The sequence below is a fragment of the Paraglaciecola sp. genome, from assembly GCF_039943935.1.
Lineage (GTDB): Bacteria > Pseudomonadota > Gammaproteobacteria > Enterobacterales > Alteromonadaceae > Paraglaciecola.
Genome location: NZ_JBDUZQ010000001.1, coordinates 57,672 through 173,014, shown reverse-complemented (window position 1 = coordinate 173,014; position 115,343 = coordinate 57,672). Strand labels below are relative to the sequence as shown.

The window sequence follows — 115,343 nt, the reverse complement described above, 5'->3', positions numbered from 1 at the left end:
ATAATTGAACGCCTGAATAATGAAGGTGAAGTCTCTGTTGATGAGCTTTCAAAAGTATTTTCTACCTCAGAAGTCACGATCCGTAAGGACTTAGCCGAACTAGAGAACAATGGCTTGTTATTACGAAAGTTTGGCGGTGCCGTATTATTACCCAAAGAATCTTCCGAGTTATCTAACGAAACAGTTTCGACTCGAAAGATAGCAATAGCAAAACTAGCCGCGACCTTAATTAAAGATCATAACCGAATCATCATTGACAGCGGCAGCACCACCTCAGCACTCATACCTGAGTTAAAAAATAAACTAGGTTTAGTGGTGATGACTAACTCATTGCATGTGGCAACGTCAGTCTTAGAGAGAGAAAACGAACCTAAAGTACTCATGACAGGCGGCACATGGGATAGCCAATCTCATTCATTTCAAGGGCAAATGGCCGAGCAAATGTTAAAAGCATACAACTTTGATCAAGCTTTTTTAGGGGCGGCAGGTATCGACATTGAAAGAGGTACCACAACCTTTAACGAGCTCACCCACCTTAGTCGTGTTATGGCAGAAGTATCAAACCAAATTATCGTTTTAGCAGAATCAGAAAAATTACAACGTAAAATTCCCAATGTGGAATTACCTTGGCAATCAATTTCGGTGCTCGTCACCGACGACAAGATTGATGCAACAACCAAACAGACAATTGAACAATACGGCGTGAACGTTATGTGCGCCTCAACTCAATGAACACGGAGCAAATTTATGTGTGGAATAGTCGGCGCAATCGCAGAAAGAAACGTAGTACCCATTCTATTAGAAGGTTTAAGACGCCTTGAATACAGAGGTTACGACTCAGCTGGCGTAGCAATACTTGACGGCCAAGGTAACCTGCAACGGACCCGTAAAATAGGCAAAGTAAAAGAACTTGCTGACGCACTACAACACCACCCAATAAAAGGGTTTACAGGCATTGCCCATACTCGTTGGGCTACTCATGGCGGCGTAACCGAAGCCAACGCTCACCCACACTTTTCAAGCGAACGTATAGCGGTAGTGCACAATGGCATCATTGAAAACTACGAGAGCCTACGTACAGACCTAACAGAAAAAGGGTATGGGTTCACATCTGATACCGATACCGAAACCATCGCCCACCAAGTGCATTTTGAATTAGACAACTGCGACGACTTGCTAACAGCCGTTCAAAATGCTGTTAAAAAATTCCATGGCGCGTACGGCACCGTTATTCTAGATACGAATGACCCAGACCGAGTCATTGTAGCCCGCTCAGGCAGCCCACTAGTTATTGGCCTTGGCTTAGGTGAAAACTTTATCGCCTCTGACCAAATGGCATTATTCCCCGTGACCCGCCGCTTTATGTTTTTAGAAGAAGGTGACGTAGCCGAGATTACACGCACCAGTATTCAAGTATTTGATAGTGCAGGCCAACCAGTCGAGCGTGAAATTAAAGAATCAAACTTAGAACACGATGCTGGCGATAAAGCCGGATATCGTCACTACATGCTAAAAGAGATTCACGAACAACCCACGGTTATTCGTAACACGCTTAGTGGCCGCCTACATGATAATGACATCAGCCCCAATATATTTGGTCATGGCGCAGACGAAATACTCGCCAACGTTAAACACGTCCAAATAATAGCCTGTGGAACCAGTTACCACTCAGGTATGACAGCAAGATACTGGCTAGAGCAATATGCTAATGTATCGTGTAACGTCGAAATTGCCTCAGAATTTAGATACAGAAAATCTTTTGTACACCCCAACAGCTTAATTGTGACCATTTCACAGTCTGGCGAAACCGCCGACACCCTAGCTGCGCTGCGCTTAGCCAAAGAACAAGGCTACGCCGCAAGTTTAACCATATGTAATGTACCCGGTTCATCATTGGTGCGCGAATCAGACCTCGCATTTATGACCTTAGCGGGGGCTGAAATAGGCGTAGCCTCAACCAAAGCATTTACTACCCAATTAACCGGTTTTTTAATGCTAACGATGGCACTTGGTAAGCACAACAACATGGCCCAAGAAGACCACCAATATATAGTTAAAGCCCTACACAGCCTGCCTGCAAAACTCGAAGAAACCCTACAACTGACGGACGGCATCAAAGCCCTAGCAGAAGAATTTGCAGACATGAATCACAGTCTATTTTTAGGTCGAGGCGACCAATACCCCATTGCGATGGAAGGCGCACTCAAGCTCAAAGAAATTTCATATATACACGCCGAAGCCTACGCATCAGGCGAGCTAAAGCACGGCCCATTAGCCTTAATAGACGACGAAATGCCAGTAATAGTCGTCGCCCCTAATAATGAGTTACTTGAAAAACTAAAATCTAACGTCGAAGAAGTTCGCGCCAGAGGCGGCATAATGTACGTATTCGCCGACAAAGAAGCCAACTTCAAAAGTGACGACACCATGCGCGTAATCAACGTACCCCACTGTAATGAAGCCATAGCCCCCATCGTCTACACCCTACCCCTACAGCTACTGTCATACTACGTAGCAGTAATAAAAGGTACAGATGTAGACCAACCCAGAAACCTCGCAAAATCAGTCACAGTCGAATAATTCATTTAGATTTAATGCTTGTTTGAGAAAAGACGCGAAAGCGTCTTTTTTTATGGCAATGCCTAAAGGTAGTTGCTTCGTACTCTAAGCTTGGCTGCGCCAGTTAGACACTTCACTTAGCCTAATTCACTTCGAGTTTGACAAGACATCTCGGCAACTGCACCCTGCATTACTCTACCTTTCATTATTGATGCTGTTCGCCTAGCGCACCAGATACTAATTTTATAAAAGGACCTTACCATTTAGGATTTGGACCCCAATGATTGCCATTACATTTATCTTTTAAATTTATAGCTACAGCGTAAAGCTGATACTCGATGAAATTTATCTATCAACTTCTACTTTGGCTATGTTTTCTAATCCCGCTAAGGCCGAACGATATTCATCTTTCAATTCTTTCAATTCTTTCAAACGAATAGAATCATATTCTGGATACAACCCTTGATACGCTACTAATAAACTAACAGACTCTAAATTTACACTTTCAAGCTGTTGCTTTATATATTGAATATCTTGGTCTGAAAGAGCATTTCCTAAAATTCTACAGTAGGAAAGTGATATCAATATTGCTGTGCTCTTATCAGAGCGATCTTTAGCGATACCCATAACTATTCTGCGTATCACAGAGTGAATATTTACATCTTCAACACCCAGCCCTTCTTTAAATTTAGCAACTTGGCTTATAATAAATACAATATCGTCGAGCACTTCTACTTTTAAGTGTTCCATCCACAGTTGTATATCATTACTAAATTGATCAGATATCAAATAAGGAACAATGCAATTCGTAAGCTCAGAATTTGCAAAAAATTCAATTTTGGGCTTAATGCTATTTATTAATTTGTAAGATAGTTCTGAGTTAGGCACTGATAAAAATGCATGAACTATTTTTTGCGGTACCTCTTGGCATTGATTGGAAGTGAAAAGAATAGGGATGCCGTAGCTTTCTAGTACCGCTAACCATTTGTCTTGCTTGTCGCTACACACTTTAGAAATCAAAGTATCCGTTTTCTCCAAGTTACCTTGAGCTATCGCCTTGAATAAGTCATAAGCTTCGATGTGACTTAAGGAATTCTCCGAAATAAAACCACCTTGAATGATCAAGCGCTTGCGGTCTTGGTTTACAATAGACAAGACATCGGGTGCTGACTCAAATGATCTTTGAAGATCTAAATCTCTCTGTTTTATATCATCGTTAGATGGTCCAGGAACATCACGATATTCACAATCATTTAAGAAACCCAAAGTGCTGAAAATAGTTATAGCAAAATCTTTCTCCGCCATAGAAGCCTGTGACATATATTTAGTTAATAACTCCTCTAGAGTATTTTCGGTAACAGTTGTGTATGCATGAATAATTAAATCAAATACCTGTGGGTATTCATTTTTGAGAGCGTACATCAATATGAGCTCATGAGGGTAAACTTCCCCATAGAGAAGCTTCCCTGCATCATCAACGTTACCCCAAACTTGGCGCACCATTTTTTCTAACGTTTCAAAGGCTCGGAAAGAAGGCAGTATGCCTGCAGCTATTTCTGCATCAAAGAGCTTTGCTCTATCACACGACAAGTCCTTTAGATATCCTTTTGGCAAGGTAGCAACTAGCTCTTCATGTAATGATTTAACCTGCTGTTTTAAGATTGGCTTTAATACATCGATACGGACTGGACAAATTCGACGAATAGTTTCAGAAAACTCTGGTGTATTCTCTGCAGCAAAAATATAGGTAATGTTATTTCTAGGCGACTTTAACCGCTCTAGTAATCCAGCTAGTAGCGACATACTGGCCTTTGCATCCTCGTTTCTATCGATATCTTGAATGGTTACCACAAGTTTTTTTCCGGTTATTTGTAACAACTGAGCTAAATGTTGAAGCAAACTATCTGGAGACTCGTGCTTATGTAATAACGATGAAAGAAAGCTCAATGATGAATTACTAGTTTTTATTGCTTCCAAATAATGAGCTGGTAATCGCTTAAGCCCACTTACATCCATATGCTCAGATAATGCTAGTGTAATCTCGTCCAGCACAAACTCCACAATTGAGCTGGTTGTAATTCCCCATAAATCGATATTGCAATGTATAAGAGAATTTTTATTGTCTTCTTTTCGTTTAGTGATGACCGCATCAATTATGCTTGTTTTACCCGTTCCGAAGGCACCACACAACGCAATATGGTGTTGACCATTTTCAAGTTTCTCCAGTAGTAATTCAGCCGCATGTTTTGGCTCTGAATCCAGCTCTTCCAAACTTTTTGGTGAATCAGGGGGTTGGATACTAGCTTCCTTAAACCTAGGGAATTTACAAAGAAAAAAATGCAAAGCAGGCAGAATTAATAAACCAACAAACAATCCCCAACTACTAACCATCAGAGTTACAAGTTGATGTGATGACTGAAAACCCCAGAATAAAACTAATACCCCAACTGAAAACGTTAGCGGGGGAAATCGCCAGCAAGGATTCAAGGCTCTATTTGGATGATAAATATGAAAGTGAGTCGCCAACATATTTATAAGCAGCCCAGCAACAACAAAAATGACATTAGAGAAAATAGGTGAGCTTTGAGTGTAATAGATTTTTTGGCAAAAAGAACTCCACTCTTTCCACAAACTAGTATCACCAACAAATAATAAGAAGAGGTAACTAATGACTGTGTAAAGCAATAGATCACAATATCGTTTTATTATCATTTAACTTCCTGTTAATTAATAAAAAGGCTATTCACTAAAAAATTTAGGGAACAAAAGGGTCCGATTGAGCCTGCAATGATGTAATGCAGCTTAGACGGAGAAAAACTGCAAACACAGTAAATCCTATTATCTATACATAAAAGCAGAACATGTATAGAAAATCTAAAAAACTATACACATGGAGCTAGTCGTGTACATAAAAGTTAATTTCATACACATATAGAGCGCTTATGTCGATAACATCGACATAAAGCCAAAATCTGTTGAAGTACACTGCTTGCGATGATGTATTGCATGTTTGAATACGTTGGAGCATGGGGCCCTATGCTCACGGTAAACTTCTAGAAGCGCAGTCTATGTTAAATTTCATACTAGCGACTTTGGGTCTAATTCGCTCAACAATTTGGTAAATTGTGCTGTCATATTCACATTCTTTAATCAACATAAACGCTTCGCCACTTTAGAGGTAAAATAGATTTCTTTCACGCATGACTTCTTGAACCGGTGTCACCATTTTTATCAGGCCCATACCGGATTTTACATACTCGTAAATGCTATTTATATTTTTGGAGTACCTCGGGTTGCCATGATGCTTGAATACAAAGAGACACAAAAGGGAACGATATAGGTGGTGATCACTTTGAACCAATTTAAATCACCTTCACCAAAAAATGCCTCACCTTGGTTTATCAAGGTGAGTATGGTGCCAACAATAATACTAATATAAGCGGCTGTTTTAACTTGTTTGCTCGTGATAACCATATCAAGGGGTACACCAATTTTGACCGTGTTGCACAGTAGACCTTTTTTACAGTAAAAACTTTCATTTGCTCTTGCCTATAGTCTTGGCAACCTAATTAGTAGTCAATACAACCTGGCTAGAGTCGCTTTTTGTTATACCCACGTATGATCGGAGATTTCTCCCTACCGCCCTTTTTATTGACAGGTATTAAGCAACTTGTTTATGGTTTTGAAACATCATCAAAAACTATAAGGGATTATATGTCCAACACTCGCCGTCGTTTTTTAGGGGCTCTTGGCCTGCTACCATTAACACTTACCAAATCGAATCTGGTATTTGGACAAACAACAATACCTAACTGTGATTCCGATAGTTTGCAACAAGGCGCTTGGCAAGCGCAGATTGATGCCCGCGAAATTTCAATTACTCTCAAAAATAGTAAAAGCCACTTTATGCCTGTTGAAGCGCAATCTATTTATCAAGGCTCTGAAAGTGCCGATTCGCCTTACCAGACTGAATACATCGAGGTCTATAGAGAGGGTATATTCGAATCAGGTCCATTCGGTTATCGTGAAGCACCACTAAACCCTGAGATAACTATTACCATAAAAAATGGCCGCCCCAAGTTAGAATTTGTGGTGAATGATATATTACAAAATATCGATATCTCTAGAAACAGCATTAGGTATGTGAGTAAAAAACCAGGGGAGCCAGGGCTATATATTGTAAATGATGAACCAATAACCCAAGACCCAATGGCTACGTTGCACCTTATAACGGATGGGCAAAAGCCTCGCATCAATAAAGTATGGAATGCTGACACCTCACAAAGCAGCATGATCCCGAGTTTCGATATTGAACATATGCTTAAATCACAGAAACTCCTACTAGCCTATTATTTTGATGACAAGCCTATGTATTACCTAGACATCCCAATGCAGGGGCTAGCTGAATTAATAAAGCAATCGCTAGAAATTCACACACCTATAGCTAAAAAATTAGCTCAAAATCTTTGTGAATATGATGATTGCTTTGTCTCCAGTGCAACATGTGGCCATATTGGTCTCACGGATGACTGCTGGGAATTAACGCAATTAAGAGCTTTTCGAGACAATTATCTTTTGACACTCCCCAAAGGCAACTCGCTAATCGATAGATATTACGACACTGCACCTAAATTATTACAGGTCATCAATAATAAGGGAAACAAATCCAATATACTCCAAAGTATATATTTTAGAGACATTCTACCCTCAGCAATTTTGGCAAAGTTAAAGTTGAATAAACTCACACTTTGGCGATACACGGCCATGATGAAACGTTTAGAAAAGCAATACTTAAAGGTTTAACATGAATAACCTGAGTCTGTTTATGTCAATCGTTGTTACGCCAATTAGATTTAACGCATTTTCATCCTTGAGCTCAATTTTCGAGATGGCAGATAACTTAAAAAAGAAGACATAAAGACGAAGTAAGTAATAACTACTTTAAAATAGATACTACCTTGAACCATGGTTTCACTCTGGCAAATTAAGTACCAATTACTATCTAATACCTCTGTAAACCCCACGTACTATCAATCAAACTAATGCATAAAAATAATACAAACTTATTTATATTTTCATGGTCATAGTCAACAGTACATTTGTCTATAGCATGGTTTAATACAGTGATAATTAGCCACAAACACAAATTCATTTTCATCAAGACAGTTAAAACAGCCGGTACCAGCATCGAGCATTATCTCTCCCAATTTTGTGGTGAGGAGGATGTACTTACCCCTCTTTTTCCTAGAGTTGAGCCACACAAAGCCCAGTATCATAAAGGCTTGTGGAACCCACTTCCTGAGTTAAGAAAAGTCCCCACAAAAGAGAAAGCATCCATTGTTTGGGATTTGATGAAAGCTAAAAAATTCCGAAACCACTCTTCAGCCATGAATATAAAACATCGTATACCTGCAACAACTTGGAACAGTTATTATAAGTTTTGTGTAGACCGTAACCCTTGGGACAAGTCCCTATCTCAATATCATATGAGGCGAAAACGCCAGGGTGATACCATGACTTTCGACCAATACCTTAAGTACGGTAAACTTTGCCATAACGCTCCCAAATATATGGACCATAGAGGTAACTTAATGGTGGATCGAGTACTCAAATTTGAATCATTAGAGCAGCATTTAGGCGAAGTATTCAAAGAGCTTTCTATTCCCTTTGAAAATGGCCTTAATGTTAGAGCTAAAGGTGCGTACCGTGCTGACAAACGTCCGTATCAAGAGGTATATGCGCCAGAGCAAAAAGATCATATTGGGCAGGCGTTTTCTCTAGAAATTGCTATGCACGGATATGAGTTTTAAGTGCAATAACTTTGTACAATTAAATCGATAACTGGTAAACACACATATTAACTGCGCTGGCCAAATTCAGTGAGTCAATGGTGCCATTACCGGGTATGGTAAATGCGTCTGCATTGCATTGAGTTAGCGCGTTTTTTGGCACTCCTCTAGCTTCGTTACCGAATAGGTAACAATCGTAATTGGCAAAATCTGCTGTATTCACTGGGCTACCTTGCATATCTAGGTAAGCAAACTTATCAAAACGTTGTTGTAATGCATCAAGCTCGACATCTAATTCGATAGGTACATGAAAAATTGCCCCCATACTGGAGCGCACCACCTTAGGGTTAAAGGGGTCAACACTATTGGCACTAAGCAATAACCTAAAATTCCCAAACCAAGCCAAAGTTCTTAAAATAGTCCCTAAGTTACCTGGGTCTTGTACCTCATGTAAGTAGATGCAAGTCTCGTCAACCGGGCTTTCTAGTTTTTTATCAATTGCCTTGGGTAAGGGCACGCAGGCAACAATCCCTTGGGGTGATTTAGTATTACTTAACTGCGACATTTGTTTAGTTGTTACAGCCACCAGCGAAAATTCGAACTGCAAATTGGCTACCCAGCCTTGGTAGTCGTCAGTGACATATAGGGTAATATTTTTAAGATGTTGTTGCGTTAAGGCTGCTTTTTGTAGCTCAAGAATAAGGTGCTCCCCCTCTACTAAGTAATAACCTAATTGGGTGCGGTATTTTTTTTGATGTAGCTTTTTAACGTCGTCTAACTTCATATCGCCTTGCCTAACAAGCCTACTGGGGATCTCAATAGGCCAAATTATATCTGTTTGCTTAAGTCAAGTCAGGCTAAAACCGCCCTAAGCCTTTTAATTGCAATTAATGGCGCATTTGTCAGCCCATTGAATTGGAAAATATACGATAGGGGCTTACAATATGTGTCGTTTTAGAGTTAGTAACAGCAGAGTAAAGTATGGCCCAATCAGCAAGCAGTAAAAAATGGATGGACGAACACGTCAGTGATCCTTATGTAAAAAAAGCTCAAGCTGACGGCTATCGCTCTCGTGCAAGTTATAAACTCATAGAAATCAATAACAAAGACAAACTATTCAAAAGTGGTGATTTAGTCATGGACTTAGGTGCGGCCCCCGGCGGTTGGTCACAAGTGATAGCCCCTGTTATTGGCGATTCTGGGCAACTCATCGCCTCAGATATCCTACCAATGGATAGCATCATTGGCGCTCACTTTATTCAAGGTGATTTCACTGAAGAGTCAGTTTACAACGAAATATTAGCCGCCTTAGATAACAAAAAAGTCGATGTGGTGGTGTCTGACATGGCACCTAATTTAAGTGGCGTAAAAACCACTGATCAATACTCATCTATTTATCTAGTAGAACTAGCTCTAGATATGGCCCGCAACGTTCTTAAACCTAACGGCAGCTTTTGCGCCAAAGTATTTCAGGGTGTAGGTTACGAAGCTTATGTTAAAGATGTGCGTGCATCATTTAGTAAAGTCGTGATCCGCAAACCTGAAGCTTCTCGTCCCCGCTCGAGAGAGGTCTACGTGGTAGGCAAAGGCTTTAAAGGGTAGTTATTATTACCAACAGGCTTAAAAATTAGTTTAAGCGTCAAACTTAACAAGAATTAAATACCAACCACGTAGTTTTATTAATATAAGGTCACGGCGAATAGGCACCTTCCTGAAATTAACTCCACCATAGACCTGCAAGATATTACCTAACAAAAAATGCCCCTTAAACATGCCTATTTATTAGTACTTGTTGTAACCGTAATGCTAACTTAGGCTACAGATGTCAACACTATCATTGCCTATACATCTCGTGCGTTGCCTTATTCTACACCTTACAATCCGCCACAGCAGCCATTGTTGCTTATCAAACTAAAACAGTAACCAAAAGGCCTTTGAAAATCACTTTTTTTAGTGTGATTTCTATTACCTGTTTAATGGTACTTTTATTAGGTTTACCAGCTGCGTAATTTTGGTTTTTAAACAGGGCTATCTATCGGACAAAGCCTGATTTAAAATAGCAGCGCCCTGACAGAGAGGCTGTCCGGCGTTTTAAAGAGTAAGTCTATTATGCTGCGTTTAACTGATATCAAATTACCCCTAGAGCATGACGAACAGGCCATTGCGCTTGCGATTCTAAATAAACTTAACATTAGTGAAAACGAACTAGTGTCATTTGATATGTTCAAACGAGGTTACGACGCCCGCAACAACAAAAACATTCAACTGATTTACACCCTAGATGTTGAAGTCACTAATCAAGACGCCCTACTCATCCAGTTTGAAAAAGACCAACATGTGCGACTCACACCCGACATGGTCTATAAATTTGTGGCCCAAGCCCCCAAAGAATTGATAGAACGCCCCGTGGTAGTTGGCCTTGGTCCTTGTGGTTTACTTGCAGCTTTAACATTGGCACAAATGGGGTTTAAACCCATTATTTTAGAGCGCGGTAAGGTAGTACGAGAGCGTACCAAAGACACCTTTGGATTCTGGCGTAAAAAAAATGACCTTAATCCTGAGTCAAATGTGCAATTTGGTGAAGGAGGCGCAGGTACCTTTTCAGATGGCAAACTTTATAGCCAGATTAAAGATCCCAAGCATTATGGTCGCAAGGTACTAAAAGAGTTTGTGAAAGCCGGTGCACCAGAAGAAATAATGTATGTCAGTAAACCTCATATTGGTACTTATAAACTAATCAATATGATGGAAGCCATGCGTAAAACCATAATTGAGTTGGGCGGAGAATTCCGCTTTAGTACCCGAGTTGAAAAGCTTGATCTTGAAGGCGCCCCAGATAACAACAAAAAAATCAAAGGCTTGTACTTATCTAACGATGAATACCTAAGCTGTAAACATGTGGTATTAGCCATAGGCCATAGTGCTCGCGATACCTTTGCAGCCTTGTACGACCAAGGTGTTTATATTGAAGCCAAGCCATTTTCTATTGGCTTTAGAGTTGAACACAGACAAAGCATGATCGACAGCTGCCGTTTTGGCGATAATGTGGGTAACCCTATTCTAGGCACTGCAGACTACAAACTAGTACACCACTGTAAGAATGGCCGTTCTGTATATAGTTTCTGTATGTGCCCAGGAGGCACAGTAGTGGCTGCAGCGTCAGAACCCAACCGTGTTGTCACCAATGGCATGAGCCAATATTCACGGCACGAAAGTAACGCCAACAGCGCTATAGTTGTCGGTATTACTCCCGAGAAAGACTACCCAGACCATCCGCTAGCGGGCATAGAGTTACAGCGTAACTTAGAGTCCCTAGCGTTCAACGTTGGTGGTGAAAACTACCATGCACCGGCCCAATACATAGGTGACTTTTTAGCAAAAAAATCAAGCGCTACGACTGCAGAAGGTGAAGTCAAACCCTCTTATACTCCTGGTATCACCCTCACAGATTTAAGCAAAGTGGTGCCTGATTTTGTAACAGAAGCCATTCGCGAAGCCATACCAGCCTTTGATAAAAAGATAAAAGGTTTTGCTCGCGCAGATGGGTTATTAACTGGAGTAGAGACTCGCACCTCCTCACCTATTTGTATTAAGCGAGACAAAGACTTTCAAAGTGTCAATGTACAAGGTTTATACCCAGCCGGCGAAGGCGCGGGTTACGCTGGAGGTATTTGGTCTGCAGGCATAGACGGCATTCGCATTGCCGAAGCCGTGGCTTTGTCCCTGACTCAACAACCCGACTAAAGGGACTTATCGCCCCGATAGCTGAGTATGAATAGCGTTTTTATACGCTTCAAGTCCCGGTATTAAGGCTGTGATAATGGTCGCTGTGGTAATAATGGCAGACAAAATCAATAGCTCTATAGTAAACAAATTATTGCTTAAAAATAGACCGTACTCAGCCGTTAACCATCCTTCTAGCAAGGTAAGTAGTAAGGTCACCAGCCCTATTGAAAAAAGCAAAGCTAATACACTTATGATTAAAGCCTCAAGTATGATCAAAGATACAATGACCTTGGGCGATGCCCCCAATATACGAAATACAGCTATTTCTCTTTGACGTTCGTTCATGGTGGCTAACAGCATAGTAGCTAGGCCAAATAATGACGCCAACAAAACCAAATAACCAATAACCTGTAAAAGGTTCTCAACATTCGCCATTAGTTGCCAAAGCTGTGTCATAGCTACACCGGGTAATACAGCCATTAATCTATCTTCTTTATAATTGTTGATTTGTCTTTGCAGGGTGAAAGTAGCAAATCTATTATTTAACCCTAACATCATAGCAGTAATGCTTTTAGGTGGTGGTAGCTGCATATCAGGATTATCTAGCAGTTTTTTAAGTTGGCTAGGGGGTAAATGAATGGCATCGATTGCTGCTAGGCTGACATGCACTGTTTTATCTACGGGGGTACCGGTTGGGGCTAAAATGCCACTCACAGTAAATGGCGCTTGGTCATGGTTTACAAAGCTAGTACTGCCAATACCGTGAGAAATAACAATGTTATCACCCTGCTTGTACCCTAACTCTTTGGCAACATCAGCGCCTATAACAGTTTCGAATGCGCTAGAAAAACCTTTACCAGCAGCCATAGCTAGGGGGTTGTCATTACCATACTTAAAGTACGTAAAATAATCGGTGCTAGTGCCCATAACACGAAAACCACGATGGGAGTCACCTAAAGAGACCGGAATAGCCCAGGCAACAGATTTATTGGCTTTTAACATGTTAAAACTATCATAATCGATATTGTTAGTAGGGTTACCCATTCTAAATACTGAGTACAATAATAAATTTAACTCACCGCTAGGTGCTCCTACTATTAAATCCACTCCCGATATGGTTCTGTTAAAACTTTCTTTTGCTTGTAAACGTATATGCTCAACGCTTATCAATACACTAATACTCACTACCAAAGATAAAAACGTTAAAAATACAGTTTTTCTTCGGCTTACAAGACTGTGCCATGCGATTGAAGTAAGCATTAACCAACTACCGTTTTAGTATGACTATTACAAAAAGATGCAATGGGAGTGCGTAGTGAGAAAAAGGGCTCTAAGCCAGTATCATGACTCACAAAAATCATAGTGGTGTTGTGAGCCTGACACATTTCTAAAAGCAAGGTCATAAATCCATGTTTAGCAGAATTATCAAGTGCTGAGGTTGGCTCGTCAATCAAGAGTAATTTAGGCGCATTAATAAAGGCTCGCATAATCGCCACCCTTTGCTGTTGCCCCACACTTAAATTTGAAACAGGGGTGCTTAAAATACTGCTAGGTAATTTCAGGGCGGCCATTAACTCCTGCAAAGTCTCAGCTAGTTTTTGTTTTGAGGATTTAGCCAAATACACAGCTAACTCAATATTTTTCTCAACGCTTAAGTAAGGGACCAAATTAAACTGCTGAAACACAACACCAATACTTTCGGCTCTGAATCGATCTCGGGCGCTATTAGACAAGTCGCTCATTTCGGTTCCAAATAGCTTAATACTACCCTGTTGGGGAGCTAAGATTCCTGAGAGTAAATTAAGCAAGGTTGACTTACCCGATCCAGAGTCGCCAAACAAGAATACTTGTTGACCTACTTCAACTTTCCACTGACTAAATTGTAAAGAGTTGTTATTGACCGATTGCTTACCATAGGTATGCACCACACTCTGCAATTCAATAGCGGCATCATGGTAAATAATTTTATCGTTTGAGCTGTATTCTTTTAAGGTCATAGATGAGATGGAGCTAGCGCTTATGATTATTGGTATGATATAACATTGTTCATAGTATTACTGGTCACCCTGACAATCAATCATGAACACTAAAAAATTATATTATTTGCAAAGCCTTAGTCTTGTTTTTGTGGCTACGCTTTTATTAGTCACTGCAAATATAAAAGCAAATGAAACACAGACCTATCAAGAGGTTGAGTGGATACAGCTCATGCCAAGAGATGATTTAGAAGCCTTACTAAATCCGCCTGACTATCTGGCTAATATTCAAGATGGCAGTGAAGAAGACTCGGTTGAAGCTTTAACTGGTATGGTAAGTGAAGATGTCACAACACAACGTTTTCAAGATGCGTTAACGTCTGTGAGAGTTATTAATGAGTTCGATAATAAACCCATAAAAATCCCAGGGTTTGTTGTCCCTTTAAAGTCTGATGAACAACAGCGAGTCACCGAGTTTTTTATTGTGCCTTATTTTGGAGCCTGTTTACACATGCCACCACCACCGCCAAATCAAATGATACACGGCAAGGTAGAAACTGGCTTTGAACTAGCCCAACTAACTGAACCTTTTTGGTTTGAAGGTGTGATACACATAGAAACCATGAGCAATACTACAGGTACATCTGCTTATGGTATGTCCTTAGACAACATTCAAGCTTACGAATAGAGAACAGTTAAATGAAACTTAAACTCGTCACCTTACTATTATTGCTACTTAGCACTATGCATGCCTGGGCTTGTGAATTTCACGGAGGTGGTGGTTTTGGAATGGGCTCTTTTGGGCAATTTCATCCACTCGCACAACAACATATAGATAACTCTGTACCTGTCGAGCTAAAAGTAACTCATGATAACCGACTAAAAGTGACCGCAGCAACAGATGCTAAGCTGCAATTACGTTATGTTGTACCTGACGACTATACCAATGCAGAAGTCATTCTCACTCCAAGTAAAAATGTCATTCTAGCTAACTCATCCCCGCTAAGTTTATCTAAAGATAGAGGCTTGATAGATGTCACCTTTAAAGCAATTGGCCCAGGTGAACATTTTATTATAGTTAGAATTGATGCCACTCAAAGCTACAGACCCTACTCAAAGATCCAACGGGTAAGTGTGACTGCAATTTAGCATCAAGTTAATCTTTCACTTACCAATAATGGAATCAAAATTAAAATATAAGTTTAAAATTACCCTAACCTTTGTAGTATGCATAGGTTTAGGGGTGTGGCTTGGCCGCATAGCCTTAGATAATTGGGCCAACATCAAACAAGCTATAGTTTATAAGAATACCCTGTATTCAACATCTGATCCTGCACTTCAATCTTTGCCTAACCAAGTGAGCCCTTTAGATTTAAAGTGGGCATCACTTTTACCAGCTGAAGAGCATGAAGTAATTGCTTACTATCAAACTTCACAAGCTCAAAATTTAGAACAAATGACTGCGCAAGTGATGCGCTCTATCAATGCATCTAAAGACCAAAGTTATCAAGATGCCTTAATATCAACCAATACAATGGCTGAATTTGAAAATCAGATAGTGACAATTTCAGGATTTATTGTGCCTATTGATTTTTATAATGATAAAAGCGTTAAAAGCTTCTTTTTTGTACCTTACTTTGGGGCCTGTATACACTTACCTGCACCACCACCAAATCAAATGATATACGTTGAACTAGAGGCAGGCTTTAACGATGTAGATATCACTAAAACCTATACTTTAATGGGCAAACTAAACATTGAGTTATTTGAAGACTTAATGGGAACGTCAGCGTACACCCTAGATTTGGTTTCTATTACACCTTTTTACGGCCAACCCGATGATTTTCGAACACATTAGCCATTTATCTAAAAGGTGTTTTAGGTGCTAAGACAAAAAATCTAACGTCAATAATAGACGTTTTTCACCTTCACGATATGGTGGTGATCTGTGAACCACTGCTGTTTCTTCATTACCAATCCAAGCAGAACCTTTAAGCAAGGCCACATCACCAGCAGTAAAGTTATTTATCGTAGTATCAGATGAATATAGCCCAGACTTACTATCTTCTTGCCCTTTACTGCCATGCCCCAATTTACTTCTATCTATATTATTGTTATCTAGCCACTGCGTGCCCTGCCCACAAAAAGTAGTGACTAAACGACATGGTACCCTATCAATATGGAATTTTGGACACATGGGTGAATCGAGCAATCGAATGCGGAAACCTACTTGGTCTAAATCAAATAAAGTGCAAAACATGTCTATCACTTCAGTGGTGTTACTCATAAAAGCATCACCTAAAGATGTATATTTTAATTCGTCACGAATATCATCTTCAATAAATTGCGCCCTAATAAACGCTGAACGATCAAGGTGAGTAGCTGTGTCAATAAAGCCAGTGACTTCGCTTTTGACTTCGCGACTCAAACTCCTTTGCCACAAGGCCATGTTTACCGACTCATCATAGATCTCTGTAAGAATACTAGGGTCAGCAGAACAAACCGAACGCCTAAAGAGGTTACTACTCTTTTGGTCTTTTAATACAACCTGGGGTTGCATATTTCACTCCACTATTAGTTAACAATATTAATGGGGATAGTTGGCAACACTAGCTTAGTTGCCGTCGCGTTTTAAAATTGATGATATGACCGTATGCAACTACAATGGAACCCACGACTGAAGCAAACACTTCACCTCTCTCACCAAAAACGTCGTGCCCTAAAATTGCCACCAAAACTAAAACTGCCATACCTATCGATGTAATCAATACCACAAGCCAATTACGATGATGGAAATATCCAAGTACTATTGCAAATGCACTAATTGGAATAACAGCATATAACAACCAAGTGTGGAAGCGCTCATCACTAAAGAAAACCAAGCTAGTTAAAGTCGGTAATAGAATTAAAATAAGTGGCATTAACAAACAATGAACCACACAGAGCGTAGATAGCAATATGGCTGAACGATCGGCAATATTTACAATCTTTTTAAACATTCTTTCTCCTTACCTAAATGCCCCCAAAAAGCCTCCTGAAAAACCAGTTGGTGTAAGGAATTTAAACTAATGATTACCATTAATTAAATTCCAAATCTGTAACATCATTTGTAAGGGTTGCAGAGCCTTGTCCTGAAGCAAGAATCCATTGGACTTTAAGTGTTTGTAGACTATGCATCTTGTCAAAAATTGCAAAAGACATTCCTTTAACCTGACTTGTACATTTTAACGTATAAGACACCTCAATATTTTGATGATGAACTTCATGCTCTTCATCATGGCCGTCGTGGTCACTGTGTCCCTTGTCATGTTCTTCATGCTCGTCATGTTCGTCATGTTCGTCATGTTCGTCATGATGATGTGCTTCATCACTTTCATGATGGCTACCATGCTCTGAAGTTTCTGTTCCAAACACATCTAGATTATGGGAGTAGTCGATTTGAGCGCATTTACCTTCTAATAGTACTAAGTTTTCAATTTGCTCCAAGGTATGGCCGAGATTTGCAAGACTCTTTCTTTGCTGCTTGTTTTCAGGCGCATGTTCAAATCCTAAGGCGTCAGCCGCCGGAACCACGTATTGCATCTGCCAATTGTTACCGTCTTGTACGACAAAAACACTGCCTGCACCGTGGACATGTTCTTGAGCTGTAGCTACGCTACAAAAGCAAAAACTCATACATACTAAATGCTTTGTAAATTTCATTTTTTAACCTCAACAAATTCAAGAACTATTCATCTATAGACATTACCAAACCTAGGCTCGCGGCTGCCAGAAAATGATTGAAAGCCTATATGTTACAATATAACATAACCACTATTATTGTTACACTATAACACCACCAAAGGAATCGAATGTATAACTTATCTCGCATTGCAGCTCTCATGGGCCTGCTTTTACCCACAAGCGCCTTTGCGGCCCAATCACTCGAAGGCCTAGTTGAAAACAACACTGGAAAAGCTGTACCAGGAGCTCTGGTGCGGGTTGAAGGCACAAACTTAGATGCGACGACCGATAAAAATGGCCGTTTTGTATTCGACAATTTAAATGTAGGAAACAACGAGTTTCACATTTCGGTTGCAGGTTATGCACATCTACATACTGACATAGTATTCTCTGAAGACGAATCTAAATCACTTACTTTAACTCTGACTCGCTCCCCGATAGAAGTGGTTGATGTAGTGGCAACACCAATTCACATGTCTGTAATGGAATCAGCCGCGCCTGTTAGTGTTCTTAATGGTGAAGCCTTACGTCGTCAACAAGCCGCTACATTAGGAGATAGTTTAGAAAAGCTCCCAGGTGTGCAAAGTAACTTCCATGGCAACGTTGCCAGTACACCTATTATCCGAGGCTTAAGCGGACCTCGTGTATTAATTGCTCAAAATGGCTTGGACGTCAGTGATGTATCAAGAGTAGGACCTGACCATTCAGTTGCATCTGAGGCATCTACCTCGCAACAAATCGAAGTGTTAAGGGGGCCAGCCACCTTATTCTACGGCAGTGGTGCAATTGGCGGAGTCGTAAATGTAGCAGACGGCCGTGTACCAACAGATAGCAGCACTCGTGGCGAATGGTTACTTGAGAATAGTTCAGTGAACGATCAAAAATTAGCCTCATTTAATGTCACTACTGGTACAGAATCATTTGGATTTTATGCTGATGGTTATTGGAGAAAATCAAATGACTACGATATTCCCGTAGAAGCGGAATCTGAACATGATGATCATGAAGATGACCATGAAGATGTACATGAAGGTAATGATTTTTCAGTTGAGAATAGTGCCGAAGAATCTAACGGCATCACCTTAGGAGCCAGTTACCTGTTTGATAAAGGTTTTTTTGGGGTAGCCGTAGAGCAGTTTAATCGTGAATACGGTATTCCCGGTCATACACATGGCAGTGAAGAAGAACACGACCACGATGAAGAGGAGGAAGAAGAAAGCGTATTTGCAGATTTAGAACAAACTAGGGTGCAATTACTTGGTGAGTACAATGCCGACGGAGAATGGATCAAAACAATCAACTTTCGTGGAGGCTTTACTGATTATGAACATGCCGAAGTGGAAAATAGCGAAATAGGCACTTTGTTTGAAAACCAAACCTCCGAACTAAAGCTTGATATTATTCACAGTACTTTTTCTGATTGGAATGGCGGCATAAGCCTTCACTTCAAAAATAGTGATGTGGCAGCCCAAGGTGAAGAAGCCTTTACACCACCATCTAAAGCGCAAACCTTTGCGTTAGCTGTAATGGAAGAAAAACACATTGGTGACGTATTAGTACAGTTAGGTGGACGTATAGAACAAGTAACTTTAGACGCTAATAACGTATTGCTTCCAACGCTAGAAGCACACAGCGAAGAAGAAGATCAACACGACCATGATCATGACGAAGAGAGCAGCATCACTCGAGTGTTCGCAGTAAGTCACGAGTTTACCCCAGTCAGCTTGTCTGCGGGTTTAGTATGGAACTTCACTCAAGGCTATAACTTAGGCCTTTCAATGTCGCGCTCCCAACGCGCCCCGTCAGCATCAGAGCTCTTATCTTTTGGACCACACATTGGAACGGGAAACTATGAAGTAGGCGCATTGTTTGCTTTGTTTGAAACAGACGACGAAGCTTACATTGGTCTATCTACTGAAAAAATTGATTTAGAGACAGCTAACAATATTGACCTTACTTTCCGTAAAACTGAAGGTGATGTAGCCTTTGTTTTTAACGCTTTCTACAACCAAGTTGATAACTACTATTACCAAACGTTTACAGGGTTATCGGCCGAAAGCGGTCATGACCATGACCACGACGAAGAAGAAGCTGAAGAAGAAAGCAGCGAAGAACTACTACCTGTATATATTTTCGAAACTGATGATGTGATCCTACATGGGTTTGAGGCTCAAGTGGCGTGGCAGGCTACCAATACATTTAAGGCAACCTTCTTTTCTGATTATGTGAGAGCACGCCTCAAAGATGGCGGAAACTTGCCACGTACTCCACCACTTAGGTTTGGAACGCAGCTTAGCTATGAAAACGAAAGTATTAGTGCTCACTTAGATATCACACGATATGACACTCAAGACCGCACTGCATCTGATGAAACTGTTACCCAAGGATACACTTTAGTTGATGCTAGCGTGTCTTATGACATTCCTGTTTTCAATCAAGATATAGCCCTTTATCTCAAAGGTAACAATCTAACTAATACTGAAGCCCGAGTGCATAGCTCATTTATCAAAGATGTTGCCCCACGTCCGGGACGAAACATATCAGTGGGTGTTAGAGGTTACTTCTAGCATCCCATTACAACTTATAAAAATTTCAGGAAGACACAATGAGCAAACTACCAAAAATGAACATGCTGGCATTGACCATCGCAAGTTTAATGTTATACGGCTGTGGTGATGCAACAACAAAGATCATCGAGAAAGACCCCATCGTTGAGGATGAAGATGAGCACGACCATGACGATGATGATGATGAGTACACGATTGAGTCAATGGGACGACTTGCCGTATTATCGGCAGAGACTAACGAGACCGCTGTTTTTGATTTAGATGACAGTGAGCTGCTAGATACCTTCACTTTAATACACGATACCAACTCACTAACTGCGTCAGCAGATTATAGGTTTGCAGTTATCACCAGCCGCAGTAATGACTACGTAGGCTTTATTGATGGAGGTTTATGGCGTGAAGATCATGTCGAGCATTTACATGATTTCCAACAATCACCAACAATGAGCAGCTTTGAGTTATCAGGTAGTCGCCCAACACATGTCATTAAACATGATGGCCAAACTGCAGTATTTTTTGATGGTGACGCAGAAACAAGTATCGCTGCATCAGTTCAAGTAGTAACCGACACTGACATTAGTAGTAATATAACTGACATTGCTACGCTAGAGTACACAACAAACATGCATGGTGTTGCAGAACCGAATAGTGACCATTTACTATCAACAATTCGTCGTGATGATACCGAAACCACCTCCGCAACTACTATATTACCAGACCAAGTTGGCGTTTATCATTTACATGATGACGAGTATGAGCAAGAACAAGTGTTAAATGTCACCTGCCCTGACTTGCATGGAGCCGCCCAAAATGAAGACTACACCGTTTTCGGCTGTAGTGATGGGGTCTTAGTTGCAAGTCAAGGAGATGGCGAAGAATACAACGCTTCAAAAATTATCAATGTAGATGAATTAGATGGTGTACGTATTGGCAATATTTACAGCCATGAAGAGAATGAATCATTTATTGGCGTTGCATCTGCCTATGGTGTAGAAGGCGTAACTTTAGTCAACATAACCCCCGAAAGTGGCATGGAAATTTTAGAGTGGCAACCAGAAATTGAGGCGCCTCCAATCTCTTATGGGTTTGCTTATGAAGGCGAGCACTTTCTTGTGCTAGATGAATTAGGGTTCCTTAATGTGCTTAGTGCCCATGATCATGATGGCGAAATTGAATGGGAATTAGAGACTAGTATAGATATATCTGATGAAGATCTTTCTACTATGCCAGAAGGCATGTCATTTAGTTTTGTTGCTGCCCAAAACGGCCATTATGTGTACGTTTCAGACCCTATTGCACAGCATATATTGCAAATTGACCTTGAAACCATGACTATTACAGGTGACATAGAAATAGACTTTTCACCTGCATCACTAACTTGGTTAGGAATTGTAGAAGAGGAGCACGACCACGAATAGAGCTGAAAGGGTTATGGACAGAGTAAACCTTTGCTCATAACCCGCTCAGTACGGATTTTAATTAGGTAATAAAAAATGAACAAAGCAGGACAATTAATAACACTGTGTTTCGGTGTAACTATATTAGCAAACTGTGCTGGTAATATAGTACCAGAAGAAAATAAAAACACTTGGGTGGAATCTCAAACAACCGCTGATACTACACCTCTCTCCCTATCTAATTCAGTTAAGTGGCATACCACTAGTAAAGAATATCAATTCATAACTCAAGGGATATACCTGCACGCAGAACAACAATTACCAAAAGTTGCATTAGAAAATGAAACTTGGGTAGTCGTGATGGATGTAGACGAAACAGTCCTAGATAATAGTCAATACCAAGTGATGTTAGATCAAACAAATAGTCACTATACCTCAGAAACATGGGCAAGTTGGATAGCCGCCAAAGAGGCGACTCTAGTGCCTGGTGCAGCAAATTTTATGAAAAAAGTTTATTCATTGGGTGGAAAAGTCGCGTTAGTGACTAACCGCGAAAAAAGCCTTGATGCTTACACTTGGGAAAATGTTTTAGCATTAATACCTGTTACTTTCGAAAATACCTGTTTAATGGGACGTACTCAAGCAGACAAAGACGCTATCAATGAACACACTATCATCAATGACAAAGACTTACGCCGTCAAAAATTAATCGATGGCACTGCAGATTGCTTTTCGAATCATGCAGAGCTACCCAGTTGGCAAAAAGCTCACACAATAGTGATGCAAGTCGGCGATAATATAGAAGATGTAAATAAAATCACTCAAGAAAACGCAGATATTAATGCCTTGGGTGACCGTTTAAACAAAAGTATTTTTATCTTACCTAACGCAATGTATGGCTCTTGGTAAAACACATTTAAGGAAAAGAATATATGATTACTCGCAGACAGTTTAATCAAGGTGTCGTAGCCGCTGCATTAGGTGGCCTTGCCGCAAATTTAAATTCAGCGACCCTTTTCAGTAGTGAAAAGGCTAAACTATCTGGCGATTCTCAGTTAATACCCGATCCAAATGGGATACTTGATTTACCCGAAGGTTTTAGTTATCAAGTTATTTCAAAACTCGACGATTCTATGAACGACGGCTTAACTGTACCAGACCGAGCAGATGGTATGGGCTGTATTCCAATCGATGAAAACCGAGTGGTGTTGGTAAGAAATCACGAAATTCCTTTGTCTAAAAAAACACAGAGAGCTAGTGATAAAATGCAGCCAAGTAAAGTATTAAAATCATATGATACTTATGCATCTGGACTGCCTGTAGCTGGGGGCACAAGTAGCTTGGTTTATAACCTACAAACTCGTGAAGTTGAACATCAGTGCATGTCTATACTTGGCACCATTCGAAACTGCTCAGGTGGTGTAACACCATGGGGCAGTTGGCTCACTTGTGAAGAGTCAGTTGAAAAAGCTTCAAACAATATAGGTAAAGATCATGGTTATGTATTTGAAGTACCCGCCTCTGCAAGAGAGTTAGTCGATCCCGAGCCGATAAAAGATATGGGCCGGTTTAATCATGAAGCGGCATGTGTTGACCCAACTACCGGCATTGTCTATTTGACCGAAGACAGACAAGACAGTTTGTTTTATCGCTACATACCTAATGTCCCAGGGAAGTTACAAGCAGGTGGCAAGCTGCAAGCCTTAGTGGTTTCAGGGCAGCCTAAATTTGATACACGCAACACCACCACTCCCTTCATGGAAGAAAAACAAGACTATTCTTGTGAATGGATTGATTTAGACAATGTGGAGAGCCCAGAGGACGATTTACGTCATAGAGGTTTTTCAAAAGGTGCTGCTTTATTTGCCCGTGGTGAAGGTATTCACTTTGCTGATAGTGAGATATATTTTTGTTGTACTAGTGGAGGTAAAAAAGCACTAGGACAAATTATGCGTTATGTTCCTACCCCCTTAACTAACGACCAAAAGAGCATAGAACAAACCGGAACGTTAAGCCTCTTTGTAGAAAGCCATAACAGCACTACCTTTAATTATGGGGATAACTTAACAGTCTCGCCAAACGGACATTTAATGGTGTGCGAAGACCAATATACAACCATAGTAGACAACCACCTTAAGGGAGTTACGCCTAAAGGAGAAGTATACGATTTCGCAAAAGTTCGCTGGCAAACGGAACCTGCTGGGGTCTGTTTTTCGCCAGATGGTTCAGTATTATTTGTGAATTTATATTCTCCCACTGTTACCTTAGCGATTACTGGACCATGGCAAACCTTTTATGGATAAGCTAGAGCATGTCCCTACTAATATAATTACAGGGGCTCTTGGGGTGGGTAAAACCACACTTATCCAAGCATTATTAATGGCTAAACCCAAGAGTGAACGCTGGGCTGTGTTAGTGAACGAATTTGGAGAAATTGGCGTAGACGGGGCTTTGTTAACGTCTCCTGAAAAAGAAGGCGTATTTATCCGAGAAGTTCCAGGTGGCTGTATGTGCTGTACCTCTGGGTTGCCCATGCAAATTGCCTTAAATATGCTACTCGCCAAAGCCAAACCACACCGATTACTAATTGAGCCAACTGGACTTGGACATCCTAAAGAGGTGTTGCAAACGTTAACTGCAGAGCATTACCAAGGTGTGTTAGATGTTGGTACAACACTTGCTCTTATCGACCCGAGAAAATTGGCAAGCAAGCGCTGGCGCGAGCATCAAACTTTTCAAGAACAGTTACAAGTAGCAGATCATATCGTTGCGACTAAATCTGATTTGTATGAGCAAGACTTGATCCCAGAGCTACAAGCTTACTTAAACACACTAGAGATTACTGACACGCCTATTAGTATGGCAGAGCAAGGTGAAATTGATATAAACATATTGTTTGGGCAGTCTAAATATCAACAGACAGTAAACGAAAATATCCATTCTCATTCACATTCGCATAGCTCTATCTCACAGAATCAAACTATTACAGCCCCGGAGTTAGGCTCCGTAAAAGTAGCCAACAATGGTGAAGGACATTACTCCTATGGGTGGATTTGCGCACCCACGCTGATATTCAATTACAAGCTAGTAATGGATACTTTATTTACTTTAACTATAGACCGTTTAAAGGCAGTACTAATTACTGAGCAAGGTGTGCTTGCCTGTAACATCAGCGATGGTTGTGTATCTGTAAATATAGTCGCTCAGGAAGCAGCAGATTCCAGAATAGAGTTTATTACTGATAACCAGCAGATAGCCCAGCAAACCTGTGAGACGCTAGAGCAAGCATTTAATTTAACTTCTGAATAATGAATGTATTAATCGCTTAATTTTACGCTTTCATTAAAAATAACAAACTTTGAAATATAATTAAGGCATAAGGCCTCTAGTTAGGTGACACTATATTTCTCAGTCAAAATATTTAACAAAGGATTTTTACATGCTTAGCTTATACGATATTACCATTAGCAACTTCTTGCGCACATTAGAAGCCACGATTGTTGTGATGAAAAAAGGTGAAGAATTTTTTAAGGAACACGACATTGATCCAAACGATATCGTAACCATGCGCTTAGCAGAAGACATGTTACCTTTTAGTGCTCAGGTGAATATCGCCTCACACAATGCAGCAGGTGCAATTCAGGCGTTATTCGACGGAGAATTTACCCCCCCGCAAATTTCCCTTGATAGCCTTGATTACACTGCACTTATTGCACACTTTGAGAAAACTGTAGACACACTTAAAGTGTTCGACGAAGAGAAAGTAAACGCCCTATTTGGAAAGACACTGCGCTTTAAAGTAGGCGGTTATGATTTACCCTTCACCACAGAAAACTTTATGATGTCCTTTGCTATACCCAATGTGTACTTTCACACCACTACAATCTACGACATGTTACGTATAAAAGGTGTACCACTCGGTAAGAAAGACTACTTAGGCCAAATGGTAGTAGGTGCCCCAGAGTAAATTAGTCATATTTTAAAATAACGCCCTGAATAAACAAGCTTTAACAGGGCATCATAAAAATTGTTATGAGCCGCTATTAGCGAATCTTTTTAATATAATCTGGCTGACTTCTGAGTGTATGTTGTTCTTTCTCATCCATATAATTTCTATTCGCATTGGCAGTCAATAATATTTACCTCTCTATCTTCAGCGAATACAAATTTGCAAAAGAAATGCTTTGTTATTCTAATAAAAACTATTTTTCAACAATCAAAACGTGTTATTTTTTTAAAAAAGTTAAGTCTTATTAATTGCGTTTGGTCCATTCAAGGTACTAAATACAAAATATCTATTTAAAAAATATATAAATAAAAAGGTTAGTATGAAGTCTCTTTTTGGGCTTGGATGTGCCGCACTATACTTATTTACGAGCTCGGTATTCGCTTCTAAAGTCAATTTTAGTGGTTTTGGTACTATTGGCGCGACTTATTCAGATAATGAATATTTAGAGCTTACCACTGACTTTTTAAATACTAGTCATGATGGCTTCACTTTTCTAAATGAATCTAAAGTCGGCTTTCAAGCGAACCTGGCGCTAGCAGACAAATGGGATGCAGTAGGTCAAGTTGTGTTTCAGGATCGAAACCGTAAAACGTTCAATGAATTTATTGAACTAGCTTTCATTCGCTACCGCCCAAATAGAAACTGGTCATTACGAGCAGGAAGAGTAAATAGTGACTTATACCTTTTATCTGATTACCCCTATGTTGGGTATGCCTACCTTTGGAGCAGGCCACCCAATGAGTTCTATTCTATTGCTTCACCCGTCAACAATTTTGATGGGGTAGATCTCGAATATAAGAATCATATAGCTGATGGTTTCTTCAGATTTCGATTAGGGTATGGACAAACTAGTCCTGAACTCCAAGGAGTGGACAATCGGTTTGGCTTTACATCCAAAGATTTGATCCTACTTAGTGCTTCTTACCAACTCAATAATTGGTTAATACGCTTGACTCATAGTCAATCAAACTTTGACGATTTAAGAGCCTTTGAATTTTCTGATGCTCAACTTATTTTAGAGCAAACTCCGGACGATATATGGCCTGCAAAGGTTGAGATATTAGACAAGTTTGAAATTTCTGGTAAATCTTCATCTTATGATTCTTTAGGTATTTCTTATGAAAGTAAGTCATGGTTATTCTACTCTGAGGGGGGGATATCAAAAAATGACTGGCTACCTTTTAGCTCTTCTAATTCCGGTTATGCCACGTTGGGATACATACAAGAGCAGATCACCTATTTTATCAGTCTATCTGCTATTAAAAATTCAGATAAAATACCGACTTATTCACCTCCAATATTTGATGCGAACACTCCTCCAGAGCTAGCCGCATACCTCTACGCAATTAGTGATACCCTCACAACCATATTAGACTCCATAACCGCTAGACAAACAACAATAAGCGCTGGTGCAAAACTTGATTTAACATCAAGTATGAATATAAAACTACAACTGGACCATACCAATATTAGTCCTAAAGGGTATGGCCTTTGGAACACAAAAACACCTGAAATATTAACAACAAGAGACAAAGTAAATACACTTAGTCTAAGTTTTAATGTGTTGTTCTAATGAAACTAAAACAACTTTACATATTGCTTCTATTCATATGCTCAACACAAGCTCATGGGCTCGTTATTGTCGTTAACGAAAATAACCAAATTGATAATCTGACCAAACGACAAGTGATAGATATTTACATGGGTCGATTCAACACATTCCCTGACGGTCAAAAAGCGACGCCAATTGATTTCCCTGCACAGTCAGCAATTAAGAGTCAGTTTTATATGAAGCTCTTGCAACAGAATGAAAGAAAGGTGAATACATATTGGGCTCGTTTACTTTTTTCAGGAAATGCAACGCCTCCCACAACAATAAAGTCTGTAAAAGACATTATTAATACCGTTCGTGCAAATAAGGACATGATTGCATATATCCCAGAGTCTGAGGTAACAGAAGGCGTAAAAGTGGTATTTAAAGTTGTTTCAAATTAGTCAAAAACTGTATGTAAAAGTAGCACTCGCTATTGCTCTTATTGCCATAATTATATCTTTACTCGCATCTGCACTATCTTATTATTTTGGGTTGGAAGCTCGTCATCAATCCAGTCATATATTAGCCATGCAGTTATCTAAGACAGTCGAAAAAACGGCTGTTGTAGCGGCCTACATAAATGATGCTGACCTTGCTCAGGAAATAGTAGATGGGCTAGTTATTAATGACTTAATACAAGGTGTAAAACTAAGTAATGACGTTGGTTTAGAAGCTATATCTGGTGATTTAGGTGGTCAAAACGAGCAAATTTCAACCCGATTGGCTCACCCTTTCATTCATGAAGAAAAAGTAGGTTCCTTAGACGTTTATCTAGCTCAAAAATATATTGAGCAACAAACTAAAAAAGAAATTATAAAAGAAACTCTTATTAAGCTACTTTTATCATTGATATTAGCTTTTTTTGTCTCTTTAGTTGTTCATCGGAAGTTAACTAAACCAATTCAAAAATTAATTGATAACTTCGAACATATAGATCCACACCATCCAGAAACAATGCAAGTTTTGCCTCACAAAAATAAAGATGAAATAGGTAAACTCATTCAGGGTATAAACACCCTAATTCAAGGGTTGCATCAATCATTTAGTGTAGAAAAAAATTTACGGATTAAAACTCAAAATCTAGAAAACCAATTCAGGCTTATATTTGAGCAAGCCAGCGCTGGGATTTGCTTAGTCGATCAAAACAATAATATTTCGGCCTTTAACCCTGCTTTCTCCAGATATTTTACTCCTTTTAATAACGAGACACTCAACCTTAAGCACTTTCCTAGCCTATTTGTAAATCAGAATAACTTAGAACAGATTCTAAGTTCGATGCGCAATGACCCTTTATTGGATCAAGTGGCCTTAGACCTTGAATATTCTGATGGCAACCAACAGAAATGGATGCATTGCTTATTTGCTAAAGTCACAGAGCAACGTATTAAAAGTAGAAACGATATAGACTCTATTATCGAAGTTATTTTATATGATATTACAGAGCGTACCGAACGCGAGCATCAAACTCGCTTCGAGGCCGATCATGATCCACTCACACATCTGTTAAATAGACGGGCTGGCGAAGATAGGCTCACAGAAATGCTAACAGTCAGCCTTGAAAACCAGCAACCTTTGGTTTTAATGATGATTGATTTAGATAAGTTTAAACCTATCAATGACACCTATGGCCATAAAGCTGGCGATAAAGTTCTGCTCCAGACAACGCAGAGGATCACGCAATTATATAGCAATGAACAAAACGTATGCATTCGCTGGGGAGGAGATGAATTTGTAGTTGCCTATTATAATGATGAGAGTCATCAAACCATTAAAAATCATGCAGAAACTTTACTCTCAGCAATACAACAACCGATACAGATTCAATCTGATATAAGCTGCACTATAAGCGCAAGTATTGGATTAGTGATAGCTCCAATTCACGGCCATGACCTACATGAGTTATTAATGCATGCAGATAACACTATGTATCAAGCTAAAGAACAAAGGCTTTCTAATGTGCAGTTTTATGCCCCTGCAGCTAAGAAATAAGAGCTAAGTTAATTAAGTGCAATGACAGTTTAATCAAATGAACAAAGGAATTAAACATAGCATTGTTTTTAAATTTAAACTGAATCACTAGAAGGAGGCGTTTTTTCTGTGAGGTCTACTTGCCCTTCTATATATTGAATAGCATTTTGCAAACTTCCAAAAGCGTTAACTAAATTTTGACGGCCTTTATTCATTATTTCAGGATTTTTTGTTTCTGACATCATCCATACCCAAGTACGAATTAATGATTCTGGTGGAGCATTTTTCATGTATCAAATGGTCTTTAAAAGTAGTGAGTCCTCGCTTAGTATATCCTGCAAGGCAAGTTTCAATGAAGCCATTTTTTGTAACAATATCACACATTTTATGTTGCAATATCCAAAGGCTTGATTCTAAAAGCCTCGCAGCCAACACAACGGAAATTCATACAACTATGATAAAAATTGCAATAGGTTCTACTAACCCCATAAAAGTAAATGCGGTAAAAATGGCTACCTCAGAGGTATGGCCAAATCAAACGATTGATTGTTTTGGAATCAAAGCAGAGTCGAATGTTGCCGATCAACCAATGACGAGTGATGAAACTCTAAAAGGGGCGGTTAACAGGGTCAAATATTGTCAAAAACATTGCACAGCCGACTTCTATGTAGCAATTGAGGGTGGTGTAGATAACTTTGAATACGGCCCTGCCACATTTGCATATGTCGTTATTGCCAATCACGAGCGAAGCTCTGTAGGCCGCAGCAGTAATTTACCACTACCGCCAATCGTATATAAAGCGCTACTTAATGGCGATGAATTAGGTCCTGTGATGGACAACCTATTTAAGACAGATAATGTTAAACAAAAAGAAGGAGCCATAGGTCTATTAACTAAAAACCTTGCCACTAGAGAAAGCGTATATTCATTAGCTACCACACTCGCATTGGCACCCTTTATTAATCCAAGCTTATATACAGAGCAAGACTTATGAATATAACCCAAGAATTAAACTGCTGGTTTTAGACCGTCTCGTTTAATATTAGATCCCGCATCTTCAGAATATCTCTACCAGGGAGTATATCTATCACTTTACTATTGTTGTCAGCGGCAGGGTAAGTGGTAGCGACGCCCATAATCATTTTTGATGCAGTATCACAAGGCTAAATATTTAATGCAACAGTAAGGACGTCAGTCTGACGCCCATTATATTAGTAAGCCTTTACTATAGTATTTTGAGTGACCTGTTTTGAGTGTCCATCTGTTTAAGGATTAAGTTCGGTGCTTTTAATTTACCTCATTGGCTTCCCCCTGAGTTACCGACTAAACACTAAGCTAACAACAACCCCTTTGTCTCCTTTACTGTTATTTATATCTAATATTCCTTTATGATATTCAGCAATAATTTTTGCGACATACAACCCCAACCCTAAATGAGTTTGCGTTGAGTTTTGTTTCTTACGAACGGAAACCATAGAATCAAGTAATTGATCTTGCATGTTTTCTGGTAACAAACAGCCTAGGTTAGCAATGCTTAGAATACAGCCTTGATTTTGATCATCTAAACTCACTGTAATGACCGATCCCATTTCACTAAATTCCACGGCATTGGCAATAATTTTGTCCATCATTTGTGCGAACAACTCAGGAGACCCAGCAACAGTTACTCCCGTCTTAGAAATATTTAAGTCAAACACCCGGTTAGCATAAGCTAATTCATACCCAGCCACACAGCCTTCCAATAACTCACCCAATTCAAACTGTTCTCGTTCATTACTTTGCATAGCTTGCTCTAAACGAGTGGCTTCACTCATATTTGACAAAATTTTACTTAACCGAGTAATACCTAGTTTAGCCCTATCAAGATATTGTTTGTTATCTTTGCTTTGCTCCTCTAACAATAAATTATCTAAAGAGGAATTAACGATAGCCACTGGGGTACGCAGCTCATGGGACAATCGAGAAGCCATATTCTCTAAATATGAGTTGTATTGGCTCAGCTTACTCAGCACACTTGTGAAGGTACGAGATAAGTCACCTATTTCATCTCGAGTATGAGACGGCACAATGTCTCCAATTATCTTTCCTTGTTGGTCAATAGCGCCTTCAGTTTCGTTGCGTAATTTACGAATACGCCAAGACAATCTTGAAGCAATCGAAAATAAAGCTATGGTACTTAAGAGGATCACGAGCAAAATATAATGAAATTGTCTTTCTAAGGCGTTATTTCTTAAGGTTCGAATACCATGGGTGGTTTGTTCTACAACTACAGCTCCCATTACAGCATCGTCGATAAAAATAGGATGTGCAGCAGACATAATTACCGCTTTATTATCAGGACTTAATCGCCATAAAGAACTTGGTTTACCTGCTAAGGCTTCAATAATGTCTTGCCCTCGCAAAGAATAAGCATCTCGCAAATCATCAACAAAGTCTGCAGGAGGCTTAGTTAATATTTGATAGTACAAAGGCAATAACCAGTTAGTCTCTATATATTTCCACCAGCTTTGTGATGCATCAGTTTTTACATCAGTCTTTACCCCTTGAGCTTTGCTTATATCACCCGAACGCGCAAGTACCCGCATGTGTTTATCTACCACCCAAACCCTAGCGTTCGAATATTTTAAACCTTTTAATATTTTTTCAATTTCTGGAGAAGGCACCAAAACTGTACCTAACGAGTCGACCTTTGAAGTGTTTGCAGTTCCCACTATGTTCTCTACTTCCCGTGTAACTGGGTTGTCCACATCAACAATTGCAAAGGCTATCTTGCTCGACATCATGGCTAATGGAAACCGCAACTCTAACTGATAGCCATTATCCGTGTTGCGCCACTGTCCTTGAATTTGCCTCTCTAACCTTTCGGGTTGCAGAGACTCTAAATCATCTTTTAGCAAATAAGCATTAACCCAACCCTCTTCTGAGGGCGCCACAATATACCGTTGAAACTCCCCTATGGAGTCAGTCATTGCAATTTGTAAATGATCATTCTTGTCGACACGCAAGCTACTTTTGGGCCGCAACAAGACTGTATTGTCTGTGACATCAAACATGGCGTAGAGATAGCGGTCATACTGTCCAACCATATGCCGAAAGTGCAAACTACTAGCCTCATAATCGCTAACTTGGTCAATTAAGTTTTGTTGGGCGTATTCTATGGTCAATTGTTTATAATCTTGCCAATCATCTAGCCTGCCATCGAGCCGAATAGGGTAAGCAATCTTATAGGCATACAAATCTGTACCATGTTTAACATCTTTTAAGTAAGCCGACTGATTATCAAATAAAGCAGGTCTCTCATGCAGCGCAGTAGCAACCGCTCGAGCTGTACCCACCATAGTTTGCTCTTGTCCAATACGTAAATAGGTTTCCATTTCCCATACATATTGATACCCCAACCAGGGGATAGTCAGTAAAAAGGAGGAGAAAAATAGAAGTTTAGTTCTTAACCCAAACCTTACTCGGCTCATTGCCTAAAAGCCTTAACAGATTGAAATTCAATCGTTTTTATATTCATGACTAATTATTCTTCCATCTGTAACCCATGCCATATACGGTTTCAATGCAACTAAACTCATCATCTAGTTGTACAAACTTTTTACGAATACGCTTTATGTGCGAAGTAATAGTGGTGTCGTCTACCACCATTTTTGACTCATCCATTAACTGCTGACGGCTTTTCACATGACCCGAATACTTTGCAATGGCGTGTAACATCCAAAATTCTGTAACTGTTAATTCAATACTTTGGCCTTTCCAGCTTACCGTCATACGTTTACTGTCTACGGTTAAATCCCCAGTTTGAATAATATCACTGGGGAGTTGAGGCATGGTTAACAGTTCAGTTCTTCGAAACAGTGCAGCAATACGGGCCAACAAATGAGGCAGGCTAATATCTTTGGTAAGGTAATCATCAGCTCCCATACGCAGACCGCAAATGGTGTCGTAATCGTTATCTCTTGCGGTAAAAAAAATAATGGGTAAGGTTTTAGACAAGCTTCGCAATTGTTGACACACAGCAAAGCCTCCGTCTATTTCATCTTCAAGACCGATATCGATAATCGCTAAGTCTGGTAAACGCTGTAAGAATACCTGTTCTGCTAAAGTTCTATTACCATAGGCTTGCACTTCGTAGCCTTGTTTCGTTAGGGCTGCAATATAGTTTTCTCTAAGGGCTAGGTCATCTTCTACTAGGGCAATACGTTTAGACATGATTTCACTCTGTAATAATATATTTGCACTATATCGTAAAAAGTTGACTAGGTGAGGCCTTATAACCAAGGCCAATGCAATTTCCATTTTTTCGCCACAATTGCCCTCAACATTGCCATTTTGTCTCCCTGAACCGGCCACACAAACTTTGTTTACTAGAGAGGAATCAAACAACACTCTTGGAGAAAACAATGAAACTAATCAGTAAAAAAATCACAGCCGCCATCACCTTTACTTGTTTATTGTCGGGTAGCACATTTGCACAAGCAGCCACTAAAGAAGAACAAACCAACGAAATAATAGGCGTTAGCTCAGGCGCTATAATTGGAACAGTTTTAGCAGGTCCTGTAGGAGGCTTTGTTGCAGCTGTATTTGGTGCCATGATTGCCGAAGATGTTAACTCGGACAAACGCCTACTTCAGGCTGAATTGTCATTAGCAGATAAAGACCAACAGTTGCTCACCTTGCAACAAAATTTTCAACAAACCAAAGAGCGTACCACGATACAACTCGCCGCAATGGATCAAGCCTTGGAACAGAGTATTTCTGAAATAGAAAGCAACATTCAGTTCAAAACTGGATCATATGCCTTGGAACAGCACTACCAATCTCAGTTAGATTTAATTGCCAACACCCTAATAAAAAACCCCAAGTTGAGCATAAGCTTATCTGGCTTTGCCGACCAGCGAGGTGACAGCACCTTGAACCAAGCATTGTCAGAACAACGCACCATAACAGTAAAAAACTATCTTGAAGATAAAGGCGTAAAAAACAAGCAAGTAATCACTAACTCTTATGGTGAATCATTGTTAGTTAATGCAGAAAGTAACTATGAAGGGGACTTTTTTGACAGGAGGGTAATGTTGAAAGTATCAAGTGAGCAACCAGAAATGGCCACAGCTGCGACTCATTTAGACCATTAATTTAGGACACAATGATGCTATCACTACCTAAGCTTGCTCTTGTTAGTTTAGTGGTTATTGCCATAGGGGCGCTGCAACAAGCAGTGCCCGCTTTTACAGGCGAGCAATCCAAACTAGTAGACGCTCAACCTTCAAACGCACCACAACTAGCAGACTTAACCGTGCTGTCTAATCAGGCTGTCACAACCTATCAAGATACAGAAAACGGAACTTTATATTTAATAACAGACGAGCTCATTCAAGGGGCTGAAGGAAACAAAAACATACCCAAAACAACTATGAGTCCGTTGCTTAATACAAAAGTAGAAATAAACGTAAATGGCATTGTCGCCCGTACTAAACTCACTCAGTCCTTTAAAAATGCCAGTGAGAATTGGGTTAACGGCATGTATGTATTTCCTTTACCAGAAAATGCAGCAGTTGATCATTTAATGATGACAATTGGAGACCGAAAAATCGAAGGGAAAATACAAGAAAAGTCACAAGCAAAAAAATTGTTTACTCAAGCCAAATCCGAAGGCAAAAAAGTGAGTCTAGTCGCACAACATCGCCCTAATATATTTAGTAATCAAATTGCGAATATTGGACCAAATGAAACCATAGAAATCAGTATCGAGTATCAACAAACCTTAGATTTACAACAACGAGAATATAGTCTGCGTTTCCCCATGACAGTGGCACCTCGATATACCCCAGCTAATTCAGACGAAATCATTGATACAGCAATACCCATGACTGATATCAGTCCAGACCAAAATATTCAGTTATCAGTTAATTTACAGGCGGGTTTTGAGCTAGATAATATCGAAAGTGAGTTCCACTCCATAGCTCAAAGCCGCTTACCTGATGGCAGCTATAACATAACCTTAAATAACGATACTCAAGTAAATCGAGACTTTGTATTGCATTGGCAGCCAGAATTAGGGGTGGATCCTAAGGTTGCCCATTTGACTCAGCAGATTAATGGAGATGAGTATGGACTAATTATGATTAATGCCCCTAACAGTAAAGAATTTGTTTCGGCTTTGCCAAGGGAGGTTATCTTTGTATTAGATACATCGGGGTCGATGGAGGGTGAGTCAATCTTACAGGCCAAACAAGCTCTATTATTAGCCATTGAACAACTTAACGAACAAGATAGCTTTAATCTCATCGAGTTTAATAGCAGAGCGCAAAATTTATGGCGAGTCCCTAAAAAAGTAACAGCCACAACCAAAAAGCAAGCAGCTGACTTTGTAACTAGCTTAAAAGCCAACGGCGGCACCGAAATACACAGAGCCCTTAACTTGGCTTTCTCACTTAGCGCAAATCAAACAACTGAATCAAGTATGAGCCAAATCATATTTATAACAGATGGCAGTGTAGGGAATGAAGAGTCATTGATGCAGCTGATAAAAAGTGAGATTGGTTATTCTCGATTATTTACAGTGGGTATCGGCAGTGCTCCTAATACTTACTTTATGAGTGAAGCTGCCGAAATGGGAAGAGGTACCTATACCTATATTGGCTCTACCAGCCAAGTACAACAGAAAATGGCTGGCTTACTTACCAAGTTAAAGCACCCTACCCTTACAGATATAGAGTTATTACTAAGCTCATCTATTAAAAATTCAAAACAGAAAATAGAAATATACCCGAAGAAGATTAGTGACCTATATCTAGGGGAGCCATTAATTGTAAGTTATAAAGTATCTCACCCCTCAATAAAAACTGAAGACTCATTTGGTAAAACCACCTTAACTGGCCGTTACAGGGATCAAGATTGGCAACAACAATTACCTAAAACCGTTACCTCAAGAGAAGCTGGACTCAATGTGTTATGGGCAAGAAAAAAAATAAAACAACTCTCCCAAGATAAAAGACGAGCACAAATGCAGCCAACACATTCAGCAGACCTACAAAGCGAATATCAAGCCCAGATCACCAAGACTGCTATCGAGCATCATATAGTCAGTCAATATACCAGCTTGATAGCTTTAGACGTAACGTCTACAAAGCCGATGACGGAACATCACCACACACAAAAGCAGGCTGACTATTTAGCTAAAGCTAAACAAAATAGAGCAGCAACAATGGTAGGTAGCCTCCCCAAAACTGCTACAACCGCAGAATTAAAAATGATTATGGGTTTATTTATACTAGGATTAGCAATATGTATGCACTTACTTACAAGAAGAAAAGTTTAAGCCGAAGGCTCACCTCATTTATCTATAAATATAAATGGATAACATTGGTTTTACTCCTAGGGGCTTATCAATTTTCCAATGGTATCTATATATTTGCTAAAGCAGAATTAGCACAACGACTAATTGCTAGGGCGTGGCACAAAAGCCTTGATTTCAATGAGCAAGTTAAACCATGGCCATGGGCAGACACACACCCTATAGCTGAGTTACATATTAAGGATAAAACTTGGTTTGTACTAGCAGGAGCAAGTGGGCGTAATTTGGCCTTTGCACCTAGTCATGTTAGTGCGACTCCAAAACCAGGCCAAAGTGGCAATAGCGTAATTGTGGGTCATCGCGATACCCAGTTTAACAGTCTAAAAACATTACAGAAAGGCGACATTATTGACATTAGCACTCGCCATAAGCAACAAAGGTTTCAGATTATACAATTACGAATTGCCCATGAATCACAGGTTGAATATTTGCAAAATGATGAAACCATTAACGGTGTAGCGCTTGACGGAGTAAGCTTAACGCTAATTACTTGTTACCCCTTTGATAGTATATTACCCGACCCGAACCATAGATATGTAGTTAGAGCCATAGCCATTTGACTGTAGTAAATAACAGACAGGAAATCATGAATTGCGCAACAATAAACAGTTTAATTCTACAAACTTGCTGTATATCAAACAGTTAAAAATATGGAATGGATTTCGCTATACATTTAATAACGCAAGTAAAGCGGCTAACCGCTGAGTAAAATAATAAAAGGAATCAACAATGAATTTATCAAAAACGTCACTAGCAATCGCCTTAACTGCTCTAAGCATAAGTTTAAGTGCATGTACAGAAAGCCAAAAAGAAGCCACTGAAATTGCTAAAGAAGACGCAAAAGGCATCATGGAAGAAGCTAAAGAAAAATCGGTGACTTTATATGAAAAAACTAAAGCTGAAACCTCTGAACTGGTAGATGACGCTACAGAAATGGCAGAAGATGTGAAAGAGAGTGCATCTGAAACTTATGATGCAGCCAAAGAAAAAGCCAGCGATGCCTATGACGCAACGGCTGAAAAAGCAAGTGAAGTTATGGACACTACTAAAGAGAAAGCCTCTGAATTAAAAGCTGATGCCGCAGAAAAGATGAAAGAAGCCTGTATCGCAGCAAAAGAAAAAATGGATGAAGACTCAAAAGATTGTTAGTACGCTTGGTATTTAACAAAGTAAATTAGTCTATAAAAAGCAACAAAGAAGCACGCAATTTTTTTGTTGTTTTTTTACCTCATTCTCTTTCCAACTATTCCATTTTCAACCTTATTTAAACGCCTTTTATGTGTTCTGTGCTATGGTCTAAACTCTCAGTTTAGAATGTTAAAATAAGGAGACTCTTATGTCTTATGTAGATGGGTATATAGCCTCAGTTCTTAAAATTAACAAAGATAAATATATAGAGCACGCTAAAAGTGCAGCAGTTGTATTTAAAGAATATGGTGCACTCAAGATTGTAGAAAATTGGGAAGATGAGGTTCCCGATGGTGAAGTCACCTCGTTTCCAATGGCAGTCAAAAAACAACCAGATGAAGCTATAGTTTTTTCTTGGATAGTTTGGCCATCAAAAGGAGTTCGTGACTCAGGATGGCAAAAAGTAATGGAAGATCCACGCATGCAGCCAGATGAAAACCCTATGCCATTCGACGGTAAAAGGCTTATTTACGGAGGCTTCAATACCATATTGGATGTTTGACCTATATCAAATAATCAAAGCCTTACTCCTCTGATAGTGTACCCACCATCAATTGCTATTTCTTGCTCAGTAATAAAAGCCGAATCGTAAGAAAGAAGCCATCACCTAAACCTAAAGTGCTAGCAAATGTTTTAGCAATAGCAGCAACCATAACTACTTTGCCAATAGTAGCAGCCATGGCAGGAATAGTGTCTTCAGTTTCAAACCGATAACCTTTTATGGGGAAGTTTGGCCGCCAACGTTTTGGCTGCATGATTTGGCAATACATGCTCTAGATATACATCTTTACTATTGAATTCAGAACTAGGTTTATGGAGCTCTTCGTAACTACTGTAACCCGCCTCAGCCTCGGTAAAATTGGATGTATCAGTGCCAGCTTCAATTTGACTTATGTTCTTCATGGGAACCTTTAACTATAGTTTTTTAGCAGAAGCTATGTGACTGTATGGGGCGCAGGGTAGGTAATTATCGATAAACGGCATATAAGCAATAGGTCGTATACGGTAGAATAACGGGGTGGGTAAAGTTATACAGTTAAGTCACAATTCAACCTAACTGATGGACTAACTTGTGTTAGCACTAAGATAAGCACAATCTTAACTTGAAATGGTATAAACAGACGCAATATCATTAACGCTGAGCAAACCAAGCTCTCACTTCTATCACGTTCTTTTAGCAAGTTTTAGCCGCTAGAGTTCAATATACAATTCGATTTAACACATTAGCTGGCAGTTTATATGAACGCACTTAGCATTAAAGGGTTGACCAAAACTTATAAAGGCGGCACAAAAGCCTTACAAGGGATCAACCTTGAAGTAAAACAAGGGGATTTTTTCGCACTACTTGGGCCAAATGGTGCGGGTAAATCTACGACCATCGGTATTATTAGCTCTCTAGTCAATAAAACAGATGGCGAGGTAGATGTATTTGAATACTCCTTATCTGCACAGCCAGTTCAAGCCAAATCTTGTATTGGACTAGTACCCCAAGAGTTCAACTTCAATCAATTTGAAACACTGTCACAAATACTTATCAATCAAGCAGGTTACTATGGAGTGCCTAGGCATCTTGCTAAACCTAGGGCTGAAAAATATCTGAAGCAGCTAGATCTATGGGAAAAACGCAACTCACCTTCAAGGCAGCTGTCTGGAGGGATGAAAAGACGCTTAATGATAGCAAGGGCCCTAATGCATGAACCAAGAATGCTTATTCTAGATGAACCAACGGCGGGTGTAGACATCGAAATAAGACGTTCCATGTGGACATTTTTAAAAGAAATTAACGAGCAAGGTGTCACAATTATTCTCACTACCCATTATCTAGAAGAAGCTGAAATGCTATGTCGTAATGTTGCCATAATTGATAAAGGTAAAATTGTACAAAACACCAGTATGAAGGCTTTACTTGCCACCCTAAATATTGAAACTTTTGTACTAGATTTGTCTAAGAATATTAATTCTTTAACTATAGAAGGGTTTCAAAGCCGATTAACAGCTGAACATACCCTCGAAGTCGACGTACCTAAAAAAACCAGCTTGAACAATGTTTTCGAGCAGCTAACGAATCAAGATATTGAAGTCTTGAGTATGCGCAATAAGTCTAATCGCTTAGAAGAGCTATTTGTAAGGTTGGTAGAGTCTGGCCGTGCAGAGAAACAAAATACCGCTCAAGATACTGCATCTAATCCAGGAGCACACTCATGAACTCATTAAGTATGGTGGCCCTAAGAACAATTTGGATTAAAGAGTGCACAAGATTCTTGAGAATTTGGATCCAAACATTATTACCACCAGCCATTACAATGTCTTTGTATTTTGTGATTTTTGGTAACTTGATTGGCAGTCGTATTGGCGATATGGGAGGCTTTAGCTACATGGAGTTCATCGTACCAGGCCTTATTATGATGTCAGTAATCACCAATGCTTATGCGAATGTGTCATCTTCTTTTTATAGTGCTAAATATCAGCGTAATGTTGAAGAACTGCTAGTCGCTCCTGTTTCAAATTGGATTATTATTGCCGGTTACGTGGGGGGCGGTGTGGCTCGAGGCATGTTAGTAGGAGTTATTGTGACCTTAGTCTCACTCATATTCGTTGATATACACGTTCACAGTCTAACACTCATTTTAGTGACTTTGTTTTTAACCGCGGTTCTATTTTCTACCGCAGGACTCATAAACGGAATTTATGCTAATACCTTTGATGATGTCAGCATAGTGCCTACTTTTGTTTTAACGCCGCTCACCTACCTAGGCGGTGTATTTTACTCTTTGTCTTTATTACCTGAATTTTGGCAATGGGTAAGTAAAATTAACCCTATCGTATATATGGTGAACGGCTTTAGATACGGCTTTTTAGGTGTATCGGATATGAGTCAATACATCTCTTTGGGTATATTAGTGATATTTAATATCGCACTACTCGCCTTTGCTTATAGCTTGATTAAACGTGGCGTAGGTATCCGTAGTTAATGACGATTTAAGTAGAATTGATATGAAAAATTCAGCTCGCTCTATTACCACCAACCAAGTTGGTGTACATCAAAACCTTGAGAAGGTGGTAAGACGCCATCTCAATTCTACAAGCCAAAAACCATTATCAGATCACACTAAAGATGCGTTTCAAGAAGTATTAGTATGGTTAGGTGATTGGCAAGGCAATCTTATATTAGACTCATGTTGTGGGGTAGGAGAAAGCACAGCCAATATTGCCTTAGCACACCCAGAGGCTAAGGTAATAGGTGTTGATAAATCCGCACTACGGACTCAAAAACATCACGTATACTCAGTGGAGACAGACAACTACCTCGTAGTTCGAGCTGATTTACAAGACTTTTTAAGATTACTTGTTCTTGAAAATAAAAGGCTATATAAACATTACCTTTTATATCCAAACCCATATCCTAAATCTGCTCACTTACAACGCAGATGGTATGCTTCTTCTACTTTCGCAGACATACTAAAGTTAGGTGGTAAATTCGAGGTAAGAAGTAATTGGAAGTTGTATATAGAAGAATTTGCACATGCTCTACATATCGCAAATATTCAAAGTGACATCACTCAAGTTGAAAAAATCACTCCTATGACCCCATTTGAACGAAAGTATTGGGAAAGTGGTCAAGATGCCTGGAAGGTAACCGCTACCCTCCCTGCTATCTACACCTAATAACTTCCCATAATTAATTGGCATCTGCTTTAGGCTGGCTAAAGTAAAAGCCTTGCGCATATTTTAGACCTAGTTCTCTTACTTTTTTAAGGGTATCTTGCTGTTCAATATGTTCAGCAATAAGCATGACGCCATTCTTCCTTGATGCACTAATCAGTAATTCAAGTTCAACAATTGAATTGCCGTCATCAGACTCGAATAAACTGCCCGCCACTTTAATCGCTGACACAGGAAGCTTGAGGATTTTTTGAACATTCTCGTTGCTCAATTCAAAATGGTCGATGATAATTTTCACACCGTACTCAGCACACATTTGCGCAAACGACAGAAAGCTTTCTACTTCAGATAGAGCATTTTGAGCGGTAATTTCAATAGATACCCTATTAGGGTTGGGATATTCACTTAACTGAGACCGGAAAAACTGAATAATATCAGAGTCTGTCATATCACAAAGACTAACATTAATATTCCATGCCATGTTAATGTCCCTAAAATAGCTAGCACTTCGCTTAAAAATAGTTTCTGTTAGCTGGGCTACAGTGTGGTGCCTTTCTACCAAGAACAAAAACTGACTTGGTAGGTAAGTGTTGTCATGCAGATTAACTAAACGCGCTAAACACTCATAACTCCATACAGTATTATTCTCTAAATCTATGATTGGCTGAAAAAAGGGAACGACGCTTTCTAGACTAAAACTATCTGTAACTTCCGTGACTTGCATATTTGTAACTAATGATTTTAAGTGATCGTCATTTAATATAACAACTTGTTTACAAAGTTAACATAGCAAAACATGCGACTATAGACACTTCCTTTGAATATTAAACTACCCCCATTTTTATTAACGATTCCTCACTCAAACCATTAAGAGCAATACAGAATGCTTTTTTTGCATGAAATTTTGCTACAAGCCCCAATACTCTTAGCTATACCTATTGGTCTATAAGACGATTTCATGTAAAGTTCGCGACTCATCCGATTTCATATAAGGTAACAACGTGAGTGGAGCTGAGGTTAGTTTAGATCATTTGTACAAGGTATTTACTATGCCTGAAGGCAAAGATTCTAAGCTTGCACAAATTGAACAACATCTTTCGGATAACTTATCAGATTTCTTATCTCAACACGTTGTGACTAAAGTGAAATCACTGGAGCAAATCGAAAAGCACTTTTCAAAAAGTAGCGTTCCAGAAGATCCAGAGTTTGTTTCAAAACATGCGGAAGACTTGCTTGATAAACTTGTAGCTAATTCTGTTAATACTTATTCGCCTTCATTTATAGGCCATATGACATCAGCATTGCCTTATTTTCATTTACCTTTAGCTAAGCTCTTGGTGGGTTTAAATCAAAACCTGGTGAAAATAGAGACATCAAAAGCCTTCACCCCCCTTGAACGTCAAGTGTTAGGCATGATGCATGAATTAGTCTACAAACAATCGGATGATTTTTATAACACTTACCTACACAGCGCAAACCACGCTCTCGGAGCTTTTTGCTCTGGTGGTACCTTAGCTAACATTACCGCTCTATGGGTAGCCCGAAACAAAGCACTGCCCGCAACCACACAGTTTAAAGGAGTAGCACAAGACGGTTTAGCTGCAGGTATGATCCATCATGGCTACAAGAAAATGGGTATAATTTCTTCCAAAAGAGGGCACTATTCTCTTTCAAAAGCTGTTGATGTTCTTGGCTTAGGTAGACAGCAAATGCTTACTATCGACTCACCGTCGCAACGTTTATGCCCCCAAAAAACATTAGAAGTTGGTCGTCAGTATCAACAAGCAGGGAATAAAGTATTAGCCATAGTCGGTATTGCTGGCACAACTGAAACTGGGCATATAGATCCACTTAATGAATTGGCAGACGTTGCTGAAGAACTAGGGTGTCACTTTCATGTAGATGCAGCTTGGGGCGGTGCCACATTATTTTCTAATGAACATAGCCAACTATTAAAAGGCATTTCTAGAGCCGATTCTGTGACATTAGATGCTCATAAACAAATGTACGTACCCATGGGGGCAGGTATGGTGTTATTTAAAGATCCTAACGATAGCAATACTGTCCGTCACCATGCCCAATATATTTTAAGAGCTGGCTCAAAAGACCTTGGAGCAACTACCATCGAAGGGTCTCGCAACGGCATGGCAATGATGGTCTATGCCTCATTGCATATATTTGGCCGCAAAGGGTATGAGCTGCTAATTAATCAGAGTATTGATAAATCCAGAACCTTTGCGAGAATGATCCAATCTCACCCTGATTTTGAACTGGTAACCTCCCCTACTTTGTCATTACTAACCTACCGGGTTAACCCTGAAGAAGTCCAACAGAAAACTAAAGCCCAACCGCAAATTAGTCATGCTCTTAATATGGAGTTAGATAAATTAACGGTATCTGTCCAGAAACAACAAAGGGAAGCCGGAAAATCATTCGTATCTCGAACTCGCCTACAAACAGAAAAGTATCCAGATCAAGCAATTACGGTTTTTCGGGTAGTATTAGCGAATCCATTAACGACAGAAACCGATTTACAAAATATTTTGGATGAACAAATAGCTATAGCGACCAACACAAAGGTATGGAAAGATCTTTGTTATAAACATAAAAAAGCGAGCTGATTTGCTCGCTTCTGTATGCTTAGTAAACACTACAATTTAATCTGTATATTATCGATTAACCTTGTTTTTCCTAAAAATGCCGCAGCTAATAATACTAAGTCGGTATCTTCATGGCCAGGTTGTAGCAAAGTCTCATCATTACGAATTTCTAAATAATCAGGGCTAAAGCCTAGCTCGGCTAACTGACTTTTATACTCGTCGGTAAGCCTGTTGAAATCTCGTCGCCCCCCCATGATTTCTTTTACCATAGACTGCATTTTTACATATAAAGTAGGCGCTAACTTACGCTCTTCATCGATTAAATACTGATTTCTAGAACTCATAGCTAAACCATCGTCTTCACGAGTAGTCGGGACACCAAACACTTTTAAGTTCATAGATAAATCAGTCACCATGGCCTTTATAACCTGTAGTTGCTGAAAATCTTTCTCGCCAAAGAAAGCTAAATTGGGTTGTACCATATTAAAGAGTTTACATACTATAGTGGCCACGCCTCTAAAGTGCCCAGGGCGACTTGCTCCACATATCATGTAAGAAATACCAGGGACTTCAACAAAGGTTTGTTGTTCTAGGCCCCTTGCATAAATATCGCTAACTTGAGGCAAAAACAAGGCTTCAACAGCTAACTCTTCTAATAAACGTTTATCGTTTTCAATCGTTTTTGGATAAGCCTCTAAATCTTCATCAGGTCCAAATTGCATGGGGTTAACGAAGATTGAAACAACAACAATATCTGCATGCTTTTTAGCTTCTCTTACTAGGTTCAAATGACCTTGGTGCAAATTTCCCATGGTGGGAACAAACGCGATAATTTTACCGCTATTTTGCCAAGTGCGCCTAACTTCACGGAGATCTGGGATATCATTTATAACTCGCATAAACTTAATTTACCTTACTAGCTTTAGTTAAAGCTATGTTCATCACTAGGGAAGCTGCCGTCTTGTACTTCTTGAATATAATGTCTGACTGCTTCGCGCATATCGGTAGTGTGCTGTAAATAATTTTTCGAAAATTTTGGCATGTAGTTAGCACTGATACCAAACATGTCGTGCATCACTAAAATCTGCCCGTCAGTCTTTGCTCCTGCCCCTATTCCAATAACAGGAATACTTAGGCGATCTGATATTTTAGCGGCTAAATCTGTTGGGACACATTCCAGCACTAACATCTGAATACCCGCTTGTTCTAACTGAATGGCTTGATCGAGAATTCGCTCTGCTTGCAAGTCGTTACGCCCTTGAACTTTAAAGCCTCCAAACACATGCACTGATTGTGGCGTTAAGCCCAGGTGACCGCACACTGGGACACTTCGCTCATGTAATCCTTTAATGGTCTCTAATAGCCACTCGCCACCTTCAAGCTTCACCATACTCGCGCCAGCACGCATTAATTCGGCAGCATTTAAATAACTTTGTTCAGGTGTGGAATAAGACATGAAGGGCATATCGGCAACAACAAAGGCTCTGTCTACTCCTGCTCGTACCGAGCGCGTGTGATAAGCGATATGCTCTATTGTCACACTCAAGGTATCGTCATCACCTTTTAGCACCATGCCTAGAGAGTCACCAATCAGTAAAACGTCTACCCCTTGCTCATCAAATAATTTTGCAAAACTTGCATCATACGCTGTCAGTGCGGTGATTTTTGTGTTGTCTTGCTTCATTTTTAGCAAGGTTGAAGTCGTCACTTTCTTCATTTGAGGTACCTCAATATCTTTTTTTGATCAATAACATTTTGATGACCGACAACTGCTGTTGCCTAGGTATGCGCACTATACGGATTTTTTTCTGAATTTCTAGAGATCTGTACTTAGCTGTATTTTATGTAGGCCATTTTTTGGAGTAATGCTGATTAAGTCGTCTAAGGTTTTATCGTTGGGTAAAATTAAATTGGGTGCGATTTCAAACATTGGATACAACACAAATTCTCTTTGCTGCATTCCATAATGAGGAACAATTAGACGCTCCGTATTAATTGTCTGTGAGCCATATAGCAAAATATCTAAGTCTAGGGTTCTTGGTCCCCATCGCTCACCCTTTCTTTGTCTACCTTGTTCATTTTCAATAGCTTGAGTATGGTCTAACAACACATCAGGTAACAATTGAGTTTCTATCAAGGCGACACTATTTACATAATCAGGTTGATCTTGGGGGCCCATAGGTTGACTGGAATAAAAACTCGACACCTTAAGTAGACGCGAATCAGGTAAAGACCCTAAAGCATCGACTGCAACCTTTAGCTGTTGTAGAGGCTTAGCTAGATTACTACCTAAGCCAATAAAAACTTGGATCATGCTTGTGGTTTAGGCTTCGGTTTACGACGTTTTCGTGGACGCCTAGTAGCGCCGCCTTCTTTTTCGCGCAGTACGTTTAGCATATTTTTACGGCTACCTTCGTCTGCTTCTTGAAAATCCGTCCACCAGTCTGCTAACTCAAGCAATTGTCCACCTTCAATTTGACCTCGCATTAATAAGAAGTCGTAAGCTGCTCTGAATTTAGGGTGTTCAAGCATTTGGTAAGCTCTGCGACCATACCGCTTAGGTAAACGGTTCTGTAATTGCCAAATATCACGAACAGGAATGCTAAACCGCTTAGGGATCATGATACGTTGAATTTGACGGTGCATCACATCATTCATGGCTAAGTTAAATGCATCAAAATGATTTAACCCTCCTTCTGCCATTAATTGCTGGCATCGCTCTTCTAATGGGTACCACATAAACGCTGCAAAAATAAAAGCTGGAGTGACTCGTTGCCCAGTATTTATACGATTATCTGTATTAGTAAGTACCAACTCCACAAATTTAGACTCTTTGCCTTCTTGATGCACTAACAACGGAGCAAGTTGTGGAAACAATGGTTCAAATAAATGAAACTTATTCAGTAGCCTGTAGGTATCTAAACCTTGCCCTGATAATAAAAGCTTAAGAACTTCCTCAAATAATCTAGCAGGAGGGATATTGGCCATCAAAGGGGCCATAGCTTTAATAGGCTCAGCACTTTCCTTGCTAATGCTCATATTAAGTTTTGCTGTAAACCTAACCGCTCTGAGCATTCTCACTGGGTCTTCCCTGTAGCGAGTCTCAGGATCACCAATTAAAGCAATTTTTCTATTTTTAATAGCCTGCATTCCACCTGCAAAATCTCTAATTGAGTAGTCTGCAATATTGTAATACATGGCATTAATAGTGAAATCTCGGCGCTGAGCATCTTCTTCAATTGAGCCGAAAACATTATCTCTTAATAGCTGACCATGATCACTTTGCTTACTTAACTTTGATTCGTCATCATTATTTTGATGATGCCCTCTAAATGTTGCCACTTCGATAATTTCACGACCAAAAACTATATGTGCCAACCTAAAGCGACGGCCTATTAGTCTACAGTTCCTAAATAAGTCTTTTATTTGTTCTGGCGTGGCATCAGTAGTGACATCAAAATCTTTAGGTTCTTTTCCTAATAGAATATCTCTAACACAGCCACCAACCAAATACGCTTGGTAGCCGCTATTATGCAAGCGGTAAAGAACTTTTAACGCGTTATCACTAATCGCTTCTCTAGAAACAGGATGTTCGCTTCGAGGAATAATGGTGGCAACAAGAGGGGCAGCACCTGAATTAGCGTTGCCACGAAATGCGCCTTTCACTTTGTCGATTACACGAGAAATAATATTGCTTTACTCCATAAATACAGGGCTGAAAAATGTGACGAAAAATTCGGCGCTAATCATATACTGTCTAGCTCTCCAATTCTATTATCAATACGTGCAGTTTTTGCAGTTACCTGTCTTAAATCCCAATGCTCAATTGCCCAAGTAATTACATTTTGCGGCCTGTCTAATTGATAACTATTAGGTACGTTCATGCCCAAAAACCTTAAAGCATCACACAAGTTATTACTAGCCAATTTTATATCAATTGCCTTCGCATGATTTTGTTTACTAAGCTTTTTACCTTCTTGATTAACGACAACGGGAAAATGCATATAAGAAGGAGGAGAAGCTTGAAATGCCTTAAACAAAGCTAACTGAAACATGGTCGCATCTAAAAGGTCTGCGCCTCTTGCAACTTCAGTAATACCTTGCTGAATATCGTCTACCACTACAGCCAATTGGTATGCATACAGGCCATCTTTTCTCTTTAAGGAAAACTGAGCTGGCGAAGCACTTTTATCAAACTTTTGAGTACCTAACAACGTGTCTTGAAACGTTAGAATAGGCTCAAGGTGTTTAAACTTAATCGCAGAGTTTTGTGCAGATACTATTGATTTTGCGCAGTCACACAGGTTACCGTTTGGTAATGAAGATAGTTGCACTCGAGTACATTCGCAATGATAGGTGTGCCCGTGTTCCATTAACCAATGCAGTTTTTCTTGATAAAAGTCCGTACGAGCACTTTGATAAACAACCTCGCTATCCCAAAGTAAATGATGGGCTTCAAGACAGGTTAATATGTTATCTGAGGCACCTTTTACTTCTCTTGGAGGGTCAATATCTTCTATTCTAAGAAGCCAACGGCCTTTTTGAGACTTAGCTTGTATATAACTTGCTAATGCAGTAACTAAAGACCCAAAATGCAGAGGCCCAGAAGGGGAAGGAGCAAAACGTCCAACGTATTGAGGCATGTTTGATTAAAGTTAACTAAAATATTTGCATTGAAAACGGGACATTCTAACTTAAGTACAACCTAAACCTGAGCAGTAAACATCGATCAAATGGCTATTACTCAGGTAGTAAGTGTATTAACCCTGCAGCTGCTTTTCTTTAATTTCAGCCATAGTCTTACAATCAATACACATATCTGCAGTTGGCCTTGCTTCTAAACGCCTGACACCAATTTCTATACCGCAGGCATCACAATAGCCAAAATCGTCATCTTCGATTCGCTTCAATGTTTTTTCAATCTTTTTGATAAGCTTGCGTTCTCTATCACGAGTTCGTAATTCCAAGCTAAACTCTTCTTCTTGAGCGGCTCTGTCTACTGGATCAGGAAAATTCGCTGCTTCATCTTGCATATGATGAACAGTGCGGTCAACTTCTTCACGAAGCTGATCACGCCAAGCTGTCAGTAACAAACGAAAATGCTCTAGTTGAGCTTCGCTCATGTACTCTTCGCCTTTTTTCATTTCGTAAGGCTCTAAGCCGGCTAAGGCTAATAATCCAAGTGTTTTGTTTGTTTTTGCTGTTGGCATTTGCCAAATCTCCTAAACGACTGCATGGCTGCATGTGCAAGCGGCTATGTATACCAGAAAGCTGCTTAACAGGCAATTTTTTGCTCGTTAGTAATAAGTAAAAAAGAAAACAATTTTGACCAGAAGATATTGGGACTATGTTTAATAAATCAACTTATACTCAATTATTAAATGTTAGCGATTGGTTTATATAGATTTTTTCTGAATTAATAGCGTTGCCGTAACATAAAACCTCTACACCATTTTTAATGGCTAACTTGAGCTCTTTAGCATATGCAGGGTCAATATGTTCTGCCACCTGTACATTTTCTATACCAGTATGTTGGACACAAAATAGCAAAACGGCTCGTTTTCCTTGCTTAATAATGTGCTGTAGCTCTCGTAAATGCTTTAGTCCACGAGCTGTTTTAGCGTCGGGGAAAAAACCCACCTCATTTTCCAGAAGAGTCACTGACTTAACCTCAACAAAGCAATCTGGCTTGTTCGGACTGGACAATAAGAAATCAATGCGACTGTTCTCAAATCCATATTTTACTTCTGCCTTTATCTTTTCATAACCCGATAATTCTTTTATTAAGTCACTTTGAATAGCTTCTTTCGCAAGAGCATTTGCCCTGTGAGTATTAATGCCAATCCAATGCTGCTGGTTAGTTAGAACCACTTCCCATGTGTATGCTAATTTTCGTTTTGGATTAGTACTAGGTGACAACCACACTTCCCAACCGGGTTCAGAGCACCCTGTCATTGAACCAGTATTCGGACAGTGGGCAGTTACTAACTCTCCACTTTCTAATTCAACGTCAGCTAAGAAACGTTTATACCGTTTTAGCAACTTTCCTTTAATGAGAGGTAACGGGAATTCCATGAATGACTACTTTTTAGATGCTCAACTATCAGAGCATGGTATTGTATACCTAATCTAGCTCATCCCCAAAGATCATAAAACAGAGCTCACATAAACCATTTGGAATTACTATGTCTATCCTATCTATTTTACTTTCAACTCAACCAGCCCCAGACTTTTATGCACCGGGCACGGCTCTTTCTATCACAGCACAACATGCCACCATTCACATATCAGAGCCGAAGGGTGACTTACGTAAGATCCAAAAAGCAGCAAGAAGCATTGATAGTTTAGGTGTGTTAAAAGTCAAATTCATAGGTGATTGGGAAATAGAGCAACAATGGGCGTTTGCTAAAAGCTACAGCTCTATCAAAAAACAAAATACGATAACTTGGGCACAAAACTCTGACGTTAAAGAACTTGAAAACCGTTACCAAGCAATGATTTTCACTCGTAATCTAGTCAATGTTACGCCTGAAGACCTATCTCCTTCAGATTTAGCAGATAAGTGTAGCCAGTGGATTTCATCTTTAGCAAGCAAAAATGTAAGCGTTAGAAGATGGACTGGAGAGGAGTTAAAACAAGAAGGCTGGATGGGCATTTATCATGTTGGACGAGGTAGTACACGCCCACCTGTTTTATTAGAACTTGATTATAATCCAACCGGTAACCCTGATGCACCAGTGTCAGCGAGCCTAGTTGGCAAAGGTATCACCTTTGATAGTGGCGGTTATAGCATCAAAAGTAGTGAAGGAATGTTAAGTATGAAATGCGACATGGGAGGCGCGGCTACCGTTACAGGTGGTTTGGGGCTTGCCATTCTAAGAGGACTACATAAACGTGTTAAATTATTTTTATGCTGTGCTGAAAACCTTATCAGCGGTCATGCATACAAGCTAGGAGACGTTATTACATACAAAAATGGCACTACGGTCGAAGTAGTAAATACCGATGCCGAAGGACGACTAGTACTAGCAGACGGACTAATGGCGGCCACAGAAACTAACTCGCCACTAATCATAGATGCAGCGACCTTAACAGGTGCGGCTCAAGTTGCAGTTGGCACAGATTTCAATGCATTTTTTGCTTTAGACAAGACCTTATGCTCGAAAATATTAACCTATTCAGAGCAGGAGTTTGAACCTTCATGGAGTTTACCATTAGAAGTTTGGCATAAAGATGCATGCCCCTCTCCCTTTGCAGATACTGCAAATAGTCGCTCTCAAAAAGGAGGTGGCTCAGGCGGAGCATCTAACGCAGCCGGGTTTTTATCTAGATTTGTAGGGAACCAAGGTAAAGGTTGGTTACATATAGACCTTGCAGCTGCCTACAACGCAAGCAGCAATACCATGTTGCCTGCCGGAGGCACAGCTCAAGGAGTAAGAACCATCGCGCGGGCACTTTTAGAGCAATAAAAATTTTACTCAAGACATTAAATTACTCAAAAGAAGTATGCGGTTTATAACATTATAAGCCGCCTAAACGCTCAGCTAATACTTTATACTTTTCTACTGCAACCTTTTCAAATAATGGATTACCGTCAGCGTCTTTATCTGCAGAAGGCAATAAACTCTCTCTCTCAAGCCTTTCAACTCTTACATTTTGTACACCTAAATACTCTGCTACTTGATCAACTGTCATCAAACTCATTGTTTATTCCTCTTAAATTAGTGGTTTAATTGATAGGGCATTCGCGGTGCAACCATTAAATATTGCAACTACAAACTATTATCAATAGTGTGTAAACATATAAATAATTATAGAATTAATTTACCTTATTAAATCATCAAGCCATTGAAATTAAAACTTTTTTTAGTATATAAAAACCAAGTTAAGTTATGTAAACAGATAACTAATGCAAACTTAAGTGTTTAGAATCCTTAACAGTAATCGTTTAACAGGCATTGCTCATTTCTAGTTTATTACCGACAATAGTCGACCAGTAGAAAATGAAATAATGAGGTCCTCTATGGATACGTGGTCAGCAGCCGTTACCCTATTTCTGATTATGGACCCACTTGGTAATCTGCCTGTGTTTATGTCTGTACTTAAAAGTATAGAACCCAAAAGAAGAAAATTTATTCTCGCTAGAGAACTATTATTCTCTCTGACTATCATGATGACTTTTTTATATAGCGGACAAGCTTTATTAGATTTTTTGAACGTCAGGCAAGAAAGCGTAAGTATTGCAGGCGGTATTATCCTGTTCTTAATCGGTTTAAAAATGGTCTTTCCACAACCTGGAGGTATTACAGGTCTGGCTTCAGGAGAGGAGCCTTTTATTGTACCCTTAGCCATCCCTATGATTGCGGGCCCTTCAGTTTTAGCAGCGTTAATTTTACTAGCCAACCAAGACAGCACTAGAATGCTAGATTGGTCTCTAGCATTGGGAGCGGCATGGTTTGTCTCTGCTGTTATACTAATGTTATCTGGAACATTACATCGTTTGTTAGGTGAAAAAGGCTTAACGGCAATAGAAAGGTTGATGGGCATGATACTCATCATGATATCCATACAAATGTTGTTAGACGGCATTGGGCATTATTATTCGTTTGGATAATCAATGATTAACGAGTATATCCATACTCCTTTCAATATAGATAAAGAGATTAGATTGAATAAAAAATTAAATATATTCCAACAAGTGAGAGAATTAGAAGGTTGGTATGCCATTGCATTTTCAGCCACCCTTCTGGAGAGAATGCTACCTAACTATATTTTGTTCTGTGAAACTACAGAATTTGCTGATCCTACCCAATACAGAAATAGTTTAAATACAGTGTGGGAGTGGTTAGCCACACCTAAAGCAAAAATAAACTTTGCTGCTCAACTTGAAAAAATTGAAGAAGCGGTTCCAGATGCCAGCGACTTTGACAATTATGGTGTTTACCCCGCAATAGATGTAGCCATGTCTATGTCAGCCACCATAATGTTGATTCAAGGTGAAGATCCTCAAGGGGCTGTGGTTGTAAGCAAGCTATCTCAAGGAGGTGTTGAAGCATTTATTGAGGCCAGCAGTGAAGAAACAGTAACCGCTACTGATATTAAGCAACATCCGCTTATGTTATGGGAAATTGAAACTCAAAAAGAATTATTGGTACTTCTAAGCAATTGTCCCAAAAATTCAGAAACCTGTAAAAAATTAAAAGCGTTAGCAACCAGCGAAGGTATGAGCAATATAGGCCTAGAGATGTAGGCCTATAATCTACTTTTAATTAATAATCTTCTCGCTGATATAATCTCGACAAAACTTGTGAGCTTTGCTTCTCCTTAAGCAACTGCCAATTTGAAGGAACAGTATATAATCCTGCGGCAGGCTCGCATTCAATGTAGATGAGTCCTTCCATGCTCAATAAATCTTGGCGGACAATAAGTTCGATTACATTGGGTAATAACTTTTGATTAAAAGGTGGATCAAGAAAAATCACATCATAAGCTTGAGTTAATTGGCCTAATACATTAAGCGCATTACCCTTCAAGATATCCACTTGTTCAGAGGATAAAGATAATAACTCTGCATTTTCAGATAATTTTCTAGCCGCTACTTGGTCTAATTCTATGAAAGTGCAATGCTGTGCATATCTAGAAAGCGCCTCAAACCCTAGGCCTCCACTACCAGAAAATACATCTAAACACCTTGCATCTGTGACATATTGCATTAACCAATTAAACAACATTTCTTTATTTCTATCTGTTGTTGGCCGTAAACCTGCAACGTTAATTACAGGTAGCTTTCGGCCTCTAAATTGACCACTGATAATTCGCACTGAGCCTGTGGTTTTCAAGTATTTATTGCTCTTGTGCTTGATTGATTGTTTTACGCCTCGCTTCATGAAAGGTAGAAATGCTATTATTAGAAATAAGATGTAATTAGTGTACTCAATTAGTTCAAGGATTTCTCACCGGTATGTCAAAGTTTTTTAAATGGCTAAAAAAAGATAAGCAACAAAGCGAGCCAGAAGCTAACAAAGAAGAAGCGCTAAAAACAACTAGCGCAACTGGAATACTAGAAGACGCAGAATTAGAGAATATAAATTCTGATAATGATAAAGAAGGTTTATTTGAGCAACCTCAAGCTGCTGAAGCCGAAGTTGCGGCCGAAGTTGAACCTGAAAGTAAACAAGAGTCACTAAAGCCTGCAAACGAAATAAGCCAACCTATAGTTGTTGAAGATTCTGAGCACCTTAATATTGAACCTGAGCTTTCCTCCGAACTTGAGCCTGAGCCTACCGGCGACTCCACCGCAGCAGAATTTAATGAAAAGCAAAGCTTTTTTAGTCGCCTAAGACAAGGGTTATCACGGACTAAAGAAAGTATTGGTAGCGGTATCGTTAGCTTGTTCCGCGGCAAAGCTATAGATGATGAATTATTTGAAGAGTTAGAGACACAATTGTTGATGGCTGATGTAGGCATGAACACCACTGTTAAGATCATCAAACATTTGACAGAAAGCTCAAGTCGTAATCAATTGAAAGACGGAGATGCTCTTTATAAAGTCATGAAGACTCAGATGGCTGACATTTTAGATGGTGTAGACGCCCCCCTTTCCTTGAGTGCACCGTCAGGTCCTTTTGTTATCTTAATGGTTGGCGTTAATGGTGTCGGTAAAACCACTACTATCGGAAAAATGGCTAAGCAATTTCAACAGCAAGGCAAAAAAGTTATGCTAGCTGCTGGCGATACCTTTAGAGCGGCAGCCGTTGAACAATTACAAGTATGGGGCGAGCGAAATAATATACCTGTGGTTGCACAGCAAACAGGCTCTGACAGTGCGTCGGTAATATTTGATGCATTTCAATCAGCAAAAGCCAAAAATATTGATGTGCTAATAGCTGACACTGCGGGCCGCCTACAAAATAAAGACCACCTGATGGAAGAATTGAAAAAAGTGGTTCGCGTCATGAAAAAAATATCACCAGAAGCGCCCCACGAAATCATGCTAACGTTAGATGCAAGTACAGGGCAAAACGCAATTAGCCAGACCAAACTGTTTCATGAAGCCGTTGGCTTAAACGGTATTAGCTTAACAAAGCTAGATGGAACAGCTAAAGGTGGGGTTATTTTTGCAATAGCTGACCAATTTGATATCCCAATTCGCTACATAGGCGTAGGTGAAGGTATCGATGATTTACGACCCTTTAATAGCAAAGATTTTGTAGATGCGTTGTTTACAGAATCTGAAGATCAATCTAACTAGACCATGAAGCCCATAATATGATTAAGTTTGAACACGTTAGTAAAACATATCCGGGCGGCCAACAAGCACTCAGAAAGGTTAATTTCCATATTGAACCTGGAGAAATGGCGTTTCTTACTGGGCATTCGGGTGCAGGGAAGAGTACATTATTAAAGCTTATCTCTATCATGGAGCGACCAACGGTTGGTAAAGTGCTTATTAATGGCCACGACTTGGGTAGCATTCAACGTAAACAAATCGCTTATATTCGTCGGGATATAGGCATGATTTTTCAAAGCCATCAGTTACTTATGGATAAAAGCGTCTTCGATAATGTTGCATTGCCTTTAGTCATTGAAGGTTATTCACATAAAGAAATAGCCAAACGAGTTCATGCGGCCCTTGAAATGGTTGGGCTTAGAGACAAAGTCAGAAACCTACCTATGATGCTCTCTGGTGGAGAACAACAAAGAGTGGGTATCGCCAGAGCGGTTGTTAACAAGCCCCCCTTACTTTTAGCCGATGAGCCAACCGGTAACTTAGACCCTAAGCTATCAATGGAAATTATTCGTCTATTTGAAGATTTTAATCAAGCTGGGGTATCGGTATTTATCGCCACTCATGATCTTGGGCTCATTGCTCGTATGAGGTATCGCACTCTCACACTCAAACAGGGGCAAATGATAACTGATGGGCTAACTGAAGACTTCCAAAGTGATGAACTTTATGTTTAAAGTGATGCCACAACAAATACCAAGCTCTTTCTTTAAAGAGAAAATATCATTATGAGTATTTTATTCAAAGGCCGAGTGCAAGGCGCACAAGTTTCTCAAATATCACTTTATCAAAGAGTGGTAATGTTCTTTATTAGCCATGTAAGGCAAGCACTAAGTAGCTTGGGTGCGATGTGGCGCTCAAAAGCTGCCTCGCTTATGACGATTGGTGTACTGGGCTTGAGCATTACCCTTCCAACAACCTTGTATGTCATGGTTAAAAATGCAGAGAATGTAAGTTCTGGATGGGAGCAAGCCTCTCAAATTTCACTATTTCTAAAACCTAACCTTGGTCAAGGTGACATAGACCAGTTATTAAAACGTATCCAGCTGTGGCCAGAAATAGACTCCATCAACTTTATATCCGCTGACCAGGCATTAACTGAGTTTAAAACCATGTCTGGTTTTGGAAATACAATTTCTTATTTAGATGAAAATCCATTACCTGATGTAATTCTTGTCACTCCCACCAGCAAGTATGCAAACCCGGTTTCCGCTAGGTTACTTCTGGATAAACTCAGAGATGAAAGAGAAGTTGACATTGGCAAGTTAGATATAGAGTGGTTAGAGCGTCTTCACGGCTTACTTAATGTGGTTAAAAACCTAGTATCTGTAATTGCAATCTTATTATTTTTAGCTGTTGTGCTCATCATTGGAAATACTATAAGACTCAACATTCTTAATAAAAAAGATGAAATTCTAGTAATGAAGCTTGTAGGTGCTACCGATGCCTTTATCCAAAGGCCTTTCATGTATACTGGTTTCTGGTATGGGTTTTTAGGGGGGTTACTCGCTTGGTTCTCGGTCATATTGTTACTTTTGTGGATGAGTAACAGCGTAGCTGCGGTTAGTGCACTCTACCAAAAGAAATTTGAGATAACTGGGGTAGATTTCAGTACTTTTTTATGGGTAATAGGGATATCAGTATTTTTAGGTTTGAGCGGCTCTTTAATGTCGGTAAAACGACATGTAAGAGAGATTGAACCTAAGTAAGTAGCACAAGCAATGGCTAAAAGGTAGTTGTTATAATTTTAAGGGTAACGACAACATGTCTGAGCCTTTAAAACCGTGGATAATTGATTGTAGAACCACTCCAAGGCAATGAACTTTCTTATTAGGGTCTTTAATCGTAAAAGGTGTTAAAACCTCACACTTTCTAATGAGCAATTAATCCTCTATTACCAGTAACCATGCAAACCAGTCTGCCACCTCTGTAACTAGCTCAACGCAATCTTAATTTGGTCAAAGGGCCCTCGATAAGAAGGCCCAAAGCTTAAATCTGATAGCAAATTCTAAAACAATACAGCCAACCATGTCTGGTAAACCAACTAAGGTTTATCTTCAGAACTTTCAGCAGTACTATTCACTTGGGCAGAAGTTTCCACCTCTACACCATCAACACGCTGTAAACCTCTGGGTAACTTATTACCTCTACGACCCCTTTCGCCCTGATAGTGAGTTAAGTCAGCAGCTGTTAATGTCATACCTCGCTTGCCAGCTAAAACTTTTACATTTGCACCTTCAGGTACCACAACTAATTCTTTTACGTATTCTTCTCTAGATTGCGCTTTAGCTGAAGGAATGCTAATGAGCTTATTGCCTTTACCTTTACCTAAGCTCGGTAAATCACGAAGCGGAAACATTAACATACGTCCTTCGTTAGAAATCACCAAACACCAATCGCTTTTCAGATCATGAACCAACTGAGGCTGAAAGACTTTTGCGCTAGTAGACAATGACAGATAAGCTTTACCTGCTTTATTTTTACTGATCATGTCGCTGAACTTACCCACAAAGCCATAACCAGCATCTGATGCCATTAGATATTTTTGTTCGTCTAATCCCATGACAACATGCTCAACGATCTCACCCCCTACTATATTAAAGCGGCCAGTTAACGGCTCACCTTGACTTCTTGCAGACGGCAATCCATGAGCATCACAAGAAAATGCACGACCAGAGGAGTCTAGAAATACCACTTGTTGATTGCTTCTACCTTTGGCACTAGCTTGGTACGAATCCCCTGCTTTATAACTCAAACCTTCTACATCTACTTCATGACCTTTAGCACACCGAGCCCAACCTTTTTCAGATAACACTACTGTCACGGCTTCTGAAGGAACTAGTTCCTTCTCGGTTAACGCTTTAGACTCTCCACGAGCCACAATGGGAGAGCGCCGATCGTCACCGTATAGCTCTGCAGCCGCAAGAATTTCTTTTTTGATTAATGTTTTAAGACGACGGTCCGAGCCTAATAGTGTTTGTAATTCATCACGCTCTTTAGCTAGCTCATCTTGTTCGCCTTTGATTTTCATTTCTTCTAATTTAGCAAGGTGACGAAGTTTTAAATCAAGTATCGCTTCAGCTTGAATATCGGTTAAAGAAAACTGCGCTATCAATTCTTGCTTAGGCTTGTCTTCATAGCGAATAATGCGTATTACTTCATCAAGGTTTAAGAATGCAATCATTAAACCTTCAAGAATATGAAGTCTTGCTAAAACTTTATCTAAACGGAACTGCAATCTTCGAGTGACGGTTTCCTTTCTGAAACTAAGCCATTCCGTTAAAATAGTTCGTAAGTCTTTAACTTGAGGACGACCATCTAAGCCAATCATATTAATATTGACGCGATAACTCTTCTCTAAGTCTGTAGTTGCAAACAAATGCTGCATCAACTGCTCTGTATCGACTCTGTTTGATCTGGGTGTAATGAGCAATCTGGTGGGATTTTCATGATCAGATTCATCTCTTAAATCACTGACCATAGGTAACTTTTTAGCTTGCATTTGCGAGGCGATTTGCTCTAATACTTTTCCACCAGAGGCCTGATGAGGCAATGCGGTAATTACTATGTCGCCATTATCTTCAGTATAAACCGCTCGCATTTTTATAGAGCCACGCCCGGTTTCATAAATTTTAGCAATGTCTTTTTTAGGCGTTATAATTTCACCATCTGTTGGGTAATCAGGCCCTTCAACAAACTCTAGTAAGTCAGACAACTCTGCTTTACTGTTATCTAATAGGTGCGCACAAGCATTGGCAACTTCCCTAACATTATGAGGGGGAATATCTGTGGCCATACCTACAGCAATACCCGTTATACCGTTCAATAAGATATGAGGAAGCCTAGCCGGTAAGACTTTAGGCTCATCCAAAGTGCCATCAAAATTAGGCTGCCAATCAACAGTGCCTTGACCTAACTCAGAGAGTAATACTTCACTAAACTTAGATAATCTAGATTCGGTATAACGCATAGCAGCAAAAGACTTAGGATCATCTGGCGCCCCCCAGTTCCCTTGTCCATCTACCAGTGGATAACGATATGAGAAAGGCTGCGCCATTAATACCATAGCCTCATAACACGCTGAGTCACCATGAGGATGGAACTTACCTAATACATCCCCGACAGTACGAGCAGACTTTTTATACTTAGCAGCATTATTAAGACCCAACTCAGACATGGCATATACAATACGCCTTTGTACTGGCTTCAGACCGTCACCAATATGCGGTAGGGCTCTGTCCATAATGACGTACATTGAATAATTAAGGTAAGATTCTTCAGTAAAGCGATGCATCGATAACTGTTCGATACCGTCTTTGTTAATGATTGTGTCTTGACTCATGAGGGGCTATTTTCACCGTTATTATTGTCGTTTTAGTTGTTGTCAATGTGAGCTGACTAATGCACAACTAGATTACATTATAAATGCCTTCAATTAAAATAGTTCAGCTAAACCTTTGTGTTAACTCCCGTTGTTAATTTGCCTTGTCACCTAAACGAGTGGTTTAATGTTCATATTCAAATACAGCTATCGACCTAATTAAATGCATCTGCGCTTTTTTAACTTCTTGGTATTCATTTTATTGCTACTACCGAATTCGGTATACGCGCTAAGTGATGTACAACTGATATCTACAGATGAGGTCATTCAACTTTCATCAAAATTGAAAGTACTAAGGGAAGCAGATACTCAATTAAGTTTACACGACGTTAAAGAACAGAAAAGTCAATTCATTTGGCATCCTGATCACAAACAAAATTATGGATTTTCACATTCTGGTGTGTGGCTATATACTCGTTTAAACAATGTGACAGACGTTAGTGACTGGGTGATCGACCTTGGCTATGCACAGATAGATAAAGTAGATATTTATGTAATATCCGATGACAAGCTAATCGCTCAAACAAATCAAGGAAAATTACGAGCAAACGCCACGTACCGTTTTCCAACCTTACATGTATCTTTACCTTACGCTCAACCCGTAGAGGTATTTATACGCCTTGAAAGCCAACACTCTAGCCTAATTGCACCTATCGATTTACAGACGGCTGACAAGCACGCAGATGCGCTATTGTTTGATAACCTTTTTTGGGGAGTATTCTACGGCGGCTTACTCATGCTTGCCTTCTATAATCTGATGCTTTTTTTATGGATTAAAGACAGTAGTTTATTCGCATTTATCGGTTACACCATTGCGATTGTAGTATGGCAATTTGTTTGGGGAGGACATGTACATCAAGTTGTATCACCTACAATTTCAATTTGGATATGTGCACACACTGATTTGATATTTGTATTATTAGGTGTTGGTTCAGGAATTTTCACTTTAAATTTCTTAGAAAGCAGGCAAAAAGCGCTTTATTCATATTTATTAATCCGTGTGTTTTTGGGTGTATTTATTGTTTTAGCCCTAGTGTCTATTTTTAATATTTTGGAACCAATTTGGCTAATGCTAACGGTGTTACTTACCTATGTATCTTCAACTGTTACATACACTTATGCTGGGTTTGAAAACAAAAGAAAGAACATTGATGCTGTTATATATTTTATTGCCGCATGGTTGCTCTTTGATTTTTGCATGTTGATTGGATTAGGCAGCTTACTGTCCCTTTATCCGTCAAATATGATCACTGCTTACGCTTTTCAGATCGGGCTATTTTCACAAGCAGGTTTGTTTTCATTAGCGCTAGTGAGTAAAAGTCGACATAAGCTGGAAGAAGACATTGAACAAGCAACCGACGATTTACGTAATAATATTGAGTTGGTTGAAGAGCAAAATGTACGGTTAGATATCGCTAGAAAAGATGCCATAGAAGCCAGCCATGTCAAATCTCAATTTTTGGCAAACATGAGTCACGAAATTCGTACCCCACTAAATGCCATTCTTGGGTTTAGTAAAGAGCTTCACTCAGAGTCTTTACCGCCAGAACGACAAGAACAAGTTAACATTATAAATGCAGCGGCTGACAACCTACTCAGCATAGTAAATGATGTACTCGATTTTTCTAAAATTGAAGCTAAAAAACTAAAAATTAACAATCACCCCTTCTCTCCCACCGCCATATTAGAAGACATGGTAAGTATTATGGCGAAATCAGCCCATCTAAAAAACCTAGAGTTTATTTATGATGCTGATCCTTTACCCGAAAAGCTAATAGGAGATAGTTACAGAATTAAACAAATTCTAAATAACTTACTCGGTAATGCTCTTAAATTTACTGACAATGGATATGTAAAATTATCTGCGGTGGGCTCTGAAAAGGCACACGGTATCTATGAACTGATAATAAAAGTTGAAGATTCTGGAATAGGTATCAGTCGTGGAGATCAAAGAAAGCTATTTGCAGCATTTTCACAAGTAGAAGATGCGCTAAATCGATCCTATCAAGGTACTGGATTGGGGTTAGTGATTTGCCAAGAATTAGTTAATTTAATGCGAGGTGAACTTACGTTAAGGAGTGCTCCTGGAATAGGGAGTACTTTTACCGTTACACTACGAACCAACTTGCTCAACCGTAACCTATCTCTTAATTCAAGTAGTGACTGGGTAAATAAAACTATTTTATATTTTGACCCTTATCCTCAAGCGCGTCACGCTGCAGTTAAGCTATTAAAGAATATGGGCGTAAAAGTAACTGGGGTTGAGTCACTTTTGTATTTACGTCAATTACGAACTCAATATGACTTGGTTTTTGTAAGCGTCCCTAATAATAAAGAAAATATTTTACCAAACATTCTTGAAGCAACTCGTCATTTAAACGCATCAACAACTGTAATGTTATACTCAGGTGAAGGCTCCTTATCTAAAAGAGATGACTTAGCACAATATTTCTCTCACAAAATCCGTTTACCTTTAACCTTAAGAAAACTTAACAGCTTATTGCATGTACCAGAGGAAAGCCCAACCAATAAACTTCAACAAAGATTAGAAATGCTTCCAGCGGCAAGGGTCTTAGCGGTCGATGATATGGAAATTAACTTGCGGCTACTCACTACTTGGTTAAAAAACACCAATTTGCAACTTACATTGGCATTTAGCGGCAGTGATGCCGTTGAACAATGCAAAGAGACTGAGTTTGATCTAATTTTGATGGATGTTCAAATGCCAAACATGGATGGATTGCAAGCTACAAAATTGATAAGGCAAACTAAATTAAATTTAGGCACTCCAATCATTGCCGTAACAGCTCACGTATTTAAAGAAGAACAAGACAAATTACTAGCATCAGGGATGGACGATTATTTACCTAAGCCCATTAATTTATCTGACCTGATTGATTTAATTAAACGCTGGTGTCAAATCGGTGGTTCTAAGGACTCTGAACAGGTTAGCTTTGATTGGGAATTAGCACTAAAACGCACCAATCAAAATGAAGATGCAGCAAAAGATATCTTACAAAAATTTATACAAGAGTTACCAAAGTTAACAGAAGCTATTCTTGTTTCAAGACAAGAACAACTTTACGAAGACATGCTAGCAAAAGTACACCAACTACATGGCGCTTGCTGTTATACCGGCGTTCCGGCGCTACACTCATTATGTGAACAATTAGAAAGTGCTCTAAAAACAAAACATTATGAAGCTGCTTTTTACAAAGCACCTGATTTAAAAACAGAAGCCTTAAATGTACAGCTTTCTGTTGAACAATCTAAGATTTTACAAGACGCAAACACTATAGATTAGTCGGATATAACACTTGTTGCTGACATTGCTGTAACAAGGCAACAAACTCATGTTCCGGTCTATCTAATTCTGACACAGGTATATATAAATCATATCCTAACCGTTGTCGTAACTTAGTCATTCGGTTAGCGAACATCCCCTGAATACCCTTATAGGTTTTACCCTGAGCATGTTTATAAACATCATCTTCAAGTAATTCATCACTATAACAGTTACCGGTAGCGCAGTTTTCCGACTCAGATGGCATATTGTGAAACAACAAAGGGCGTTGCTCCATAAGAATATTACTCATTAAACGAGGTGACATATTCTCTAATAAAAGAGAGTAATCTTTTACCTTAATGGCAACCATGTGTAAGTTTTTTCTTTCTAGACCAGATGTAACAAGGGGAACATCAATTCTTTGAATACTATTCCAAGGCAAAGTCCAATGTCCGTTTTTATGGTGATAACAAATGCATGTTTTGGTTAACAAAAAGCTAAACTGAGGTTCTCGATATTTAACCCAAGCAATCAAAAAAGCAATAATAGAGGCACTTAACAAAAAGATCCCAACCAAATAAAATGACTCAGGTAATGCGGCCAACATAACAACAGATAGCACAAATAAGCCTAGTCCAATTAAGCCAGTGACAATGACATTGCGTTTACCATGGCTACGAATTTCAATTACGTCTTCCATTACTACCCCCAGACAAGCATATAAATAACGCACACAAAAACGGCCCAAACAACCATAGCGCGGAGCCTTTTGCATTTAATACAATCTGTTTCCCACCAAAACGGTGTTTTGCGTTTAGAGCTCATAGTAAAGATTACCTTTGAATATCTACCTTATCCTATCAAGCATAAATTCAATTGACTAATCACTGAAAAATAAAAAGGTTTCGCTATCGATTAAAAACGGAGGGAATTAATACTGAAAGAGATAAAAATGAAAGTAACAGATTAAAATATCTGAAACCTAAAAAGTAGAAAAAATAGCCCGACTGGCGAGCTATTTGCTCAGGGTTGTATTGTTAGAACTTAACAAATTACTTTTCATTTGATAAAAAAGAATGCACTTTAGTCGCTTCGCGCTCTTTAGAAAAAGACACTAAATCAACACCATTACAACGCATGCCATTAGCAGCAGTTAATCGTTTCAATACACGTTTTGAAGAGCCAGCAACAACACCGATACGACTAGTTAAACTGCGCTCTAACATTTTAACGTCATCTTTTACTACAGCTTCACACAAATCTTGATAATTTAAATCACCAACATATTTTACTTTTTCATCATTACCCATTTTAGCGTTTGCTCCCAAAGCAGCAAATACTAGAGATAAAGCGATTATCTTTTTCATTTCATTTCACCCTACATAAGTTAAAACATTCGGTTTGTACGACGCTTAGCCGCAATTAATTAACTCCTGTTTTGAATGAAAATACTGTTTTATTATTGTTTTTAGTAAGTGAATATCATGTAAAAAGTAACATTACACTTTCATAGAAAACATAACGTACTGATATTATTATATTTTACATAAAACATTATTCTAAAAAGAAATATAAAACCAACATTTCAGAAATAATAATTCTATAAAAATCTAAGGTAATTATATTTAGATCGGCATAAAAACCATAATTAACAAAAATTAACAAACTTTTGTTAATTATGAGTACAAATACTACCTGCTCAAAAACATACTAAAGTTAATATTCGGCCAACCCTTATGTATTACTTGTAATAGGTACTCCGATATTTACTCTAAATTAAATACATAATAAGAGAGACGCCAAGTTACCTAAAGATTATAATTCCTTGAAAATTTCACCTGCAACTTTAACTATGACTAACACTTACAAACTTCTCCCTGAGTGGGTTAAACAAGAAGCGGTCTTACTTGCATGGCCAGATAAAAAAACAGATTGGCAACCTTGGCTAAGTCAAATAAGAGACGTTTATTTAACGATTATTAGCACTTTAAATTTAGCCAATACGCCTGTCATATTGTTAGTCAGGCAGAACGAAATAGAATCCTGTCATCGTTTACTTTCAGCAGATACAAAGGCCTTAAAGGTATTACTTGTTGCTGCTGATTATAATGATACCTGGCTTAGGGATTATGGATTTTTAAGCCTTTCAAACGGAGAGTCAGTTCACCCTGTGGAGTTCAGGTTTAATGGCTGGGGTGAAAAGTTCAATGCAGACAAAGACAATGAAATTAACCGCTTGGCGCTGCAGCCTCTATGTCAAAAGTATATTCGAAATATAGGCCTTGTTTTAGAAGGAGGGGCGATTGAAATTGACCAAGATGGGCACTTAATATCCACTGCTCTCTGTCTACAGAATCCAAAACGTAATGGAAATAAAACCCTAGCTGAATATAAGGAAGACTTTGCATCTAACCTGGGGGCAACGAGTAGCACTATTTTCGAGCACGGCCACCTAGAAGGCGATGACACAGATGGCCATATAGATACGTTAGTACGGTTTACAGCAGCTAATGGCTTAGTCATTCAAACTGCTTTTAATGATCCAGAGGATCCACATTTTAAGGGTTTACATAATTTATTATTAGAATGTGAAGCGGCTTTTCCACGACATCAAATATTTGAATTACCTTTACCCAATATAGTCAATAACGAAGGGGACAGGTTGCCTGCATCTTATGCTAACTTTCTCATATCTAATAAACATATTTTGTGTCCAGTTTACCAACAGCCGGAAGATGAGCTTGCCTTAGATATCATAAAAAGTGCTTATCCAAACTTTAAAATAATCGGAATTAACTGCCTGCCTTTGGTTCAACAATTTGGTAGTTTACACTGCATAACCATGCAGGTGCCAGAAGGGGTACTTAAGCCTGAAATTTTACATAGCGTCTCAAATGGAGTCTTTATATATGAATCAGCATAATCTTAAAGTAGGCGTTGTCCAGCAAGCCATCAAAAACAACAATAAGCAAGAAAACTGGCTGCGTAGTAGTGAACAAATCACATCACTGGCAGAGCAAGGCTGCGAACTCGTTTTGCTACAAGAGCTACACAGCACACTATACTTTTGTCAGCAAGAAGACACCAATAACTTTGATTTAGCTGAACCTATTCCTGGGCCTGCGACTGAGTACTTTGCAGCACTAGCAGCTAAGTTGAATATCGTCTTAATTACCTCTTTGTTTGAAAAGCGGGGCTCAGGGCTTTACCACAACACAGCCGTTGTGTTTGACCGAGCCTTAGGGTTAGTAGGAAAGTATCGTAAAATGCATATTCCAGATGACCCCGGTTTTTATGAGAAATTTTATTTTACACCAGGCGATATGGGGTTTGAGCCTATTCAAACCAGTGTTGGTAAGCTAGGTGTGCTTGTATGTTGGGATCAATGGTATCCAGAAGCCGCAAGGTTAATGGCTATGGCGGGCGCAGATATGTTGTTTTATCCAACGGCAATAGGGTGGGACAAAAACGATACGCCAGAAGAACAAAGCCGCCAGCATGATGCATGGGAAACCATTCAGCGCTCCCATGCTGTAGCAAACTCAATTCCCGTTATCGTGGCAAATAGAACTGGCTTTGAAGCATCGCCTGTAGCGGAAGATCCGGGCATTCAATTTTGGGGGCAAAGTTTTGTTGTTGGCCCTCAAGGTGAAATACTTGCGAAAGCCAGTGATGACTTGGAAGAGAACTTAATTGTTGAAATAGACTTACAAAGAACAGAGCAAATAAAAAGAATTTGGCCTTACTTTAGAGATCGTAGAATTGATGCATACAATGACATAACTAAGCGCTGGCGTGATTAACTACTTACACCCTACACCATTATTTAAATGGCATAGGGACCCAAGCTAATCGAAGATGTTTTATATTAAGCCTTAGCGCTGGGTCGGTTGCTCACTAGGTCGTACCAACGTTTCAAATTAGGATGTTTTTCAGTTAGCTGAATATTAACGACCCGAGCAAAATCCAAAGCACATAAAGCCGTTATGTCAGCAATACTGTAATAGTCACCAGCGATATATTCAGACTCAGCTAACCGTCTCTCTAAGACATTGAGAAATCCAGTAGCATTTTTACCTGCAACTTCACCATACTCTTTAACAGGTGTCATACGGTCTTTAAAATACCCAGTGCTATGTTGAAAGCACATGCCAACCTGTCCAAAAAAGTACAATTCGACTTGCCTATGCCACATATCTATTTGCGCTTTTTCTAAGGCAGTGGCCCCCATTAAGCTTGGCTCAGGTTGAATTTCTTCAAAATACCGACAGATAGATGCACCTTCACTGATACATGCCCCATCGTCTAATTCCAGTATGGGAATTTTTCCAACAGGGTTCTTAGTAAGCATCTCTGTAGACAAATTTTCACCTTTTTGGAGATCGACCTGAACATATTCCATGGGGATGGCTTTTTCTGCTAAAAATATCCTCACTCGTCTTGGCGATGGTGCTGTTTTAGCATCGTAAATTTTCATCTATTAATCTTCCTATTCTGCGTTATTTTCAACCTATTGCTGATAACGAACTAATAAAATAGCGTAGTGAGGGAGCTATGACTAATTTTGCGTTTTTTCCCAAGCTGCTAACTTCTCTTTGCTATAATTCTTAATATCCTGATGCTTATGGTTTACCCACCACATTTCCATGATGCGAACATTTTTCTCATTACTCTTGTAAAACAAGTCAAAAATATCGCCTACAAATGGAATGAGGCCAATTAGAAAGTCAATGACAATGTTTTTTAACATTTTAAAAATCAAATACTTAGGCACGCCAATTTTACTGGCCAAGCGAACTATATTTAATGATACAGCGACCATAATGACATCTCCAATTACTGGAATTAAGCCAATAATAAAGTCTAATCCTAATCTAATACCTATCACTGGAATATGTATTTTATTATCACTTAAATTAGCCAGAGCTTGAGCTTTAAGAAGCTCCGTAGGAGCACAAAAATCACCCTGCATATGTTAGCCTATATTTTGTAAAATTTGGCCACAGAACCATGCCATATAGGTTCCTACTGTGTAGCCTAATACCGCCAGCATAACTGCCACAGGAGCTAAAGATGGGTGAAAGGCCGAGGCAACAATTGGCGCTGATGCTGCACCACCTACATTCGCTTGACTACCAATAGCCATATAAAACAGTGGAGCTTTTATCAACTTAGCAACAATCAACATCATAGAAGCGTGAATTATCATCCAAATCGCACCGATTACGAAAAACACAGGCTCTTCTATAATCATAGTCACATCCATCTTCATACCAATGGTCGCAATCAATATATACAAAAATACAGAACCTAATTTAGAGGCTCCAACACTCTCTAGTCTCCTAGCTTTTGTGAAAGAAAGTGCAATACCAACCGTACTTGAAAAGATAATCATCCAGAAAAATTTACTGTGGAAACTAAACTTCGCTAGATTTGGAAACTGCTCAACGAAATATGGGGTGATATTGTCTGCAAAAAGGTGTGCAGCCCCAGTCACCCCAAAAGCCACTGCGGCAATTAACATTAAATCGGCAACGGTTGGTATCCTGGCATGTTTTGCCTCAAAGCTACTCACTTTGTCTTTCAACTCATCAATTGCTGACGTGTCAGCACCCGTTTTAGCATCAATGGTTTTAGCATTAGCCGCCATCACTAGTAACACAGCCATCCATAAATTAGCCACAATAATATCTACTGTAACCATGGCTGAAAACATCTGGTCTCCTGCACCATAAATCTCTTTCATGGCAGCTTGGTTAGCGCTTCCTCCAATCCAACTACCCGCTACGGTAGTCATACCTCGCCAAACGGCTTGAGGTCCGTCAACACCAACTAAGTCAGGCACAAAAGCAGCCACAATTAATAACGCAATCGGCCCACCAATGACGATCCCTAATGTACCAGTAAAAAACAGAATAACCGCTTTACTGCCTAGCTTAGAAATCGCCTTTAAATCCACGCTAAGGGTTAGTAAAACCAAGCATGCCGGTAATAAATAACGGGATGCCACAAAATAAAGCTGTGACTCTTCTCCATCAATTAACCCAAAAGTGTTTAACAATGAAGGCAAGAAATAACAAAGTAAAACTGAAGGCACAAACATATAAAATTTACGCCAAAAAGAGGCCACACTACCGGCGGTATAAAAAACTAAACCAAGTAGAATGGCCAAAATCCCCATTATGGTAGCGTCGTTTGTGAATAATGGAGTATGAGCTATTGCTTGCTCTGTAATTGTGAGTGTTGACATGAACGATTCCTGTTTTGCGATCGCATTATCCTTAAAATTTAACGCGACTTTTATAATTATTTTTTTATAACAAACCACCAAAAAGCAGCCACTGCATTAACGTTATGTTAACACAAGCCTTACGTAACAGGAGGCATGGTAATATTTAATCTTGTAAAAATTGGGACGATAGCAATCACCCTGCACCCATTGCCTTTGATAATACACTTCTTTGAGTAGTGTCTTCTGGTACTGACAACCAACCACTGAGGTTACCAACCAAAATATGGTGCAAAGCTTCGATATGTTGTGCATCTGCATTTAGGGCATCTATATATTCGTATCTTTCTCCACCTGCTTCCAAAAAATAATCTCTGTTTTCTTCACCAATTTCCTCAATAGTTTCTAAACAATCAGCAGAAAATCCAGGACACACAACTTGGACAGACTTAACTCCTTGAGCCGGGAATGATTTTAATGACTCATCGGTGTAAGGTGTAAGCCACTCCTCACGACCAAAGCGAGATTGAAAGCTTGTAAAATATTCATTCTTGTTTAAACCCAAATTTTCAGCAATTAAGCGAGAGGTTTTATGGCACTCGCAATGATAAGGGTCACCTTTCAATAAATACCTTTTAGGAATACCGTGATAACTAAAAACAAGTTTGTTTGCCTTACCGTTTACTTTCCAGTGCTCACGAATTTTCTCAGACACAGCTTCAATATATCCATCATTATCGTGGTAATGAGTTATGAACCTTAGCTCTGGCATCCAGCGCTTCTTCATAAAATGTTGCGCTACAGCATCAAAAGTCGATGCTGTGGTTGATGCACAATATTGTGGATACAAAGGTAATACTAATAACTTTCTGACACCTTGTTGCTGCATTTTGTCTACCACAGAGTTAATTGATGGCGAGCCATAGCGCATAGCAAACTCCACCACAATATGGTCACCATACTCTGAAACTAACTTTTCTCTAATCGCATTTGCTTGGTCTTCAGTGTGAAATAATAATGGTGAGCCCCGCTCAGTCCATACTCCAGAATAGGCTTTGGCAGAACGACTAGGCCGAATATTTAAAATAACAAAGTTCAATATCATCCACCAAATAAGCCTGGGCACCTCTACAACTCGCGGGTCAGATAAAAACTCTTTTAGGTAGCGTCTAAGTTCTGCTTTTTTGGGGGCATCTGGAGTGCCTAAATTGGTGACTAACACACCAACTTTATCTCTTTGGCTGTGACTAAACGAAGGGTTGCCTTGATATTTCATGAAAAAGCTCTCGATAAAGCCAAAGGCAAACCAGCCCTGACTCAACATATAATGTCTGAAAATACGATTAGCATAGCATTTTGGACCATTGCAGATAAAAATCAATTAGATATCTAGTTTATTGAGCCCTATTTTTTACTCTAATGGCAACAAAATCAGTATGATTTTAGATGAAACATGTGCATCATTAGACTATCGATGCACTAAGGAACTTGAATTAAAGTAGAGGGTTACAGCATGGCGAATAAAAAAAGTAATGTAGATAGTCAATCACATCTAGGCTCAGAATTAGATAGCCTCAGAGATATAGTTTTTGGCGCAGCAAAAAATGAGATTGAACTACGAATTTCTGCTTTAGAACAACACACTCAAGATAGCTTTAAGAAAATGGAACTTTTAGTTGAAACAAATACAAAGTCTTTACATACAAGTATGCAAGATGGGTTTAATCAGTTAGAAGATAAGCTCGCGTTAGCTGACCAAGGGCAAGAACAAAAGTCAGCAGAGCTTAATGCTTATGCCGACAAAATTTCCTCAGAGTTAGAAATGGCTGAAACAAACAACAAACAAGAAGCGGACGAGCTACATAAAAGAATCGACAGTGAAGTAAACGAACTGACTGTTAAGTTCAACCATCAACTTGAAGAAGCGCTGGCAAAACTGACACAGGTATCTTCAGAGTTAAATTCAAGTAAAACAGACCGTAAAACCCTCGCTAAACTATTAGCAACCGTTGCTTCTAATCTTGAAACTGGCGACGACGAGTAGTAACAAGAATGCCAGATAACAAGGAAGCATCATCACAACAGCTTGAGCAACAAATGCATAAGTTGCGTGAGATAGTGTTAGGTGCTGACGGTCAGCACGTTACTGAAAAACTACATAAAAATGCAAGAGGCATTGTAAGTGACGTTTTATCAGAAGCCTTACATGATCGAGAAAAATTAGATGGCTCTGTTAATACCGTACTACTTCCACTTGTCGAGAAGTCTGTTGAAACCTCTATTGTTAATCATAGTCAACAATTTGTAGGCTATCTATACCCTCTAGTCGGTAGCTTAGTTCGTAAATCTGTCACGGCATTCATTACTGAATTTTTAGAAAAAACCAATACACTCTTAGAAAATAGTTTCACGATTAAAGGACTCAAATGGCGATTTAAAGCATGGCAGTCAGGTGTCAGCTTTTCCCAATATGCGGCTAGTCAAACCTTCGCGTTTCGAGTAGAGCAAGTTTTCTTGATTCACAGTGAAACAGGCTTGTTATTGAATTCAGTATCTTATGGCTTAGATACAGGGACAGATCCTGACTTAATGTCGTCAATGCTAACGGCAATAAATGATTTTGTTTCAGATTCATTTAAACCTAATCAAGACTCTAGCGAACAACACTTAAACGTTATTCGTACTAGTGATTTTTCTTTATTGATTAAGCCTGGGCCTAAGGCCGTTGTTGTGGCATCTATTACAGGAAATATGCCGCAAGGTGTGGCAAACCAACTACAGCAAACTTTAGAAGAAATTCACAGCCTCTACGACCAAGAATTAACAAGCTTTAATGGCGACGCTGTGCCATTTGAACATACACAAAATCAATTGCGAACTTGTTTAATTTCAGAGCTAAAACCAGAGCATCAAGGTAAAAAGAAAAAACCTTGGTTTGCCTGGGTAGTGGTAATCATCTTTTTGAGTGGTATTGGGTACCTTTTTGCAAAGCAATGGCAAGCCTATAGCTTATTAGAAAAAGTAAAACTAATAGACAATGAACCTGGTATTTTGATTACCGATATCTCTACGTTTGGTTTAAATAAAGTACAGTTGAATGTGCTAAGAGATCCTACAGCACAACCTATTAGCGAGTGGTTACAGAAGCAGAATATTACTCAGCAACATTTGCAGATAAAAGAAAGGGCGTTTTTATCCTTAGAACCCAGTCTAGTGAAAGCTAAAGTAATGAACGTGTTAAAAAAATTCCCTAATATAAAAATAGATTGGACGATGAAACAGCCTAATTTTACAGGAACAATTGCCATATCTGAACAACGAAGACTAGAAACAGATTTACGAGCTATCGCTGGGCTTAACTTTCAAAGCGATTGGATGAATGCGTTATCTATAGAAGTTGTTGACACAAACCCTGTAGAAGATATACAGCTAATAAAAGAAATTCTGGATATCAAAATAGCCGAAATAAATAGGCTGCGAATTACATTTGCCTATGGTGAAAGTGAATTATCCCGTAGTGCCGAAAATACGGTATTTTCAATAACACAACATTTCAAAGAGCTTGAGTCATTAGCTCAGAAATTACGCTTGTCCATCAGCCTTATATTAATGGGCACCAGCGATATGTCTGGTGATTCTGAATATAACAAAGTACTGAGTCAAATGCGGGCAGATAGTATAAAGTCTAAATTGCAACAACTAGGAATTGACGAAAAACGCTTGAATGCAATAGGATTAGGTGCAATAGATTTAGATACGTCACAAAAAGACGCACGGATGGTATTAATAAATGTGGTATATTTTAACACCGGCAATCCATAAAATAACGTCGAGTAGATAATGAGAAGTACACAAGGTACAGAGGCCTCAGTATAGCCATGATGCAAAAAAAAATATGTTTACTTGGTTCATCTGGGGTGGGGAAAACCAGTCTAATAAAGCAATATGTTGAAGGTATTTTTTCCGAAAAATACCTTACATCAATTGGCGTTAAAATAGATAAAAAACAAGTAGAAACTGAATCTGGCCAAGTCAAATTGATGATTTGGGACATCGAAGGTATTGATCGTTATTGTGGTTTCCAACCAAAATACCTTAGGGGTGCTGCCGCCTATATTATAGTGTCTGACCAAACCCGATCTCAGTCTTTACTTGAAGGTGTTGAGATTCAAAAAATGATAAAAGAAGTAACCGATATTCCTGGGATATTAGCCATTAATAAATCTGATTTACCAGAAGTTTGGCATTGGAGCGATAAAGAAGTTGAAGAAATCCAAAGTGGTTATGAAAAAACTTTCCATACTAGTGCTAAAACGGGTCAGAATGTAGAAACCATGTTCAATCACCTAGCTCAACTAATAGCAGAGTAAAATAAAGCATGGACGCATCACTTCTTAAAACATTGGATTTGCTGGATTGTATTATTATTCAGCGGTTGAGCACAAATGAATTTGAAGTGTTGTATACATCCAATAGATGGGCAGCAGAGCTTTTACCTGAAGCAGTAGGGATATTTAACTTTAGTGAAGACTCATCTCCTTACCTGTTAGATTTTTTGACTGACGCAAAAATTCTATGGGAATCAGAAAAAGATGGAAAAATTGATTCCGGTATCTGGTCGGAGCAACTGCCAGACCAGATACTTAGGCTAGAAGCCACCGCTATTTTTAAAGATAATAGACAATTCCTACAAATAAATAAAATAGATACTAGCTTTAAGGAAAAGCAAAAAACGCTACAAATAGCTAGAGAGCTGATGTTTTCAGCAGACAAAATCTCAGAACTGCATGAGCATTTACATGCCAAAATGGATGAATTGCTCAGTGGCCCTTCTCAAACATTTCATTTAAAACAACAGATATCTCAAGCCTTAGAGCAAACAGACTTAGGGGTGGCAATACTGACTCCTGAATTACAATTGGTAAAGAGTAACCCAGCTTTAAAAGTTCTATTCACTGACTCAAATGTAAAAATGAACTTACCCGAAGATAGGTTAGTGATTGAGCTATTTAGAACTCAATACCCAGAGTGCGAGCGAGTTTTTTCAACTGGCAGCACGTGGACTGGAGAGCTTTATTGGTTAAACCCACCGAGATATGGAAAATGGTTAAAGATGACCATACATCCAATAATGTCTGCTGATCAGGTTATACAATACTGGCTATTGAGCGTAAGTGATATAACTCAAATTAAGTTTCTACTAAAACGTAATGAAAAATTAGTTCACTTTGATGCGGTTACGGACTTACCAAATCGACAATTTTTTTGGAGAAAGCTTGAAGAAAAAGTAAACCAAGGTTTCCCTTTTTGTTTGTTGTATTGTGATATAAAAAACTTCAAACGTATTAATGAATTGTATGGTCATCAAATTGGTGATCAAGTCATTAAGGAGCTAGCCAGTCGGCTTAAATCGATTACCCAAGGAAATGATTTACTATCTCGAATTGGTGGCACAGAATTCGCCGTAATAGTAAATTTAAAAGAAGGGAATCCTAATCAATATGTAAAATATCAAGAACAATGTTCAAAAATTGCAGAAGAATTAATCAACACATGTCGTATCCCATTTTACCCAGCATCAGGTCAAAAATGTGAGATAGGGCTAAATGTAGGTGCAGCGAGTTTTCCGTTAGATTCCAGCAATGCGGAAGAGCTTATGAAGTACGCTGATTTAGCTGTATATTCAGCCAAAAAATATAAAAGTCAGAACAGTATTCAGTTCTACTCAAAACAACTTATTGAAGCATCTCGTAAACGTATAGAGATGGAAGATGCATTGCGAGACGCGATTAACAATCAAGAATTTGAAATATTTTTACAGCCAATATTAAACCTGTCTAACAATCAAATTGTAAAAGCAGAAGCTTTAATACGCTGGCGTCAGAATGGAAACGTACTGGTTTCACCTCAAGAGTTTATTCCCCTTGCCGAACAAACAGGTTTAATTATTCCAATTGGAAAGTGGGTTATCAGCGAAGCTTTTAGGCTACTAGCTCAACTTAACGAACAAGGGGAGTCTATTGCTATTTCAATAAATTTGTCTCCCCGTCAAATAAGTGATCGCCAATTATTTGAGTTTATTCAAAATAATGTAGAAAAGTATGAAATAAATGCGCAAAAAGTTGAATTCGAACTAACCGAAGGTGTACTGATAGACAATTATGAAAAGGTACACTTGCTTCTCGAACAAATACACCAATTAGGTATGAAGGTATCTATTGATGACTTTGGAACTGGATATAGCTCTCTATCTTATTTACAAAAACTGCGAATTGACAACATTAAGATAGATAGAGCTTTTATTAAAGAGTTAACGGGATCTAGCAAAGAGGAGGACTTTGCATTAATTCTTGCCATTATATCTATGGCTAAAAGCTTGAATTTAGGAGTCATTGCAGAAGGAGTAGAAACTCAAGTCCAGCGCAACTTCTTAGTCACAAACAATTGCAATGTGGCACAAGGTTATCTATTCAGCCCCCCACTTCCATTCATAGATTTTTGCCAACTACTAAAAAATAAAACTAGATTGCCCCTCTAAGAAAACAAACGTTGCTCTCCTGCTCTGCGCCTTTTGCTTTTAATTACTAGTAACAAAGTGATAAACGCTGGTAAAGCTTGAATATATAGAATGCTTGTTTTAGCAGTAAGCCCACCAAAGATCCCTGCAACAATAATACAAAGTAATAAAAAAACTTTTAAAGTTTGATTACCTGTTATTAATCCTAACAATAACCCTAGTCCCAAAAAACCATTATATAAGCCTTGGTTCATTGCTAATATTTCTGAGGACTTAGCAACCTCCTCGGTCATTGAAAATATTTTATGACCGACGGGATGATTCCAAAAGAACATCTCTAATACTAAAAAACTAAAATGTAGAGCGGCAACAAAAAATGTCATAAAACCAGCAAAGAAACTCATTAAGAAAACCTATTGTAATTTTTATTATGGGATTTATAGTGTGGGAATTTACGTAAAGTTGCAAGAATTGCACTCAATACAAGTAGCAAAATCCTAAAATATAGGAATTAAAAAAGCGCCTATTGGCGCTTTTTTACTATATCGGTTAACTATTTACCCGTTTGACCTTTCATATATCTAAAGAAGTCACTATCAGGTTCAACCACTAACACGTCTTGTTTACTACTAAAACTTTTCTTGTAGGCATCCATACTACGTAAAAAACTGTAAAATTCAGGATCTTTTGTATAAGTCTCTGCGTAAATTTGCGCAGCTTGGGCATCACCTTCACCTTTCAATTTACGTAAATTACGTTCTGCATCAGCTAACATAACCGTCACCTTGGCATCGATATCAGCTTTGATGAACTCAGCTTTCTCTTTACCTTCTGACCTATGCTCTCTAGCAACTGCTTCACGTTCAGTACGCATACGCTGGAAGATGAAATTACGTACTTCAGTAGGTAAATTAATTTGTTTAACTCGCACATCTACAATTTCTATACCTAACTCATCTGAACTGGAAGAGGCTTGCTCCATTGCTTCGTCCATTAACTCTGAGCGCTCTCCTGAGACAATTTGTTGAATAGTTCGAGTACCAAACTCAGAACGTAAACCGTTATTTACTTTCTGTTGTAACAACACTTCTGCATTACCTTTTATTCCACCAGTCGCTAGATAGTAGGTAGCAAAATCTTTAATTTTCCACTTCACGTATAAATTTACGATTAAGTCTTTTTTCTCGGATGTAACAAACCGATCTGGCGCTTCGTCTAAGGTTTGTATGCGAGAATCTAATTTAACCACTCGATCAAAGAGTGGCAACTTGAAATGAAGGCCTGGCTCAAATACAACCGTGTCCCCAGTATCATTGTCTCGTTGAACTTTCCCAAACTGAATAACAATCGCTTTGGTACCTTCATCGACAACAAAAAGTGAACCAGACGCAAGTAGAGCTAAAACTACAACAATTACTCCAATAAAATTTTTCATAGCTTAGTTTCTCCCATTACGTAGGCCATTGCCACGAGTGGTTCTGGTGTTACTTGATACTGGCTGACTACTATCATCTTGATTTTGTAAACCTTCTAATGTACTCCGGATATTAGCTGGAATACTTGGGCCAGTTTGACGTTCTAATATTTTATCTAAAGGCAAATACATCATATTTCCTGTACCTTCAGTATCCACCAGAATCTTACTAGTATTACTGTAAACTTCTTCTAACGTCTCTAAATATATACGACTTCGGGTAACTTCAGGTGCTGCTTGATATTGAGGAAGTAATTCTTCAAAACGAGCTATTTCACCTTGTGCTTCTAGGGTTACACGCTCTTTATACGCTTGTGCTTCTTGCGCCATTCTGTTTACTTGGCCACGGGCACGGGGCTCAATTTCACGAGAGTAGGCTTCTGCTTCGTTAATAAAACGTTGTTCATCTTCCTGAGCAGCGATAGCATCATCAAACGCTTCTTTAACTTCTTCCGGAGGCCTAGCGTCTTTAAAGTTTAAGTCGACAATTGTAATTCCCATATCGTAGGACTCAATAATTCCTATAAGCTCATCTCGAACACTCTGCCTCGCACCTTCACGACCGGCAGTCAACACACTATCCATTTTAGAATGTCCCACCACATACCGTATGGCACTATCGAATGCCTGACTAAGGCTTTCTTCTGGACTAGTGACGGCAAAGGTGTATTTATAAGGTTCTAAAATTTTATATTGCACTTCCATTTCTACACGAACTACGTTTTCGTCTTCGGTCAACATAGAGCCTGAAGAAGGCATCGAGCGAACAGTTTGCACATCTACTGGAATTACTTTATCTACAAAGGTAGGCTTCCATTGAAGTCCGGGTTCAACAAACTTATTAAACTCACCAAATCGAAGAACAACACCTCGCTCAGCTTCTCGAATGGTATAAAAACCACTAAAGACATAAACCACAACTAAGATACCTAGTATCACGGCCAGTCCGATGCCGCCTAGCCCTTTACCGCCATTCGAATCGCCTTTGCCGCCACCACCAAATTTACTAATCTTACCCATTAGATTTTTGAACACCTCATCTAAATCAGGTGGACCTTGATCGCGGCCGCCCTTATTTTTCCAAGGATCATTATTGTTACCACCGGGCTCATTCCAAGCCATTGTTATTCTCCAGCTAGTTAATTCAAAATAGGTCAAACCTATCTACAATACGTAATTCTTAATTTTTTGATCTATATTTAATCTTTTAATATTCCACTATATACGATTCTAAATCTGTATCCACTCGCTTAATCAATCTTTGCCAATCACTTTTTTCCATTCTAACATCAACTTGCCAGTCACCGTTTTCTGCATAACTTTGTGAGGCAATGCAGTTCATATCAAAAAAAACCCCACGTAAACTACTTTTCGATGGAGGAATACATAAACTATGCTGCACCATATTTTTCGACAAACACTCGGTAATCGCATCATTTAATAAATTTATACCAATACCTTGCTGAGCTGATATCCAAACACGGATGGGCATCCCCGTATCGTCTCTGTCTATCTTGGCCTTCACACCATCCATTCGATCTATTTTATTGCAGACCACAAGCTGCTGAATTTCGTGTGCATCAATCTCTTCTAAAACATCATTCACTTCGTCTATATTCTCACGAAACTGATCGTCAGAATAATCCACAACATGTAATAATAAATCAGCTTGCTGTGTTTCTTGAAGTGTCGCTTTAAAAGCTGCAATTAGATCATGGGGGAGATGTCGTATAAAACCAACTGTATCAGCTAGAATTGCTGATCCTACATCTTGTAACTGAATTTTTCTGAGAGTCGGGTCTAGTGTTGCAAATAGCTGGTCTGCAGCGTAAACAGAGGCTTCGGTGACTGTATTAAACAAAGTAGACTTCCCAGCATTGGTATACCCAACTAAAGATACAGTTGGTATTTCTGCTCGAACTCTAGAGCGTCTGCCTTGCTCTCGTTGTTTTTGTACTTTTTCTAAGCGTCGTAAAATCGCTTTAATACGCGCTCTTAGTAATCGCCTGTCAGTTTCGAGCTGAGTTTCACCTGGCCCTCGAAGACCGATACCACCTTTTTGCCTTTCAAGATGCGTCCAGCCTCTAATTAGTCTAGTACTAATATGCCTAAGTTGAGCCAACTCTACTTGCAGTTTACCTTCATGAGTTCTAGCACGTTGGGCAAATATGTCTAGTATTAGACCCGTTCGGTCTAATACTCTACATTTGCACAACTGTTCAAGATTACGCTCTTGGGAAGGGGACAAAGAATGGTTAAAAATAACAATATCAGCTTGTTGTGCACGCACTGCATTAGCTATTTCCTCAGCTTTACCGCTGCCAACAAAATAACGAGCTTGCGGTGCTTGGCGTGAACCAGTCACCACATCGATTGCATTTACACCAGCAGAAGACACAAGGAGCTGAAGCTCTAGTAAATCTTCTTTGCTATTTTCATCTGAAAAATCTACATGTACTAAAACTGCCTGTTCACCAGTTTCATAACGGTCAAACAAGCCGTTCTCCTAACACTTTAACTGTCGTCTGATTCCGCTGGGCCAGTCGCTGGCATTGGTATCGCGCGAGATGGAACTACAGTAGAAATGGCGTGTTTATACACCATCTGACTCACTGTATTCTTTAATAAAATTACGAATTGATCAAACGATTCAACCTGTCCTTGGAGTTTAATCCCATTAACTAGGTAAATAGAAACTGGAATACGCTCTTTACGCAGCGCATTTAAGAACGGGTCTTGTAACGATTGCCCTTTAGCCATTGTATTTCCTTTTTTTTATTATTTAGAAAAAACTCCAATAAAGATTATACAGTAAATCATATACCTGTATAGACACACTAGGGCTGAATATTGCCGAGCGTCTTCACTTTATTAAGATTGTCTTTCCCAAAGGTATCAAGCGAGTGAATATTTTCCCAGCCCCTTAACCAAGTTAATTGTCTTTTTGCTAACTGGCGAGTAGCTGCAATTGCTTTTTCTTGCATTTCTTGCACAGTAAATTCACCGTCTAAATGTTGCCACATTTGACGATAACCAACACACCTAACGGACGGTAAATCTAGATGAAGATCTCCCCGAGCCCTTAATTTTTCTACTTCTTCCCTAAACCCAGATGTCATCATCATGTTAAACCGTGAGGCAATACGTTGATGTAATACTTTACGATCACTCGGTGCAATACAAAACTGTTTAATGTCATAAGGTATTGGGAGAGTTTTTATACCCAACAAATCAGTCATAGTGCGATTAGTTAGAAGATAAACTTCTAATGCCCTTATTAAACGTTGAGGATCATTAGGGTGAATTCTTGCTGCAGATTGAGGATCAAGGTCTTTTAGCCAAGCATGTAATGCTCTCCAACCTTGTTCTTTTGCTTGTTTTTCTAACTTTGCTCGCACATTTCTATCAGATTCTGGCAAAGGAGATAGACCATCTATGAGTGCTTTGTAATACATCATAGTGCCACCTACCAATAAAGGTATATTACCCCTACTGGTAATTTTATCCATTGCTTCCAAAGCATCTCTTCTAAACTCAGCTACAGAATAGCTTTGAGCTGGGTCTAAGATATCAATTAATTGATGGGGGGCTTTTTGCTGTTCTTCAATACTTGGTTTTGCAGTACCGATATCCATACCTTTATAAATTAAAGCAGAATCAACACTAATAATTTCACATCCGAGCTTGTCACATAACTCAATCGCTAAGTCTGTTTTACCCGATGCAGTTGGGCCCATTAAAAATAATGCAGGGGGCAATTTCTCTTTTTGAGTAAGGTTATGGTTGGTCACAGTAATTTGTTTATCCACTCTTTCATTGGGACAGGAATTGCTATTCTAGCTAGGTCTCTTTGTAAATCTGTATTTTTAGACGACAGTGTCAACCACAAATCCTGACATTGCTGGCTGGAAAACTCTCTTACCTCAGAAATACAAAGTATAATGTGTTTACATACATTGTTAACATTTGTTTCTTTGCAGCTAAGCATTGCCTCTAATATATCTACCCAAGGAGACTGTCTAAACTCTGATGGAACCTTTCGCAGCAGAATACGATTAGATGTCCAGCCAATTTCCACACTGTTTTTTAACAAGGGCTGATAAAGAATTTTTGCTTGCTCCAACAGTTCAGGTGTTGCTTGAATGGAGACAGGCATTAGTAAAGGTTGCATGGTAGGCATCTGGTTGACAAATCGTTCCACTAAAACGTGTTGATGAAGGTCTGAAATGTTTAACAAATAGAAAGCGTTATTGTAACTAACTAACATCTGCTTATCATTTACTCGAAGCCACTGCCCAACGTTAACAACCTGAGCAAACTTGTTAGCTCCTTTCTCACTTAAGTCAGATGTCTGAGCAAATTGAGTCATACTACTAGTGGCAACGTGAGAAGTAGGTGTCATCAACTGCTGATAATTTTTAGCAGATTCATTTACAACCTGAGCACTGTTAACTTTTCTTTGGCTTACTAATTTTTGACCTAAATGATTGCTACTGGAAAGAGGCTTAGGAAGCGGCTCGACTTTTGGAGTATCAGTTGTTATTTGCAGTGGTGTAATATAATCATGATTGGGTACTACAGGCTCTAATACTTGAACATTCGGGTCTTGATTACCACCTTGCAAGTATTGATTCAATGCATCATTTAGCGCTCTGAAAATGAAATCGTGAACGATTCTCGCTTGATGAAAGCGCACTTCGTGTTTAGCAGGGTGAACATTTACATCGACCTGATCTGCAGGCAAGGTTAAATACAGCACATAAGCACTTTGGCAATTGTCCGCAATAACACCTTCAAAGGCTTGGCGTAAAGCATGATTGATCAGCTTGTCACGCATCATACGTCCATTGACATAGACGTATTGAAAATCAGCTTGAGGTTTGGCGTACTCAGGAGGCGTAAACCACCCAGTTAACCTAAAGTCTTCATATTCACTATTTAATTCTATACTGTGCTCAGAAAAGGCTTGCCCGCAAATTGCGCCCACCCGTTTAACTCCATTGGCTTTTGCACTTTTAGCGGGATACTTACGCAATAACTTACCGTTATGCTTTAAGGTAAAGCCAACATCAAAACGGCTAAGAGCAATTCGCCGAACTAACTCATCAATGTGCGTAAATTCTGTTTTTTCGGTTCGTAAAAATTTACGTCTTGCAGGAGTATTAAAAAATAAATCCACAACCTCAACACTGCTTCCAATTGGATGAGCGATAGGGTTAAGCTGCACTTCCATATCTCGGCCTTCACAGTGGGCTTGCCATGCTTGGCTTTGGTTTTCTGGCTTTGAGCTAAGGGTTAAACGAGAAACAGAGCTAATACTTGCCAGTGCCTCCCCCCTAAAACCTAAACTCGATATAGCTTCAAGGTCATCTAACTTACTAATTTTACTTGTAGCATGACGGCTTAAAGCCAGTGCTAACTCTTCATGAGCAATACCACAGCCATTATCTCGAATTAAGATCCGTTTATGACCGCCTCTTTCAATCTCAATATCAATGTTGTAAGCGCCAGAGTCTAAACTGTTTTCCACCAACTCTTTGACTACAGACGCAGGACGCTCGACAACTTCACCGGCGGCTATCTGATTGGCTAATCTTGCTGGAAGAATTTGAATGGGCAAAGCAGTACCTTGTTTATAATGCGTGAAATTAGTTACGAGGAATAGTCAGCACTTGACCTATACGAACAACACTAGTATTTAAATTATTTGCTTTTTTGATGCTACTCACTCTCACTTTATAGCGCTGTGCTAATAACGATAATGACTCTCCACTGCGTACCTTGTGTGTTCGGTTTTCACTTTTCCATTTAGCCCATAAAGAACTATCTGGAGGTGAGCTCTTAAAATGTTGTTTTATACCATCAAAAATAGATTGAGCTAGCTTTTGTCTATATGCAGACCAATTAAGATTCTTCTCTTCTTTAGGATTCGAAATAAACCCTGTCTCGACTAATACAGAGGGTATATCGGGTGAGGTTAACACAGCTAAACTTGCTGCTTGAGGTTTACTTTTATGAAGTCGCGTCACTTTACCCAAATGGCTAATCACATCACGACTTAAGTCATAGCTGGTTGTTAAGGAGTGATCCATAGACATATCGAGTAATGCTTGTGCTAAATAGCGCTCGTTCGCGGTATCTTGAATAATTTCAGCGGCCCCACCTAGTAACTCCGAATGTCGCTCTGTTCTCTCCATCCAACGTCCTAGTTCTGTATTCGCCCTTTTCATAGACAACACCCACACCGAAGCGCCATTTGGTTGGGGAGTAGTAAATGCATCGGCGTGAATCGACACCAGCAAATCTGCTTTGTGTTTTCTTGCAAGTTGTGGGCGTTTATTAGGAGAAATATAATAATCACCGGTTCTCGTCATGACGGCTTTTAAACCTTTCTCTTTTTTGATTAGAGACTCTAAACGTTTAGCTATTCCCAATGTGACGTTTTTTTCATAACTTCCACCGCGACCTATTGAACCTGGGTCTTCGCCCCCATGACCGGCATCAATTACAATAATAATGTCCCTATCTGTACTAGATTGAGCATCTAATACAACTTTAGGGACAGAAGCAGTAGGGTCGTTTAAATCAATCACTAACCTATCTCCATAAGGAGAGGTTGGAGGTAAAGCAAAAATATTTTTCTCTACATTTTTACTTAGCTCTACGACAACTCTAACAGAGCCACTATTTTTAGCTTTACTGTAGCGTACCTTTTTAACTAATTTGCTTTCGTTAGCCACTTTCGAAAAATCAAAAGTTTTAGGAGTATTCTCAATATCTACCACCAAACGATAGGGGCTCTGCAGTGTAAAATAGGTATATTTCGGAGTATCAGATAAATCGAAGACTAAACGAGTAGTGTTAGGAGAAGGCCAAATTCTTAACCCTTCAATGGTATTTTTAGCAAAGCTTACAGGGCCAAACCCCATCAGCAATATACTGATTAATACGAACTTGACTGTGTTTATCCCGAACTTCTGCATTTTAAATGTCTAATGTAAACGGTTAAGTAACTGCGCCCCGGAGTTCGATTTAGCTTTTGCAAACAATTTACGCCCCTTTGATGTGTATTCAATTCTAATGTGTAAATCTGCTGCTGCCAATAGACCTTCGCCTTTGTCTGGCCATTCAACCAAACAAATACAATCTGGCGAAAAATAATCTCGAATTCCCATGAATTCTAGTTCTTCTGGATCGCTCAAGCGGTATAGATCAAAATGAAACACTCGCCAATCATCTAATTCATATGGTTCAACTAGGGTGTATGTAGGACTTTTAACCTTACCTTTATGACCTAAAGCTTGAATAAACCCACGGCTAAAAGTCGTTTTGCCTGCCCCTAAATCACCCTCAAGGTAAATAGTTAAACCTGTGTCACAGTTTCTAGCCAATTCACCAGCAAAGGTAACGGTCGCCTCTTCATTGATAAGTTCGCGGGTAAGTATTTCACAATTTTCGGTTATTAGGTTTTCAGTGTCGGTCATAAGCTGTTAATTGTAGCCCTTAAAGCAGGTAATAGATCTGAAGCAATCATACCACGTTCTCCATATTCTCTGGCAACCTTATCTGCAGCCTCAGCATGAGCACAAACACCATAAATTGTCGCTTGTTGCGGCGGAATGCCTTGAGCGGAAAACGACCCTATAATCCCCGTTAACAGGTCCCCCATTCCGGCAGTAGCCATACCCGGGTTTCCACCATCACATACCCAAAACATCTGTCTATTGTCTACTTTATGACTATCAGTACAGATAACAGTTCCCGCCCCTTTTAGTAAGCTTGTGGCTTTAAAAGAAAGCGCTAACGTTTGGCAGCTAGCGTAACGGTCAGCTTCAACGTCCTTAATACTCTGGTTCAATAGGCGACAAGCTTCACCAGGGTGCGGGGTTAAAATACAGTGTGGCAGCTCACGAACCACGTTTTTAGTATATTCATCACTCAAAGCCAACAGATTTAAACCATCAGCATCAATAACTAAAGGTTTATGCTGCTGCTCTAGATGCGCTATAACGGCTTGAAATTGTTTGGTAGCCCATGTATCACGGCCTAACCCGGGGCCAATAATAATACTGGTACACCAGTCTAAAGCTTCTTGTAAATCAGAGATTGTTACCATCAACTCTGGCCTTGTAGCACCAATAAGCGCTGCACTTGATTCATGACAAAATACTTTTACAAGCCCAGTACCAGTGCGTAACGCAGCTTCGGCTGATAATCGTATTGCTCCTGGCATACCTACGTTTCCACCAATACATAATAACTTACCAAAGTGGCCTTTATTAGCATGGGGAAGCCGAGGAGTCAGAGGTTGTAAGCGGCTCCAATTAACTGTTTTACCTTGAAGAGTCGCCAATTCGAAAAAAGAAGGACCTATGCCTAAATCATTAAATTTGAGTATTCCACATAGGCTTTTTGCCTTTCCCGTCACCAAGCCAGCCTTTATCGCCACAAAAGTTATTGTTATGTCAGCGTTAATACACACAGGCAAAGGGGTACCCGTGTCAGCATTCATGCCTGAAGGTAAATCGAGACTTAATACAGGAAGGTTCTTATCATTGATGGCTAATATAATATTTTGAAAGCTTTCTTTAACAGGCCCTGCAACACCAGTACCCAGTAATGCATCAACCACTAAATCAACCCCCTCAAACTCCATATCAGCAAAACTGACAAGCTCTCCACCAGCTGCTAACCATTCACTTTTAGCCCGTTGAGCATCTCCACCTAAGACTCGAATGGGGTCTTCACAAGCCACAATAACCTGAGCTCCTTTGCTCAGGGCAAGGCTTGCTACTACATAGCCATCACCGGCATTATTGCCATTACCGGCAATCACTAATATATTTTTTGTATTGGGCCAGTGACTGTCCAAGACATCGAAGGCGGCCTCGCCTGCTCGCTCCATAAGTTGATATAAGCTGCAACCGACAACCATGGCCGCCTCTGATTCAAAGCGCCTAACTTGTTCAGCACATACAATGTTATGTGCTAAACTCGCTGCCGATTTATTGTTTAACAGGTTAGGTAATGTCATCACTTAGCGCTTCAGAATTGTCAACATTGGCTGAAAGTATCAAGGCTTGGGGCAAAGAGCTAGGATTTCAACAAATTGGAATATGCGATGTGGACTTATCTGAACACGAAGGTCGGCTACAGCAATGGCTAGATAAAGGCTTTGCTGGGGAGATGGCTTATATGTCTGACCATGGCATGAAACGAGCCCGACCAGCTGAATTATTACCAGGGACGATTAGAATCATAAGCGTGCGTATGGATTACCTGCCCCCAGATGCTAAATTTGCTCACAATTTAAAAAACAAAGAACAAGCTTATATTAGCCGTTACGCCCTTGGACGTGATTACCACAAACTATTACGGGCTCGCTTAAAAAAGTTAGGAGAAAAGATACGTACAGAGTGTGCTGGCTTAAATTTTCGACCATTTGTTGATTCCGCTCCTGTACTTGAACATGCCATCGCAGAAAAAGCAGGGATAGGTTGGACAGGCAAGCACTCTCTTACCATTAATAAAGAAGCTGGCTCCTGGTTCTTCTTAGGAGAACTATTTGTCGATATCCCATTACCCATAGATCACGCTATTCAAGAAAGCTGTGGAGACTGCACGGCCTGTATCACAATTTGTCCTACCCAAGCGATAGTAGAACCTTATGTTGTAGACGCAAAACGCTGTATTTCATACCTTACCATAGAACAAAAAGGCGCCATCCCAGAAGAATACCGCCCACTTATAGGTAATAGAGTATATGGATGCGACGACTGCCAGCTCATCTGCCCTTGGAACCGCTACGCTAACATCACCGACGAGCATGACTTTCACCCCAGAGCGACCTTACAAGGTAAAGACTTACTGGCGCTTTTCACATGGGATGAAGTGACATTTCTCAAAAACACAGAAGGCTCGGCAATACGCCGAATAGGTTTTGAGCGTTGGCAACGTAATATTGCAGTGGGATTAGGTAATGCGCCCTATTCTGCAGCCATTATTGATAGTTTAAATAAGGCATTAGTGCACGCATCACCTCTGGTAGCAGAACATATTCAATGGGCATTACAACAACAAACAGCAGGCCAACCCCAAACAACTAGTAGGCTCACACAAAGGCTCGTTCGCAGTGTCGAAAAAGGCCTGTCCAGAGACGCCTAACAGCACCTTGATTGGTTATTTACAGATAGTTTTGAGCAAGCTCAAGAGCACAACTATGGGACGCAGACAAATATAGATCTGCTCTTATATCATCTGCAGGATAGCCATATAATCCAAAACGATTACCACGACTGTGGCTAATAATAAGTGCATAACGGGCACTATTTTTAATATCACCACGAAAGGGATCCAAAATAGGTACCTGGTAACGACCACATTTCATCAAGGCAATTCTGCGACCTTGCCTATACACAGCACCATCAAAAACAGGGTTATCAATAGTGGCATATACTGCAAACTTGGGAATTTGCACTGTCACACCTTGCCAAGTCATCTGAACAATTTTTAGCGTTTCGGCAAGTGATGAAATCGACTTAGGTAATTCAAATGTTTTCATTATCCCTCCTAAATGTAGTGTTCCTATTACATAGACAGACTAACTTACAAAAAATGCTCAAAAATTAAGATAATAGTCTTTACAGAGTAAAACATACTCTTCTGAATACCCTCCTAACTCATTGTATATATTGATTTTTTCGGTAACCCTTGAGGTGAATTTTAAGCTAAAAGCCAAAAGTACCCTAGTGACTAACTTTTGGGGTGTAGTGCTAACTTGAAGCTCTTTAATACAAAACAACCCGATACTTTGGGCGCTTTCGATAAAGGTAAGCGCAACATCAAAAGGTAATACACAATAAAAACGGCCATCAATGGCTAGATTCTCTATTACCTGTGCTAACAAGACTTGATGTTCTAACGTTATCGTTTGTCGCGCATGAACTCTAGTATTTTTTGATTGTTTTTTGTTTGCCGCAGCATTAATTGGAAAATACGGTGGGTTACTAATAATTAAATCATAGGAACACGTGCTTGAAAGCGCTTGCAAAGGTCGGCACTCAAACAAAAGCTGCTGATACCAAGGACAATTTCTTGCATTAAGCTTAGCTTGCTCAATAGCTATTGGGTCGATATCAATTCCATAAATACGACAGTTATCTGAGGCTTTTTGGGCCAACATAATAGCCAACAAACCACTACCGGTGCCAATATCAAGAATATTCTCTGAAGTATTTGGCTCAGCCCAACTACCCAACATAATGCTATCGGTCCCCACTTTCATGGCACAATGGGTGTGTTCAATGAAGAACTGTTTAAACTGAAACCCCTTTTTCTTCAATTTAAAAGACCTGCAATCGAATCATTTGTCTTGCCACATCTCTAGCTTGTACAGGTTTATATTTCGCTAATTTGCCCACAAGTAAAGGGGATAAAATACCACTTACAAAAAGACCTATTTTTTCTAGAGGTCGAGATTCTTGACGCTCTCCTAACAACAACGAGGGTCTGACTGCAGAAGCATGTTTTAGTTGAGACATACCTAAAATGGCATTTTCTAATTCACCTTTTACCTTTAAATAAAAATTACCACTGTTGGCGTTCGCCCCTACTGAAGATATCCATACAAAACTCTGGGCTTTTCTAGCAAGTTGCGCCGCTACATGAATATATTCAAAGTCAACTTTACGAAAAGCAGCTTTTGAGCCTGCGCGCTTGAGGGTCGTTCCTAAACAGACATAGGTATGAGAGTTATAAAAATACCCTTGATAATCACCTAAACAATCAAAATCGACTACAATTAGTTGCAACTTATCTGACTTAACTGAGAAAAAGTTATTGGGTAAAGGCTTACGTATTAAACAAATGATAGTTTGATATCTATCATCAACGCAAAGCTGCTGAACTAGGCTTTTACCTACCAATCCAGTGGCTCCAAGAACCAACGCACTTTGTAACATATTCTAAGCCTTTTGAATTTACCAATCAGTTTGAAACCCATACAATGGGACGCTTGATGGGTACAAGATATCAAGAAAAACCTCATTCCATATAAAAATAAAAAAATTAATCAGTTCAAACGCTGGTCTATAAGACAATATTTTACTTCAGGGAAATACGATTTATGAAAAACATCGCGAGCCTTTTAATTTTGGGCTTACTCCCCCATTTTGCAAACGCAACTGACACCTCCAAACAGTTAACTATCGAGCGAATCTTTCAATCCCCAGCCTTACAAGGGACTGCACAGAGAAATTTACAGGTCTCTCCTGACGGTAAACGTGTCACGTTTTTGCAGGGTAAAAAGACAGATTACGAACGGCTTGATTTATGGGAGTACGACATCAGTAGCGGTAAAACTCAGCTATTGTTGGACTCAAATGTCTTGAGTTCAGGGCCTGAGGTATTGTCTGACGAAGAAAAAGGCCGTAGAGAGCGTATGCGTTTAAGTGGCTCTGGAATTGTCAGCTACCAATGGTCGGCAGATGGCAAAGCATTATTATTCCCTCTTGCAGGAGATGCTTATTATTACCGCCTCGATGAAAAAAAGGCTTTGCAACTATTGCAAACACCAGAGTTTGAAACAGACTTAAAACTTTCGCCTAAAGGTAACTATTTATCTTATGTGAGATCTCAAGATTTATTTATCAAGCACATTAAAACTGGCGTAGAAACACGCCTAACCTATGATGGCAAAGGGCCGATTAAAAACGCCATGGCAGAATTCGTAGCTCAAGAAGAAATAGGCAGAAGAACAGGCTATTGGTGGTCACCTGATGAGTCTCAGATTGCTTTTACTCAAATAAATGAAACGCCCGTTGAAGAAATTACGCGAAGTGAAATCTACGCTGATTCAATAAAAATGATCACCCAAAGATATCCTAGTGCAGGTACCAATAATGTGGTCATAAAGCTAGCAACCGTTGATATTAATAATAAGCAAAAGCAATGGATAAACTTAGGCGATGATCCAGATATATACCTAGCAAGAGTGAATTGGATGAAAGACAGCCAAACTCTTACCTATCAAAAACAAAGCCGTGACCAGCAAACTTTAGAGCTTAATGCTTTTAATACCCTAGATCAGAGTGAACGTTCTTTAATAAAAGAAAGCAGCGACACTTGGATCAACCTAAACAAAGATTTACATTTTCTAAATGACCAACAACACTTTATTTGGGCATCAGAAAAAGACGGCTTTAAGCATCTGTATTTATATAAAAATAACGGTGAACTAGTACGCCAATTAACATCAGGTAAATGGATTGTTGATAAAATCGAAAGCATAGATGAAACAAACCAACTCATTTACTTCACTGGCCGAGCAGATACTCCCACCCAGCGCCATCTTTATAAAGTAGGGTTGAATGGCGGTGACATACAAAAAATAACCCAACGAAGTGGTTTCCATGGTATTTCATTTAGTGACGATGCAAGTGTATATGTTGATAGCTTTTCTACTACAAACACTCCGCAGCAAGTTAGCTTACATAAAGCATCAGGTGAACAGTTAACTTGGTTAAGTCAAAACCTAGTAGACAATAATCATCCTCTCAAACCCTATGAAAAAGATTGGATAAAGCCAACTATATCTAGCTTTACTATAGGTGATGGTACTGAATTATTCTATCGCTTATACAAACCTAAAAACGTTCAAGGTAAACACCCTGTTATTGTTTATCAATATGGTGGCCCGGGGGCTCAAGTCGTGACCGATAGTTGGGGCGGTAATCGTGGTCTGCTAATGCAATACTGGGTAAGCAAAGGATACGTGGTCTTTAGCTTAGATAATCGTGGCTCAGAAGGCAGAGGCAAAGCATTTGAAAACCCTATATATAAAAAAATGGGCAGCATTGAATTAGCTGATCAGATAGAGGGGGTTAAGTTTTTACAAGCATTACCCTACGTAGATAAAGATAGAATTGGCGTTTATGGCCATAGCTATGGGGGCTACATGACACTTATGGCAATGTTTAAAGGGGGAGATTATTATGCCGCAGGCGTGGCAGGCGCTCCTGTAACCGACTGGGCACTATACGATACCCATTACACTGAACGTTTTATGGGACATCCAAAAACGGGTGCTGACGCATATCTCGCCTCTTCAGTATTTCCTTATGCTAAAGATTTAAAAGGTGATTTATTGATTTATCATGGTATGGCTGATGACAACGTATTATTCACTCACAGCACCAAACTGTATAAGCATTTACAAGACTTGAGCATACCTTTTGAAAGTATGGATTATCCCGGTAAAAAACACAGTATCCGTGGCAAAAACACCGGCATACATTTATACAAGACCATTACCAACTTCTTCGATAAGCATTTAGAAATGGACTAGTGACAAGAGCCGTTTCGGGGTGCAAGCCCCAAAACGGCTATGTCCAAAGCTTATAGTAAATTAAGCAAACATCTGGGTCGCAAGGGTTTGCTGAATACCCACAACAGAATCTTTTTTCAGTTCTGCCTCAATGGGGTTATCACGCCCTGATATCCATATTTTAAGCTCTGCATCTAAATCAAAGTGCCCTGCTGTTTCTACTTTAAAGTGGGTGATAGCCCGGTAAGGAATCGAATGGTAATCTACTTTACGACCAGTAACGCCTTGTTTATCTATCAAGATTAAACGCTTATTAGTGAACACATACATGTCTCGGATCACTTTAAATACTTGTTGAATATTCTCTGTTTCACCAATAATAGGGGCCAATTCCTCGGCAACTTCTTCGATATTTACTTCTGAGGCATTGCCCATTAGGCCGTCTAACAATCCCATTTAATTCTCCCATTGAATAACTAGATGATTAGCATAAATGTTGATGCGAAAATAGCAACCACAGGCTACTATTCCTCTCGCCTTTTATAATCAGTTGACACATTGCCTTATGCCAAACGTTACATTTACAGACATACAAGCCGCAGAAAAACGGATCAGTCCTTACATCAAGCGCACACCTATTGTTGAATCACAGTTATTAAATACTTGGTTAGGCCATCAAATACTTTTTAAGGTTGAGTGCTTTCAAAAAACAGGTGCATTTAAACTTCGTGGCGCATTGAATATGATGCTTAGAGCCAAAGAAGAGGGCAGGTTAGGTAACCGAGTGGTAGCAAATAGTTCTGGAAACCACGCACAAGCCGTTGCCTATGGTGCAAAAATGCTTGGTATAAAAGCCACAATTTTTAGCCCTGAAAATGTTTCAAAAGTAAAAGCTGCAGCAACCCAATATTATGGAGCAGAACTTAATTTAAGCCCTACTCGTAAAATTGCAGATGAAAGAGTGGCAGTTGCAGCAAAAGAAGAAGGTGTGTTGTACGTACCGCCTTTTAATCACCCGCATATTATGGCTGGCCAAGGAACCGTTGCCCTTGAAGCACTAAAAGAAACCGGAGAAGTTAAAGCCGTTTTTGCGCCAGTAGGTGGAGGGGGGTTAGTGTCTGGTTCTGCCATTAGTGCACGAGGTTTATTTCCAAATATTCAAGTGATTGGTTCAGAACCTTTACTTGCGAATGATGCTGCAGAATCTCTGAGACAGGGCACCATACAGTCACTACCCTCACAACCTAACACCTTAGCAGACGGCGCAGCCACCCTGAAGGTAGGCACTGAAACCTTCGAGCATTTACAAAGCCTCAACGACTTTTACGAAGTCAATGAAACGCAAATCGCATATTGGACCCAATGGCTGCAGCATTTATTAAAAATCCATGTTGAGCCTACCTGTGCCATGAGCATGGAGGCCGTTACCCAATGGCTATCAAAGCAAAGTAGCCCACAAAAAGTACTGGTTGTTTTATCAGGTGGCAATATTGACCAACAAAAAATGCTAAGAATATGGAGCGAAGATCACCTAAAAACATTACCAAGCCTTTAGCAAAGGCTCACTTTAGCCTTCATTAATTATGATCAAGTTTTACAAGACAAGGCTAGCTCATGAGTGTATTAGTCGATAATACAATGGAATTAATAAATCCATATCTACTTAAAGCACCTGACACCGCCCTGTCGGTACAATCAAATATAGCGGTTAAAAAACATTCCAAAAAAAAGAAACATCCAGTGTACATTTTGCCAGTGGAAGAGTGCCTACATTTAATTACTATCGGAAATATATTGCCAAACACTCGCTATCGGTTAGTACTTACCCAATCATTGGCCGTATTCAAACGAATAGAGTAGGATTCTAGAGTAGTCTCTACTCAACATTGTTAGACTCATATTCTGACGAGCCTGAAAATATTGTTCTGTTAATTACCAGTAAAAAAACTTTAAGGTGCTGGAGCATATGCTGCCCATCGAGAAGCAATTCTAGAGGGCTTAGCTTCTAGGAAATAGGCTATTTTTATCTTTATCGACCGAGATATGTTTACGGTTGCACAAAAAGACACTTAGAAAAAACAAGCCCTATAAACTTGGATATTCGATAACAAAAATTACCAAACCTAATATTCGCAAGGCCCTCGACGTAGATTTTAAGTTGCACAAATGTAACAATAATGTATTTCTAAATCTAATAAGTACGGTAACAAACAGGTAGGTATCAGATACTACCTAAAAAGAGGTCTAGTTTTGTCCGATTCTACTACAATAGATGGCAGCGATGATGACGCTGCCATTATTAAGAAATACAAAGTCTTAATCGACAAATTAATCCCTTTGCAGCATGAAAACCGACTTCTTGAAGGGTTGAATAAATTCTCTTCAATGCTTCCCCCTAGGATCAGAACGATAATAAAGGAAGAGGTTATACGTGTTACTTCTTTGACTGATGCGGTAGCAGATAATTCTGAGTTTGCGAAATTTCCCATATTAAAGTTCAAACATTTTGGTATCCCAATGCGGCTCGACAAAGTTGGGCAGAAAATTTTAGCTAAGGAAACCAGTCGCTTCGATGATAGGTACACGGTGGGTGTATTTGAATCAGTGATGAACTCAGAGCATTATCAATCCCACATACGAAAGGAACAGCATCAAAAGATTGTTAAGGCTTTTAAAGTTGAGTCTCAGACGTTTCAGGATATTAACTTTGGTGAAGACCTCGCTATTCGCCCAAATTTCACAGTCTCAAGCCCTAGATTCGAAAATGGTAAGCAGTGCCCTTTAAGTTCATTGTCTCAGCAAGGGATGGCTGTACTGACAAAACGTCAACCTATAATAGAAATAGATTCCGAAGCTCCTAAAATATTTCTATTTACGTTTCCAATCGTCGCAGGTCTGCATGATAAGGCAGTTGACATTAGGTTTGAAATGCAAGAGAGCCATTTCAACAAGGCTCTACTCATAACAGAAACACACTTTAAATTTACAAGTGACACACCAAAGGCAATCATTGAACAATGGACTCACTACGTAAAAAGTGTCGCTAATCATTTTCCTCTTGAGAGAGAATTAGAAATAGAACGGGTTCTACAGAATCTTGAGCGCGACCGTATATTTGCTAATAGCCCTTGGATCCCTGTATTTTTAGCGTCAAGAAAAAGTCAATTGACGCCATTATACGAATTGAGTACCCCAAAAAATATTGAGTACAATAAGTACTTTAGCGTGAGAAATGATCTGCCGACCGGAAAGATATTTCAAAGCTTATTGAAAGAATTATTAAGCCATGAAGAAACATTTTTATTAAGTGGCAATATTAAAGGAAAAAAAGAAGATATAAGTGTAGCTGTCACTCACCGCCAATTAGCAAAAACAGGGTTAATGAAGCAATTCATCGAGCTAGCTACAGAGTCTAACCAGTTACGTGTAGTTCAGCTTAGATTACAAACAATAAAAGAAGAGCACAAAAATATTGCCTTCGATATTCATGATATTACCTTCAGCGACTATCCAGATTTAACGAGTATTAGTCATATACTACTTTGTAAAGATGTGACTGATTGGGTAGGTAACTTAAAAATAAGCCAACCAGAACCGTTTAAACCATTACCAAAGGCAATAATTAAAGAAAAAAATAAATGGCCAACTCAGCTTGTTATGGAGTCGAATGCAGATAGGCGATTAGAACCTCGGTATTCTATGAACTCCCAAGCAAAAATAAAAACAGGGTTGTTTAGTCAAGTTGACGCCACCCTCAATGATATTTCTGCAAACGGATTAAAACTAACGGTGGCAGATGCAGCCACACTAAAGTTGGATAGCTCGGTTAAAATTTCAGTCAAAGAACTGAAACTGCAATCTTATAAATATGAAGTAGCTCATTTCGACAAAGCCACAGGAAGCTTAAGACTTAAACTTCCAAAAGAGTTGGCATCCACTGAAGGAAAAAAACTAAAACGTTTATTTCAAACCAACACTAAATATTTCAAACCAAGAGATTTGAGTATTTTACAGAGCAATATTCATCGTTTTCTTTGGGAACTGGGTATACGTAATCAGACTTGCGCATCAATTTTAATCACCAATAATAGGTTTACTATCGATCGCCTCAAAACCATTTATCACAAAGAAGATTGCAACGATTTGAAGCCCTTTGGTGCTTTGGGTAATGAGGTGCCATTGCATGGTTTTTTTGCTGACAAAAATATCAAAGGCCCAAAATCTAGTCTTTTAGATAAAATGCTAAGAAACAGCCAAAGAGACTCTCATGTCACTCACATTGTAAGAACTAAAGATCAGCGTATTATTTTTGTAGAGCAAGAAGAGTTCTTACATGGAAAAGTAAGAGACCAGATTAGTGAACTTGTTTCAAAACGCTCAGCAGAAGCATTTGTGTCGCATTTAATAGCGATAAAATGTTCAGAGCACAGAACTCCCTTGACAAAGAAGCGACTCGCCGAGATATCTAAAATTGACTTAGACATCTATCAAAAACTTAAAATGATGCAAAAAGGATACACCCATGTACTGTACCTAACCAATGTATCTACTTTTCATAACGTTTTACTTCGCTTTGGGATTTATCCAGAAAAGTAACCTTCACCAAAATAGAAAACACTAATACTCTGCTACTTAGCATCTTGATGTCGATAAACCAGTAAAAATAATTTTAAGCTAGTCTGGCTGAAATTCAGAACAATTAAGTTAAACACCTCTGTAATCTTTATTAGTTTTACTGACAACCAACTTAAATTTCAGCTACTACTTCTATAAATAAAATCACCCAAAGCTCCAAATGATTGATGCGAACAAGCACCAATACCTGACTGAACACGTTAATCATGAATGCATGCTCAACCTCTTATAATAAAAACGCCAATTACTACTTAGTAATATAACTATAAATATTTTCTAAATAATGGCAGTAAGCCTTGGATGAATATTAACCTGCTGCTACAGTGTGCGGGTTAACATTCAAGTCTTAGGATAAGACAGTTTTAAAGCGAGTGTTAATCTAATTAAAAAAATAAGGCCAAAGATTATAAAAACATAATGGCTGAATAAAATTCGAGCAGAGAAGGAAACGAAATGAAGAAACAACTGATTGCATTCAGTTCAGCTAGCTTGATATTTTGCAGTGGTTTTGCACTATCATCGCAAGCTGAAATAAGCTCCGCTAAAAACTTAGCAGAGCAATCCAACAAACTACAAGCAGCGGCTCCCGCCAAATTAGTTACCTCCACAACCCGTTATTCAAACAAAGTATTTACTCGCCAAAAAGGGTTAGTTGGCGAACAAAAATATATCGTTAGATTTAATGAAGAACCCCTCGCGACATATCGAGGAAGTATTGCAGGATTAAAGGCGACAGCTGCAAACATAAAGCGTGTTGCTGGTAAACGTCATGCTGAAAAATTAAACTCACGCAGCACTGAAAGCCAAGCATATCTTACTTTTTTAGCTAAACGTCATGCTAAAATGGAAGAGGAAATGAGTGCCCGCCTTGGCCGCACTTTAGATATTAAAAGGCGTTATAGAGCGGCCTTAAATGGTCTATCTGTCACTATGACGCAAGACGAAGCAGAACGTGTAGCCAGCTTAGCTGGAATCGAACGCATTGAAATTGATCATGAGACTTTCCCTGATACAGACAGTGGCCCGGCATATATTGGAGCTCCTGCCATTTGGGACGGGTCAGCAACTGGTGTTGCTGCTAAAGGTGAGGGCATGGTAATTGGTATCCTAGATAGCGGTATTAATGGTAGCCACCCTTCATTCGCAGCTGTTGGTGGCGATGGTTATGAGCATGTTAACCCTCTTGGTGACGGGGTATTTAAAGGTGAATGTGATTCAACTAGTGCTGATTACAATGCGGCAGTTGAATGTAACAACAAGTTAATTGGTCGTTATTTGTTTATAGATGGCACGCCAACAGAAACTAACTCTGAAGATACAGATGGCCATGGAACTCATACGGCTAGCACAGCAGGTGGTAATTACTTAGATGATGCCCCAATTTTTGATGCTGAAGGCAACCCTACAGGCCTTGAAGTTCCCATTTCTGGTGTTGCTCCGCATGCTAATATAATGGCATTTCAGGTATGTGCTCCTAGCTGTTTTACCAGCGACAGAATTGCTGCCGTAGACCAAATTATCCTAGACGGTGTAGTTGATGTAATTAACCATTCAATAGGTTCTAGCACACCTATCAACTCTAGTCCTTGGGATGATTCAGGACAGTTAATATGGTTAGCTGCAAGGGAAGCTGGCATTACTGTAGCCAACTCGGCAGGTAATAACGGCCCCGAACCATCAACACTTGGTAGTGCAGGCGCGCCATGGATGACGAATGTTGCTGCGCTTACTCACGACCGTGCGATTCAACCAAAGTTTCTTAATGAGTTTTCAGGTGGAGATACAAGTTTCCCTGCAGATTTAGAAGGCGGCTCAGTTTCTGGAGCTTATGGCCCTACTAGCATAGTATATGCTGGTGACTTCAGTAATGGTGATTCAAACCCGGAGCAATGTTTAACACCTTTCCCTGCTGGCACTTGGTCTAATGATGAAATTGTAGTTTGCGACCGTGGTGAAATCGCTCGTACACAGAAATGCATTAACGTTCGCAATGGTGGTGCAGCAGGTTGTGTACTAGCGAATATCGACGGAGGAGCTGAATCAGTTGCGAATGATGCACACGTCATTCCTGCTATTCACATTAACGCAGCTTCTGGTAATGCTTTGAAAGACTGGTTAGCGTCTGGTAGTGAGCATATGGCGACGATTACTGACGGTTTATTACCGTTTGTTACTGACCCTGCTCTCGGTAGTATCATGGCTGACTTTAGTTCGCGCGGACCAAATACTAGCCAAGACTATTTACCTGTCATGGTTGGTGCACCTGGTGTAGATATCTACGCAGCATATGTAAGCGGAATTGAGTATAGCTTTCTTAGTGGTACTTCTATGTCTAGCCCACACGTGGCTGGTGCAAGTACGCTAGTCAAACAAGTACGTCCTGATTGGACTGATGCAGAAGTACAGTCTGCATTAGCAACAACAGCTGGTTCAGCGATAAAAGAAGACGGTGAAACTGATGCGACCCCATTTGATGTGGGTGGCGGTATGATCCGTACTGACCTAGCCGTACAAGCTGGTTTATTATTAGATGAAACAACAGCTAACTTTGAAACAGCTAACCCTGCAATTGGTGGTGATCCTAAAACGTTGAACGTTGCAGGTATGGTTAATCGCTCTTGTTTAATTAGTTGCTCTTGGACTCGTACCGTAGAGGCTACAACTGATGGTTCTTGGACTGTTTCAACAACTGATACTGCGGTTACTGTTAGCCCTGCAAGCTTTAGCTTAGCTGCTGGTGAAACACAAAGCCTAGTAGTTACAGTAGATAGCAGTGAGTTCTCTACAGACGAGTGGGTTCACGAAGCTATAAACTTAATTCCTGCTGGCGATTTGCCTGAGCAACATCTAACAGTTTCATTCAAGCCTTCTACAGGCGAAATACCGGAAGAAGTGTTAGTCGAAGCAACCAGAGATGTAGATTCGTATTTAGTCGCTGGCATTGAGTCGAGTGAAATTACTGATCTACAAATTTCAGTAGGCGGTTTAGTTGCTGCAGACGGTATGGAATTTAGCTTATCTGGAGACAGTAACGTTGATTCACCTTTCGATAATCTGGCTGATGGCGTTGTGTACACCACTCTAACAGTTTCAGATGATGCAACACGCTTAGTTGCGTTTACTACTGATGAAAGTTCAGAGTCACCTGACTTAGACCTATTTGTTGGCTTTGACTCTGACTCTGACGGCATGCCAGATGAATCTGAATTAGTTTGTATTAGTGCCACAGCGACTGCTGCAGAGTCTTGTGACTTTACAGAACTACAAACCGGTACCTACTGGGTAGCGGTACAAAACTATACACCTTCTGAAACTTCACCAGATGCATTTACGCTTTACACAGCTGTTGTTGGTGAAGATAATGATAACCTAACAGTTGATGCACCTTCAGTGGTTCCTGAATTAACGCCATTTGACCTTCGTCTAATTTACGACCTTTCGGGTTCTGAAGAGGGTGACGTTTTCTTTGGTACATTAACATTAGGCGCTGACGCATCAAGCCCAGAAAGTATAGGGGTTGTGCCAGTTACAATTACCCGTGGAGTAGATGACGTAGTATTCACTGCAAGTAGCAATACTGCATCAGTAGGTGATGTTCTTACATTTACAGTTAACCTTGCAACAAACCAAAGCCCAGAAGAAAGAAACTATGCAATTTCTGCAAGTATTCCTGAAGGCTTTAGCTTAGTTGAAGGCTCTGTAACCGGAGGTGGTGTTACCACGAATGATTCTATCGAGTGGAGTATATCTCAAGCGTCTGTCGCTAACGCTCAGCCTTCTTACGATGTTGTTACAAGTTTCGAAGATAGCGCCTGTGCAGTTCCATTTGCAAATAGTGGGGCTTATACAGACTTAGAACAATTCGGTTTGCTACCTGATACTGGTATAACAGGAGACACGATTGCATATTCAGCATTCAGCGGCCAAAACTTCAACTTTTACGGTGAATCATTTGTAGGAGGTTTCAATTTCACAGATGATGGATTCGTATTCTTTAACTCTACGTCAGGCACTTCACCTTGGGTTAATTTATCTATTCCAGATGCTACAGACCCTAATAGTCTAATAGCAATGCTATGGAGAGATATGGTTGTTCCAGAGCCAAGTACTACAGCAGGTTCTGTTGCTGGTGTAACCTTGGCAAGTGCTGGTACGGATTTAACCATTATTGAATATGACAACATGGAGTTATATCCAGGTGGAGCCGGTGACAGCGTTGATTTCCAAATGGCAATCTCTGGTGTAGCTGACGATACAGCTGGTGTCTATGAAATCATGGTTGCTTTTGATAATGTGAATGTTAGTTCAACTGACGGTACTATTGGTGTAGAAGATTCTACAGGCTCTACTGGTACACAATTCGCATTTAATGATGTAGCTATCTCTGATGGTATGGCCGTTTGTTTTGATTTGGTATCGCCTTCCTTTGAGACAGTAGAGTTAACTTATCAACTAGTTGCTGATGCTGATTCATCTGGCCAAACTGTTATTGCTGAACTTTCAAGTACAGTTGATAGCCTCGGTTCAGTTGAAGTTGTAGAAACTGAGGTAGTCGTAGTTGAAGGCGATGCTATAGCTGAATACGAGACTAACTTCTTTGGTCAGACAAGTTATGCTCTAAATGAGCGTATTAGCACCTTAATGACCTTAACAGAGAACGGAGTTCAAACTAACTCACCAGACGTTGAGTTTGAGCTAGTAGCACCAAATGGTGTAGTTCTTGCAAAATTTACTCCACGAGCTATTAATGCAAGAGGCGGGTCTTACTTGTTGGTTATAGCTGGTCCTCGCAGAGTAGGTGTATATACATTAGAAGCTAAGATAGATGGTAACCTGATAGGCTCTAAAAATGTGCTTATCCAGTAAGTAGTTACTAATACAGAGCAAGGGTAACTTTGCTCTTATTATATTTATTTTAAAAATACATAGGCTAGATATTGAAGAGTAATCCTCTTCTTCATCTGGCCTTTTTTATGTCCGCAGATAAAATAACTATTGCAACCTGAAGATTAGTCATTCAAATGTACTTTCAGAAGATAGGACCATCTCAACAATAGCGTATAAACCTGTCTAATGAGACTTAACTCAACTGATTTTTCGATTCAGTCAGGATAAAAAATAGCAATTTAGACTATCAGTATTTAAGGCCTTGCATTCAGTAGCTATATTGACGCCAAACCTTTAAGGTAAACAGTACAATTAACTTTATAGCTATTAAAAACTAGGGCTGGTCGTCTGCCTGTGCACAGAGGCTACAACGGTTTAATACTGCAGCTGAAACGATAATAGAGAGAAGTTTTGAAGTTATGTTTGTCATTATTTCGCATGTGATAATGCTAATACCTATATTTCATAGCAGTAAATTAGACCTTAAAATAACCGTTAAACCTCAATAATTAAAAAGACAAAATTAACCGATAAATTCGAATCTAGATTTGGGTTTACCATTAACCTCTACCGATTCTATAAACATAGATAACGGCCGAACCCATAGTCCGCGCTCACCATACAAAGGCTGATAAACTACTAATTCTGAATCATCTTCAGAATGTTTTGCTACACCAATAACTTCATACTCGTTACCTTTATAATGACGATACTTACCAATTTTTACTGACATAGAAACCTCATTTCCTTCTTTAATCTGTTAAGTAACCTAAAGTTGTTAGCTATATATAACGAATAAACAATGTAAATTTCACTGCTATAAAAGCCTAATCAACAAAAGGCAAAGACAGTTGGTTAGTTTCTTTAGGTTCTGCTAAACCAACATTCAACCCTACTAATCTTATTCCCCGATTATCTTGTCGAGACAAACCTTCTGTTAATAACTCTAAAAAATACCCCTTATCTAAGATGTTGCTTTTGTGCTCAACAGTAGTTTGTTGAAAGTCGCTAAACTTAAGTTTAATACCTTGGCTTTGAATTTGTTTATTAGTTTTTTCTAAACGCTTTTCTAATAACGGGAAAAGGGTATCAATCATTTTAATACAATCAAATTCACTACGGATGTCTTCAGCTAAAGTGCGCTCAACACCTACTGATTTACGCTTTCGCTCAACAGTTAATGCCCTCTCATCACGGCCATGGCTTCTGTCCCAAATTACTTTACCAAACTTTCCAAAGCGCTTTACCAAGTCTTCAAAGGGAAACTTCCTTACGTCAGCACAGGTATATAACCCCATATTATTAAGCTTTTCTAATGTTACTTTACCCACACCGGGCAGTTTCCTTAACGCTAGGTGATACACAAATTCATCAAGTTTCTCTGGGGTTATCACACACAAGCCGTTTGGCTTGTTTTCATCACTTGCTATTTTTGCAACGAATTTACAAGGTGCGACGCCAGCTGAAGCTGTTAGCTGTGTTTCTTCAAATATTGCTCGTCGAATATCCTCAGCAATCAAGGTTGCACTGCCCGAAAAGAGAGTACAGTTAGACACGTCTAAATATGCCTCATCTAATGAAAGGGGTTCAATTTTATCGGTATAGCGATTAAAGATACTTCTAATCTGCTTTGAGATATCGCTATAGATCCGCATTCGGCCTGGAGCTAATACTAGGTTGGGGCATAACTTTAAAGCATGACCAGTAGCCATGGCAGAGCGCACACCATATTGTCGAGCCTGATAATTACAGGTAGAAATTACCCCTCTTCTATCTTTACTACCTCCAATTGCAAGAGGCACGTTTCGATATTCAGGGTTGTCACGCATTTCGACAGCGGCATAGTAACAGTCCATGTCTACATGAATTATTTTTCGCACACCTAAAACCAACCAACTGTATGTAAAAACAGTATTTTGACAGAATATCTTGGTAGTATCTACCATTTAGACTTATATACAATAAACGCCAGACCGGCTGACTTATATTTAGATGACTTGTATTAAAAAATGGCTATAAGTAGCCATTTATAAAATTTGGTCTTTCTTCCACTCATTTAGTTTCGCTTCTCTGGCTTGTTCTTTTTCCATACGCATCTTTTTACGGTCGCAAGGCTCGGGACAATCACACGCTTTATCAATACCTAACGCACCTAAGCCTCCGCAACTCCCTGAAATGGACTTTTGTTGAAAGATATACCCTACAGACATTGCCACAGCAACGACAATAAAAAAGACGAAGGCTAGAATAAAGGTACTCATAATGAATCTCCGGTTAAATGAAAAAAGTTTTAGTGAATAGTGACAAGTTCATCAAACTTCGAACTAGTATACTCTTTAAAGCCGTTTTCTTCTTTAGTTATCAATAGAACGGCTAAGTCATGCTTTTCTGCCAATATTAATGCTTGTTCTTTACCCATTACATTCAAAGCTGTAGCGAGGCCATCTGCAGTCATAGAAGACGGATGCACAACAGTGACCGACACTAAATTGTGAGTGATAGGTTTACCTGTGTTTGGGTTGATTAAATGAGAATAGCGTACGCCGTCATTTTCATAATAAATACGGTAATCCCCAGAAGTGGCTACAGCGTTATCTCCCACACTAATGATTCGTTCGATTGCACGTTCGTTGGTTAACGGTTTTTCAATAGCCACGCGCCAGTCTTCACCATTTGATTTTTTACCAGATAGACGCATCTCACCGCCCACCTCAACAAGATAATCAACAATATTATGGGACTCTAAAATTTCTGCTAGCCTATCAACTCCATACCCTTTGGCAATAGTCGAGAGATCAACATAAAGTTCTGGGTGTGTTTTCTCAGCAGCCTCTTCAGATAAAATAAGTTTATCTAGGCCGATTTTTTGCTGTGCGGCCAGAATGTCAGTTGCAGTAGGAATTTTTTCAGGCCTAGCTTCGGGGCCAAACCCCCATAGGTTGACCAACGGCCCAACGGTGACGTCTAAAACACCACTACTTAAGTCGCCAAGTCGCTTAGCTTCATTCATAACCAACAAAGTTTGTGCTGATAAATGAAAAGGTTCACTACTACGCCACTGATTAAACCTACTTAATTCAGAGTCCTGAATATATGTAGACATAAGCTCATTGATTTTAACTAGTTCGTCATCAACCTTTGCTTGTAATAATCCTGGTGTTATTTGTTCAGAAACAGCATATTTAATATTGTATGTCGTTCCCATAGTAGGGCCAGAAAAGTGAATCTCACTTTTTTGTTGGCTACACCCCATAAGAGTAATAAAACATACAACCAACAGCCAAAAATAACTAATCTTACTTTTATGTAAACTCACGACAACATTCCAAATTAACGCATAAGAAAAGGGGCGCTAGGCCCCTTTAAAGTTTTTACAAAACGAATTTTTTATACTATCCGCCAAAGTCATCTAGCATGATGTTTTCGTCTTCTACACCCAGCTCTTTCAGCATGTTAATAACAGCTGCGTTCATCATAGGAGGACCACACATGTAGAACTCACAATCTTCCGGAGCGGGGTGATTTTTAAGGTAATTTTCTAACAATACGTTATGGATAAACCCTGTATCACCTTCCCAATTATCTTCTGGCTGAGGATCAGATAGCGCTACATGCCACGTAAAGTTGTCATTCTCCTTTTGAAGCATGTCAAAATCTTCAACATAGAACATTTCACGTAAAGAACGAGCACCATACCAGAAAGTCATTTTACGCTTTGACTTTATACGACGTAATTGGTCGAAGATATGTGAACGCATTGGCGCCATACCTGCACCACCACCGACAAATACCATCTCTGCATCAGTTTCTTTCGCAAAGAACTCACCGAAAGGACCTGAGATTGTCGCTTTATCTCCTTCTTTAAGACTCCAAATATAAGAAGACATCTTACCCGCAGGCAGTGTTAGGTTTCTTGGAGGAGGTGTAGCGATACGTACATTCAACATGATTATCCCTTCTTCTTCAGGATAATTCGCCATTGAGTAAGCACGTATAGTTTCGTCATCTACCTTTGACTCAACATCAAAGAATCCGAAATGGTTCCAGTCGCCTTTGTACTCTTCTGGAACATCAAAGTCTTTATATTTAACATGGTGAGCTGGCGCTTCAATTTGAATATAACCTCCAGCTTTAAATGGAACACTTTCACCGTTAGGAATTTGAAGCTTTAATTCTTTAATAAAAGTAGCTTTGTTATCGTTAGAAATAACTTCACAATCCCACTTTTTAACGCCAAAGATTTCTTCTTCTAACTCTATATTCATATCTTGCTTGATAGAGACCTGACATGATAAACGACAGCCATGCTTAGCTTCTTTCTTGCTGATATGGTCAAGTTCAGTAGGAAGGATTTCTCCACCCCCTTCTTTGATATCAACACGACATTGGCCGCAAGAGCCACCGCCACCACAAGCAGAAGAAACAAAAATTCCTGCATTGGATAATGCACCCAAAAGTTTGTCACCAGGTTGAGCTGTAATAGATTCTTGAGCCCCACCATTAATAGTGATAGTGACTTCACCTTCCGGTACCAATTTAGATTTCGCAAACATGATGATAAACACTAGCGCCAATACAATAGCGATAAACATGCCTACACCAAGATAAATTTCATTTGAATTCATAATAATTCCTCAGTGGGCCGGTTACAGTGCAATACCGGTAAATGATTGAAAACCAAGAGCCATAAGCCCAGCGATCATAAATACAGATCCTAAACCACGTACACCTTCGGGCATATCAGCATATTTCAGTTTTTCACGTACAGCAGCAAGTAACGTAATCGCTATAGCCCAACCAAAACCACTACCAATACCGTATACAACACTTTCACTTAGGTTGTATTCCCGTTGTATCGCAAACGCCACACCACCAAATATTGCACAGTTAACTGTAATTAATGGTAAGAAAATACCAAGTGCGTTATACAGTGCAGGGAAGAACTTATCCAAACTCATTTCTAAGATTTGTACTAAAGCAGCAATTACACCTATAAAGGTCAAAAAGCTTAAAAAGCTTAAGTCGGCATTTGGAAAGCCAGCCCAACCAAGAGCTCCAGGGGCAAGAATGTTTGTAAATATAATTTGGTTAACAGGTACTGAAATACCTAAAACAACGATTACAGCAACCCCTAGCCCCATAGCTGTTTTTACTTTCTTAGACACCGCTAAAAAGGTACACATCCCTAGAAATAAAGATAGAGCCATGTTTTCAATGAAAACAGATTTTATAAAAATACTAAGATAATGTTCCATAAATTACTCCTTCGGCTCCACTTGTTCTGGGCGGATTGTACGAATTGCCCAGATTAAGCCACCAATCAAAAAGAACGAGCTAAATGGTAAAATCAATAAACCATTACCTTGATACCAACCGCCATTTTGAATTAAAGGCAATATTTCAAAACCTAATATAGTTCCAAAGCCAAACAACTCTTTAATAGTACCGATAACAATCAACACCATAGAATAGCCAAGACCGTTACCAATTCCGTCAAGGAATGACATCATAGGAGGGCTTTTCATAGCGTAAGCTTCAGCCCTACCCATAACTATACAGTTAGTAATGATCAAGCCCACGAATACTGAGAGTTGCTTTGAAATCTCATAGGAATAAGCTTTCAACACTTGGTCTACCACTATTACCAAAGAAGCAATGATGGTCATCTGAATAATTATTCGAACACTTGATGGTATTTGTGTTCGTATCATAGATATAAATAAACTAGAGAATGCCGTTACAGTGGTTAATGCTAACGACATAACCAATGCAGTTTCTAATTTAGTAGTAATTGCCAATGCCGAGCATACACCCAGTACTTGCAACGCTATTGGGTTATTGTCCAGAATGGGTCCAAACAATACCTTTTTCATTTCTTTTACTTCAGCCATTGTATAAACCCCTTATGATTTCCAAGTCTGGTTTTTAAGGTATGGCCCATAGCCATTTTTACCTACCCAATAAGTAAGGGTATTTTGAACACCATTACTGGTAAGTGTTGCACCAGAAAGTGCATCTACTGCAAACTCATTGTTTGCATTCTCACCTTTCTTAACTTGAATGGCGACATCACCGTTTTTAAACAGTTTTTTACCATTCCACTTTGCTTTCCAGCTAGGGTTTTGAACTTCTCCACCTAATCCAGGAGTTTCTTTTTGTTGGTAATAAACAAGTTCACGTACCGTATTACCGTCAGCATCAACAGCTAAAAGGCCATACATTAAGTCCCATAAACCACTGCCATGAACAGGTAAAATAATACGAGTAATATCACCAGCATCATCTTTGATTAAGTAGACACTAGCTACGCTAGCACGTTGTTGAAAACCAACATTACTGCCTTCAACTTTTACAGAGTACTCGGGCTCTTTCGCGGCTTTATACATGTCGTAACCATCTTCAGGCTTTTCGACATATGCACCAGACTCTAAATCTACAAAGCGCTCTTCCACATACTTTTCAAACGTACCAGCTATATCACCGGCAGCTTTTTCAGTTAAACCTGCAGCTTCGATAATATTCGATTGCTTATCAATAGCAGCGTTAGTTTGTTGTAATGAACGTAAGCCTACGGCTGCGCTAGATACAATGATGGAACACACCAAACAAACAGCAACCACAACACCTACGGTTTTACCTAGAGTTTCTTTCTTAGCTGACACGAGCGATCCTCCGTTTTATATTACTTTGGGCAACAAAATAATCAAACAAAGGTGCCCACAAGTTAGCAAACAAGATCGCTAACATCATACCTTCTGGGAATGCCGGGTTAATAACTCGAACCATGACACACATGAGACCAATTAAGATGCCATACGCCCACTTACCTTTATTCGTAAAGGACGCCGATACTGGGTCCGTTGCCATAAAGAACATACCAAAAGCAAAACCACCAGTAACTAAATGCCAATACCAAGGCATAGCAAACATAGGATTAGTGTCACTACCAACTAGATTCAATAGAGTACTAAAGATTGCACAACCAGCTAATACACCCAGCACAATCCGCCAAGATGCTATTCGCATATAAATAATAAACAAACCACCAATCATTAATGCCAGTGTAGAGACTTCACCAACAGAACCTTGTAAATTCCCGAAGAAAGCATCCCACCAATCTGCATTTAAGCTCCAATCAGTAATACTGCCAGATGCAGCTTGACTTAGAGCTGTAGCTCCGGAATAACCGTCAGCAGCAACCCAAATTGCATCACCAGAAATCTGAGCAGGGTAAGCAAAATACAAGAAAGCACGGCCAGATAAAGCAGGGTTTAAGAAGTTACGACCGGTTCCACCGAATATTTCTTTAGCGATAACCACACCGAAGGTAATACCTAAAGCGGCTTGCCATAAAGGAATAGTAGCCGGTAAAGTCAGTGCGAATAAAACAGAAGTTACAAAGAAACCTTCATTTATTTCATGTTTTCTGACTGAAGCAAATAACACTTCCCAGAAACCACCAACAGCAAACACAGTTGCGTAGATAGGTACAAAGAAACACGCACCATACAACATTAAGCCAAACCATCCAGTAGTGGCACTTAACTCACCGCCCAGCATTTGGAACAAGCCAGCTTGCCAAAATGCAGTGGCAGTATCAGCCCAAACAGCACCATCAATGATAGCTAACTGCGCTTGTTGACCAACATTAAACATACCGTAAAACATGGCTGGAAATGTCGCCATCCACACCATTATCATAATACGCTTTAAATCGACGCTATCTTTTACGTGCGTAGTCGATTTTGTCACCGAGCCTGGTGTGTAAAAAATGGTTGCTGCAGCTTCGTAAAGCGCATACCACTTTTCGTATTTTCCACCTGGTTCAAAATCAGGTTCAATTTTTTCTAAATATGCCTTTAAACCCATGATTAACCCTCTTTCTCAATCTGGTCTAGACATTCACGCAAGATTGGACCGTAATTATATTTGCCAGGGCAAACATAAGTACATAATGCCAAATCTTCTTCGTCTAGCTCCAAGCAACCTAAACTTTGCGCACCGTCTGTATCACCTGAAATTAAATCTCTAAGTAACAGGGTAGGCAAAATATCTAAAGGCATAATACGTTCATAGTTTCCAATTGGAACCATTGAACGGTCTGAGCCATTAGTAGTGGTTGTCATGTTAAATAATTTTTTCGGACTTAAATGCCCTAAATAAGCGCGAGTTACTGAGTGTTGATTAACACCAGGTTTAATCCAGCCCAAGAACTCTTTCTCTCGCCCTTCAAGTAACACCGAAACTTGATTATGAAAACGACCTAAAAACCCATGTGGACCGGATGCATTCGTTCCGTGTAAAACAGACCCTGACAACGTTCGCATTTCGCCATCACTAGTTTCACCAGATGTGAGCTCTGCTATATCAGCGCCACAAATAGTACGAACTAAACGAGGGTTTTTTACGTCTGGTCCAGCTAATGAAATAACCTTACGATTATCTAATTCACCAGTAGTAAACAAAGCACCAATAGCAAGAACGTCTTGATAACCAACGTGCCAAATCATTTTATTTTGCCCGGCGCCATCAAGGTGGTGGATGTGGGTTCCCACCAAGCCTGCAGGATGACATCCAGCAAATTCGTTAACGTCTACCTTAGCACTGCCCGTGTCAATATCTGCACCCGGTGCTTTATTGATGTAAATTTTGCCATCTGTTAAGCGACTCAATATAAGCAAACCATTTTCAAAATCTTTGCTTCGCTCAGCAATCACAATTTGTGGATCAGCTGCTAATGGATTGGTATCCATTACACTTACAAAGATTGAGTTTGGTTTTGAATCAATGGCAGGCGCTTTGCTGAATGGTCTGGTGCGAATTGCAGTCCACATACCTGAGTTGACTAGGTTCTCCTGTACCTTAGCTGCATCAAGCGAGGCAAGTTCAGTACTGCTATATTTAGCAAACACTTCGCTTTCATCACCTTCTAGCTGAACAACAACCGACTGCAAAACACGTTTTGCACCACGGTTAACTTCAACTACAGTACCAGAAGCAGGAGCGGTAAATTTAACGCCCGGATTCTTTTTGTCTTCAAAAAGAATTTGGCCTTTTTTTACTTTATCACCTTGCTGAACATGCATAGTCGGTCGCATGCCATTATATTCTTCGCCCAAAATAGCAACTCTAGTAACAGAGTTTCCATCATGGATTTCTTGTTTTGGCGCTCCCTGGATAGGAAGATCTAACCCTTTCGTGATTTTTATCATACGCAATAGCACTACTCTAAATTAATACACAACACCATTAGGCTCTTTGGCACGTCCTAGTTTAGGCAAAACCTATAAAAACCTAATGGTGATGAGTATTAGTTGTTATTAAAATTATTCCGCTGCAACTTCATGCGGTTTAGAATGATACACCTACCAATTATCTAAATTTAGCCGCTACAATCTTAAATCGAAACCCTAAAAGTGCAGGCAACAAACAATTGAGTTAGGAATTTTAGCATTAACCGAACCGATTCTTCCATGCAAATTGTTGTATAACCGTAATTTTTATAATGTTTTTCTTAAATATACCTTAAAAATTACAAATTTCGTTTTATTAGATAACAAAAAACCGTCACTTGACGGTTTAATTAATAACTAAGTAAAACTATAGCTTACCAATCAGCTAAAGTCTCAACGTCCGCTTCATAATCAACACCTGAAACATCAAATCCAAACAACTTTAAGAATTCATGATGATAGCCAGTATAATCACTTAACTCATGAAAATTATCTTGAGTAACTTGGTCCCATAAAGTCTTAATTTTAGCTTGGGTAGCATCATTTGTTTCTTTACCATTCATATACAAACGGCCCATTTCGTCAACTTCAGGGGTTGCCTGAGTCAACTTATCAGTAAACAAATCGTATATTTGCTCAATGCAACCTTGATGAGTACCTTCTTCTTTCATTACTTTGTATATGAGTGAAATATACAAAGGCATTACGGGAATAGCAGAGCTTGCTTGAGTAACGAGGGCTTTCAATGAAGATACGTAGGCTTGAACGTTCTTATTCGCTTTAGTTTTTATGATTTCAGCTGCAGCTCTGTCTAAATCTTCTTTAGCTTTGCCTATTGTAGCTTGACCATATATTGGCCATGTTAATTCTTTACCTACATAAGTATAAGCTGTAGTTTTGCAGCCTTCAGCTAATAAGTCAGCCTGCTCTAATGCTTCTAACCATAATTCCCAGTCTTCACCACCCATAACTTTAATAGTATGGTCAATTTCTTCTTGGCTTGCAGGTTCAAGACTAATGTCATGTACTTTATCTTTATCTGTATCATAGGTTTTAGTTGTGTAAGCCCCACCGACAGGCTTTAAAGTCGACTTAAATGTTTCACCTGTTTTAGGATCCGTTCTACGAGGGGATGCAAGGCTATAGATGACTAAATCTACTTTACCCATCTCTGCTTTTAAGGTTTCAATAGTTTGTTGTTTTAGCTCATCAGAAAACGCATCACCATTTAGTGTTTTTGCATATAAACCAGCAGCTGCGGCTTTAGCATGAAACCCAGCAGTGTTATACCAACCTGCGGTGCCCGTTTTACGTTCTGTGGGGGGCTTTTCGAAACACACCCCTAAAGTCTTAGCTCCGCCGCCAAAAGCAGATACAATTCTTGACGCTAACCCGTACCCGGTAGAACAACCTATTACTAACACGTTTTTAGGTGCATTTTGCAGCTTACCTTGAGACGTAACATAATCAATTTGCTGTTGAACGTTGGCAGCACACCCTACTGGGTGAGCATTTGTACAAATAAAGCCACGGATCTTCGGCTTAACAATCATAAAAATATCCTATTCAAAAATGTGAGCGCATTGTATAGACAATACCAGCTAAAACACATCTGAACAGCTGACGTGTTTATATACGTGTCTGCCGTTAACCTGTTTTTTGTGTCAACACTAACCATAGAGCATGAACAACGCCAGGTATGCCACCTAACAAAGTTAACACAATATTGATAAAGAAATGTGCAGATAAACCAACTTGTAAAAACGCACCAATTGGAGGTAGGAATATAGCTAAAATAAGATTAATTGGGTTAACTTTTTGCATAATATTGTCCTGTAAATTTAGTTACGAATATCCGAACGATTTTTGTAATACTCATACTCAGATACTTTATGATAGTCCATTGCCTTCAATTGAAAGCTTGAATAAGAATCATATACTTTTTTAAATGTAGGATCTGAAGATGCATGCTCGTGCATCACTTCCAAAGAAGCTTGTTTTAACGCTGCCATTACGTCCTCTGGTAAAGGGCGCATATCTACTTTGTGTTTTTTATTTAAAGTTTGCATAGCGTCATTATTACGGGCTGTATATTCATCAAGCATATCTTGGTTAACGGCCTTCGTTGCAACTTCTAGAATAGCCTGCAAGTCTTCAGGTAAAGCATTGAAAGCTTCTTCATTAACAATAAATTCAAGCGCAGATCCTGGCTCATGCCAGCCCGAATAGTAATAAAAATCGGCAGCCTTATATAAACCAAATGCTAAGTCATTATATGGTCCAACCCATTCAGTTGCATCAATTGCCCCCGACTGCAATGATGTAAAAATTTCGCCACCAGTCAAGGCAACGGGCACACCACCTAACTTTTTCAAGACTTCTCCACCTAAGCCAGGCATACGCATTTTCAACCCTTTAACATCTTCAATGTTATTGATCTCTTTTTTGAACCACCCAGCCAGCTGCACACCTGTATTTCCACCCGCAAATGGTATTAATCCAAAAGGCTTATAAACTTCACGCCACAGCTCTATCCCCCCACCATAATGAAACCAACTGTTAGTTTCTTGGGCGTTCATACCAAAGGGAATGCTAGTAAATATTTGTGATGCGGCTGATTTGCCTTTCCAATAATAGGCTGCAGAATGCCCCATTTGAACAGTACCTTGAGACACGGCATCAAATACTTCAAACCCAGGTACTAACTCACCAGCACCATAAACTTTAACGGTAAGCCTTCCTCCGGACATTTGCTCAACATATGTTGCAAATGTTTCAGGAGCACGCCCTAGTCCTGGAAAATTTTTAGGCCAAGATGTGACCATTTTCCATTTGAAATTTTTTTGTGGCTCTAATGACGCGGTATTCGAAGACTTTTCAGCCCCACAAGCTACTAACAAACAACTAAATAGTAATGAGGTGGCGGTTAAATTAACTTTAAAGCGTTTAACTATTTTCAACATAATATATCAACCATAAATGAGATTGGGTAACCAAGTAATTAAGTCGGGCCAAATTGCCATTGCAATTAGCAGCATAACTTGCATTAAAATAAAGGGCAGTACGCCTTTATAGATATCAGCAGTATTTACTGTGGAAGGGGCAACTCCCCGCAGATAAAACAAAGCAAATCCAAAAGGGGGGGTTAAAAATGAAGTTTGCAAATTCACAGCTATCATTATTCCTAGCCATATAGGGTCAATCCCCATAGCTAGTAATACAGGGGCTACAAGCGGCACGACTACAAAAGTGATTTCAATGAAATCTAAAATAAAGCCAAGTACAAAAATTACCACCATTACCAATAACACAGCAGCAAAAACGCCCCCTGGTAATTGACTAAATAATTGTTCAATTAATTCTTCGCCGCCATAACCGCGAAATACTAACGAAAATATCGACGCGCCTATCAAAATCAGAAACACCATAGCAGTGACTTTACTAGTGCTTAGCATCACATCTTTCAGTTTTGCAAAACTAAGTTGCTTTTGCAGTAGAGCTAATATCAATGCTCCTGTTGCACCAACACCAGCGGCTTCTGTCGGCGTTGCAAAACCACCTAGGATAGCTCCAAGTACCAGCATAATTAACACTAAAGGTGGAAGTAACGCACTTAATAGAGCAACCAAAGAAACAGCGTGCTTCTTTGGGGCTACATTTGGGACTTGATGAGGTTGAAGCCAAGTTACGGCAATCACGTAAAGTAAATACAAAGAAACCAAAATCAGCCCAGGAACAATTGCCCCTACAAATAAGTCTCCAACTGATACAGATTCAGGCGAAAATATTCCCATATTGAGCTGTGCTCTCTGATAGGCACTAGATAACACGTCACCCAATAGCACAAGGGCAATTGAAGGTGGAATGATTTGTCCTAGCGTCCCCGTTGCACAAATACTCCCCGTTGCAAAACTTGGGGCATACCCTTGCTTAAGCATAGTTGGTAAGGACAACAAGCCCATCGTCACAACCGTTGCTCCAACTATACCAGTACTAGCAGCAAGCAATGCTCCCACTAAAATGACAGAAATGGCCAACCCACCTCGGTACTGACCAAACAACTGGGTCATCGCATTGAGTAAGTTTTCAGCAACTTTTGATTTTTCTAACATAACCCCCATAAACACAAACAAAGGAACAGCAATAAGTGTTTGGTTAGTCATGACGCCATATAAACGGCTTGGAAGTGCATTTAAATATGCTTGTTCAAAATGCCCAGTTAATAACCCAAATCCCGCAAATAACAATGCAGTACCTGCTAAAGAGTAAGCAACAGGATAACCGAGCAACAATACAGCACAAACCACAACAAACATTAAAATAGAAATATATTCCATCACGCACAGTCCTTAGTGAACGCATTGGAAGGTAAGTGAATTAACTTAAGGGTATTGCGAATTAGCTCAGCAAGGCCTTGTAAGTTCATACTTGCTGCAAAAATTAAGATAAATGTTTTTAGTAAAAATACTAATGGTAAGCCACCAGCTTCAGGTGATGATTCCAACAAGATCCAAGACCTTTGCACATAATCGAAACTCATAACAAAAATAAATCCATTAACTGGCATCAGAAGCAATAAAGCCCCTCCTATATCAACATAGAGTCGTTTTTTTTCACTCATTTTACGATAAAAAATGTCAACTCGAACATGCTCATTTACCTTCAATGTATGAGCTGCACCCAACAAAAACACCATGGCATGCAGGTACATCACTGACTCTTGCATGGCAATCCAACCTAAATCGAAACCATATCTAAGTACGACGATAACAAAGGTAAGCAACACCATAAATAAGGTCAACCAACTCACAAGCTGGCATAACCTGTAATGAACTCCATCAATAAATTGCTGGCAACCTAGTGCATATTTTTCAAACATTAACAAAAACTACCCTATTTACCTGAACCGCCCATACAATTAGGGGATTGAGGAAACTCCCCAAACGACTTTTCCCATTCATCGGCAGTATAAGTG

The 115,343-nt window shown here is 39.5% G+C and carries 105 protein-coding genes and 1 pseudogene (2 of these 106 cut by a window edge); 47 read left to right on the top strand and 59 right to left on the bottom strand.

The annotated features are described in order from the left end of the window. Positions 1-732, top strand: partial view of a DeoR/GlpR family DNA-binding transcription regulator gene (locus ABJD71_RS00765; RefSeq protein WP_348163058.1) — the 3' portion only. Its footprint begins 36 nt before the window's first position; the window shows 732 of its 768 coding nt (coding positions 37-768); its start codon lies off the left edge, out of view; it ends in the stop codon at positions 730-732. A gap of 15 nt (positions 733-747) precedes the next feature. Further along, the gene (glmS, locus tag ABJD71_RS00760; protein ID WP_348163055.1) at positions 748-2,580 is read left to right on the top strand and encodes a glutamine--fructose-6-phosphate transaminase (isomerizing); all 1,833 of its coding nucleotides are present in this window, start codon (positions 748-750) and stop codon (positions 2,578-2,580) included. 324 nt (positions 2,581-2,904) lie between these two features. On the opposite strand, the gene ABJD71_RS00755 is transcribed toward glmS, so the two are convergent. Both ABJD71_RS00755 and nrtS read right to left on the bottom strand, forming a co-directional pair. Further along, positions 2,905-5,271 carry a P-loop NTPase fold protein gene (locus ABJD71_RS00755; RefSeq protein WP_348163052.1) on the bottom strand — a complete coding sequence of 789 codons (2,367 nt, stop codon included), beginning with the start codon at positions 5,269-5,271 and terminating at the stop codon, positions 2,905-2,907. A gap of 558 nt (positions 5,272-5,829) precedes the next feature. Then, on the bottom strand, positions 5,830-6,033 hold the full coding sequence (gene nrtS / locus ABJD71_RS00750; RefSeq protein ID WP_348163049.1) for a nitrate/nitrite transporter NrtS: 204 nt from the start codon (positions 6,031-6,033) through the stop codon (positions 5,830-5,832). A gap of 240 nt (positions 6,034-6,273) precedes the next feature. Here nrtS and ABJD71_RS00745 point away from each other — a divergent pair, with 240 nt between their 5' ends. Continuing rightward, positions 6,274-7,362: a CFI-box-CTERM domain-containing protein gene (locus tag ABJD71_RS00745; RefSeq protein WP_348163046.1), complete on the top strand. Its 1,089-nt coding sequence runs from the start codon at positions 6,274-6,276 to the stop codon at positions 7,360-7,362. 320 nt (positions 7,363-7,682) lie between these two features. Further along, complete coding sequence (locus tag ABJD71_RS00740) at positions 7,683-8,369, top strand: sulfotransferase family 2 domain-containing protein (protein ID WP_348163043.1); 687 nt, start codon at positions 7,683-7,685, stop codon at positions 8,367-8,369. 19 nt (positions 8,370-8,388) lie between these two features. Here ABJD71_RS00740 and ABJD71_RS00735 read toward each other — a convergent pair whose 3' ends face one another. After that, positions 8,389-9,132 (bottom strand): RNA methyltransferase, encoded by a 744-nt coding sequence (locus ABJD71_RS00735; RefSeq protein WP_348163040.1) that lies wholly within the window; start codon positions 9,130-9,132, stop codon positions 8,389-8,391. A gap of 197 nt (positions 9,133-9,329) precedes the next feature. On the opposite strand from ABJD71_RS00735, the gene rlmE reads away from it, so the two are divergent. Continuing rightward, positions 9,330-9,950, top strand: coding sequence for a 23S rRNA (uridine(2552)-2'-O)-methyltransferase RlmE (gene rlmE, locus ABJD71_RS00730; protein WP_348163037.1), 621 nt, complete (start codon positions 9,330-9,332; stop codon positions 9,948-9,950). Positions 9,951-10,457: 507 nt separating this feature from the next. Continuing rightward, the gene (locus ABJD71_RS00725; protein ID WP_348163034.1) at positions 10,458-12,092 is read left to right on the top strand and encodes an NAD(P)/FAD-dependent oxidoreductase; all 1,635 of its coding nucleotides are present in this window, start codon (positions 10,458-10,460) and stop codon (positions 12,090-12,092) included. A 6-nt stretch (positions 12,093-12,098) separates the two neighbouring features. Here ABJD71_RS00725 and ABJD71_RS00720 read toward each other — a convergent pair whose 3' ends face one another. Both ABJD71_RS00720 and ABJD71_RS00715 read right to left on the bottom strand, forming a co-directional pair. Continuing rightward, positions 12,099-13,334 carry an FtsX-like permease family protein gene (locus ABJD71_RS00720; RefSeq protein ID WP_348163031.1) on the bottom strand — a complete coding sequence of 412 codons (1,236 nt, stop codon included), beginning with the start codon at positions 13,332-13,334 and terminating at the stop codon, positions 12,099-12,101. After that, complete coding sequence (locus tag ABJD71_RS00715) at positions 13,334-14,071, bottom strand: ATP-binding cassette domain-containing protein (RefSeq protein WP_348163028.1); 738 nt, start codon at positions 14,069-14,071, stop codon at positions 13,334-13,336. The genes ABJD71_RS00720 and ABJD71_RS00715 overlap by 1 nt, the downstream gene beginning before the upstream one ends. Before the next feature lie 82 nt (positions 14,072-14,153). On the opposite strand from ABJD71_RS00715, the gene ABJD71_RS00710 reads away from it, so the two are divergent. From ABJD71_RS00710 to ABJD71_RS00700, 3 genes are read left to right on the top strand one after another with little or no spacing between them, the layout of a single operon-like run. Beyond that, the gene (locus tag ABJD71_RS00710) at positions 14,154-14,738 is read left to right on the top strand and encodes a DUF3299 domain-containing protein (RefSeq protein ID WP_348163025.1); all 585 of its coding nucleotides are present in this window, start codon (positions 14,154-14,156) and stop codon (positions 14,736-14,738) included. A gap of 11 nt (positions 14,739-14,749) precedes the next feature. Continuing rightward, positions 14,750-15,199 (top strand): hypothetical protein, encoded by a 450-nt coding sequence (locus ABJD71_RS00705; RefSeq protein ID WP_348163022.1) that lies wholly within the window; start codon positions 14,750-14,752, stop codon positions 15,197-15,199. Between the two features lie 28 nt (positions 15,200-15,227). Beyond that, entirely contained in the window at positions 15,228-15,908 is a 681-nt protein-coding gene (locus tag ABJD71_RS00700) for a DUF3299 domain-containing protein (RefSeq protein WP_348163019.1), read from the top strand. Between the two features lie 27 nt (positions 15,909-15,935). Here ABJD71_RS00700 and ABJD71_RS00695 read toward each other — a convergent pair whose 3' ends face one another. The 3 genes from ABJD71_RS00695 to ABJD71_RS00685 form a co-directional block, all read right to left on the bottom strand. Next, positions 15,936-16,610 (bottom strand): DUF1826 domain-containing protein, encoded by a 675-nt coding sequence (locus tag ABJD71_RS00695; RefSeq protein WP_348163016.1) that lies wholly within the window; start codon positions 16,608-16,610, stop codon positions 15,936-15,938. A gap of 49 nt (positions 16,611-16,659) precedes the next feature. Next, positions 16,660-17,049, bottom strand: coding sequence for a MerC domain-containing protein (locus tag ABJD71_RS00690; protein WP_348163013.1), 390 nt, complete (start codon positions 17,047-17,049; stop codon positions 16,660-16,662). A gap of 79 nt (positions 17,050-17,128) precedes the next feature. Next, a complete protein-coding gene (locus ABJD71_RS00685) occupies positions 17,129-17,752 on the bottom strand; it encodes a DUF2796 domain-containing protein (protein WP_348163010.1) in 624 nt (207 codons plus the stop codon). A gap of 149 nt (positions 17,753-17,901) precedes the next feature. On the opposite strand from ABJD71_RS00685, the gene ABJD71_RS00680 reads away from it, so the two are divergent. From ABJD71_RS00680 to ABJD71_RS00640, 9 genes are all read left to right on the top strand, one after another. Then, on the top strand, positions 17,902-20,340 hold the full coding sequence (locus tag ABJD71_RS00680) for a TonB-dependent receptor (RefSeq protein ID WP_348163007.1): 2,439 nt from the start codon (positions 17,902-17,904) through the stop codon (positions 20,338-20,340). 38 nt (positions 20,341-20,378) lie between these two features. Continuing rightward, entirely contained in the window at positions 20,379-21,758 is a 1,380-nt protein-coding gene (locus ABJD71_RS00675) for a 5-methyltetrahydrofolate--homocysteine methyltransferase (RefSeq protein ID WP_348163005.1), read from the top strand. A 75-nt stretch (positions 21,759-21,833) separates the two neighbouring features. Next, positions 21,834-22,646 (top strand): HAD family acid phosphatase, encoded by an 813-nt coding sequence (locus tag ABJD71_RS00670; protein WP_348163002.1) that lies wholly within the window; start codon positions 21,834-21,836, stop codon positions 22,644-22,646. 23 nt (positions 22,647-22,669) lie between these two features. Further along, the gene (locus ABJD71_RS00665; protein ID WP_348162999.1) at positions 22,670-24,040 is read left to right on the top strand and encodes an alkaline phosphatase PhoX; all 1,371 of its coding nucleotides are present in this window, start codon (positions 22,670-22,672) and stop codon (positions 24,038-24,040) included. Next, positions 24,033-25,046, top strand: coding sequence for a GTP-binding protein (locus tag ABJD71_RS00660; RefSeq protein WP_348162996.1), 1,014 nt, complete (start codon positions 24,033-24,035; stop codon positions 25,044-25,046). The genes ABJD71_RS00665 and ABJD71_RS00660 overlap by 8 nt, the downstream gene beginning before the upstream one ends. A 130-nt stretch (positions 25,047-25,176) precedes the next feature. Further along, entirely contained in the window at positions 25,177-25,704 is a 528-nt protein-coding gene (locus tag ABJD71_RS00655) for a DUF1993 domain-containing protein (protein WP_348162993.1), read from the top strand. A gap of 361 nt (positions 25,705-26,065) precedes the next feature. Continuing rightward, entirely contained in the window at positions 26,066-27,319 is a 1,254-nt protein-coding gene (locus tag ABJD71_RS00650) for a hypothetical protein (protein ID WP_348162990.1), read from the top strand. A 128-nt stretch (positions 27,320-27,447) separates the two neighbouring features. Next, on the top strand, positions 27,448-27,741 hold the full coding sequence (locus ABJD71_RS00645) for a hypothetical protein (protein WP_348162987.1): 294 nt from the start codon (positions 27,448-27,450) through the stop codon (positions 27,739-27,741). Continuing rightward, complete coding sequence (locus ABJD71_RS00640; RefSeq protein ID WP_348162984.1) at positions 27,728-29,329, top strand: diguanylate cyclase; 1,602 nt, start codon at positions 27,728-27,730, stop codon at positions 29,327-29,329. The genes ABJD71_RS00645 and ABJD71_RS00640 overlap by 14 nt, the downstream gene beginning before the upstream one ends. A gap of 74 nt (positions 29,330-29,403) precedes the next feature. On the opposite strand, the gene ABJD71_RS00635 is transcribed toward ABJD71_RS00640, so the two are convergent. Further along, positions 29,404-29,598, bottom strand: coding sequence for a hypothetical protein (locus ABJD71_RS00635; RefSeq protein WP_348162981.1), 195 nt, complete (start codon positions 29,596-29,598; stop codon positions 29,404-29,406). A gap of 164 nt (positions 29,599-29,762) precedes the next feature. Here ABJD71_RS00635 and yjjX point away from each other — a divergent pair, with 164 nt between their 5' ends. After that, positions 29,763-30,302: an inosine/xanthosine triphosphatase gene (yjjX, locus tag ABJD71_RS00630; RefSeq protein WP_348163490.1), complete on the top strand. Its 540-nt coding sequence runs from the start codon at positions 29,763-29,765 to the stop codon at positions 30,300-30,302. A gap of 322 nt (positions 30,303-30,624) precedes the next feature. Here yjjX and pdsS read toward each other — a convergent pair whose 3' ends face one another. After that, on the bottom strand, positions 30,625-32,778 hold the full coding sequence (gene pdsS, locus ABJD71_RS00625) for a proteobacterial dedicated sortase system histidine kinase (RefSeq protein WP_348162979.1): 2,154 nt from the start codon (positions 32,776-32,778) through the stop codon (positions 30,625-30,627). Between the two features lie 49 nt (positions 32,779-32,827). Then, positions 32,828-33,520, bottom strand: a complete 693-nt coding sequence (pdsR, locus tag ABJD71_RS00620) for a proteobacterial dedicated sortase system response regulator (protein ID WP_348162976.1) — start codon at positions 33,518-33,520, stop codon at positions 32,828-32,830. A gap of 191 nt (positions 33,521-33,711) precedes the next feature. Between pdsR and pdsO the strand changes: the two genes are divergently transcribed. The 5 genes from pdsO (at position 33,712) to ABJD71_RS00595 (ending at position 38,355) form a co-directional block, all read left to right on the top strand. Further along, complete coding sequence (pdsO, locus tag ABJD71_RS00615; protein ID WP_348162973.1) at positions 33,712-34,443, top strand: sortase-associated OmpA-like protein PdsO; 732 nt, start codon at positions 33,712-33,714, stop codon at positions 34,441-34,443. Positions 34,444-34,454: 11 nt separating this feature from the next. Next, a complete protein-coding gene (locus ABJD71_RS00610) occupies positions 34,455-36,629 on the top strand; it encodes a marine proteobacterial sortase target protein (RefSeq protein WP_348162970.1) in 2,175 nt (724 codons plus the stop codon). Further along, positions 36,596-37,225: a class GN sortase gene (locus ABJD71_RS00605; RefSeq protein WP_348162967.1), complete on the top strand. Its 630-nt coding sequence runs from the start codon at positions 36,596-36,598 to the stop codon at positions 37,223-37,225. The genes ABJD71_RS00610 and ABJD71_RS00605 overlap by 34 nt, the downstream gene beginning before the upstream one ends. Positions 37,226-37,394: 169 nt before the next feature. Continuing rightward, on the top strand, positions 37,395-37,814 hold the full coding sequence (locus ABJD71_RS00600; RefSeq protein ID WP_348162964.1) for a hypothetical protein: 420 nt from the start codon (positions 37,395-37,397) through the stop codon (positions 37,812-37,814). Between the two features lie 187 nt (positions 37,815-38,001). Then, complete coding sequence (locus ABJD71_RS00595; RefSeq protein WP_348162961.1) at positions 38,002-38,355, top strand: DUF1428 domain-containing protein; 354 nt, start codon at positions 38,002-38,004, stop codon at positions 38,353-38,355. A gap of 88 nt (positions 38,356-38,443) precedes the next feature. On the opposite strand, the pseudogene ABJD71_RS00590 reads toward ABJD71_RS00595, so the two are convergent. Beyond that, positions 38,444-38,756 (bottom strand): annotated as a pseudogene (locus ABJD71_RS00590) (DUF3360 family protein); the annotation flags it as partial. A 336-nt stretch (positions 38,757-39,092) separates the two neighbouring features. Here ABJD71_RS00590 and ABJD71_RS00585 point away from each other — a divergent pair. The 3 genes from ABJD71_RS00585 to ABJD71_RS00575 are packed head-to-tail and all read left to right on the top strand — an operon-like array spanning position 39,093 to position 41,519. After that, positions 39,093-40,058: an ABC transporter ATP-binding protein gene (locus ABJD71_RS00585; RefSeq protein ID WP_348162958.1), complete on the top strand. Its 966-nt coding sequence runs from the start codon at positions 39,093-39,095 to the stop codon at positions 40,056-40,058. Then, positions 40,055-40,825 (top strand): ABC transporter permease, encoded by a 771-nt coding sequence (locus ABJD71_RS00580; RefSeq protein WP_348162955.1) that lies wholly within the window; start codon positions 40,055-40,057, stop codon positions 40,823-40,825. The genes ABJD71_RS00585 and ABJD71_RS00580 overlap by 4 nt, the downstream gene beginning before the upstream one ends. Positions 40,826-40,847: 22 nt before the next feature. Further along, a complete protein-coding gene (locus ABJD71_RS00575; RefSeq protein WP_348162953.1) occupies positions 40,848-41,519 on the top strand; it encodes an SAM-dependent methyltransferase in 672 nt (223 codons plus the stop codon). 13 nt (positions 41,520-41,532) lie between these two features. Here the strand turns inward: ABJD71_RS00575 and ABJD71_RS00570 are convergent, their stop codons facing one another. Then, positions 41,533-42,240 carry an EAL domain-containing protein gene (locus ABJD71_RS00570; RefSeq protein ID WP_348162951.1) on the bottom strand — a complete coding sequence of 236 codons (708 nt, stop codon included), beginning with the start codon at positions 42,238-42,240 and terminating at the stop codon, positions 41,533-41,535. A 277-nt stretch (positions 42,241-42,517) separates the two neighbouring features. On the opposite strand from ABJD71_RS00570, the gene panP reads away from it, so the two are divergent. After that, complete coding sequence (gene panP / locus ABJD71_RS00565) at positions 42,518-44,137, top strand: pyridoxal-dependent aspartate 1-decarboxylase PanP (protein ID WP_348162949.1); 1,620 nt, start codon at positions 42,518-42,520, stop codon at positions 44,135-44,137. A 29-nt stretch (positions 44,138-44,166) separates the two neighbouring features. On the opposite strand, the gene panC is transcribed toward panP, so the two are convergent. The 7 genes from panC to sfsA all read right to left on the bottom strand — a co-directional run bounded on the left by panC (position 44,167) and on the right by sfsA (position 50,191). After that, positions 44,167-45,015: a pantoate--beta-alanine ligase gene (gene panC / locus ABJD71_RS00560; RefSeq protein ID WP_348162946.1), complete on the bottom strand. Its 849-nt coding sequence runs from the start codon at positions 45,013-45,015 to the stop codon at positions 44,167-44,169. Between the two features lie 23 nt (positions 45,016-45,038). Further along, positions 45,039-45,833, bottom strand: a complete 795-nt coding sequence (panB, locus tag ABJD71_RS00555) for a 3-methyl-2-oxobutanoate hydroxymethyltransferase (protein ID WP_348162943.1) — start codon at positions 45,831-45,833, stop codon at positions 45,039-45,041. Between the two features lie 99 nt (positions 45,834-45,932). Continuing rightward, positions 45,933-46,430 carry a 2-amino-4-hydroxy-6-hydroxymethyldihydropteridine diphosphokinase gene (gene folK / locus ABJD71_RS00550; RefSeq protein WP_348162940.1) on the bottom strand — a complete coding sequence of 166 codons (498 nt, stop codon included), beginning with the start codon at positions 46,428-46,430 and terminating at the stop codon, positions 45,933-45,935. After that, entirely contained in the window at positions 46,427-47,722 is a 1,296-nt protein-coding gene (gene pcnB, locus ABJD71_RS00545) for a polynucleotide adenylyltransferase PcnB (RefSeq protein ID WP_348163487.1), read from the bottom strand. The genes folK and pcnB overlap by 4 nt, the downstream gene beginning before the upstream one ends. Positions 47,723-47,862: 140 nt before the next feature. Further along, positions 47,863-48,759 carry a tRNA glutamyl-Q(34) synthetase GluQRS gene (gene gluQRS, locus ABJD71_RS00540; RefSeq protein WP_348162937.1) on the bottom strand — a complete coding sequence of 299 codons (897 nt, stop codon included), beginning with the start codon at positions 48,757-48,759 and terminating at the stop codon, positions 47,863-47,865. Positions 48,760-48,876: 117 nt separating this feature from the next. Then, complete coding sequence (gene dksA / locus ABJD71_RS00535; protein ID WP_348162934.1) at positions 48,877-49,326, bottom strand: RNA polymerase-binding protein DksA; 450 nt, start codon at positions 49,324-49,326, stop codon at positions 48,877-48,879. 160 nt (positions 49,327-49,486) lie between these two features. Next, complete coding sequence (gene sfsA / locus ABJD71_RS00530) at positions 49,487-50,191, bottom strand: DNA/RNA nuclease SfsA (protein ID WP_348162931.1); 705 nt, start codon at positions 50,189-50,191, stop codon at positions 49,487-49,489. A gap of 110 nt (positions 50,192-50,301) precedes the next feature. Here sfsA and pepB point away from each other — a divergent pair, with 110 nt between their 5' ends. Next, complete coding sequence (gene pepB, locus ABJD71_RS00525) at positions 50,302-51,585, top strand: aminopeptidase PepB (protein ID WP_348162928.1); 1,284 nt, start codon at positions 50,302-50,304, stop codon at positions 51,583-51,585. 52 nt (positions 51,586-51,637) lie between these two features. On the opposite strand, the gene ABJD71_RS00520 is transcribed toward pepB, so the two are convergent. Next, positions 51,638-51,820 carry a helix-turn-helix domain-containing protein gene (locus ABJD71_RS00520; protein ID WP_348162926.1) on the bottom strand — a complete coding sequence of 61 codons (183 nt, stop codon included), beginning with the start codon at positions 51,818-51,820 and terminating at the stop codon, positions 51,638-51,640. Positions 51,821-52,139: 319 nt separating this feature from the next. Between ABJD71_RS00520 and ABJD71_RS00515 the strand changes: the two genes are divergently transcribed. After that, positions 52,140-52,730 carry a YhgN family NAAT transporter gene (locus ABJD71_RS00515; RefSeq protein ID WP_348162923.1) on the top strand — a complete coding sequence of 197 codons (591 nt, stop codon included), beginning with the start codon at positions 52,140-52,142 and terminating at the stop codon, positions 52,728-52,730. A 3-nt stretch (positions 52,731-52,733) separates the two neighbouring features. Then, complete coding sequence (locus ABJD71_RS00510) at positions 52,734-53,366, top strand: YjaG family protein (protein ID WP_348162920.1); 633 nt, start codon at positions 52,734-52,736, stop codon at positions 53,364-53,366. Between the two features lie 19 nt (positions 53,367-53,385). Here ABJD71_RS00510 and rsmD read toward each other — a convergent pair whose 3' ends face one another. Continuing rightward, entirely contained in the window at positions 53,386-54,003 is a 618-nt protein-coding gene (rsmD, locus tag ABJD71_RS00505) for a 16S rRNA (guanine(966)-N(2))-methyltransferase RsmD (RefSeq protein ID WP_348162917.1), read from the bottom strand. Between the two features lie 74 nt (positions 54,004-54,077). Here rsmD and ftsY point away from each other — a divergent pair, with 74 nt between their 5' ends. From ftsY to ftsX, 3 genes are read left to right on the top strand one after another with little or no spacing between them, the layout of a single operon-like run. Continuing rightward, positions 54,078-55,367, top strand: coding sequence for a signal recognition particle-docking protein FtsY (ftsY, locus tag ABJD71_RS00500; protein WP_348162914.1), 1,290 nt, complete (start codon positions 54,078-54,080; stop codon positions 55,365-55,367). A 17-nt stretch (positions 55,368-55,384) separates the two neighbouring features. Further along, positions 55,385-56,080, top strand: a complete 696-nt coding sequence (ftsE, locus tag ABJD71_RS00495) for a cell division ATP-binding protein FtsE (protein WP_348162911.1) — start codon at positions 55,385-55,387, stop codon at positions 56,078-56,080. 51 nt (positions 56,081-56,131) lie between these two features. Beyond that, on the top strand, positions 56,132-57,112 hold the full coding sequence (gene ftsX, locus ABJD71_RS00490) for a permease-like cell division protein FtsX (protein ID WP_348162908.1): 981 nt from the start codon (positions 56,132-56,134) through the stop codon (positions 57,110-57,112). 335 nt (positions 57,113-57,447) lie between these two features. On the opposite strand, the gene parC is transcribed toward ftsX, so the two are convergent. After that, the gene (parC, locus tag ABJD71_RS00485; RefSeq protein WP_348162905.1) at positions 57,448-59,745 is read right to left on the bottom strand and encodes a DNA topoisomerase IV subunit A; all 2,298 of its coding nucleotides are present in this window, start codon (positions 59,743-59,745) and stop codon (positions 57,448-57,450) included. 241 nt (positions 59,746-59,986) lie between these two features. On the opposite strand from parC, the gene ABJD71_RS00480 reads away from it, so the two are divergent. Further along, positions 59,987-63,088 (top strand): 7TM diverse intracellular signaling domain-containing protein, encoded by a 3,102-nt coding sequence (locus ABJD71_RS00480; RefSeq protein WP_348162902.1) that lies wholly within the window; start codon positions 59,987-59,989, stop codon positions 63,086-63,088. Here the strand turns inward: ABJD71_RS00480 and ABJD71_RS00475 are convergent. Together ABJD71_RS00475 and ABJD71_RS00470 are read right to left on the bottom strand one after the other, a co-directional pair. After that, the gene (locus tag ABJD71_RS00475; RefSeq protein ID WP_348162899.1) at positions 63,078-63,770 is read right to left on the bottom strand and encodes a DUF2982 domain-containing protein; all 693 of its coding nucleotides are present in this window, start codon (positions 63,768-63,770) and stop codon (positions 63,078-63,080) included. The two genes, ABJD71_RS00480 and ABJD71_RS00475, sit on opposite strands and share 11 nt — an antisense overlap. A gap of 352 nt (positions 63,771-64,122) precedes the next feature. Next, positions 64,123-64,437: a hypothetical protein gene (locus tag ABJD71_RS00470; RefSeq protein ID WP_348162896.1), complete on the bottom strand. Its 315-nt coding sequence runs from the start codon at positions 64,435-64,437 to the stop codon at positions 64,123-64,125. A 485-nt stretch (positions 64,438-64,922) separates the two neighbouring features. On the opposite strand from ABJD71_RS00470, the gene ABJD71_RS00465 reads away from it, so the two are divergent. Together ABJD71_RS00465 and ABJD71_RS00460 are read left to right on the top strand one after the other, a co-directional pair. Further along, positions 64,923-65,993 (top strand): agmatine deiminase family protein, encoded by a 1,071-nt coding sequence (locus ABJD71_RS00465; RefSeq protein WP_348163484.1) that lies wholly within the window; start codon positions 64,923-64,925, stop codon positions 65,991-65,993. Continuing rightward, the gene (locus ABJD71_RS00460) at positions 65,980-66,873 is read left to right on the top strand and encodes a carbon-nitrogen hydrolase (RefSeq protein ID WP_348162894.1); all 894 of its coding nucleotides are present in this window, start codon (positions 65,980-65,982) and stop codon (positions 66,871-66,873) included. The genes ABJD71_RS00465 and ABJD71_RS00460 overlap by 14 nt, the downstream gene beginning before the upstream one ends. Before the next feature lie 65 nt (positions 66,874-66,938). On the opposite strand, the gene ABJD71_RS00455 is transcribed toward ABJD71_RS00460, so the two are convergent. The 4 genes from ABJD71_RS00455 to hemH all read right to left on the bottom strand — a co-directional run bounded on the left by ABJD71_RS00455 (position 66,939) and on the right by hemH (position 70,575). Further along, complete coding sequence (locus ABJD71_RS00455; RefSeq protein ID WP_348162891.1) at positions 66,939-67,547, bottom strand: glutathione S-transferase; 609 nt, start codon at positions 67,545-67,547, stop codon at positions 66,939-66,941. 81 nt (positions 67,548-67,628) lie between these two features. Then, positions 67,629-68,042, bottom strand: a complete 414-nt coding sequence (locus tag ABJD71_RS00450; RefSeq protein WP_348162888.1) for a DUF4112 domain-containing protein — start codon at positions 68,040-68,042, stop codon at positions 67,629-67,631. 3 nt (positions 68,043-68,045) lie between these two features. Continuing rightward, the gene (locus ABJD71_RS00445; RefSeq protein ID WP_348162885.1) at positions 68,046-69,320 is read right to left on the bottom strand and encodes a DUF819 family protein; all 1,275 of its coding nucleotides are present in this window, start codon (positions 69,318-69,320) and stop codon (positions 68,046-68,048) included. A 175-nt stretch (positions 69,321-69,495) separates the two neighbouring features. Further along, positions 69,496-70,575 (bottom strand): ferrochelatase, encoded by a 1,080-nt coding sequence (gene hemH / locus ABJD71_RS00440; protein WP_348162882.1) that lies wholly within the window; start codon positions 70,573-70,575, stop codon positions 69,496-69,498. A 237-nt stretch (positions 70,576-70,812) separates the two neighbouring features. On the opposite strand from hemH, the gene ABJD71_RS00435 reads away from it, so the two are divergent. Genes ABJD71_RS00435 through ABJD71_RS00420 form a run of 4 tightly spaced genes read left to right on the top strand, consistent with a single transcriptional unit; the run spans position 70,813 to position 75,837 of the window. Continuing rightward, on the top strand, positions 70,813-71,343 hold the full coding sequence (locus ABJD71_RS00435) for a hypothetical protein (RefSeq protein WP_348162879.1): 531 nt from the start codon (positions 70,813-70,815) through the stop codon (positions 71,341-71,343). A gap of 8 nt (positions 71,344-71,351) precedes the next feature. After that, the gene (locus ABJD71_RS00430; protein WP_348162876.1) at positions 71,352-73,121 is read left to right on the top strand and encodes an OmpA family protein; all 1,770 of its coding nucleotides are present in this window, start codon (positions 71,352-71,354) and stop codon (positions 73,119-73,121) included. 56 nt (positions 73,122-73,177) lie between these two features. Next, on the top strand, positions 73,178-73,669 hold the full coding sequence (locus ABJD71_RS00425; RefSeq protein WP_348162873.1) for a Rab family GTPase: 492 nt from the start codon (positions 73,178-73,180) through the stop codon (positions 73,667-73,669). Between the two features lie 8 nt (positions 73,670-73,677). Continuing rightward, the gene (locus ABJD71_RS00420) at positions 73,678-75,837 is read left to right on the top strand and encodes a bifunctional diguanylate cyclase/phosphodiesterase (protein ID WP_348162870.1); all 2,160 of its coding nucleotides are present in this window, start codon (positions 73,678-73,680) and stop codon (positions 75,835-75,837) included. Here ABJD71_RS00420 and ABJD71_RS00415 read toward each other — a convergent pair. The 10 genes from ABJD71_RS00415 to ABJD71_RS00370 all read right to left on the bottom strand — a co-directional run bounded on the left by ABJD71_RS00415 (position 75,834) and on the right by ABJD71_RS00370 (position 86,324). Then, positions 75,834-76,220, bottom strand: coding sequence for a DUF1304 domain-containing protein (locus ABJD71_RS00415; protein WP_348162867.1), 387 nt, complete (start codon positions 76,218-76,220; stop codon positions 75,834-75,836). The two genes, ABJD71_RS00420 and ABJD71_RS00415, sit on opposite strands and share 4 nt — an antisense overlap. Positions 76,221-76,369: 149 nt before the next feature. Continuing rightward, on the bottom strand, positions 76,370-77,251 hold the full coding sequence (gene hflC / locus ABJD71_RS00410) for a protease modulator HflC (RefSeq protein ID WP_348162864.1): 882 nt from the start codon (positions 77,249-77,251) through the stop codon (positions 76,370-76,372). A 3-nt stretch (positions 77,252-77,254) separates the two neighbouring features. After that, positions 77,255-78,412: an FtsH protease activity modulator HflK gene (gene hflK / locus ABJD71_RS00405; RefSeq protein WP_348162861.1), complete on the bottom strand. Its 1,158-nt coding sequence runs from the start codon at positions 78,410-78,412 to the stop codon at positions 77,255-77,257. Between the two features lie 85 nt (positions 78,413-78,497). Continuing rightward, positions 78,498-79,787, bottom strand: a complete 1,290-nt coding sequence (gene hflX, locus ABJD71_RS00400; protein ID WP_348162858.1) for a ribosome rescue GTPase HflX — start codon at positions 79,785-79,787, stop codon at positions 78,498-78,500. A 17-nt stretch (positions 79,788-79,804) separates the two neighbouring features. Further along, a complete protein-coding gene (hfq, locus tag ABJD71_RS00395) occupies positions 79,805-80,050 on the bottom strand; it encodes an RNA chaperone Hfq (protein WP_348162855.1) in 246 nt (81 codons plus the stop codon). A 77-nt stretch (positions 80,051-80,127) separates the two neighbouring features. Continuing rightward, a complete protein-coding gene (gene miaA / locus ABJD71_RS00390; protein WP_348163481.1) occupies positions 80,128-81,027 on the bottom strand; it encodes a tRNA (adenosine(37)-N6)-dimethylallyltransferase MiaA in 900 nt (299 codons plus the stop codon). Positions 81,028-81,077: 50 nt separating this feature from the next. Next, on the bottom strand, positions 81,078-82,910 hold the full coding sequence (gene mutL, locus ABJD71_RS00385; protein WP_348162852.1) for a DNA mismatch repair endonuclease MutL: 1,833 nt from the start codon (positions 82,908-82,910) through the stop codon (positions 81,078-81,080). Positions 82,911-82,938: 28 nt separating this feature from the next. Continuing rightward, positions 82,939-84,273, bottom strand: a complete 1,335-nt coding sequence (locus ABJD71_RS00380; protein ID WP_348162849.1) for an N-acetylmuramoyl-L-alanine amidase — start codon at positions 84,271-84,273, stop codon at positions 82,939-82,941. Between the two features lie 9 nt (positions 84,274-84,282). After that, a complete protein-coding gene (gene tsaE / locus ABJD71_RS00375; protein WP_348162846.1) occupies positions 84,283-84,774 on the bottom strand; it encodes a tRNA (adenosine(37)-N6)-threonylcarbamoyltransferase complex ATPase subunit type 1 TsaE in 492 nt (163 codons plus the stop codon). After that, positions 84,771-86,324, bottom strand: coding sequence for an NAD(P)H-hydrate dehydratase (locus ABJD71_RS00370; RefSeq protein WP_348162843.1), 1,554 nt, complete (start codon positions 86,322-86,324; stop codon positions 84,771-84,773). The genes tsaE and ABJD71_RS00370 overlap by 4 nt, the downstream gene beginning before the upstream one ends. Here ABJD71_RS00370 and queG point away from each other — a divergent pair. Beyond that, positions 86,318-87,454, top strand: a complete 1,137-nt coding sequence (gene queG / locus ABJD71_RS00365) for a tRNA epoxyqueuosine(34) reductase QueG (RefSeq protein ID WP_348162840.1) — start codon at positions 86,318-86,320, stop codon at positions 87,452-87,454. The two genes, ABJD71_RS00370 and queG, sit on opposite strands and share 7 nt — an antisense overlap. A gap of 19 nt (positions 87,455-87,473) precedes the next feature. On the opposite strand, the gene ABJD71_RS00360 is transcribed toward queG, so the two are convergent. Genes ABJD71_RS00360 through ABJD71_RS00350 form a run of 3 tightly spaced genes read right to left on the bottom strand, consistent with a single transcriptional unit; the run spans position 87,474 to position 89,250 of the window. Further along, positions 87,474-87,851, bottom strand: a complete 378-nt coding sequence (locus ABJD71_RS00360) for a hypothetical protein (RefSeq protein WP_348162837.1) — start codon at positions 87,849-87,851, stop codon at positions 87,474-87,476. A 57-nt stretch (positions 87,852-87,908) separates the two neighbouring features. Then, a complete protein-coding gene (locus tag ABJD71_RS00355) occupies positions 87,909-88,631 on the bottom strand; it encodes a methyltransferase domain-containing protein (RefSeq protein ID WP_348162834.1) in 723 nt (240 codons plus the stop codon). A gap of 1 nt (position 88,632) precedes the next feature. Next, a complete protein-coding gene (locus tag ABJD71_RS00350) occupies positions 88,633-89,250 on the bottom strand; it encodes an epimerase (protein WP_348162831.1) in 618 nt (205 codons plus the stop codon). A 164-nt stretch (positions 89,251-89,414) separates the two neighbouring features. On the opposite strand from ABJD71_RS00350, the gene ABJD71_RS00345 reads away from it, so the two are divergent. After that, a complete protein-coding gene (locus ABJD71_RS00345; protein WP_348162829.1) occupies positions 89,415-91,634 on the top strand; it encodes a S9 family peptidase in 2,220 nt (739 codons plus the stop codon). Positions 91,635-91,694: 60 nt separating this feature from the next. Here ABJD71_RS00345 and ABJD71_RS00340 read toward each other — a convergent pair whose 3' ends face one another. Further along, the gene (locus tag ABJD71_RS00340; RefSeq protein ID WP_348110332.1) at positions 91,695-92,069 is read right to left on the bottom strand and encodes a PH domain-containing protein; all 375 of its coding nucleotides are present in this window, start codon (positions 92,067-92,069) and stop codon (positions 91,695-91,697) included. A 109-nt stretch (positions 92,070-92,178) separates the two neighbouring features. Between ABJD71_RS00340 and ABJD71_RS00335 the strand changes: the two genes are divergently transcribed. From ABJD71_RS00335 to ABJD71_RS00320, 4 genes are all read left to right on the top strand, one after another. Further along, positions 92,179-93,168, top strand: coding sequence for a serine/threonine dehydratase (locus tag ABJD71_RS00335; RefSeq protein ID WP_348162826.1), 990 nt, complete (start codon positions 92,179-92,181; stop codon positions 93,166-93,168). Between the two features lie 59 nt (positions 93,169-93,227). Then, a complete protein-coding gene (locus ABJD71_RS00330) occupies positions 93,228-93,473 on the top strand; it encodes a hypothetical protein (RefSeq protein ID WP_348162823.1) in 246 nt (81 codons plus the stop codon). Positions 93,474-93,863: 390 nt separating this feature from the next. Continuing rightward, the gene (locus tag ABJD71_RS00325) at positions 93,864-96,209 is read left to right on the top strand and encodes a PilZ domain-containing protein (protein ID WP_348162820.1); all 2,346 of its coding nucleotides are present in this window, start codon (positions 93,864-93,866) and stop codon (positions 96,207-96,209) included. Positions 96,210-96,701: 492 nt separating this feature from the next. Continuing rightward, complete coding sequence (locus tag ABJD71_RS00320; protein WP_348162817.1) at positions 96,702-101,114, top strand: S8 family serine peptidase; 4,413 nt, start codon at positions 96,702-96,704, stop codon at positions 101,112-101,114. A gap of 544 nt (positions 101,115-101,658) precedes the next feature. On the opposite strand, the gene ABJD71_RS00315 is transcribed toward ABJD71_RS00320, so the two are convergent. The 16 genes from ABJD71_RS00315 to ABJD71_RS00240 form a co-directional block, all read right to left on the bottom strand. Then, complete coding sequence (locus tag ABJD71_RS00315) at positions 101,659-101,868, bottom strand: DUF1653 domain-containing protein (protein WP_348162814.1); 210 nt, start codon at positions 101,866-101,868, stop codon at positions 101,659-101,661. 94 nt (positions 101,869-101,962) lie between these two features. Then, positions 101,963-103,015: a DNA polymerase IV gene (gene dinB / locus ABJD71_RS00310; RefSeq protein ID WP_348162811.1), complete on the bottom strand. Its 1,053-nt coding sequence runs from the start codon at positions 103,013-103,015 to the stop codon at positions 101,963-101,965. A gap of 147 nt (positions 103,016-103,162) precedes the next feature. Beyond that, positions 103,163-103,396: a (Na+)-NQR maturation NqrM gene (gene nqrM / locus ABJD71_RS00305; protein ID WP_348110325.1), complete on the bottom strand. Its 234-nt coding sequence runs from the start codon at positions 103,394-103,396 to the stop codon at positions 103,163-103,165. 29 nt (positions 103,397-103,425) lie between these two features. Further along, entirely contained in the window at positions 103,426-104,388 is a 963-nt protein-coding gene (locus tag ABJD71_RS00300; RefSeq protein ID WP_348163478.1) for an FAD:protein FMN transferase, read from the bottom strand. Positions 104,389-104,527: 139 nt separating this feature from the next. After that, positions 104,528-105,760 (bottom strand): NADH:ubiquinone reductase (Na(+)-transporting) subunit F, encoded by a 1,233-nt coding sequence (gene nqrF, locus ABJD71_RS00295; RefSeq protein ID WP_348162808.1) that lies wholly within the window; start codon positions 105,758-105,760, stop codon positions 104,528-104,530. Between the two features lie 21 nt (positions 105,761-105,781). Beyond that, positions 105,782-106,390 (bottom strand): NADH:ubiquinone reductase (Na(+)-transporting) subunit E, encoded by a 609-nt coding sequence (gene nqrE / locus ABJD71_RS00290; protein WP_133467932.1) that lies wholly within the window; start codon positions 106,388-106,390, stop codon positions 105,782-105,784. A 3-nt stretch (positions 106,391-106,393) separates the two neighbouring features. Continuing rightward, positions 106,394-107,026 (bottom strand): NADH:ubiquinone reductase (Na(+)-transporting) subunit D, encoded by a 633-nt coding sequence (locus ABJD71_RS00285; RefSeq protein ID WP_348162805.1) that lies wholly within the window; start codon positions 107,024-107,026, stop codon positions 106,394-106,396. A 12-nt stretch (positions 107,027-107,038) separates the two neighbouring features. Beyond that, complete coding sequence (locus ABJD71_RS00280) at positions 107,039-107,797, bottom strand: Na(+)-translocating NADH-quinone reductase subunit C (protein WP_348162802.1); 759 nt, start codon at positions 107,795-107,797, stop codon at positions 107,039-107,041. Next, positions 107,787-109,004, bottom strand: a complete 1,218-nt coding sequence (locus ABJD71_RS00275) for an NADH:ubiquinone reductase (Na(+)-transporting) subunit B (RefSeq protein WP_348110323.1) — start codon at positions 109,002-109,004, stop codon at positions 107,787-107,789. The genes ABJD71_RS00280 and ABJD71_RS00275 overlap by 11 nt, the downstream gene beginning before the upstream one ends. Before the next feature lie 2 nt (positions 109,005-109,006). Further along, positions 109,007-110,347 (bottom strand): Na(+)-translocating NADH-quinone reductase subunit A, encoded by a 1,341-nt coding sequence (locus ABJD71_RS00270; RefSeq protein WP_348162799.1) that lies wholly within the window; start codon positions 110,345-110,347, stop codon positions 109,007-109,009. Positions 110,348-110,742: 395 nt separating this feature from the next. Continuing rightward, the gene (fabV, locus tag ABJD71_RS00265; RefSeq protein ID WP_348162796.1) at positions 110,743-111,921 is read right to left on the bottom strand and encodes an enoyl-ACP reductase FabV; all 1,179 of its coding nucleotides are present in this window, start codon (positions 111,919-111,921) and stop codon (positions 110,743-110,745) included. Positions 111,922-112,015: 94 nt separating this feature from the next. Beyond that, positions 112,016-112,192, bottom strand: coding sequence for a YqaE/Pmp3 family membrane protein (locus tag ABJD71_RS00260; protein ID WP_348162793.1), 177 nt, complete (start codon positions 112,190-112,192; stop codon positions 112,016-112,018). Between the two features lie 17 nt (positions 112,193-112,209). Beyond that, positions 112,210-113,331 carry a TRAP transporter substrate-binding protein DctP gene (dctP, locus tag ABJD71_RS00255; protein WP_348162790.1) on the bottom strand — a complete coding sequence of 374 codons (1,122 nt, stop codon included), beginning with the start codon at positions 113,329-113,331 and terminating at the stop codon, positions 112,210-112,212. A gap of 6 nt (positions 113,332-113,337) precedes the next feature. Continuing rightward, positions 113,338-114,705, bottom strand: a complete 1,368-nt coding sequence (locus ABJD71_RS00250) for a TRAP transporter large permease subunit (RefSeq protein WP_348162787.1) — start codon at positions 114,703-114,705, stop codon at positions 113,338-113,340. Then, positions 114,705-115,247 (bottom strand): TRAP transporter small permease subunit, encoded by a 543-nt coding sequence (locus ABJD71_RS00245; RefSeq protein WP_348162784.1) that lies wholly within the window; start codon positions 115,245-115,247, stop codon positions 114,705-114,707. The genes ABJD71_RS00250 and ABJD71_RS00245 overlap by 1 nt, the downstream gene beginning before the upstream one ends. Positions 115,248-115,261: 14 nt before the next feature. Continuing rightward, positions 115,262-115,343, bottom strand: the final stretch of a protein-coding gene (locus ABJD71_RS00240; protein WP_348162781.1) for a BolA/IbaG family iron-sulfur metabolism protein. 233 nt of this gene lie beyond the right edge of the window; only the last 82 of its 315 coding nucleotides appear in the window; its start codon lies beyond the right edge, outside the window; its stop codon occupies positions 115,262-115,264.

Excerpts from the sequence above, each read along its gene's own strand:
- glmS (WP_348163055.1), top strand. The coding sequence starts at position 748 with ATGTGTGGAATAGTCGGCGCAATCGCAGAAAGAAACGTAGTACCCATT.
- ABJD71_RS00755 (WP_348163052.1), bottom strand. The coding sequence starts at position 5,271 with ATGATAATAAAACGATATTGTGATCTATTGCTTTACACAGTCATTAGT.
- nrtS (WP_348163049.1), bottom strand. The coding sequence starts at position 6,033 with ATGGTTATCACGAGCAAACAAGTTAAAACAGCCGCTTATATTAGTATT.
- ABJD71_RS00745 (WP_348163046.1), top strand. The coding sequence starts at position 6,274 with ATGTCCAACACTCGCCGTCGTTTTTTAGGGGCTCTTGGCCTGCTACCA.
- ABJD71_RS00735 (WP_348163040.1), bottom strand. The coding sequence starts at position 9,132 with ATGAAGTTAGACGACGTTAAAAAGCTACATCAAAAAAAATACCGCACC.
- rlmE (WP_348163037.1), top strand. The coding sequence starts at position 9,330 with ATGGCCCAATCAGCAAGCAGTAAAAAATGGATGGACGAACACGTCAGT.
- ABJD71_RS00725 (WP_348163034.1), top strand. The coding sequence starts at position 10,458 with ATGCTGCGTTTAACTGATATCAAATTACCCCTAGAGCATGACGAACAG.
- ABJD71_RS00720 (WP_348163031.1), bottom strand. The coding sequence starts at position 13,334 with ATGCTTACTTCAATCGCATGGCACAGTCTTGTAAGCCGAAGAAAAACT.
- ABJD71_RS00715 (WP_348163028.1), bottom strand. The coding sequence starts at position 14,071 with ATGACCTTAAAAGAATACAGCTCAAACGATAAAATTATTTACCATGAT.
- ABJD71_RS00710 (WP_348163025.1), top strand. The coding sequence starts at position 14,154 with ATGAACACTAAAAAATTATATTATTTGCAAAGCCTTAGTCTTGTTTTT.
- ABJD71_RS00705 (WP_348163022.1), top strand. The coding sequence starts at position 14,750 with ATGAAACTTAAACTCGTCACCTTACTATTATTGCTACTTAGCACTATG.
- ABJD71_RS00700 (WP_348163019.1), top strand. The coding sequence starts at position 15,228 with ATGGAATCAAAATTAAAATATAAGTTTAAAATTACCCTAACCTTTGTA.
- ABJD71_RS00695 (WP_348163016.1), bottom strand. The coding sequence starts at position 16,610 with ATGCAACCCCAGGTTGTATTAAAAGACCAAAAGAGTAGTAACCTCTTT.
- ABJD71_RS00690 (WP_348163013.1), bottom strand. The coding sequence starts at position 17,049 with ATGTTTAAAAAGATTGTAAATATTGCCGATCGTTCAGCCATATTGCTA.
- ABJD71_RS00685 (WP_348163010.1), bottom strand. The coding sequence starts at position 17,752 with ATGAAATTTACAAAGCATTTAGTATGTATGAGTTTTTGCTTTTGTAGC.
- ABJD71_RS00680 (WP_348163007.1), top strand. The coding sequence starts at position 17,902 with ATGTATAACTTATCTCGCATTGCAGCTCTCATGGGCCTGCTTTTACCC.
- ABJD71_RS00675 (WP_348163005.1), top strand. The coding sequence starts at position 20,379 with ATGAGCAAACTACCAAAAATGAACATGCTGGCATTGACCATCGCAAGT.
- ABJD71_RS00670 (WP_348163002.1), top strand. The coding sequence starts at position 21,834 with ATGAACAAAGCAGGACAATTAATAACACTGTGTTTCGGTGTAACTATA.
- ABJD71_RS00665 (WP_348162999.1), top strand. The coding sequence starts at position 22,670 with ATGATTACTCGCAGACAGTTTAATCAAGGTGTCGTAGCCGCTGCATTA.
- ABJD71_RS00660 (WP_348162996.1), top strand. The coding sequence starts at position 24,033 with ATGGATAAGCTAGAGCATGTCCCTACTAATATAATTACAGGGGCTCTT.
- ABJD71_RS00655 (WP_348162993.1), top strand. The coding sequence starts at position 25,177 with ATGCTTAGCTTATACGATATTACCATTAGCAACTTCTTGCGCACATTA.
- ABJD71_RS00650 (WP_348162990.1), top strand. The coding sequence starts at position 26,066 with ATGAAGTCTCTTTTTGGGCTTGGATGTGCCGCACTATACTTATTTACG.
- ABJD71_RS00645 (WP_348162987.1), top strand. The coding sequence starts at position 27,448 with ATGGGTCGATTCAACACATTCCCTGACGGTCAAAAAGCGACGCCAATT.
- ABJD71_RS00635 (WP_348162981.1), bottom strand. The coding sequence starts at position 29,598 with ATGAAAAATGCTCCACCAGAATCATTAATTCGTACTTGGGTATGGATG.
- yjjX (WP_348163490.1), top strand. The coding sequence starts at position 29,763 with ATGATAAAAATTGCAATAGGTTCTACTAACCCCATAAAAGTAAATGCG.
- pdsS (WP_348162979.1), bottom strand. The coding sequence starts at position 32,778 with ATGAGCCGAGTAAGGTTTGGGTTAAGAACTAAACTTCTATTTTTCTCC.
- pdsR (WP_348162976.1), bottom strand. The coding sequence starts at position 33,520 with ATGTCTAAACGTATTGCCCTAGTAGAAGATGACCTAGCCCTTAGAGAA.
- pdsO (WP_348162973.1), top strand. The coding sequence starts at position 33,712 with ATGAAACTAATCAGTAAAAAAATCACAGCCGCCATCACCTTTACTTGT.
- ABJD71_RS00610 (WP_348162970.1), top strand. The coding sequence starts at position 34,455 with ATGATGCTATCACTACCTAAGCTTGCTCTTGTTAGTTTAGTGGTTATT.
- ABJD71_RS00605 (WP_348162967.1), top strand. The coding sequence starts at position 36,596 with ATGTATGCACTTACTTACAAGAAGAAAAGTTTAAGCCGAAGGCTCACC.
- ABJD71_RS00600 (WP_348162964.1), top strand. The coding sequence starts at position 37,395 with ATGAATTTATCAAAAACGTCACTAGCAATCGCCTTAACTGCTCTAAGC.
- ABJD71_RS00595 (WP_348162961.1), top strand. The coding sequence starts at position 38,002 with ATGTCTTATGTAGATGGGTATATAGCCTCAGTTCTTAAAATTAACAAA.
- ABJD71_RS00585 (WP_348162958.1), top strand. The coding sequence starts at position 39,093 with ATGAACGCACTTAGCATTAAAGGGTTGACCAAAACTTATAAAGGCGGC.
- ABJD71_RS00580 (WP_348162955.1), top strand. The coding sequence starts at position 40,055 with ATGAACTCATTAAGTATGGTGGCCCTAAGAACAATTTGGATTAAAGAG.
- ABJD71_RS00575 (WP_348162953.1), top strand. The coding sequence starts at position 40,848 with ATGAAAAATTCAGCTCGCTCTATTACCACCAACCAAGTTGGTGTACAT.
- ABJD71_RS00570 (WP_348162951.1), bottom strand. The coding sequence starts at position 42,240 with ATGCAAGTCACGGAAGTTACAGATAGTTTTAGTCTAGAAAGCGTCGTT.
- panC (WP_348162946.1), bottom strand. The coding sequence starts at position 45,015 with ATGCGAGTTATAAATGATATCCCAGATCTCCGTGAAGTTAGGCGCACT.
- panB (WP_348162943.1), bottom strand. The coding sequence starts at position 45,833 with ATGAAGAAAGTGACGACTTCAACCTTGCTAAAAATGAAGCAAGACAAC.
- folK (WP_348162940.1), bottom strand. The coding sequence starts at position 46,430 with ATGATCCAAGTTTTTATTGGCTTAGGTAGTAATCTAGCTAAGCCTCTA.
- gluQRS (WP_348162937.1), bottom strand. The coding sequence starts at position 48,759 with ATGCCTCAATACGTTGGACGTTTTGCTCCTTCCCCTTCTGGGCCTCTG.
- dksA (WP_348162934.1), bottom strand. The coding sequence starts at position 49,326 with ATGCCAACAGCAAAAACAAACAAAACACTTGGATTATTAGCCTTAGCC.
- sfsA (WP_348162931.1), bottom strand. The coding sequence starts at position 50,191 with ATGGAATTCCCGTTACCTCTCATTAAAGGAAAGTTGCTAAAACGGTAT.
- pepB (WP_348162928.1), top strand. The coding sequence starts at position 50,302 with ATGTCTATCCTATCTATTTTACTTTCAACTCAACCAGCCCCAGACTTT.
- ABJD71_RS00520 (WP_348162926.1), bottom strand. The coding sequence starts at position 51,820 with ATGAGTTTGATGACAGTTGATCAAGTAGCAGAGTATTTAGGTGTACAA.
- ABJD71_RS00515 (WP_348162923.1), top strand. The coding sequence starts at position 52,140 with ATGGATACGTGGTCAGCAGCCGTTACCCTATTTCTGATTATGGACCCA.
- ABJD71_RS00510 (WP_348162920.1), top strand. The coding sequence starts at position 52,734 with ATGATTAACGAGTATATCCATACTCCTTTCAATATAGATAAAGAGATT.
- rsmD (WP_348162917.1), bottom strand. The coding sequence starts at position 54,003 with ATGAAGCGAGGCGTAAAACAATCAATCAAGCACAAGAGCAATAAATAC.
- ftsY (WP_348162914.1), top strand. The coding sequence starts at position 54,078 with ATGTCAAAGTTTTTTAAATGGCTAAAAAAAGATAAGCAACAAAGCGAG.
- ftsE (WP_348162911.1), top strand. The coding sequence starts at position 55,385 with ATGATTAAGTTTGAACACGTTAGTAAAACATATCCGGGCGGCCAACAA.
- ftsX (WP_348162908.1), top strand. The coding sequence starts at position 56,132 with ATGAGTATTTTATTCAAAGGCCGAGTGCAAGGCGCACAAGTTTCTCAA.
- parC (WP_348162905.1), bottom strand. The coding sequence starts at position 59,745 with ATGAGTCAAGACACAATCATTAACAAAGACGGTATCGAACAGTTATCG.
- ABJD71_RS00475 (WP_348162899.1), bottom strand. The coding sequence starts at position 63,770 with ATGGAAGACGTAATTGAAATTCGTAGCCATGGTAAACGCAATGTCATT.
- ABJD71_RS00470 (WP_348162896.1), bottom strand. The coding sequence starts at position 64,437 with ATGAAAAAGATAATCGCTTTATCTCTAGTATTTGCTGCTTTGGGAGCA.
- ABJD71_RS00465 (WP_348163484.1), top strand. The coding sequence starts at position 64,923 with ATGACTAACACTTACAAACTTCTCCCTGAGTGGGTTAAACAAGAAGCG.
- ABJD71_RS00460 (WP_348162894.1), top strand. The coding sequence starts at position 65,980 with ATGAATCAGCATAATCTTAAAGTAGGCGTTGTCCAGCAAGCCATCAAA.
- ABJD71_RS00455 (WP_348162891.1), bottom strand. The coding sequence starts at position 67,547 with ATGAAAATTTACGATGCTAAAACAGCACCATCGCCAAGACGAGTGAGG.
- ABJD71_RS00450 (WP_348162888.1), bottom strand. The coding sequence starts at position 68,042 with ATGCAGGGTGATTTTTGTGCTCCTACGGAGCTTCTTAAAGCTCAAGCT.
- ABJD71_RS00445 (WP_348162885.1), bottom strand. The coding sequence starts at position 69,320 with ATGTCAACACTCACAATTACAGAGCAAGCAATAGCTCATACTCCATTA.
- hemH (WP_348162882.1), bottom strand. The coding sequence starts at position 70,575 with ATGAAATATCAAGGCAACCCTTCGTTTAGTCACAGCCAAAGAGATAAA.
- ABJD71_RS00435 (WP_348162879.1), top strand. The coding sequence starts at position 70,813 with ATGGCGAATAAAAAAAGTAATGTAGATAGTCAATCACATCTAGGCTCA.
- ABJD71_RS00430 (WP_348162876.1), top strand. The coding sequence starts at position 71,352 with ATGCCAGATAACAAGGAAGCATCATCACAACAGCTTGAGCAACAAATG.
- ABJD71_RS00425 (WP_348162873.1), top strand. The coding sequence starts at position 73,178 with ATGATGCAAAAAAAAATATGTTTACTTGGTTCATCTGGGGTGGGGAAA.
- ABJD71_RS00420 (WP_348162870.1), top strand. The coding sequence starts at position 73,678 with ATGGACGCATCACTTCTTAAAACATTGGATTTGCTGGATTGTATTATT.
- ABJD71_RS00415 (WP_348162867.1), bottom strand. The coding sequence starts at position 76,220 with ATGAGTTTCTTTGCTGGTTTTATGACATTTTTTGTTGCCGCTCTACAT.
- hflC (WP_348162864.1), bottom strand. The coding sequence starts at position 77,251 with ATGAAAAATTTTATTGGAGTAATTGTTGTAGTTTTAGCTCTACTTGCG.
- hflK (WP_348162861.1), bottom strand. The coding sequence starts at position 78,412 with ATGGCTTGGAATGAGCCCGGTGGTAACAATAATGATCCTTGGAAAAAT.
- hfq (WP_348162855.1), bottom strand. The coding sequence starts at position 80,050 with ATGGCTAAAGGGCAATCGTTACAAGACCCGTTCTTAAATGCGCTGCGT.
- miaA (WP_348163481.1), bottom strand. The coding sequence starts at position 81,027 with ATGGGCCCAACTGCATCGGGTAAAACAGACTTAGCGATTGAGTTATGT.
- ABJD71_RS00380 (WP_348162849.1), bottom strand. The coding sequence starts at position 84,273 with ATGCAGAAGTTCGGGATAAACACAGTCAAGTTCGTATTAATCAGTATA.
- tsaE (WP_348162846.1), bottom strand. The coding sequence starts at position 84,774 with ATGACCGACACTGAAAACCTAATAACCGAAAATTGTGAAATACTTACC.
- queG (WP_348162840.1), top strand. The coding sequence starts at position 86,318 with ATGTCATCACTTAGCGCTTCAGAATTGTCAACATTGGCTGAAAGTATC.
- ABJD71_RS00370 (WP_348162843.1), bottom strand. The coding sequence starts at position 86,324 with ATGACATTACCTAACCTGTTAAACAATAAATCGGCAGCGAGTTTAGCA.
- ABJD71_RS00360 (WP_348162837.1), bottom strand. The coding sequence starts at position 87,851 with ATGAAAACATTTGAATTACCTAAGTCGATTTCATCACTTGCCGAAACG.
- ABJD71_RS00350 (WP_348162831.1), bottom strand. The coding sequence starts at position 89,250 with ATGTTACAAAGTGCGTTGGTTCTTGGAGCCACTGGATTGGTAGGTAAA.
- ABJD71_RS00345 (WP_348162829.1), top strand. The coding sequence starts at position 89,415 with ATGAAAAACATCGCGAGCCTTTTAATTTTGGGCTTACTCCCCCATTTT.
- ABJD71_RS00340 (WP_348110332.1), bottom strand. The coding sequence starts at position 92,069 with ATGGGATTGTTAGACGGCCTAATGGGCAATGCCTCAGAAGTAAATATC.
- ABJD71_RS00335 (WP_348162826.1), top strand. The coding sequence starts at position 92,179 with ATGCCAAACGTTACATTTACAGACATACAAGCCGCAGAAAAACGGATC.
- ABJD71_RS00330 (WP_348162823.1), top strand. The coding sequence starts at position 93,228 with ATGAGTGTATTAGTCGATAATACAATGGAATTAATAAATCCATATCTA.
- ABJD71_RS00320 (WP_348162817.1), top strand. The coding sequence starts at position 96,702 with ATGAAGAAACAACTGATTGCATTCAGTTCAGCTAGCTTGATATTTTGC.
- ABJD71_RS00315 (WP_348162814.1), bottom strand. The coding sequence starts at position 101,868 with ATGTCAGTAAAAATTGGTAAGTATCGTCATTATAAAGGTAACGAGTAT.
- nqrM (WP_348110325.1), bottom strand. The coding sequence starts at position 103,396 with ATGAGTACCTTTATTCTAGCCTTCGTCTTTTTTATTGTCGTTGCTGTG.
- ABJD71_RS00300 (WP_348163478.1), bottom strand. The coding sequence starts at position 104,388 with ATGGGGTGTAGCCAACAAAAAAGTGAGATTCACTTTTCTGGCCCTACT.
- nqrF (WP_348162808.1), bottom strand. The coding sequence starts at position 105,760 with ATGAATTCAAATGAAATTTATCTTGGTGTAGGCATGTTTATCGCTATT.
- nqrE (WP_133467932.1), bottom strand. The coding sequence starts at position 106,390 with ATGGAACATTATCTTAGTATTTTTATAAAATCTGTTTTCATTGAAAAC.
- ABJD71_RS00285 (WP_348162805.1), bottom strand. The coding sequence starts at position 107,026 with ATGGCTGAAGTAAAAGAAATGAAAAAGGTATTGTTTGGACCCATTCTG.
- ABJD71_RS00275 (WP_348110323.1), bottom strand. The coding sequence starts at position 109,004 with ATGGGTTTAAAGGCATATTTAGAAAAAATTGAACCTGATTTTGAACCA.
- ABJD71_RS00270 (WP_348162799.1), bottom strand. The coding sequence starts at position 110,347 with ATGATAAAAATCACGAAAGGGTTAGATCTTCCTATCCAGGGAGCGCCA.
- fabV (WP_348162796.1), bottom strand. The coding sequence starts at position 111,921 with ATGATTGTTAAGCCGAAGATCCGTGGCTTTATTTGTACAAATGCTCAC.
- ABJD71_RS00260 (WP_348162793.1), bottom strand. The coding sequence starts at position 112,192 with ATGCAAAAAGTTAACCCAATTAATCTTATTTTAGCTATATTCCTACCT.
- dctP (WP_348162790.1), bottom strand. The coding sequence starts at position 113,331 with ATGTTGAAAATAGTTAAACGCTTTAAAGTTAATTTAACCGCCACCTCA.
- ABJD71_RS00250 (WP_348162787.1), bottom strand. The coding sequence starts at position 114,705 with ATGGAATATATTTCTATTTTAATGTTTGTTGTGGTTTGTGCTGTATTG.
- ABJD71_RS00245 (WP_348162784.1), bottom strand. The coding sequence starts at position 115,247 with ATGTTTGAAAAATATGCACTAGGTTGCCAGCAATTTATTGATGGAGTT.